This window comes from Microbulbifer mixtoriginis (SeqCode) (genome assembly GCF_052466765.1).
In genome coordinates, this window is record NZ_CP174289.1 from 2,579,386 (window position 1) to 2,694,728 (window position 115,343).

General features: G+C 53.4%; 111 protein-coding genes, 1 tRNA gene and 1 pseudogene (2 of these 113 only partly in view). 54 read left to right on the top strand and 59 right to left on the bottom strand.

The genetic code is table 11. The features are described 5' to 3' along the window. The 4 genes from ACJJIV_RS11410 to ACJJIV_RS11425 form a co-directional block, all read right to left on the bottom strand. On the bottom strand, positions 1-1,212 hold the 5' portion of the coding sequence (locus ACJJIV_RS11410) for a S8 family peptidase (protein ID WP_444889029.1). 183 nt of this gene lie to the left of the window's left edge; only the first 1,212 of its 1,395 coding nucleotides appear in the window; it begins with the start codon at positions 1,210-1,212; its stop codon lies off the left edge, out of view. Positions 1,213-1,569: 357 nt separating this feature from the next. After that, entirely contained in the window at positions 1,570-3,315 is a 1,746-nt protein-coding gene (locus ACJJIV_RS11415) for a S8 family peptidase (protein ID WP_444889030.1), read from the bottom strand. A gap of 649 nt (positions 3,316-3,964) precedes the next feature. Further along, positions 3,965-4,540, bottom strand: coding sequence for a rhomboid family intramembrane serine protease (locus ACJJIV_RS11420; protein ID WP_444889031.1), 576 nt, complete (start codon positions 4,538-4,540; stop codon positions 3,965-3,967). A gap of 104 nt (positions 4,541-4,644) precedes the next feature. After that, positions 4,645-5,532: a YicC/YloC family endoribonuclease gene (locus tag ACJJIV_RS11425; protein WP_444889032.1), complete on the bottom strand. Its 888-nt coding sequence runs from the start codon at positions 5,530-5,532 to the stop codon at positions 4,645-4,647. A gap of 109 nt (positions 5,533-5,641) precedes the next feature. Between ACJJIV_RS11425 and rph the strand changes: the two genes are divergently transcribed. Continuing rightward, complete coding sequence (rph, locus tag ACJJIV_RS11430; protein WP_444889033.1) at positions 5,642-6,361, top strand: ribonuclease PH; 720 nt, start codon at positions 5,642-5,644, stop codon at positions 6,359-6,361. Between the two features lie 108 nt (positions 6,362-6,469). Here the strand turns inward: rph and ACJJIV_RS11435 are convergent, their stop codons facing one another. Further along, positions 6,470-7,237, bottom strand: coding sequence for an exodeoxyribonuclease III (locus tag ACJJIV_RS11435; protein ID WP_444889034.1), 768 nt, complete (start codon positions 7,235-7,237; stop codon positions 6,470-6,472). Between the two features lie 117 nt (positions 7,238-7,354). Between ACJJIV_RS11435 and pyrE the strand changes: the two genes are divergently transcribed. After that, a complete protein-coding gene (gene pyrE / locus ACJJIV_RS11440) occupies positions 7,355-8,005 on the top strand; it encodes an orotate phosphoribosyltransferase (protein WP_444889035.1) in 651 nt (216 codons plus the stop codon). 51 nt (positions 8,006-8,056) lie between these two features. Then, entirely contained in the window at positions 8,057-8,656 is a 600-nt protein-coding gene (locus ACJJIV_RS11445) for a hypothetical protein (RefSeq protein WP_444889036.1), read from the top strand. A gap of 84 nt (positions 8,657-8,740) precedes the next feature. Here ACJJIV_RS11445 and slmA read toward each other — a convergent pair whose 3' ends face one another. From slmA to coaBC, 4 genes are all read right to left on the bottom strand, one after another. After that, a complete protein-coding gene (slmA, locus tag ACJJIV_RS11450) occupies positions 8,741-9,349 on the bottom strand; it encodes a nucleoid occlusion factor SlmA (RefSeq protein ID WP_252083881.1) in 609 nt (202 codons plus the stop codon). 127 nt (positions 9,350-9,476) lie between these two features. Then, positions 9,477-10,379 carry an acetylglutamate kinase gene (argB, locus tag ACJJIV_RS11455; RefSeq protein WP_252083880.1) on the bottom strand — a complete coding sequence of 301 codons (903 nt, stop codon included), beginning with the start codon at positions 10,377-10,379 and terminating at the stop codon, positions 9,477-9,479. Between the two features lie 153 nt (positions 10,380-10,532). Continuing rightward, the gene (locus ACJJIV_RS11460) at positions 10,533-12,926 is read right to left on the bottom strand and encodes a phosphomannomutase/phosphoglucomutase (protein ID WP_444889037.1); all 2,394 of its coding nucleotides are present in this window, start codon (positions 12,924-12,926) and stop codon (positions 10,533-10,535) included. Positions 12,927-12,948: 22 nt separating this feature from the next. Further along, complete coding sequence (gene coaBC, locus ACJJIV_RS11465; RefSeq protein ID WP_444889038.1) at positions 12,949-14,157, bottom strand: bifunctional phosphopantothenoylcysteine decarboxylase/phosphopantothenate--cysteine ligase CoaBC; 1,209 nt, start codon at positions 14,155-14,157, stop codon at positions 12,949-12,951. Positions 14,158-14,307: 150 nt separating this feature from the next. Between coaBC and radC the strand changes: the two genes are divergently transcribed. The 7 genes from radC to ACJJIV_RS11500 all read left to right on the top strand — a co-directional run bounded on the left by radC (position 14,308) and on the right by ACJJIV_RS11500 (position 19,087). Further along, positions 14,308-14,982, top strand: coding sequence for a RadC family protein (gene radC / locus ACJJIV_RS11470; RefSeq protein ID WP_444887576.1), 675 nt, complete (start codon positions 14,308-14,310; stop codon positions 14,980-14,982). Positions 14,983-15,209: 227 nt separating this feature from the next. Beyond that, positions 15,210-15,446 carry a 50S ribosomal protein L28 gene (gene rpmB / locus ACJJIV_RS11475; RefSeq protein ID WP_020413982.1) on the top strand — a complete coding sequence of 79 codons (237 nt, stop codon included), beginning with the start codon at positions 15,210-15,212 and terminating at the stop codon, positions 15,444-15,446. Positions 15,447-15,482: 36 nt separating this feature from the next. Continuing rightward, a complete protein-coding gene (gene rpmG / locus ACJJIV_RS11480) occupies positions 15,483-15,638 on the top strand; it encodes a 50S ribosomal protein L33 (RefSeq protein ID WP_020413983.1) in 156 nt (51 codons plus the stop codon). An 87-nt stretch (positions 15,639-15,725) separates the two neighbouring features. Further along, positions 15,726-16,541, top strand: coding sequence for a bifunctional DNA-formamidopyrimidine glycosylase/DNA-(apurinic or apyrimidinic site) lyase (gene mutM, locus ACJJIV_RS11485; RefSeq protein WP_444889039.1), 816 nt, complete (start codon positions 15,726-15,728; stop codon positions 16,539-16,541). A gap of 73 nt (positions 16,542-16,614) precedes the next feature. Continuing rightward, positions 16,615-16,773, top strand: a complete 159-nt coding sequence (locus ACJJIV_RS11490) for a DUF5993 family protein (protein ID WP_252083875.1) — start codon at positions 16,615-16,617, stop codon at positions 16,771-16,773. A gap of 13 nt (positions 16,774-16,786) precedes the next feature. Then, positions 16,787-17,326: a disulfide bond formation protein B gene (locus ACJJIV_RS11495; protein WP_444889040.1), complete on the top strand. Its 540-nt coding sequence runs from the start codon at positions 16,787-16,789 to the stop codon at positions 17,324-17,326. Between the two features lie 81 nt (positions 17,327-17,407). After that, positions 17,408-19,087, top strand: coding sequence for an amidohydrolase (locus tag ACJJIV_RS11500; RefSeq protein WP_444889041.1), 1,680 nt, complete (start codon positions 17,408-17,410; stop codon positions 19,085-19,087). Positions 19,088-19,109: 22 nt separating this feature from the next. Here ACJJIV_RS11500 and ACJJIV_RS11505 read toward each other — a convergent pair whose 3' ends face one another. The 4 genes from ACJJIV_RS11505 to rsmD form a co-directional block, all read right to left on the bottom strand. Then, entirely contained in the window at positions 19,110-20,747 is a 1,638-nt protein-coding gene (locus ACJJIV_RS11505) for an NAD-dependent malic enzyme (RefSeq protein ID WP_444889042.1), read from the bottom strand. Positions 20,748-20,903: 156 nt separating this feature from the next. Beyond that, entirely contained in the window at positions 20,904-22,622 is a 1,719-nt protein-coding gene (gene ggt, locus ACJJIV_RS11510) for a gamma-glutamyltransferase (protein ID WP_444889043.1), read from the bottom strand. 62 nt (positions 22,623-22,684) lie between these two features. Continuing rightward, positions 22,685-23,161, bottom strand: a complete 477-nt coding sequence (gene coaD / locus ACJJIV_RS11515) for a pantetheine-phosphate adenylyltransferase (RefSeq protein WP_252083870.1) — start codon at positions 23,159-23,161, stop codon at positions 22,685-22,687. A gap of 96 nt (positions 23,162-23,257) precedes the next feature. Then, positions 23,258-23,857 (bottom strand): 16S rRNA (guanine(966)-N(2))-methyltransferase RsmD, encoded by a 600-nt coding sequence (gene rsmD, locus ACJJIV_RS11520; protein WP_444889044.1) that lies wholly within the window; start codon positions 23,855-23,857, stop codon positions 23,258-23,260. A 379-nt stretch (positions 23,858-24,236) separates the two neighbouring features. Here rsmD and ftsY point away from each other — a divergent pair, with 379 nt between their 5' ends. From ftsY to trmB, 6 genes are all read left to right on the top strand, one after another. After that, complete coding sequence (gene ftsY, locus ACJJIV_RS11525; protein ID WP_444891714.1) at positions 24,237-25,268, top strand: signal recognition particle-docking protein FtsY; 1,032 nt, start codon at positions 24,237-24,239, stop codon at positions 25,266-25,268. 40 nt (positions 25,269-25,308) lie between these two features. Further along, on the top strand, positions 25,309-25,995 hold the full coding sequence (ftsE, locus tag ACJJIV_RS11530) for a cell division ATP-binding protein FtsE (RefSeq protein ID WP_252083868.1): 687 nt from the start codon (positions 25,309-25,311) through the stop codon (positions 25,993-25,995). After that, the gene (ftsX, locus tag ACJJIV_RS11535; RefSeq protein WP_444889045.1) at positions 25,976-26,992 is read left to right on the top strand and encodes a permease-like cell division protein FtsX; all 1,017 of its coding nucleotides are present in this window, start codon (positions 25,976-25,978) and stop codon (positions 26,990-26,992) included. The genes ftsE and ftsX overlap by 20 nt, the downstream gene beginning before the upstream one ends. A gap of 237 nt (positions 26,993-27,229) precedes the next feature. After that, positions 27,230-28,084, top strand: a complete 855-nt coding sequence (gene rpoH, locus ACJJIV_RS11540) for an RNA polymerase sigma factor RpoH (RefSeq protein ID WP_252083866.1) — start codon at positions 27,230-27,232, stop codon at positions 28,082-28,084. A 103-nt stretch (positions 28,085-28,187) separates the two neighbouring features. Then, positions 28,188-28,565 (top strand): DUF423 domain-containing protein, encoded by a 378-nt coding sequence (locus ACJJIV_RS11545; RefSeq protein ID WP_444889046.1) that lies wholly within the window; start codon positions 28,188-28,190, stop codon positions 28,563-28,565. Between the two features lie 63 nt (positions 28,566-28,628). Continuing rightward, positions 28,629-29,420, top strand: coding sequence for a tRNA (guanosine(46)-N7)-methyltransferase TrmB (gene trmB / locus ACJJIV_RS11550; RefSeq protein ID WP_444889047.1), 792 nt, complete (start codon positions 28,629-28,631; stop codon positions 29,418-29,420). A gap of 90 nt (positions 29,421-29,510) precedes the next feature. Here trmB and ACJJIV_RS11555 read toward each other — a convergent pair whose 3' ends face one another. Continuing rightward, positions 29,511-30,515 (bottom strand): hypothetical protein, encoded by a 1,005-nt coding sequence (locus ACJJIV_RS11555; RefSeq protein ID WP_252083863.1) that lies wholly within the window; start codon positions 30,513-30,515, stop codon positions 29,511-29,513. 202 nt (positions 30,516-30,717) lie between these two features. Here ACJJIV_RS11555 and ACJJIV_RS11560 point away from each other — a divergent pair, with 202 nt between their 5' ends. Next, the gene (locus ACJJIV_RS11560) at positions 30,718-31,614 is read left to right on the top strand and encodes an outer membrane beta-barrel protein (protein ID WP_252083862.1); all 897 of its coding nucleotides are present in this window, start codon (positions 30,718-30,720) and stop codon (positions 31,612-31,614) included. A gap of 88 nt (positions 31,615-31,702) precedes the next feature. Here ACJJIV_RS11560 and ACJJIV_RS11565 read toward each other — a convergent pair whose 3' ends face one another. Next, the gene (locus ACJJIV_RS11565) at positions 31,703-33,619 is read right to left on the bottom strand and encodes an ATP-binding cassette domain-containing protein (protein ID WP_444889048.1); all 1,917 of its coding nucleotides are present in this window, start codon (positions 33,617-33,619) and stop codon (positions 31,703-31,705) included. Between the two features lie 109 nt (positions 33,620-33,728). Between ACJJIV_RS11565 and ACJJIV_RS11570 the strand changes: the two genes are divergently transcribed. After that, positions 33,729-34,229 (top strand): TIGR02444 family protein, encoded by a 501-nt coding sequence (locus tag ACJJIV_RS11570; protein WP_444889049.1) that lies wholly within the window; start codon positions 33,729-33,731, stop codon positions 34,227-34,229. Positions 34,230-34,403: 174 nt separating this feature from the next. On the opposite strand, the gene ACJJIV_RS11575 is transcribed toward ACJJIV_RS11570, so the two are convergent. Then, a complete protein-coding gene (locus ACJJIV_RS11575; protein WP_444889050.1) occupies positions 34,404-35,342 on the bottom strand; it encodes a hypothetical protein in 939 nt (312 codons plus the stop codon). A gap of 455 nt (positions 35,343-35,797) precedes the next feature. On the opposite strand from ACJJIV_RS11575, the gene bamJ reads away from it, so the two are divergent. Continuing rightward, positions 35,798-36,586, top strand: coding sequence for an FKBP-type peptidyl-prolyl cis-trans isomerase (bamJ, locus tag ACJJIV_RS11580; protein ID WP_252083858.1), 789 nt, complete (start codon positions 35,798-35,800; stop codon positions 36,584-36,586). Between the two features lie 212 nt (positions 36,587-36,798). On the opposite strand, the gene rsd is transcribed toward bamJ, so the two are convergent. The 11 genes from rsd to ACJJIV_RS11635 form a co-directional block, all read right to left on the bottom strand. Then, the gene (rsd, locus tag ACJJIV_RS11585) at positions 36,799-37,266 is read right to left on the bottom strand and encodes a sigma D regulator (RefSeq protein ID WP_252083857.1); all 468 of its coding nucleotides are present in this window, start codon (positions 37,264-37,266) and stop codon (positions 36,799-36,801) included. A gap of 176 nt (positions 37,267-37,442) precedes the next feature. After that, positions 37,443-38,132, bottom strand: coding sequence for an LrgB family protein (locus tag ACJJIV_RS11590; RefSeq protein WP_444889051.1), 690 nt, complete (start codon positions 38,130-38,132; stop codon positions 37,443-37,445). Further along, a complete protein-coding gene (locus ACJJIV_RS11595) occupies positions 38,122-38,517 on the bottom strand; it encodes a CidA/LrgA family protein (RefSeq protein ID WP_444889052.1) in 396 nt (131 codons plus the stop codon). The genes ACJJIV_RS11590 and ACJJIV_RS11595 overlap by 11 nt, the downstream gene beginning before the upstream one ends. 46 nt (positions 38,518-38,563) lie before the next feature. Further along, on the bottom strand, positions 38,564-39,055 hold the full coding sequence (locus ACJJIV_RS11600) for a disulfide bond formation protein B (RefSeq protein ID WP_252083854.1): 492 nt from the start codon (positions 39,053-39,055) through the stop codon (positions 38,564-38,566). Continuing rightward, positions 39,052-39,654 carry an acyl carrier protein phosphodiesterase gene (locus ACJJIV_RS11605; RefSeq protein WP_252083853.1) on the bottom strand — a complete coding sequence of 201 codons (603 nt, stop codon included), beginning with the start codon at positions 39,652-39,654 and terminating at the stop codon, positions 39,052-39,054. The genes ACJJIV_RS11600 and ACJJIV_RS11605 overlap by 4 nt, the downstream gene beginning before the upstream one ends. 60 nt (positions 39,655-39,714) lie before the next feature. Continuing rightward, positions 39,715-41,298: a glutamate--cysteine ligase gene (gene gshA, locus ACJJIV_RS11610; protein ID WP_444887562.1), complete on the bottom strand. Its 1,584-nt coding sequence runs from the start codon at positions 41,296-41,298 to the stop codon at positions 39,715-39,717. Positions 41,299-41,379: 81 nt separating this feature from the next. Beyond that, positions 41,380-41,811, bottom strand: coding sequence for a hypothetical protein (locus ACJJIV_RS11615; RefSeq protein ID WP_444889053.1), 432 nt, complete (start codon positions 41,809-41,811; stop codon positions 41,380-41,382). A gap of 141 nt (positions 41,812-41,952) precedes the next feature. After that, entirely contained in the window at positions 41,953-43,206 is a 1,254-nt protein-coding gene (locus ACJJIV_RS11620; RefSeq protein ID WP_444889054.1) for a malic enzyme-like NAD(P)-binding protein, read from the bottom strand. 354 nt (positions 43,207-43,560) lie between these two features. Next, positions 43,561-43,773, bottom strand: coding sequence for a 50S ribosomal protein L31 (gene rpmE, locus ACJJIV_RS11625; RefSeq protein ID WP_083922744.1), 213 nt, complete (start codon positions 43,771-43,773; stop codon positions 43,561-43,563). Between the two features lie 156 nt (positions 43,774-43,929). Beyond that, complete coding sequence (locus ACJJIV_RS11630; RefSeq protein ID WP_444887559.1) at positions 43,930-44,226, bottom strand: winged helix-turn-helix domain-containing protein; 297 nt, start codon at positions 44,224-44,226, stop codon at positions 43,930-43,932. Then, positions 44,223-44,792 carry a hypothetical protein gene (locus tag ACJJIV_RS11635; RefSeq protein WP_444883176.1) on the bottom strand — a complete coding sequence of 190 codons (570 nt, stop codon included), beginning with the start codon at positions 44,790-44,792 and terminating at the stop codon, positions 44,223-44,225. Before ACJJIV_RS11635 ends, ACJJIV_RS11630 begins: the two co-directional genes overlap by 4 nt. 86 nt (positions 44,793-44,878) lie before the next feature. Between ACJJIV_RS11635 and ACJJIV_RS11640 the strand changes: the two genes are divergently transcribed. Next, entirely contained in the window at positions 44,879-47,173 is a 2,295-nt protein-coding gene (locus ACJJIV_RS11640; RefSeq protein WP_444889055.1) for a primosomal protein N', read from the top strand. An 82-nt stretch (positions 47,174-47,255) separates the two neighbouring features. Continuing rightward, on the top strand, positions 47,256-47,816 hold the full coding sequence (locus ACJJIV_RS11645; protein WP_252083843.1) for an SPOR domain-containing protein: 561 nt from the start codon (positions 47,256-47,258) through the stop codon (positions 47,814-47,816). Position 47,817: 1 nt separating this feature from the next. Here ACJJIV_RS11645 and ACJJIV_RS11650 read toward each other — a convergent pair whose 3' ends face one another. Continuing rightward, positions 47,818-48,066, bottom strand: coding sequence for a DUF2798 domain-containing protein (locus tag ACJJIV_RS11650; protein ID WP_444887555.1), 249 nt, complete (start codon positions 48,064-48,066; stop codon positions 47,818-47,820). Positions 48,067-48,232: 166 nt separating this feature from the next. Here ACJJIV_RS11650 and hslV point away from each other — a divergent pair, with 166 nt between their 5' ends. The 5 genes from hslV (at position 48,233) to ACJJIV_RS11675 (ending at position 53,967) form a co-directional block, all read left to right on the top strand. Next, complete coding sequence (gene hslV, locus ACJJIV_RS11655; protein WP_252083840.1) at positions 48,233-48,772, top strand: ATP-dependent protease subunit HslV; 540 nt, start codon at positions 48,233-48,235, stop codon at positions 48,770-48,772. 76 nt (positions 48,773-48,848) lie between these two features. Then, complete coding sequence (gene hslU, locus ACJJIV_RS11660; RefSeq protein WP_444883174.1) at positions 48,849-50,165, top strand: ATP-dependent protease ATPase subunit HslU; 1,317 nt, start codon at positions 48,849-48,851, stop codon at positions 50,163-50,165. Further along, positions 50,166-50,540, top strand: coding sequence for a gamma-butyrobetaine hydroxylase family protein (locus ACJJIV_RS11665; protein ID WP_444889056.1), 375 nt, complete (start codon positions 50,166-50,168; stop codon positions 50,538-50,540). It abuts the gene before it with no gap. Between the two features lie 244 nt (positions 50,541-50,784). Beyond that, positions 50,785-52,320 (top strand): alkaline phosphatase, encoded by a 1,536-nt coding sequence (locus ACJJIV_RS11670; protein ID WP_444889057.1) that lies wholly within the window; start codon positions 50,785-50,787, stop codon positions 52,318-52,320. A 15-nt stretch (positions 52,321-52,335) separates the two neighbouring features. Then, positions 52,336-53,967, top strand: a complete 1,632-nt coding sequence (locus ACJJIV_RS11675; RefSeq protein WP_444889058.1) for an alkaline phosphatase — start codon at positions 52,336-52,338, stop codon at positions 53,965-53,967. Positions 53,968-54,053: 86 nt separating this feature from the next. On the opposite strand, the gene ACJJIV_RS11680 is transcribed toward ACJJIV_RS11675, so the two are convergent. Beyond that, complete coding sequence (locus ACJJIV_RS11680) at positions 54,054-54,866, bottom strand: CHAD domain-containing protein (RefSeq protein WP_444889059.1); 813 nt, start codon at positions 54,864-54,866, stop codon at positions 54,054-54,056. A gap of 138 nt (positions 54,867-55,004) precedes the next feature. Between ACJJIV_RS11680 and ubiE the strand changes: the two genes are divergently transcribed. From ubiE to tatC, 8 genes are all read left to right on the top strand, one after another. After that, positions 55,005-55,754 carry a bifunctional demethylmenaquinone methyltransferase/2-methoxy-6-polyprenyl-1,4-benzoquinol methylase UbiE gene (ubiE, locus tag ACJJIV_RS11685; protein WP_252083834.1) on the top strand — a complete coding sequence of 250 codons (750 nt, stop codon included), beginning with the start codon at positions 55,005-55,007 and terminating at the stop codon, positions 55,752-55,754. Positions 55,755-55,807: 53 nt separating this feature from the next. Next, complete coding sequence (locus ACJJIV_RS11690) at positions 55,808-56,437, top strand: ubiquinone biosynthesis accessory factor UbiJ (RefSeq protein ID WP_444883169.1); 630 nt, start codon at positions 55,808-55,810, stop codon at positions 56,435-56,437. Between the two features lie 2 nt (positions 56,438-56,439). Beyond that, positions 56,440-58,050 (top strand): ubiquinone biosynthesis regulatory protein kinase UbiB, encoded by a 1,611-nt coding sequence (gene ubiB, locus ACJJIV_RS11695; protein ID WP_444889060.1) that lies wholly within the window; start codon positions 56,440-56,442, stop codon positions 58,048-58,050. Positions 58,051-58,105: 55 nt separating this feature from the next. Beyond that, positions 58,106-58,519 carry a phosphoribosyl-AMP cyclohydrolase gene (gene hisI / locus ACJJIV_RS11700; protein ID WP_444887548.1) on the top strand — a complete coding sequence of 138 codons (414 nt, stop codon included), beginning with the start codon at positions 58,106-58,108 and terminating at the stop codon, positions 58,517-58,519. 8 nt (positions 58,520-58,527) lie between these two features. Further along, complete coding sequence (locus ACJJIV_RS11705; RefSeq protein ID WP_252083830.1) at positions 58,528-58,866, top strand: phosphoribosyl-ATP diphosphatase; 339 nt, start codon at positions 58,528-58,530, stop codon at positions 58,864-58,866. 111 nt (positions 58,867-58,977) lie between these two features. Further along, on the top strand, positions 58,978-59,241 hold the full coding sequence (gene tatA, locus ACJJIV_RS11710; protein WP_252083828.1) for a twin-arginine translocase TatA/TatE family subunit: 264 nt from the start codon (positions 58,978-58,980) through the stop codon (positions 59,239-59,241). 29 nt (positions 59,242-59,270) lie between these two features. Further along, a complete protein-coding gene (tatB, locus tag ACJJIV_RS11715) occupies positions 59,271-59,819 on the top strand; it encodes a Sec-independent protein translocase protein TatB (protein WP_444889061.1) in 549 nt (182 codons plus the stop codon). Continuing rightward, positions 59,816-60,571 (top strand): twin-arginine translocase subunit TatC, encoded by a 756-nt coding sequence (gene tatC, locus ACJJIV_RS11720; protein WP_252083825.1) that lies wholly within the window; start codon positions 59,816-59,818, stop codon positions 60,569-60,571. The genes tatB and tatC overlap by 4 nt, the downstream gene beginning before the upstream one ends. Positions 60,572-60,957: 386 nt before the next feature. On the opposite strand, the gene ACJJIV_RS11725 is transcribed toward tatC, so the two are convergent. Both ACJJIV_RS11725 and ACJJIV_RS11730 read right to left on the bottom strand, forming a co-directional pair. Further along, a complete protein-coding gene (locus ACJJIV_RS11725; protein WP_444889062.1) occupies positions 60,958-61,152 on the bottom strand; it encodes a DUF3149 domain-containing protein in 195 nt (64 codons plus the stop codon). Between the two features lie 271 nt (positions 61,153-61,423). Next, positions 61,424-61,657 (bottom strand): hypothetical protein, encoded by a 234-nt coding sequence (locus ACJJIV_RS11730; protein ID WP_152455765.1) that lies wholly within the window; start codon positions 61,655-61,657, stop codon positions 61,424-61,426. A 77-nt stretch (positions 61,658-61,734) separates the two neighbouring features. Between ACJJIV_RS11730 and ACJJIV_RS11735 the strand changes: the two genes are divergently transcribed. Then, complete coding sequence (locus tag ACJJIV_RS11735) at positions 61,735-62,871, top strand: aminopeptidase (protein ID WP_444889063.1); 1,137 nt, start codon at positions 61,735-61,737, stop codon at positions 62,869-62,871. Positions 62,872-63,127: 256 nt separating this feature from the next. On the opposite strand, the gene gap is transcribed toward ACJJIV_RS11735, so the two are convergent. Then, entirely contained in the window at positions 63,128-64,153 is a 1,026-nt protein-coding gene (gene gap / locus ACJJIV_RS11740) for a type I glyceraldehyde-3-phosphate dehydrogenase (RefSeq protein WP_444889064.1), read from the bottom strand. A gap of 89 nt (positions 64,154-64,242) precedes the next feature. Continuing rightward, positions 64,243-66,243 (bottom strand): transketolase, encoded by a 2,001-nt coding sequence (gene tkt / locus ACJJIV_RS11745; RefSeq protein WP_444889065.1) that lies wholly within the window; start codon positions 66,241-66,243, stop codon positions 64,243-64,245. 255 nt (positions 66,244-66,498) lie between these two features. Here tkt and ACJJIV_RS11750 point away from each other — a divergent pair, with 255 nt between their 5' ends. From ACJJIV_RS11750 to ACJJIV_RS11770, 5 genes are all read left to right on the top strand, one after another. Continuing rightward, entirely contained in the window at positions 66,499-67,455 is a 957-nt protein-coding gene (locus ACJJIV_RS11750) for a metalloregulator ArsR/SmtB family transcription factor (RefSeq protein ID WP_444889066.1), read from the top strand. Between the two features lie 69 nt (positions 67,456-67,524). After that, the gene (gene metK / locus ACJJIV_RS11755; protein WP_252083816.1) at positions 67,525-68,745 is read left to right on the top strand and encodes a methionine adenosyltransferase; all 1,221 of its coding nucleotides are present in this window, start codon (positions 67,525-67,527) and stop codon (positions 68,743-68,745) included. A gap of 95 nt (positions 68,746-68,840) precedes the next feature. Then, on the top strand, positions 68,841-70,226 hold the full coding sequence (gene ahcY / locus ACJJIV_RS11760; RefSeq protein WP_252083815.1) for an adenosylhomocysteinase: 1,386 nt from the start codon (positions 68,841-68,843) through the stop codon (positions 70,224-70,226). A gap of 61 nt (positions 70,227-70,287) precedes the next feature. Continuing rightward, on the top strand, positions 70,288-71,127 hold the full coding sequence (gene metF / locus ACJJIV_RS11765; RefSeq protein ID WP_444889067.1) for a methylenetetrahydrofolate reductase [NAD(P)H]: 840 nt from the start codon (positions 70,288-70,290) through the stop codon (positions 71,125-71,127). Positions 71,128-71,196: 69 nt separating this feature from the next. Then, positions 71,197-71,862, top strand: a complete 666-nt coding sequence (locus tag ACJJIV_RS11770; RefSeq protein ID WP_444889068.1) for an RluA family pseudouridine synthase — start codon at positions 71,197-71,199, stop codon at positions 71,860-71,862. A gap of 91 nt (positions 71,863-71,953) precedes the next feature. Here the strand turns inward: ACJJIV_RS11770 and ACJJIV_RS11775 are convergent, their stop codons facing one another. Then, positions 71,954-74,308: a Tex family protein gene (locus ACJJIV_RS11775; RefSeq protein WP_444889069.1), complete on the bottom strand. Its 2,355-nt coding sequence runs from the start codon at positions 74,306-74,308 to the stop codon at positions 71,954-71,956. Between the two features lie 295 nt (positions 74,309-74,603). Here ACJJIV_RS11775 and ACJJIV_RS11780 point away from each other — a divergent pair, with 295 nt between their 5' ends. The 6 genes from ACJJIV_RS11780 to ACJJIV_RS11805 all read left to right on the top strand — a co-directional run bounded on the left by ACJJIV_RS11780 (position 74,604) and on the right by ACJJIV_RS11805 (position 81,603). Continuing rightward, the gene (locus tag ACJJIV_RS11780) at positions 74,604-75,845 is read left to right on the top strand and encodes an efflux RND transporter periplasmic adaptor subunit (protein ID WP_444889070.1); all 1,242 of its coding nucleotides are present in this window, start codon (positions 74,604-74,606) and stop codon (positions 75,843-75,845) included. After that, a complete protein-coding gene (locus ACJJIV_RS11785) occupies positions 75,845-78,976 on the top strand; it encodes an efflux RND transporter permease subunit (protein WP_444889071.1) in 3,132 nt (1,043 codons plus the stop codon). Before ACJJIV_RS11780 ends, ACJJIV_RS11785 begins: the two co-directional genes overlap by 1 nt. Positions 78,977-79,111: 135 nt before the next feature. After that, positions 79,112-79,858: a 16S rRNA (uracil(1498)-N(3))-methyltransferase gene (locus ACJJIV_RS11790; protein WP_444889072.1), complete on the top strand. Its 747-nt coding sequence runs from the start codon at positions 79,112-79,114 to the stop codon at positions 79,856-79,858. Positions 79,859-79,908: 50 nt separating this feature from the next. Next, a complete protein-coding gene (locus ACJJIV_RS11795; protein WP_252083806.1) occupies positions 79,909-80,274 on the top strand; it encodes a hypothetical protein in 366 nt (121 codons plus the stop codon). Positions 80,275-80,288: 14 nt separating this feature from the next. Then, positions 80,289-80,936 (top strand): HAD family hydrolase, encoded by a 648-nt coding sequence (locus ACJJIV_RS11800; protein WP_444889073.1) that lies wholly within the window; start codon positions 80,289-80,291, stop codon positions 80,934-80,936. Between the two features lie 73 nt (positions 80,937-81,009). Next, positions 81,010-81,603, top strand: a complete 594-nt coding sequence (locus tag ACJJIV_RS11805) for an OmpA family protein (RefSeq protein ID WP_444883153.1) — start codon at positions 81,010-81,012, stop codon at positions 81,601-81,603. A gap of 74 nt (positions 81,604-81,677) precedes the next feature. Here the strand turns inward: ACJJIV_RS11805 and ACJJIV_RS11810 are convergent, their stop codons facing one another. Beyond that, positions 81,678-83,381 carry a phytoene desaturase family protein gene (locus ACJJIV_RS11810; protein WP_444889074.1) on the bottom strand — a complete coding sequence of 568 codons (1,704 nt, stop codon included), beginning with the start codon at positions 83,379-83,381 and terminating at the stop codon, positions 81,678-81,680. A 154-nt stretch (positions 83,382-83,535) separates the two neighbouring features. Here ACJJIV_RS11810 and ACJJIV_RS11815 point away from each other — a divergent pair, with 154 nt between their 5' ends. Together ACJJIV_RS11815 and map are read left to right on the top strand one after the other, a co-directional pair. Beyond that, positions 83,536-83,742 (top strand): ParD-like family protein, encoded by a 207-nt coding sequence (locus ACJJIV_RS11815; protein ID WP_152455728.1) that lies wholly within the window; start codon positions 83,536-83,538, stop codon positions 83,740-83,742. Next, complete coding sequence (gene map / locus ACJJIV_RS11820) at positions 83,735-84,511, top strand: type I methionyl aminopeptidase (protein ID WP_444889075.1); 777 nt, start codon at positions 83,735-83,737, stop codon at positions 84,509-84,511. Before ACJJIV_RS11815 ends, map begins: the two co-directional genes overlap by 8 nt. An 80-nt stretch (positions 84,512-84,591) precedes the next feature. Here map and ACJJIV_RS11825 read toward each other — a convergent pair whose 3' ends face one another. From ACJJIV_RS11825 to ACJJIV_RS11845, 5 genes are all read right to left on the bottom strand, one after another. Further along, on the bottom strand, positions 84,592-86,094 hold the full coding sequence (locus tag ACJJIV_RS11825) for a tetratricopeptide repeat protein (RefSeq protein WP_444889076.1): 1,503 nt from the start codon (positions 86,092-86,094) through the stop codon (positions 84,592-84,594). 186 nt (positions 86,095-86,280) lie between these two features. Continuing rightward, entirely contained in the window at positions 86,281-86,913 is a 633-nt protein-coding gene (locus tag ACJJIV_RS11830; protein WP_444889077.1) for a DUF6058 family natural product biosynthesis protein, read from the bottom strand. A gap of 229 nt (positions 86,914-87,142) precedes the next feature. Next, positions 87,143-87,961 carry a prolyl hydroxylase family protein gene (locus ACJJIV_RS11835; protein WP_444889078.1) on the bottom strand — a complete coding sequence of 273 codons (819 nt, stop codon included), beginning with the start codon at positions 87,959-87,961 and terminating at the stop codon, positions 87,143-87,145. Between the two features lie 38 nt (positions 87,962-87,999). After that, positions 88,000-89,328, bottom strand: coding sequence for an aldehyde dehydrogenase family protein (locus tag ACJJIV_RS11840; RefSeq protein WP_444889079.1), 1,329 nt, complete (start codon positions 89,326-89,328; stop codon positions 88,000-88,002). A 27-nt stretch (positions 89,329-89,355) separates the two neighbouring features. Next, complete coding sequence (locus ACJJIV_RS11845) at positions 89,356-90,282, bottom strand: CmcJ/NvfI family oxidoreductase (RefSeq protein WP_444889080.1); 927 nt, start codon at positions 90,280-90,282, stop codon at positions 89,356-89,358. Positions 90,283-90,361: 79 nt separating this feature from the next. Here ACJJIV_RS11845 and ACJJIV_RS11850 point away from each other — a divergent pair, with 79 nt between their 5' ends. Both ACJJIV_RS11850 and ACJJIV_RS11855 read left to right on the top strand, forming a co-directional pair. Beyond that, positions 90,362-91,315, top strand: coding sequence for a LysR family transcriptional regulator (locus ACJJIV_RS11850; RefSeq protein WP_444889081.1), 954 nt, complete (start codon positions 90,362-90,364; stop codon positions 91,313-91,315). 289 nt (positions 91,316-91,604) lie between these two features. Then, entirely contained in the window at positions 91,605-92,942 is a 1,338-nt protein-coding gene (locus tag ACJJIV_RS11855; RefSeq protein ID WP_444889082.1) for a dicarboxylate/amino acid:cation symporter, read from the top strand. 287 nt (positions 92,943-93,229) lie between these two features. Here ACJJIV_RS11855 and ACJJIV_RS11860 read toward each other — a convergent pair whose 3' ends face one another. The 16 genes and pseudogenes from ACJJIV_RS11860 to ACJJIV_RS11930 form a co-directional block, all read right to left on the bottom strand. Continuing rightward, complete coding sequence (locus ACJJIV_RS11860) at positions 93,230-93,712, bottom strand: low molecular weight protein-tyrosine-phosphatase (RefSeq protein ID WP_444889083.1); 483 nt, start codon at positions 93,710-93,712, stop codon at positions 93,230-93,232. Between the two features lie 41 nt (positions 93,713-93,753). Further along, positions 93,754-94,620: a PhnD/SsuA/transferrin family substrate-binding protein gene (locus ACJJIV_RS11865; RefSeq protein ID WP_444889084.1), complete on the bottom strand. Its 867-nt coding sequence runs from the start codon at positions 94,618-94,620 to the stop codon at positions 93,754-93,756. A 468-nt stretch (positions 94,621-95,088) separates the two neighbouring features. Further along, positions 95,089-95,661, bottom strand: coding sequence for a DUF1963 domain-containing protein (locus ACJJIV_RS11870; protein ID WP_444891715.1), 573 nt, complete (start codon positions 95,659-95,661; stop codon positions 95,089-95,091). Further along, positions 95,631-95,732: pseudogene (locus ACJJIV_RS21525) on the bottom strand (hypothetical protein); the annotation flags it as partial. The pseudogene ACJJIV_RS21525 and the gene ACJJIV_RS11870, both read right to left, overlap by 31 nt. 363 nt (positions 95,733-96,095) lie before the next feature. Then, the gene (locus ACJJIV_RS11875) at positions 96,096-96,521 is read right to left on the bottom strand and encodes an acyl-CoA thioesterase (RefSeq protein WP_444889085.1); all 426 of its coding nucleotides are present in this window, start codon (positions 96,519-96,521) and stop codon (positions 96,096-96,098) included. A gap of 654 nt (positions 96,522-97,175) precedes the next feature. Then, complete coding sequence (locus ACJJIV_RS11880) at positions 97,176-97,691, bottom strand: hypothetical protein (RefSeq protein WP_444889086.1); 516 nt, start codon at positions 97,689-97,691, stop codon at positions 97,176-97,178. A gap of 935 nt (positions 97,692-98,626) precedes the next feature. Next, positions 98,627-99,277, bottom strand: a complete 651-nt coding sequence (locus tag ACJJIV_RS11885) for a hypothetical protein (protein WP_444889087.1) — start codon at positions 99,275-99,277, stop codon at positions 98,627-98,629. Further along, positions 99,252-100,238 (bottom strand): histone deacetylase family protein, encoded by a 987-nt coding sequence (locus ACJJIV_RS11890; protein ID WP_444889088.1) that lies wholly within the window; start codon positions 100,236-100,238, stop codon positions 99,252-99,254. The genes ACJJIV_RS11885 and ACJJIV_RS11890 overlap by 26 nt, the downstream gene beginning before the upstream one ends. Then, on the bottom strand, positions 100,235-100,705 hold the full coding sequence (locus ACJJIV_RS11895) for a hypothetical protein (RefSeq protein ID WP_444889089.1): 471 nt from the start codon (positions 100,703-100,705) through the stop codon (positions 100,235-100,237). Before ACJJIV_RS11895 ends, ACJJIV_RS11890 begins: the two co-directional genes overlap by 4 nt. Before the next feature lie 561 nt (positions 100,706-101,266). Next, positions 101,267-101,342 (bottom strand) — tRNA-Phe (locus ACJJIV_RS11900). 125 nt (positions 101,343-101,467) lie between these two features. Further along, a complete protein-coding gene (locus ACJJIV_RS11905) occupies positions 101,468-101,743 on the bottom strand; it encodes an oxidative damage protection protein (protein ID WP_444889090.1) in 276 nt (91 codons plus the stop codon). Positions 101,744-101,758: 15 nt separating this feature from the next. Beyond that, complete coding sequence (gene mutY / locus ACJJIV_RS11910) at positions 101,759-102,844, bottom strand: A/G-specific adenine glycosylase (protein WP_444889091.1); 1,086 nt, start codon at positions 102,842-102,844, stop codon at positions 101,759-101,761. Between the two features lie 563 nt (positions 102,845-103,407). Then, on the bottom strand, positions 103,408-103,935 hold the full coding sequence (locus ACJJIV_RS11915) for a hypothetical protein (RefSeq protein WP_252083777.1): 528 nt from the start codon (positions 103,933-103,935) through the stop codon (positions 103,408-103,410). A 349-nt stretch (positions 103,936-104,284) separates the two neighbouring features. Further along, the gene (locus tag ACJJIV_RS11920; protein WP_444889092.1) at positions 104,285-106,453 is read right to left on the bottom strand and encodes an AsmA family protein; all 2,169 of its coding nucleotides are present in this window, start codon (positions 106,451-106,453) and stop codon (positions 104,285-104,287) included. A 176-nt stretch (positions 106,454-106,629) separates the two neighbouring features. Beyond that, positions 106,630-108,765: a TonB-dependent receptor gene (locus ACJJIV_RS11925; RefSeq protein ID WP_444889093.1), complete on the bottom strand. Its 2,136-nt coding sequence runs from the start codon at positions 108,763-108,765 to the stop codon at positions 106,630-106,632. 89 nt (positions 108,766-108,854) lie between these two features. Then, positions 108,855-109,154, bottom strand: coding sequence for a hypothetical protein (locus ACJJIV_RS11930; protein WP_252083774.1), 300 nt, complete (start codon positions 109,152-109,154; stop codon positions 108,855-108,857). A gap of 116 nt (positions 109,155-109,270) precedes the next feature. On the opposite strand from ACJJIV_RS11930, the gene hisB reads away from it, so the two are divergent. From hisB to hisF, 4 genes are read left to right on the top strand one after another with little or no spacing between them, the layout of a single operon-like run. Continuing rightward, entirely contained in the window at positions 109,271-109,858 is a 588-nt protein-coding gene (gene hisB, locus ACJJIV_RS11935; RefSeq protein ID WP_444889094.1) for an imidazoleglycerol-phosphate dehydratase HisB, read from the top strand. Next, the gene (gene hisH, locus ACJJIV_RS11940) at positions 109,858-110,508 is read left to right on the top strand and encodes an imidazole glycerol phosphate synthase subunit HisH (RefSeq protein WP_252083772.1); all 651 of its coding nucleotides are present in this window, start codon (positions 109,858-109,860) and stop codon (positions 110,506-110,508) included. The genes hisB and hisH overlap by 1 nt, the downstream gene beginning before the upstream one ends. A gap of 55 nt (positions 110,509-110,563) precedes the next feature. Further along, positions 110,564-111,295, top strand: coding sequence for a 1-(5-phosphoribosyl)-5-[(5-phosphoribosylamino)methylideneamino]imidazole-4-carboxamide isomerase (hisA, locus tag ACJJIV_RS11945; RefSeq protein WP_252083771.1), 732 nt, complete (start codon positions 110,564-110,566; stop codon positions 111,293-111,295). Further along, positions 111,295-112,056, top strand: a complete 762-nt coding sequence (gene hisF / locus ACJJIV_RS11950; protein WP_444889095.1) for an imidazole glycerol phosphate synthase subunit HisF — start codon at positions 111,295-111,297, stop codon at positions 112,054-112,056. Before hisA ends, hisF begins: the two co-directional genes overlap by 1 nt. 80 nt (positions 112,057-112,136) lie before the next feature. Here the strand turns inward: hisF and ACJJIV_RS11955 are convergent, their stop codons facing one another. The 3 genes from ACJJIV_RS11955 to gpmI all read right to left on the bottom strand — a co-directional run. Next, a complete protein-coding gene (locus tag ACJJIV_RS11955; RefSeq protein WP_444889096.1) occupies positions 112,137-113,498 on the bottom strand; it encodes a S41 family peptidase in 1,362 nt (453 codons plus the stop codon). Positions 113,499-113,710: 212 nt separating this feature from the next. Further along, complete coding sequence (locus ACJJIV_RS11960) at positions 113,711-114,838, bottom strand: murein hydrolase activator EnvC family protein (protein ID WP_444883127.1); 1,128 nt, start codon at positions 114,836-114,838, stop codon at positions 113,711-113,713. Continuing rightward, positions 114,838-115,343, bottom strand: the end of a protein-coding gene (gpmI, locus tag ACJJIV_RS11965; protein ID WP_444889097.1) for a 2,3-bisphosphoglycerate-independent phosphoglycerate mutase. 1,042 nt of this gene lie beyond the right edge of the window; 506 of the gene's 1,548 nt are visible here — the last part of the coding sequence; its start codon lies off the right edge, out of view — the gene reads right to left on this strand; its stop codon occupies positions 114,838-114,840. The genes ACJJIV_RS11960 and gpmI overlap by 1 nt, the downstream gene beginning before the upstream one ends.

Consider the following 115,343-nt stretch of genomic DNA (forward strand, 5'->3'; position numbering starts at 1 on the left):
GGTACCGGGATAGTAAGCATAGGAATCCGTACCGGCTACAGTGTTACCGCTGTTGAGCGTGGATAGCACACCATCACTGCTCACCACATTGGTCTCACCACCCGGTGCGGCTATGTCGACCACATTACCGTAATTAGAGTAGTAGGCGCGACCACCGGAGCGATCTGTGGCGGCAACAGTAATAACCCCCGAGCAGCTTGCTGGCGTGTAACGGCGAGCATTGCGAGCGGAGTTGCCGGCGGCAACCACGACGGTGGCACCTAGGCTGCGTGCGGTATTGATGGCATTCTGCGTTGTGGTAGCGCAACTGCCGCTACCACCCAGGCTCAAGTTCAGTACCTGGGCGGGGTTGGCGTTGGTTGGGACACCGCTGACAGAACCGCCGGCGCTCCAGATGATGCCGTCGGCAATATCTGAAGTGTAACCGCCACAGCGGCCGAGTACTCGCACGGGTACGATCTTCGCTTTGGGGGCCACACCGGCTACGCCCATATTATTGTTGGTCACTGCCGCTATGGTGCCGGCGACATGGGTACCGTGCCAGCTGCTGTCCGCTTCCGGGTATCGGGGGTCACCACAGTAGGTATTGGTATACCAGTCGCCGGGGTCGGTGGCGTCGCTGTCGCGGCCGTCGCCATCCACAGAGACATCGGTATCGGAAATCATGTCGTAACCGGGCAGCAGGTTAGCGGCCAGATCTGCGTGGGGCAGGAAGCCGGTATCGATAACTGCGACGACCACACCCTCGCCCTGAGTGGTATCCCAGGCTGCCGGCAGATTAAGGCCACCGGTGGACTCAAAATAGTGCCACTGATCGTAATAGCTGGGGTCATTGGGTACGGCCATGGCCTTCATCATCAGGTCGGGCTCTGCATACTCGACATCGGGGTCCTGTTTAAGGCGGCTGATAATAGCCTCGAGCTCTGCTTTGTTTTTGCGTCCCTCCAGGCGCATCACCTGAGCACCTGTGGCCATACGGCGCAGGTGACGCATTTTATGGCCGGCGCGGCGGGAGGCTTTATCTATGGTTTCTGGAGCTAGTCTGGCCACCTGCCCTATTTTAGCGCCCTGCTTGTATTTGACGATAATGCGGTCGGTGATTTGAGCGTTGCTGGTATCTTCGACCTGGGCGGCAAAGGAGCTTGCACACAGCAGTGAAAATACGCCGGCCAGTGCGGACTTATGCAATAGATTTTTCAGTGGTGTTTTCATTATTGTTATCTCTCCGTGATGGATGGTTATCACCCTGGTCAATATTTAGCTGACAAGAGGGGAAATCCGGGTGCTTGGCTTTCGGTAGAACTGCAAAAAAGCGTGGCACCGTTAGAACACAGGCAAAATATGTGCCCGAAAAAAGTGCATTAAGGAATTTTGTCGATACAGCTGGCAAAGTTCGGGGTTGGTTCAGGGGGGCAGAGGCATGGCCTCTTACTTAGCCGCGTAACGCACAGCTCGTTATTTCCCTTCCCCCCGCACCAATTGGGTGAGGTACTTTGGTTCTTTATTGCTAATTCGCACCAAAATACCTCTTTCGTGGCCGGAGCTTTTGGCGCCGGCCTATGTCGTCAATTAGGGAGTAGTTTCAGCCTTTAGGGTGACGCCGCTGTAGGAGTCGTAACCGTAAACACTGACATACCAGGTACCCGAGTCAGGGTTGCTAATAGTACAGCTCTCTTCATTGCCCCAGAGGTAGGGGCGGCAATCGTACCGACGTAGAGTGGGGTAGTTGGCATGGCGGACATAGAGGTCGACTTCGCCACTGCCGCCAGACATCTCTATATTCAAGCTTGTAGTACCCGCAGCGACTTCGATGGTGAAGTCGTTCCAACTGCCGGAGCTGCCGGAAAGGTTGGATTCGGTCCAGCTGACACCGCCGCCATTTCCGTTGTCGCCACCGTTGTCTCCATCGCTACCGCCGCTCGCCATGGCCACTGCTGCTGTAGCATCGACAATACCGGCACCACAGCCGCTGCATGAAGATGGGAAACTGCGTGCGGTGGTGGTGAGTATCGATTCGATGTCGTCCGGGCCCAGGTCAGGGTTTACCGAATACAGTAGTGCGGCAGCACCGGCAACATGTGGGGCAGCCATACTGGTGCCTTGCATATAGACGTAGCTATCGCTGCCCGCGACGGTACTGCCACTATTGTGGGTGGAGAGAATGCCGTTCGGGTCGTTAGCAAAACTCTGCGCTCCCCCCGGTGCTGCAACATCCACTACGCTGCCGTAGTTGGAGAAGTAAGAGCGGCCGCCATCGCGGTTCGTTGAGGCAGTAGTTATTACGCCATCGCAGCTGGCGGGAGTGTATTGGCTGGCGTTATCGGATTCATTACCGGCAGCGACTACGATAGTGGCGCCGAGGCTGCGTGCGGTGTTGATAGCATTCTGAGTTGTCGTGGCACAGCTGCCACCACCACCAAGACTCAGGTTGAGTACTTGTGCGGGGTTGGGGTTGGATGGCAGGCCGCTGACAGAGCCGCCAGCGCCCCAGATGATGCCATCGGCGATATCTGAGGTATAGCCACCACAGCGGCCGAGCACGCGTATCGGTACAATCTTGGCTTTGTAGGCGACACCGGCGATACCCATATCGTTATTGGTGACGCCTGCGATGGTGCCGGCGACATGGGTGCCGTGCCAGCTACTGTCGCTTTCCGAGGGGATGCGAGGATCATCGCCACAGGCTTTGTCCGTATACCAGTCGCCTGGGTCTGTGGCATCGCTATCACGGCCATCGCCGTCTACAGACACGAAAGTGTCAGAAATCATGTCGTAGCCCGGCAGAATATTGCCCACCAGATCAGGGTGTGGGCGGTAACCAGTGTCGAGCACCGCGACAACCGCTCCCTCACCCTGAGTGACATCCCAGGCCGATGGCAGGTTCAGACCGCCGGTGGACTCAAAGTAGTGCCACTGGTTGAGATAGCTAGAGTCATTGGGCACAGCCATTGCGCGCATCATCAGATCCGGCTCAGCGTACTCCACATCCGGATCCTGTTTCAGACGGTTGATAATCGCGTTCATTTCCGATCTGTTTTTGCGACCTTCCAGGCGCATTACCTGAGCACCAGTGGCCATACGGCGCAGGTGACGCATTTTGTGGCCGGCGCGACGGGAGGCCTTTTCCACCGTTTCCCTGGCCATGCTGGCAGCCCGGCCAACCTTGGCACTTTCCTTGTATTTAACGATGATGCGGTCCGTCAGCAGAGCGTTGTCCGCTTGTTGTGCCTGGGCAGTGAAGGGCGCAGTGCATAGCAGTGTAAAAACGCTCGCAAGAGCCGTCTTCTGCCGAAGGTTCTTGAGTGGTGAAGTCATTATTATTTGCTCTTCGAAATTATTGTTATCCGACAGCCAGCCAATCAGCTGGTCTATCGGTCACTCCTGAAAAGATCTTTCACTGACAGAAATATATCCGCCAATAGAAAGTCCCGAATAGCCGCCAGAATAGGCATTTGGCGGTTAAAAAGACCAAAATTAGTACCAAAGTTTCACATTGGCACAGATATATAACGACTTTGAGATTATTGTCCTCAGCTGAGGAACCTGAAATTGTGTGGCTTATGACGACAAATTTATAATTTTTTAGAAAAAAGTCAGGTAATGAGAACTTGGTCAGTGAGAAGGTGTGTCTTAGTTCACGAGCTCAGTTGGCGAGGGGTGGTTATCGGTTTTGCAGAAAAAAACAGTAAATCACTGTTTGGCAGCAAATGATTTTATGCCTTTCTGGTGCGAGGTAATTTTAAGTATTTTTGTCACAGCGCATGCATTAATCCCCAGTGGTAGCTTCTTTCAGAGTTCGCGCTGAATACTGACTGGTAACTTTTCTGACATCACAATGACTTCAAAACAGCATTCAGCCGTCTGTACGAACTATGGCCGGAAACTTGTTTTTATTTTTTTGAGTGCACACAGAGAGCGGTCATCCGGCTCCCTGTGTGCCTGCTGTGAATTTGCTAGAGAAAAACTATGAATTTTTAGATACAGCTTGTCGGTCCGTAATAGGGTTGGGTGTGTGGGCCCATATTTTTGCAGCCATTATGCCAAAGAGGAAACCGAATAGATGCGATTCCCAGGAGATATACATTCCTTGTGGCAGCACACCAAAAATAAGCCCGCCATAAACCAATCCGACAAAAATGGATATCATTAGTCGAACAAATTGCTTGCTGATAAAGCCGGCCAGCAATAAGAATCCAAAATAGCCATAAATTACTGAACTTGCGCCCAGATGATTCCCGCCTCTAGCAAATAGCCAAACGGCAAGGCCAGTGGTGACAATAATCGTCAGAGTGACTTTTAGGTAGGTTTTCACTCCATATTGCAACAGCAAAAAACTGAAAATGCACAGGGTTACTATATTGGATAGAAAATGCCAGATGCTTCCGTGTAGCAATGGAGCGGTAAAAATATGGGGCAGATGGTCGATGGATCTAGGAACTAGGCCGAAGTAATTCAATGAGCGGCCGGATAATATATTAATAATTTCAATAATGGTTACAGCTAAGAATATAGCCCCAACCCATTTAATATTATTTCGCATATAAAATGTATTTTAATGTTAGCTGGGTAAAGTCGCAGATAGTTTTTTAGCCGAACGTGAATACGGGGCTCTTATTTTGGTTTTAAAAAAGCCCCATAATATGCTTACTCAATATTTTGTACTTGCTCACGCATTTGTTCGATCAAGACCTTCAGCTCTACTGCAGCCTGGGTGGTGTCGGTTACCACGGACTTGGAGGATAGAGTGTTGGCCTCGCGGTTAAATTCCTGCATAAGAAAATCCAAGCGCCGACCTATAGCGCCGCCTCCAGCGAGCACCCGGCGGGTTTCTACAGTGTGGGCATTTAGGCGATCGAGTTCTTCATCGACGTCGGCTTTTTGAGCGAGCAGTACAATTTCCTGTTCCAAGCGCTCTTTATCCAATTCTATAGAGAGCTCTTCCAGGCGGTTGCGCAGTTTTTCCCGCTGTGCCTCTAGAATCTGTGGTAGCAGTTCCCGCACTAGGGCGACTTGTTCTTCAATGCCTTTTAAGCGGGCTTCAATAAATTTGGCTAACTCCGCACCCTCACGCTCACGATTCGCGCGCAGTTGTTCTAGCGCTTCGCGAAACGCCTGCAAAATAGTGGCGGATTGCTGCTCAGTATCGGCTTCCGGTTCGCTAATAACACCGGGCCATTGGAGAATCTGCAGAGGGTTGAGTGGTTGGGCGTCTTCACCGCCGGTCACTTGTTTGGCGGCGTTAATCAATGCTTGTGCCAGCGGCTGATTAATTTCAAGCCCACTCGTTTCCACACTGTTGGGTTTTACTGTAAGCGTGAGTTCCACTTTTCCACGGGATAAACTTTTCCGCAAAATATCTCGTAACTGCGCTTCCAGAGGGCGGGCGACCTCGGGCAGACGGAAGTGCGGCTCCAGGTAGCGATGGTTGACCGAGCGCAGCTCCCAAATGGCGTTTCCTGTGGCATAAGCGGCTTCGGCGCGACCGAAGGCTGTCATGCTTCGCACTTTGTTCTGTTCCCGGTTATTGGCCATTGCTCATCCCCTGCAGGCGTATTTATCGGCTCGGCATCATAGCACAGCGTTCGGATATCCATGTGGGGGTATATAATGCAGGGCTTTCATTCATTGACCGAGGTGAGCTATGCAGCGTCCCAGTGGCCGCGCGGCGGCGCAGATGCGCCAGATAAAAATTACCCGAAACTACACCTGCCACGCCGAGGGCTCTGTGTTGGTAGAGTTTGGTGACACAAAAGTTCTGTGTAATGCCTCAGTGTCGAGTGAAGTACCGCGCTTCCTGCGCGGTCAGGGCAGCGGTTGGATCACCGCGGAGTATGGCATGCTGCCGCGCTCTACAGGTTCCCGCATGCCGCGTGAGGCAGCCAAGGGTAAACAGAGCGGCCGCACTGTAGAGATCCAGCGTCTGATTGGCCGCTCCCTGCGCGCAGCGGTGGATCTGGAAAAGCTTGGAGAGAATCAGATCACCCTGGATTGCGATGTTATCCAGGCCGATGGCGGCACACGCACGGCGGCTATTACCGGCGCTTGTGTAGCCTTGGTGGATGCGCTGCGCCATATGCAGCGGGAAAAAATTCTCGCTGAGGATCCGTTGCTCAACCTTGTCGCGGCGGTCTCTGTCGGAATTTATGACGGCGAGCCGGTTTTGGATCTGGACTATCCAGAGGACAGCGCGGCTGATACGGATATGAATCTGGTGATGGCGGCAGACGGAGGTATGATCGAAGTACAGGGTACCGCTGAAGGTAAGCCTTTTTCCGAGAAAGAGTTCGCGCAGATGCTGGGTTTGGGTAAAGCGGGAATCGATGAACTGATCGAGATACAGCAAAAAGCCTTGGATGAGTGAGGCTTTGTATTTTGCTGAGTTAGGACCGCTCCCGCTGTAAAGCGGGTCGGTTCGCGACAGGACTCGGCTCCCCTACTCTCAGCCGAAATGGGCCGAGTCCTCAACGGTTTATACTTCCAGGTCGTAATCCATCATTAGTGGTAGGTGGCTGGAGAAATTCACATTCTTGTTAATCGCACCGTACTCAATACGATTTTTCAACCCGTGTGAAACGATCTGCATGTCGGTACGCCAGCCATCACCTTCGCCTACGGTGCCACTCGGCCACCAGGTAAATTCATCGGTGTCTTTGACCACGCGGCGAAAGGCATCGACATAGCCAATTTCATTGAACAGCTGGTCCAACCAGCGCTGTTCGTGACGCATGAAACCAGGGCTATCCTGGTGGTCCTGCCAGTTCTGCACATCGGCACGGCGGTGTGCCATGCCCCAGTTACCGCAGAAAATAAAATCGCGGCGCTTGCGGCTGATTTTGTGCAGGTGCGCTTGCATGTCGTCGAAAAACTGGACCTTTTTCTCCAGTGAAGCCTCGTCAGTGGCTATTGGCGCTAACAGAGAACCCACACTCAGGCGTTCAAAATCTGCCTGTAAATAGCGCCCATACATATCCTCGCCGTTGGCGAAACCCATACCGAAAATAATGGCTTTGGGCTGGTTGCGTGTATAGATCGCCACGCCGTTTTCATGGGGCGTTCCCGAATCGAAGAAGTAGCTGTAATAGCCATCGGGGTGGAATATGGGGTGGTCTAGCTCCGGCTCCAGAGAGCGCAGGTCTTGAAGGCAGATAATGTCTGCATCCTGCTCAGCTAACCAATCGTAGAGACCGCGCTGTGCGGCCTGATGAACGCCGTCTACAGACAAGCTTACTATTCGCATTATTAGCCCCTTACCAGCGGACTGTGTATCATTAGAAACATTATTTGCATGCCTATCCCCGGAAGAAATGCTACGGGGAGGTCTCCCTTCACCTTAGCTAATAGTTAACAATTTTCCATGCAGCAATATCAGCGCAATTTTATCCAATTGGCCCTGGATCATCAGGTGTTGTGTTTTGGTGACTTCACTCTGAAGTCAGGCCGTCAAAGCCCCTATTTTTTCAATGCTGGCCGCTTCCACACCGGTGCGGCACTAGCCGCACTGGGACAGGCTTACGCCGAGGCGATTATCGCTTCGGGAGTGGAGTTTGATGTCATTTTCGGACCGGCTTACAAGGGTATCCCGCTGGGTGCGGTGACTGCCGTGGCACTGGCTCAGAAAGGTATCGATAAGCCTTTCTGCTACAACCGCAAAGAGGCCAAGGATCACGGCGAAGGCGGAACCTTAGTGGGTGCGCCGCTTAATGGCAAGGTTTTGATCATTGATGATGTGATTACGGCCGGTACTGCGGTGCGTGAGGTGATGCAAATCATCGAATTTCACGGTGCCGAAGCAGCCGGTGTAGTCATCGGTTTAAATCGCCAGGAAAAGGCCAGCGAAGATTGTGAATTCTCCGCTATTCAGCAGGTCGAACAGCAGTTTAATATCCCAGTCATTAGCATTGTACAGCTGGATGATATAGTCAGTTTCCTCGAGCAGGAGTCTCAGGATAGTGAAACCCTGCAAAAAATTGTCGATTACCGGCAGCGTTACGGCGTAACGGGTTAAGTGAGAGGCCCGCTCGTTATAGCGGGCCGCATCAATTTAGTGAGAAGAGCGATGGCAATCGCCCCCATAAAATGTTTCCTGGTTCCTGCCATTCTGTTGTCTTGTACCCTGGCGAGTGCCGCCAGCGGTGAGCAGTTGCTCTATCGCTATACCGATGAGCAGGGCATCATGGTACTCAATGAAATGGTGCCGCCGGAGTACGTGGCTAAGGGCTACGAAATTCTCAACCTTTCTGGCCGTGTTATAGAAGTGGTTCCACCGCAGTTGAGTCCCGAGGAGTTCGAAGCGCAGCGCCGACAGGAAGCACGCGAAGAAGCGGACCGCAAGCTGCTCAAACGCTATAACAGCCTCGCCGATATCGAAAGTGCTCGCAAACGCAAGCTGGCAATTGTTGAGCAGGATATGGCGATCATGCACTCGAATATCACCAGTCTCACTCGTCAAATTACCCAGGAAGAGACACAGGCGGCGCGCACCCAGCGCGGTGGGCGCGAGGTGGCTCCGGAGCTCCTGCAGCGTATTGCCGATTTGCAAAAAGAAGTGGCAGTACTGCGCGAGCGCCTTAAACGGCGCGCCGACGAGGCCAGTTCTATCGGTGAGGAATTTGATAAAGCCGCCGCGCGCTACGCAGAAATTACTAACAGATCCTGATAGTGCAGGACCATTAGCGCCTTTCTGGCTTCGTTACACGTGCGTCCTTCCAGTTATCTTTCACTTTCCATACCGCACAGCCAGTTACCTGGCTGCGGCGACGGTCTCGCGGAAAAAGCCGGAGGTCAAAACCGGCCATTGCTCGGCCCAGTACTCGGTGGGCTTACGCTTAAAGCCGCTGCGTACATATTGCACGATACGGCCCTCGGCACTGGCCAATAACAAGTTGGCGGCACCGCCCAGGGGCAGGGTTGGACGCAGGTGTTCACGCAGTTCCGCTTCACGCAAAATCTGACGGATTTGGGTTTCCAGGCGATCGAACAATTGCAGGATACGCCCGTGCAAACGCTCGGTTTCGCCGGTCAACGCATCGCCAGTGAGAAGTCGGGTAATACCCGGATTGCGCTCACAAAAAGCCAGCAGAAGGTGCAGGATTCTCTGGCATCGCTCCAAAGCAGAGGGTTCTTCCTGAAGAATCAGCGCTATGCGACTGAAAATAGTCTCCTCGATAAACTCGATCAGGCCTTCGAACATTTTTGACTTACTGGGGAAGTGGCGGTATAGCGCCGCTTCAGAAAAGCCAACTTCCTTGGCCAGGGCTGCAGTTGTAATACGTGCGCCAGGACTGGCTTCCAGCATATGTGCCAGAGATTCCAGAATTTGCTGGCGCCGATTGATTTTTTCGCTGCTCATTGATTGCCTTTAGTCCACTTGGGGGGTGGACGGTGATTTTTGCTCTTGTCGCCATAATGTTTCGGCGGCGGAATCCTACCGATTCGGACGTCTGTCTTCAATTGCCAAGCGCTACTGTGCGATGGCTTTATGTCTCACTATTGGTAATCAAGGTGCCGACGCCGGTATCGGTAAATATTTCCAGCAGGACCGCGTGAGGTACCCGGCCGTCGATAATATGGGCAGAAGTGACCCCGTCTTTTACCGCGTCGAGCGCACAACTGATTTTCGGTAGCATGCCGCCATGAATGGTGCCATCTTCAATCAACCCTTCCACCTGGGGCGTCGTTAGGCCGGTGAGTACCTCGCCCTGCTTATCTTGCAGGCCTGCAACATTGGTGAGCAGCATCAGCTTTTCTGCCTGCAAGCACTCGGCGACCTTACCGGCCACCAGATCGGCATTGATATTGTAAGAAACCCCCTCTTTGTCGACGCCGATAGGGGCGATTACCGGAATAAAGCCGCCCTGGATCAGCATATTGATGACATCGGTATTGACCTTTTCCACCTCGCCGACCTGGCCGATATCAATAATTTCTGAGGCGTGCAGGCCGGCGCTCTCATTTTTGCGGCTCAGTTTGCGCGCTTCGATTAACAAGCCATCCTTGCCGGTAACGCCCACTGCGCGGCCTCCGTTCTGATTGATCAGATTGACAATTTGCTTGTTGACCGTGCCCCCCAATACCATTTCCACCACATCCATGGTCTCGCTATCGGTTACGCGCATACCGTCGACAAAGTGAGATTCGATATTGAGTTTGTTCAACAGCAGGCCTATTTGCGGGCCGCCGCCGTGTACCACTACCGGGTTCATGCCCACCAGCTTCATCAGGATAATGTCGCGGGCAAAGTCGTTTTGCAGCTCGTGATCCACCATGGCATTACCGCCAAACTTTACCACCACGGTTTTATTGGTGAATTGCTGGATATAGGGCAAGGCTTCATTCAAAACCTGAGCAATACGCAGAGCGGACTTCTTATCGAGGGACATGGCAATTCCTTTATGGTGGGATGCGGCTGGATAGCTTTCCCGCTGTCCAGCCGCTGCTGTAGATACTGCGCGGTCGAGATTTTTTTGATTAAAGCACGGAGCGCTAGTCGGTTGCGGCACCTGCCTGTGCCGCACAGGTTTAAAATTGGTGCGCTAGTTGAGCAGTTCCCAATTGGGAACGACAACTGTGGGAGCAATTTTCTTGACCTGCGCCATGACTACTTTGCGAATACGCTCCAGAGCCTCTTTATTTTCGGCCTCGAAGCGCAGGGTCAACGCGCTGGTGGTATTGGAGGCGCGCACCAGCCCCCAGCCATCAGAAAATTCTATGCGCAGACCGTCGGTAGTATTGATATCGGCATTGTCAAAATTGCCTTGTTCGCGCAACTGCTCAATCAGGGAGAATTTCTCCTGCTCCTCTACGGGCAACAATATTTCCGGGGTGCTCTCCATTTGCGGCAGTGAGTCGAGGAGTTCATCCAGGCTCTGTTCCCGCAGGGCCATAATCTCCAGGAGCCGCGCCGCTGCGTAGATACCATCGTCGAAACCAAACCAGCGATCCCGAATAAAAATATGGCCGGATAACTCACCGCCAAGAATTGCCTTGGTTTCTAGCATTTTGTTTTTCATCGGCGCGTGGCCGGTCTTCCACATCACCGGGCGGCCGCCGTACTGGTTTATCAATTGAGCAAGGCTACGGCTGCTTTTCACATCGAAGACGATCGTCTCCCCCGGGTTGCGTGCCAGGATGTCTCTCGCCAGTAGCATAACCAGCTGATCGGCCCAGGCGATGCGCCCGCTGCTGGAAATCAGAGTGACACGATCACCATCGCCATCCAGAGCTATGCCCAGGTCTGCGCCGGTTTCCGCCACTTTGTCGATCAATGCTTGCAGGTTTTCCGGGCGCGTGGGATCGGGTGGATGGTTGGGGAAGTCCCCATCCACTTCACAAAACAGCGGAGTGACTGCGCAGCCCAGCTGCTCAAACAACCGGGGTGCCAAAACGGAAGTGGCTCCATTGCCCGCATCCACTACCAGGTGCGGTTGTCCGGCGAGGGCGACGTTGTTAAAGATCTCGTCAATATATTTGTCTTTAATATCCTGCTCGCGGTTACTGCCTTCCCCGCTTTTGAAGGGCCCCTGCTGCATAAGCTGGTGCAGGCCCTGTAGCTTTTCTTCAGAGAGGGGGCGGCCCTTGAGCACAATCTTGAAGCCATTGTATTCCGCCGGATTGTGGCTCGCGGTCACCATAACACCGCTGCTGGTGTTCTTGCCCTTGGCGCAGGCGTAGTAAAGCAGTGGTGATGGGATCAGGCCCAGATCGATACTGTTACAGCCGCTATCGAGAATCCCCTCCATCAGGCAGTTGCTGAGCAGTGCACTACTGTTGCGGCCATCGCGCCCCACTAGCAGGATTTGCTCTCCGGCGTGCTGTGCCAGGGTACCGAGGGCCTTTCCCAGCTGGTAGGCAAAGGGCTCATCAATTTCCTCACCGGCGATGCCGCGGATATCGTATGCGCGAAACACATGAGGGGGAAACTCGGTAGTTAGCGGATGTTGGGGCTTACCTGATTTGGTCGCAGACCTTGCCTCAGCGCGATTTGTCATATTCTGTTGTAAAGCTTCGGGAGCGATGCTGGGTGCCGATGCGAGCCCTTGGGGTAAAGCTTCATCCGCCAGCAGAGCATCCTGCTGCGACTCGGGCGCAGGGAATTTTTCACTTTCGCTTCTTCCACCTTTCTGGCTGCGCTCCCAGGGGGCACGGTTGTCTCGGGGCAGGAAGCGTAGAAGTACCAGTAAGGAGAGCATCAGGCCGGCGCCGGCTGTGAGATAGATCCACAGAAGTGGCAAGCTGTGTTGCTGGATAAATGCAGGGGAGGGGCTGAACTGCAGCTGTAGATAGCTATCCGGAATTGCTTCAGAATGGCTGAAGCCACTGCCCTGCCCGCCGCGCCAAAGGGGCTGTGCAATCGAATCGGGAAATTTTTGAAGCAGCTGAATCTGTCCCTGGTTTTTATCGAGCGTTTCCAGGGATGTTTGCAAAACAGCGAAGGGCTGGCTGATCAGAAGTTGTTGCCCAGCCAGGTTAACAGCATTGTGAAGCTGCCAGCTGTTGTCGGGGCCGGTACGCAGTATCTCTAGGGGCTGTTGACTGTCTTGTCGGGTACGCTTAAGCAGATCTACTAGCGCGAAGTTCAGGGTTGGCTTTTCACCTGCGCCCACGCGGATTTGTGCCTCTGAAAAGACCTGAATTCGCGATTGTTTCGGTAGTTGTGCTGTTTTTAGCTGTTCTTCAAGGGGTTGTCCATTGCGTTCAATTTTTTGCAGCTGCCGCGTGCGTTCGGCTAACAGAGACTCTACATCTTGCGCGAAGATTTTTCCCTGCGCCCGGGCTGCCTGTTGTACTTGCGCTTGATTGTGGGGGGTGACTATATGCTCAACGATTAGATAGGCCCCGCAAAGCCAGGCGACGGTCGCCAGCAACGAAGGCAGCAGCAACCCCTTGTGCAATAGTCCTTGGCTCTGATTTTTCTTGTTGAAAACCACTGATTTTCCTGCCTGTTAATCTTTATTTCTGCGCTTTGACGGCAATAATTTCTATTAACTGTCGCGCTAGGTCGGCCTTTAGAGCCTCGGGCAGTTGTGTATTGCCGTGGCGATCTATCACCGTGACGGCATTGCGTTCACTATTGAAGCCGGTTTCACTGCCACTGACGTCGTTGGCGATAATCATATCGAGGTTTTTCCGTTGCAGTTTGCTTTGCGCATACTGTTCGACTTGCTGTGTCTCAGCGGCAAAGCCCACGGTAAAGGGGCGTCGCTCGCTGCGCGCGGCGATGCCGGCGACGATATCCGGGTTTTTAACCAGGGTAATAGCGCTCTCGTCGCAGCCCTCGCGTTTCTTGATTTTTTGTTCCGCCACCGAGGCGGGGCGAAAATCGGCAACAGCGGCAGCGCTGATAAAAATATCGCAGAGGTCGGCCGCACGCTCGGCGGCATCGCGCATATTCCGCGCATCGATGACATCGACGCGCTTCACATGTGCGGGAGTGGCCAAATTTACCGGCCCGGCGATCAGTGTGACCTCGGCGCCGGCCTTCCGGGCGGCCTCGGCCAGGGCGAACCCCATCTTGCCGGAGCTGTGGTTGCTCAGATAGCGTACCGGGTCCAGGGCCTCGCGGGTTGGGCCGGCGGTAATCGCCACGCGCTTGCCGCGCAGACAGTCGCTAGAGCCGAACTGTGACTCGGCCTGCAGGGCCAAGTCAGCGGGCTCCAGCATGCGGCCGGGTCCCACGTCACCGCAGGCCTGGCTGCCAGCCGCCGGTCCCCACAGCTGTACCCCGCGGTCACGCAGGGTTTTGGCATTGGCAGCGGTGGCTGGGTGGCGCCACATGGCCTGATTCATGGCGGGGGCCAGGGCCACTGGTGCCTCGCTGGCGAGACACAAGGTGGTGAGCAGGTCGTCGGCCATGCCGCAGGCCAGTTTTGCCATCACCTGGGCACTGGCGGGGGCAATCAGGATCAGGTCGGCCCACTTGGCCAGCTCGATATGCCCCATGGCGGCTTCAGCGGCTGGGTCCAGCAGATCGGTGTTTACAGGGTTGCCGGATAGGGCTTGGAAAGTCAGCGGCTGCACAAACTCGCGCGCGCCGGCGCTCATTACCACTCTCACCTGGGCACCGCGTTCTTTTAGGCGGCGTACCAGGTCGGCGCTCTTGTAAGCGGCAATACCGCCACTGATTCCCAAAAGTATGCGTTTATCGGCCAGTGAGGACATAGATACAGTTTCCGAATATATGCGAGCGGGTTAGATTAGCATTTCTGCGTCTGGACTTATAAGGCGCAGAATAGACGCGAAAATCGTGCTTGTGGTGAGTTGGGGAGAGAGTTCACAAAAAAAGACAGTCAGGGAAGGCGAGAAACGATTATGAAGATCAAGGATTGGCCGGCGGCTGAGAGGCCCCGGGAGAAGCTGTTGGCGCAGGGTGCCGCGGCGCTGTCGGATGCAGAGTTGTTGGCGATATTTTTGCGGGTGGGGCTGCCGGGCGTTTCCGCAGTGGATTTGGCGCGGGGCCTACTCAGTGAGTTTGGCGGCTTGCGTGCCCTGTTGGAGGCAGGTAGGGAGCAGTTTTGTCGCGCTCGTGGATTGGGGGATGCCAAGTTTGTACAGCTGCAAGCGGCGCTGGAGATAGCGCGACGACACTTGGCAGAAACGGTGCGGAAGGGCAGTGCTTTGTGCAGTCCGGCGGCAGTGCGAGACTACCTGGCTATGCAGTTGCGCCATCGTCGCCGCGAGGTCTTTTGCTGCCTTTTCCTGGATACTCAGCACCGTGTTATCAGTTTTGAGGAATTGTTCGAGGGCACTCTGAATGCCGCCAGTGTTTATCCTCGTGAGGTGGTGCAGGCTGCTTTACAGCGGGGTGCGGCGGCAGTGATTCTGGCGCATAATCACCCATCGGGCATTTGCGAGCCTAGCCAGGCGGACATCTGGATTACCGAGCGTTTGGTTCAGGCCCTGGAGCTTGTGGATATCAAGGTGCTGGATCATCTGATAGTGGGCGAGGGCCAGGCTCTATCCTTTGCGGAGCAGGGGCTGCTGTAGGCACTGCAATTGAGAAGCTGCGATTGGCGCAGAAGTACTGTACAAAACTTGCTCCCTACGGGCTCTTTTGGTATAAAACGCCGCTCTTTGCGGCCGGGCCAGATTCTGCACAGGTTCCGCCGCCATCCAGGAACCGGATTAGAATCCCGATTTTTATGTTCCCGCACACCCTTTTCCTCTTCAGGATTGGCGCCATGCGGGCACAAGCGTTTTGAAGAGGCCAACAGATGTCCAAGGTATGTCAGGTAACCGGTAAGCGTCCGGTAACCGGAAACAATGTATCCCACGCTAAGAACCGCACCAAGCGTCGCTTCGTGCCGAACCTGCACAGCCACCGTTTCTGGGTTGAGTCCGAGAAGCGTTTTGTGAAACTGCGTGTTTCCGCAAAAGGCATGCGCGTTATCGATAAGAAAGGTATCGACGCTGTCCTGACTGAGCTGCGCGCCCGCGGCGAAAAAGTATAATTAGCTGTATTCAGCTAACTGATTGGAGATTGAGCAATGCGTGAGAAGATTCGTCTGAATTCCAGCGCCGGTACTGGCCACTTCTACACCACTACCAAGAACAAGCGCAACATGCCTGAGAAAATGGAGATCAAAAAGTACGATCCCGTTGTTCGCAAGCACGTTATGTACAAAGAAGGCAAAATCAAGTAATTGCCTTCCGCGTACTCGCAGAAGAGCCCGGTTCTTGCCGGGCTTTTTTGTGTCCGCTCCTCGGCTACAGCCATCGTGACATGAGAAATGCCTGAACTCCCAGAAGTAGAAACCACCTGCCGTGGCCTCGCCCCCCATCTAGAGGGACAGTGGGTGCGATCGGTTGTGGTGCGACAGGCGCGACTGCGCTGGCCTGTAGACCCGGACTTCGCCAAGCACATTAAAAATGCCCGTATTCTGAAGCTGGAGCGTCGCGCCAAATACTTACTGGTGCATACAGATAAGGGGTGTGCCATCTGGCATTTGGGGATGTCTGGAAGCCTGCGCCTGGTCGAGCAGGAAGAATCCCCTGAGAAGCACGACCATATCGACTGGCGACTCGATAGTGGCCTGACCCTGCGCTACAGGGATCCACGCCGGTTTGGCGCTCTTCTGTGGACCGCAGCAGACCCCCTGGCCCACGACCTACTCAGTCATTTAGGGCCAGAGCCGCTGTCGGAGAGTTTTAGTGGTGACTACCTGTTCGCCACTTCCCGCAAGCGTAAACAGTCGGTGAAAACGTTCATAATGGATGGGCGTATCGTGGTGGGGGTGGGGAATATTTATGCCAGTGAATCGCTATTCCTGGCAGGTATCCGCCCGGATCGTGAAGCGGGCTCTATTTCAAAAGCCCGCTATCTGCGCCTTGCAGAGGCGATCAAAAAGGTATTGAGTCGTGCCATTGCCCAAGGTGGCACTACCCTGCGGGACTTTATCGGTGGTGATGGCAAGCCGGGATATTTCGCCCAGGAACTCAATGTCTACGGCCGCGCGGGAGCACCTTGCCCCAGTTGTGGGAGACCGGTGCGGGATATGGCTCTGGGCCAGCGCAGTACCTTCTTTTGCACTCGTTGCCAGCGTTGAGTTTACTTTGCGGTAGGGCATTGGCGGGAATTTACTACTAATCTCAGAGTATTGCTGTCTGTGGAGATGGCCCGTGGTATTGGTACTGCCTTTTCTTACCGTTCTGATTGCAGCCTGGTATATATGGAAGCGCCGCCAGCGCGCGGCCACCCTGTGGTGGTTGTTGACTATGGTGATTTACATCATCTGGTTGATTTATCACTCGAACACAACGCTGGACCTCTCCTTCTAGCTGGGGTGCCGCTATGGTGTATATGGTCCGAAGGCTTGATGCCCTGGCTCTTCTTGGCCTCTCTGCGGTTCTCTGGGCGGCTTTTATCATCGAGCTTTACGAGCACCAACTGCCCTGCCCCAACTGCCTGCTTCAGCGTGTAGCCTTTACCATGGCTGGCTTGGGCTTGCTGATGAACCTGCGATTTGGTGTACGTCCCGCTCACTACGGAATTGTTATCCTCTCGAGTATTGCCGGGCTGGCTGCTGCCGGGCGCCAGGTGTTGTTGCATATTCTGCCCAATAACCCCGGATTTGGAGAGCCCTTTCTCGGCTTGCATCTCTATACCTGGGCGGCCGTGGCTTTTTTTGGGCTGCTTACTTATTGCGGGGTCGCAATGATGTTGGGTTTCTTGCGGCGCAACCTGTCACCGCGTCGATTCACCTTTCCCGAGAAATTTATCGCGGTGCTGTTTCTCACCATTGCCATGGCGAACCTGGCCAGCACCTTATTGGAGTGCGGTCTAGGTCCCTGTACGAGAGGCTCTTTCGGCTATCACTGGCTGTGGCCTTGAGAAAATCGTTGAATTGCTAGTCTCGCTGAATTTTTTCACAGTGGAAAATTGAGGGGATAGGGCAAATCCGTGGGAAGCTATATGCGTTTATTCAGTTTGCTATCGGTTCTTTTGCTCCTCTCCTGTGATCCTCTAGAAAAGAGCGTGGGCTCCATTCCCACCGCCAATCCCACCCCAAGCAAGCCCGCTCAGTTAATTGTCCGCAACGCCACCATATATACCGCGGATAAAGCCCGATCTATTGCTGCGGCGATGGCAATCAGGGGTGGGCGAATTGTCTTTGTCGGCACTGAGGCAGGTGTTGAGGCTTATATTGGCGGGGATACTGAAATTGTAGATCTGAATGGTAAGCTGGTTTTACCTGGCTTTTTCCAAAGGGCAAAAATTCGGGGGGCGGCATCCAGAATCAACTTATTTTCTGGAGGCTCTATTGAAGATTACCGTTTGGCGGTAGCGCGATATATTCGAGAGAATCCGCATCAGCAAGTGATTGTGGGTGATGGTTGGAATTTGCAGGCATTTTCTGTTGAGCCTCCGCACAAAGGGATTCTCGATCAAATTAATGACCTGATCCCGATTATTTTATTTTCTTCAGACCGAAACAATATCTGGACAAATTCAGAAGGTCTGGCTGCCACAGGAATTAATAACGATAGTGTGAACCCTCCTAATGGATTTATAGAAAAAAACGAACACGGCATTGCTACTGGTTGGTTGCGGGGGCCTGGCGCTGTCGCACTAATAGAGAAATTGATCCCGCAGGACATAAACGGAGATTACCGAAAAGACTTGCTCAGTATGCAAGATTTAGCGGTTAGTAATGGTGTGACAAGTCTCTATGATTCCGTTGTTGTATTAAAAGATGAGGAAGGTCAAAAGCGTTATTTTGATCAAATATCCGAAATTGAACCCATGGGTTTTCGCGTGCTTGCCTCAATGGCGGTTAGTACAGATTTTGCCGACAAAGATTTTAGTTCGTTGCAGCAAAAGGTTAGTCAAATAACAATCGATGACTTTAGGCTGATTTCGATAAGTTATATTGGATGGTTACCGGAAAATTTAAGGGTGTGGATCACTACTGAACCAATCTCAAGAACTACTGGTTCGCTTAAAGAGGTTATTAGTTTGGCGCAAAGGGCGAACGCTCACCAATTTCCCATACAGATTTTGGTTTCTGGAGAAGAGGAAACTGATAAAGCTTTAAATATGCTGGAAAAGTTGGAGGGGGGCGACACCAAAATACGCAATGCAATTGTTAATGCTTCTTTAGATAAAGAGTCCACTCTGGATCAGCTTTCCCAGATGCATAGTGCCGTATTTGTACAGCCAAAAAATATTTTCCTCTTGTATAGCGGCCGAGAAGGTTCAACTGGGGGTGGAGTTTTAGAGGGTGGAGAAAAATATATTCCCATGAGTGTATCTTTATTATCTTCTGACCCCTCTCAGATTCTTGGCATGGTGGATCCAATGGCGGTTATTTATCGGGGATTAAATCTAGGAATTTCTATTTATGACCTAGTTGAGGCTTTTACAATTAATGCTGCCTATTCTGGAGGCTTGGAAAAGGAAACGGGCAGTATCGAAAAGGGTAAGTGGGCTGATTTTATTGTTTTAGATAGAAATATATTTAATATTTCTAAAAATCAGGTTGGTGAAGCCAAAGTGATAAAGACTTTTTATAAGGGACGATCGGTATTTGATCGAAAATCTTTAAGAAATTTAGGTGATGAACCAAGATCAATACAGCTAGACAACTTCTAAACTTTGTTGCATTGGGTTAAATTCAAATATAAGAAAGATATTCGGCTTTATAAGTATGTTTTTCTATAAATTCTAAAAAATCTTTTGGCGGCTCCAGTGCACTGAGCCCAAGTTCAAAGATTTTCTTGCTGACTTTTGCGGCTGTATTTTGGGATATTTCTAAAATTTTTGATTGTGGCGGAAACAGACAGCCCTGCTGCAGCAGATCTTGACCGACTTGCTCAGCAACTCCACGGGCGGCCTCAATAAATAGTGAATCGGGCACACGTTTAGCACTTGTTGCATAAATTGCCATTGCTACCGCGGGGAAGATATATAAATTATTCGCTTGGCCTGGCAAATAGGTTTTTCCATGCAGTGTGACCTTGGGGAATTGTACGCCGGCGGCATAGATGGCTCGGCCCTGACTCCAACTGTAGGCCTGCTCCGCACTGCATTCGGCATGTTCGGTTGGGTTGGACAGAGCAAAAATAATGGGTCGCGGGTTGTGTGCGGCCATAGTTTCCACGACTTCCTGGGTAAATAATTGGCCAACAGTACTGACGCCAATCAAGGTGGTTGGCTTGTGAGTTTTTATGGCCTCCAATAATTGTGAAGTTGGGGATTGGTCGTGTGCGTAGGGGCGCTGGAAGTCGAAAAGGTCTTCGCGACTTTTTACCAGTAGTCCCTTTTCATCGAACATAATAATGCGGGCTTGGGCCTCTTCCCTACTGAGCCCCTCATTGACCAGTTCACTCACAAATAAATCCGCAAGCCCTATGCCGGCAGAGCCGGCACCGGCGAAGAAGATTTTTTCATCCTTTAACGAGCCCTGTTTGATTTTCAGGGCGTTGATCATGCCGGCCAGGGCAATGCCCGCAGTGCCTTGGATATCATCGTTATAGCAGCAGGCCCTGTCTCGATATCGTTGCAGCAGGTGGACGGCGTCACTACCGGTCCAGTCCTCAAAGTGCAGACAGCAGTGTGGATAGCGCTGCTGAACAGTGTCCACAAATTCATCCACAAAACGGTAAAGCGTCTCAGTATCCGGGCGTTTACGACGCAGGCCTACATAGAGAGGGTCTGTGAGTACTTGTTCATTATCGGTGCCGGCATCTAAAAAGAGTGGCAGTAAATGCTCTGGCGGTACGCCCCCGGCGGCGGTGTAAAGCTGCAGTTTACCAATGGGGATACCCATGCCATTCGCGCCGATATCCCCGAGCCCCAGAATTCGTCCGCCATTGGTGACACAAATAAATCGAATGTCCCGGTCCGGCCAGTGAGATAGGGAGTCGGCGATACTGCCCTTCTGTGCAATAGACAGATAGACACCCCTGACCCTGCGCATGATATGGCTGAACTTGGTACAGGCTTCACCGATAGTGGGATCGTAAATGATCGGAAGGAAGCGCACCGGATCGGACATCACCACTCGGTAAAAGAGCGTCTCGTTGGTATCCAGTAGACCGGTCAGGTAGACAAATCGATCGATATCCGAATGTTTGTGGCTCAGTTGCATCATCACCCGCTCTACCTGGGTTTCGATGGTTTCCAGAGCGTAGGGAATCAGGCCGTTAAGGCCAAACTTGTTGCGTTCCGCTTCTGTAAAAGCAGTGCCCTTATTGGTGCTGGGGTCGTGCAGGAGTTTGATGCCAGTGGCATCTACTTTGCGGTGGTCCAAGAGGGGCCCTCCAGTTGCGTTTTGGCTTACGCTAGTTAGGGGGAAGTATGGACCACTCTAAAGAAGGGGCGCGCTATCCGGAAAGCTGGTTTATGAATGACAGCCTGCTAGGGGGGATGGTTTTGAGGAGGCATGCAATATGCCTCCTCCAGAAAATCAGTGCCCCAGCGCACTGCCTTCCCGGCGGGGGTCGGCACCGCCGTGGAGTGTATTGTTTTTTACCGCGATTGCATGAATGCCGCTGTTGAGATCGCGCTCGACGACCTCATGCCCGCGTGCCCTGAGTTTATTGATGGTGTCCTGGCTAAAGAAACCGGGTTCAAGTTCGACACGCCGCCCGATAGCGCCAATGTTGCCGGCTGCAATGGCATCGGCAATGGGCACATTCAGCCCCAGATGGTAGAGAATGGTGCGGGCGGTGTAGTCGATAATACGTGACCCCCCGGGTGAGCCCACCAGTAGGCGTAGGCTGCCATCTTTATTAAATACCACCGTTGGCGACATGGAAGAGCGAGGTCGTTTGCCGGCCTGGATACGATTCGCCACCAACTGCCCTTCGGCCGTTTTTGGGGTAAAGGAAAAATCGGTCAACTGGTTATTCAGCAGAAAACCCTTTACCAGCAGGCGAGAGCCAAAGCCCGTTTCGATGCTGCTGGTCATGCTGACGCCATTGCCGTAGCGATCCACAAAGACCAAATGGCTGGTGTTGGGCATCTCAGGTGATTGGGCCGTGAGGCGCTTGGTCGCCCCAGTGTTCGGATTGCCGGGCTTGGCTATGCTGGCGCTGTCAGGGTCAATCAGGGTCGCACGTTCGCTTAAGTAAGCGGGGGATACCAAAGCCTTACTGGGCACACTGATGAAATCCGAGTCGGCCGAATAGGTGTTGCGATCGGCAAAGGCCAGTTCTGAGGCTTCGATAAACAAATGGGTGAGAAGGTCGTCCCCGGCTTCCATTTCAGCGATGGGAAAAGCTTGCAGCATGCCCAAAATGCCGCCCACGGTGGTGCCGCCGGATGAGGGGGCATCCGCACCACAGATCTGGTATTCGAGAAAAGCGGAACAGAGGGGCTGGCGCTGTTTGGCCCGATAATTGGCCATATCCTCAAGGCTGAGCAGACCGGGGTTTTCAGTGTCGCCGCGAACGGCCTTGACGACCGCCTCGGCGATCTCTCCTTTATAAAAAGCGTTCGCACCATCGCTGGCAATCATGCGCAGGGTGCGGGCATATTCCGGATTCTTCAGCCGGTGGCCCACCGGCAGGGGCCTGCCGTCGCTGTCAAAGAAATAACTGGCGATCGCCGGTCTTGCATCTACATGGGGTAGTCTGCTCAACAATTTGTGCAGACGTGGAGAGACTTCAAAGCCGCTTTCGGCTAGCTGGATGGCTGGCTGGAATAAAACTTCCCATGGCAGTTTGCCATCGCGCTGGTGCGCCATTTCCAACATGCGGATGACGCCAGGGACGCCCACTGAGTAGCCGCCAATAACCGCTTGCATAAATGAACGCGGTCTACCGTCGTGCATAAAGTAGTTTTCATCCACCTCTGCCGGAGCGGTTTCCCGGCCATCGTAATAGCGCAGCTGTTTATCTTTGGCGTCGTAGCTCAGCATAAAGGCGCCACCGCCAATACCCGATGACTGGGGCTCCACCAGCCCGAGTACCAACTGAGCGGTGATGGCTGCATCCACGGCACTACCGCCCTGCGCGAGGATTTGTTCGGCGGCGCGACTCGCGTGGGGGTTGGCGGTCACCGCCATATAGGATTTGGCCGTGGCAGACTTGATGGCACTGCGGCCGGTATCGACTTCCGGTTGCGGCTCATCGGCCATGGCCGGAGATAGAACAAGGGCGAGAGCGAGGAGAATGTGACGCACGAAACACTCCGCGGATTGTGGAAAAATCCGCTCGAGTGTATCAGAAATAACCAATTCGGGAGTTAGCGGAATTTCTCTTCCAGTGCCGCTTGTACAGCACTTGGAACAAATTTTGTGACATCTCCACCGAGAGAGGCAATTTCTCTAACCAAAGAGGAAGAGATATAGGACAAATGTTCTGCTGGGGTCAGGAACAGGCTTTCCATATTCGGCGCCAGTTGGCGGTTCATATTAGCCAGCTGAAACTCGTATTCGAAGTCGGATACTGCGCGCAGGCCGCGTAGAACCCCATAGGCATCCACCTGGCGTACCAGGTCAGCCAGTAGGATATCGAAGCCGATGACTTCCACATTGGGCAGGTGGCCGAGTACGCGCTGGGAGAGCTCCACCCGCTCATCCAGTGTAAATAAAGGATTCTTTCGATTACTGGCGGCTACGGCCACGATGACGTGGTCAAACAAGCGACAGGCCCGCTCCACCAAATCGAGATGACCATTGGTGATTGGGTCGAAAGTTCCGGGGTAGACAACTTTTTTCATACGCCAAGGATAAATGCGGGCTGAAAGGGATGCGAATGGTAAACAATTTACGGCTAAGGCTCAAAACCGAATGCGTTAACCTGATCCGCTGACCGGTCAGTGTTCAGTGGTTGCATCGGAGTTATTACTAAACAGTCGCATACAGACCTGACCAGCGCGCTTTTCCTTGATTAACGACCAGTCGTTCGCAGTAGAAATAACAGTGTCTCGGGGTGTCTCGATATAAATCAAAGCGCCTTCTGAGAGCCTGCCAGTGAGAGCGCCGAGACTCTCCTGCCACAAATCGTCTGCAAAGGGCGGATCGATAAAGACAATATCGTAAGGCTTGCCGCCACCGACCAAAAAATCTGCTGCCCGGCAGTTATGCACCTCGCCATCTGTGGCTTCGAGTAGCTGGAGTTGCTGGTTTAGGGTGCGTGCAGCCTGGGGATTCAGTTCGACGAAATCCACTGAGGCCGCGCCACGGGATAGAGATTCCAGACCCAGGGCGCCGGAGCCGGCGAAGAGGTCGAGGCATTGTGCGCCAGGCAGGTGAAACTGCAACCAGTTGAACAGGGTTTCGCGCAGGCGATCGCCGGTAGGTCTCAATCCCTCAACCGGGGCAAATTGCAATTTGCGCCCGCGCCACTGCCCTCCGATGATGCGCAATTGGGAAAGAGGCTGTGTGCTTTGCTTGCGCGATGAACTTCTGGCCAAGGTAACTCTCTACTGGGGGCTTAGCGATGCTAAGATTAGCGTCTTTCTGCAAGCGGTACACCCGGATAAACGAATGATCTTTGATTTCCTGCGCAAAAAGAAAAAGCGCAAGCCCGAACAAAGCGAGCCCCAAGGGGAGCAGGCCGAAGCGGTTGGCTCACCAGAGGAGGCCCCGGCGGAAGAGTGGCAGGAGCCATCTGTCACCGATAAAGAGCCCGCTGCACCCCAGGAGGCCGCTGCCGAGTCGGCAGAGGCGCCCGCTCCAGAGGTGGAACAAGCGACTGCTGATGTGCAGGAACCTTCCACAGAAGCTGTTGAGCCGTCGCCCGCTAGTACAGCCAATGCGCAGCCCGAAATTCCGTCTAGCCCTGAATCTGAGTTGCCAGCCGATATTACAGCAGCAGCGTCAGAACCGGCTCCTCGGGTTCAGGAGCCAGCGCCCAAGCCCACCCCCGTGCAGGAAAAACCCGTAGCGAAAAAGAAAGAGGGTTTCTTTGCACGTATTCGCCGCGGGCTCAGCCGCACCAGCAATCAGTTTGTCGAGGGCATGGGCAACCTGTTCCTCGGAGCCAAAGAAATCGATGAAGATCTGTTGGAAGAGCTGGAAACCCAGCTGCTGATGGCAGATGTGGGTGTCGAGGCCACCAGTGAAATTGTTGAACGCCTCACTGAGCGCGTCTCGCGCCGCGAGCTGGCCGATGGGGATGCGCTCTATAAAGCGCTGCAGCAGGAGTTGGCAGAGCTGCTCGACAGTGTCGACGCGCCTTTGGTGCTGGATACCAGTAAAAAGCCCTATGTGATTTTGGTGGTGGGCGTTAACGGCGTTGGTAAGACCACCACCATCGGCAAGCTGGCGCACCGTTTCCTCGGCGAGGGCAAATCGGTGATGCTGGCCGCCGGCGACACTTTCCGCGCCGCTGCGGTAGAGCAGTTACAGGTTTGGGGGCAGCGCCACGATGTGCCGGTGGTGGCTCAGCATACCGGTGCTGACAGCGCCTCGGTAATTTTTGATGCCGTGCAGTCGGCCCAGGCCCGTGGTATTGATGTGGTGATCGCCGATACAGCCGGCCGCCTGCACACCAAGTCCAACCTGATGGAAGAGTTGACCAAGGTGCGCCGCGTAATGGGCAAGCTGGATCCCAGCGCTCCCCACGAGGTGCTATTGGTGCTGGATGCCGGCACCGGCCAGAATGCAATTAACCAGGCTGCGCAATTCCGCGAGGCGGCCGGTGTCACCGGCCTGGTACTCACTAAGCTTGACGGCACCGCCAAGGGTGGCGTGATCTTTGCCCTGGCGCGGCGTTTCGGTATTCCTGTGCGCTTTATCGGTGTGGGTGAACAGGCTGAGGATCTGCAGCCGTTCCGCGCGCGCGAATTTGTCTCGGCGCTGTTTGGCCGCGATACCGCTTGATCGCTACTAAACCCTCTTAGGGAATAACAAGAACAAAATCGTGATCACCTTTGACAATGTGAATAAGCGCTATGCATCGGGGCAGGACGCCCTGGTGCGTATCAGCTTGGAAGTCCCCCGCGGCGATATGGTGTTTCTCACCGGTCATTCAGGTGCGGGTAAGAGCACACTTTTGCGGCTGTTGACCGCCATCGAGCGCCCCACTAAAGGCTCGATTTTGGTCGCAGGGCAGAATCTCAACCGCCTGCGCAATAGCCAGATCCCCTATTACCGCCGCAACCTGGGTATCGTTTTTCAAAACCACCAGCTGCTGTTTGATCGCAGTGTGTTCGACAATATCGCTCTGCCACTGGCAGTGGCCGGCTGCAGCAAACGCGAAGTGGGCCGCCGGGTGCGTGCCGCTCTAGACAAGGTAGGCCTCCTGGACAAGGAGAAACATAATCCCATTACCCTGTCTGGAGGGGAGCAGCAGCGGGTGGGTATCGCCCGCGCAGTGGTGAACAAGCCGGCGATCCTGGTAGCGGATGAGCCTACAGGTAATCTGGACCCTCAGCTGTCACAGGAGATCATGCAACTGTTTTCCGACTTTAATGCTGTGGGCGTCACTGTATTGGTGGCAAGCCACGACCTGGAATTGATAGCGCGCATGCGCCGGCGGGTATTGACCCTGCAAGCCGGTCAGTTGATCTACGACGGAGTCCCGAGCCGTGAAGCACACCCAGTCTAGAGCCCAGCGCCCGGCGAGTAGTGGCATTGAAAAGCGCCCGCGTAGCAGTGGCGCGGTGGCTGCTCGCACCGGTATTTCGGATCGCTGGCAGTCCTGGCTCGACCACCATCGCCAGGTAGCGCGAGAATCCCTGCGTCGTTTTTTCGCTACGCCCATGGCTAGTGCTATGACCGCCCTGGTAATCGCTATCGCCCTGGCTCTGCCCGCCGCTTTGCAACTTGGGTTGGCAAATTTTCAGCGCGCTGTGGCCGGCTGGGATGGCCAGCCGCAGATTTCAGTATTTCTCAATAAGAGAGCGCAGAAAACGGCAGTAGACTCCTTCGCCGCCAAACTGCGCAGCGACCCGGCCATCGCAGAGGTGACTTATATTTCTCCGGAAGCGGCGCTGGCGGAATTCGAGCAGGCTTCCGGGCTCGGCGACCTCCTGGTGGGGCTCGATGCCAACCCTCTGCCGGCAGTATTGCTGCTGCGCCCGCGAGATACCCATAACAGCGAAAAATTGCAGCGCATTGTGGATAACCTACAGGAGCACGCCCTGAGTGACTCGGTGGTGCTCGATCTGGCCTGGGTGCAGCGCCTAACCCAGCTGACGGAGCTGGGGCAACGGATGTCCGCAGGGCTCGCGCTGCTGTTGGCGCTGGGGGTTATCCTGGTGGTGGTCAATACGATTGGCCTGCACATTGAGAGCCGCCGGGAGGAAATCCTGGTGGTAAAGCTTGTGGGTGGCACAAATGCTTTTGTGCGTAGACCTTTCCTCTACAGTGGTCTCTGTTATGGGGCTTTTGGCGGACTGCTGGCATGGGCTCTGTTACTGGGGGCGGTGTTGCTATTGTCCGGGCCGATCTCAGGCCTCTCCTCTAGCTACGGTAGTAATTACAGCCTAGTGGGGCCCGGTTTCAGCTATTTTGTTGGCCTTATCGGTGGCGCTGCTTTGCTTGGGCTGCTGGGGGCCTGGCTGGCGGCGGGCCGTCACTTGCGCGAGATCGAACCCAGCTGAGACGAGTGTTTACACGCCTTGGTTTAGCCAAGAAGCGTAAAGCTGTAGCGAATTGGGGAACCTAGCTGGGATTTGGTCCCTCTAAACGGCTGCAATACAAGGGAATACGGCAGTTGGCGGCGGACTTTCTTAACCGCTCGTGCAAGTGCTACACTGAGTCCAGCCTGTTGCCGGATAAAGTGTCCGACGACAGCGGCCGCTGGAATCGGCCGACTAATAATGAGAGGAGAAACCTGAATGGGAACCAGCCTACAGCCAGTGCATACGCTGTCTCCGGGCGCCAACCTGGGAGCTTACATCCAGACCGTCAGCAGCTTCGATGTGCTGTCCGCGGAGGAAGAAAAGCGCCTGGCAGAGGACCTCTATTATCGCGAAGATATTAACGCGGCCCGCCAACTGGTCATGTCCCACTTGCGCTTTGTCGTACATATTGCGAAGTCTTATTCTGGCTATGGACTCAACCAGTCGGATCTGGTGCAGGAAGGCAATGTTGGCCTGATGAAAGCGGTTAAACGCTTTAACCCCGAGAAAGGGGTACGTTTGGTCTCCTTTGCGGTGCACTGGATCAAAGCGGAAATACACGAATTTATCCTGCGCAACTGGCGCATCGTAAAGATCGCTACCACCAAGGCACAGCGCAAGTTGTTCTTCAACCTGCGTGGTCAGAAGAAGAAACTGGCCTGGCTGAGCAACGATGAAGCCAAAGCGGTGGCTAAAGATTTGAATGTGGATGTCGCCCAAGTCCATGAGATGGAGGGCCGCCTTGCCGCTCATGATGCCGCATTTGATGCGGGGGTGGACGACGATGACGACACCGCCTGGCAAGCGCCGGCACACTACCTGGAAGACCGCAGTTATGACCCGGCAGCTCAGTTGGAGCGGGATAACTGGCAGGAAACCAGCTTCAACAGTCTGGCCAATGCTATGGAGCAGCTCGACGAGCGCAGCCGCGATATTATCCAGGCACGCTGGCTGAGCGAGGAGAAATCCACTCTGCACGAGTTGGCAGATAAATACGGAGTCTCCGCCGAACGTATCCGTCAGCTGGAGAAGAACGCCATGAAAAAAGTGCGTGCGGCTATGGAGGCCTGATAGCGCACTTTGGCAGTTCGGAAAAAACCGCGCAGCAGCGCGGTTTTTTTATTTCTGCGATGCATGGACCCGCTTCGTCGGGCGCAAAAAAATGGGATAAGCCATGGCTAAAGTTTACCTTCTACTCGCCGCATTATTTGGCGCCAGTGGCGTTGCTCTCGGTGCCTTTGGCGCACACGGCCTGCGTGGCAAGGTCGCCGAGCCGCTATTGGAAGCCTATAAGACCGGTGTGCAGTACCAGATGATCCACGTCCTGGCGCTATTGGCTGTGGCGCTGCTGATACAGAATTGGGGAGAACGTCTGTCACTCACTCTGAGCGGCGCTTTCTTTATATTTGGCTTGGTGTTTTTTTCCGGTAGTCTCTACGCCCTTACCCTGGGTGGGCCGCGTTGGCTGGGGCCGATTACACCGATTGGTGGGTTATTGATGATCGCCGGCTGGGTGACACTGTTTATTGCCGCCGTGAATGCCCCTAAATAGCCGGGCTGTCGCCTATCAAAACCCGAATAAGAGAAAACCGTTTCGCATAAGAGGTCGCGAACAATGCAAGACGAATCCGCGGAAGAGTTTCCCTACCGCACCGAGTACAAGAAAAAATCTATCCGCAGCTACGTGATTCGTGCGGGGCGGATGACTGAGGGGCAGCGCCGCGCCTTTGATACTTACTGGGGAAAATATGGTCTGTCGCTCTTCGATGGCCCTCTGAATCCAGTTGAGGCATTTGGCCGTGAGGCTCCGCTTGTGTTGGAGATCGGTTTTGGTATGGGCGACTCACTGCTTGCCATGGCCCAGGCCGAACCGGATAAGAATTTTATTGGTATTGAGGTGCATCCTCCCGGTGTGGGTCGGTTGATTAACAATGCCGGTAAAGCCGGGATTGATAATCTCAAAATTTATATGGCCGATGCGGTGGATGTTTTGAATGACTGCATTGGGGATGGCATTCTGGACAGGTTCCAATTGTATTTTCCCGATCCCTGGCATAAGAAGAAGCACCATAAGCGCCGCATCGTGCAGCCGCAGTTTGTGCGCCTGATTTGCAGCAAGCTGAAAACCGGCGGTGTTATGCATATGGCTACGGACTGGCAGAATTATGCCGAGCATATGCTGGAAGTGTTGCAAGCGGAGTCACTGCTGGAAAATACCTCCTCCAATGATGACTATGTCGAGCGTCCAGAGTGGCGCCCGGAAACCAAGTTTGAGCGCCGCGGCCAGCGTCTTGGGCACGGTGTCTGGGACCTGGTGTACCGCCGCCTGCCCGGAGAAGCTCCTGCCCTGGCGCCGAGCGAAGAGACTGTTGAAAAGCCTTCCAAGCCGGCACCGGAGGTCGAATAACATCCAATTTGCCACTTGGAGAGTTTTAGCAATAAGCGCCGACTGCAAGTCGGCGTTCTCCCCCACCTGCGGCAGTACCCCACCCTTTCTTTAAACGTACAGCTGCCAGTTCTTCTTGAAAGATTCCCAGCGCTGTTTGTCTGCGGTGATACGAATATTTCTTACCGAGTTTTCGTTGTAGTACATCCAATCCGATAACACGATATTGTTTTGGCTGCCGGCATAGTAGCGCATGCGGAAGCGGCGAATATATTGGTTGGGTATTGCCAGGAAGGCTACCTCACGACCGGGGGTGACGTTGGCGACCTCAACGCATTCATGTCCAGTTTTGTCGAACTCATAGACAAATCCGGCGATGGCTTTATCCACCCTGTCGGTTTGGTGCAGGTAGTAGTAACGCACCGGACAGTAAGTTTTGTTGTGCCAGGCAAAGCGCGCTACCACGTTGGGGTCGTCGGTACTGGATATCACCTGGCAGGAAGCGCCGCTACCGAGATGGGGGTCGTGGCGGTTGTTGTTATCCATTTTTGGAAAAAATCCCCCTGACTGCCACAGCATTTGCGGCGGCCGGGTATCCCCCCGGTACAGGCGCCCCGGTGTCATATGCAGGTTAAAACCCGAGCGGCTAAAACGATAACGATACAGATTGAAAGGGATGTCATTGTGGTTCTGAATATTGCCCAGAGCCAAAGGTTCTGACAATGCGGCTTCACTGGCCTGGCGATACCAGCAATAGGCGCCGCCCAGCAGTGTGGTAATGGCGTTTTGACGTCGCTGTATTCCATCCGAGGTGAGCTGTTGTACCGGGTTAGAGGGATTGAAGCCGGTCAACCAGGTATACATTGCCTCTATAAGGCTTTGGGATGTGTTGGATATACGGGTGTAATCCAGAGTCTGGATCAGTGCAGCCTGAGTCACTAACTGATCAATTCGGGTTAGTCCATCTTTACTGCGGCTGTACTTCCAACTGCAGCGAGAATTCTGTTGAAAGTCGGTGGCGTATTCTCGAATAGTTTTTGGTGGGCGGCACGAAGTTTGAATCAACTCTGGGCGAACCAGGTTTCTTACGTAGTTATCTATGTTTGGCGCCAGCATCGGTTAACTCTCCGCTGTTTATAAGTATATTTTTTATTTCCCGTCTATGATTTTCATATTGGGCGCGGCATTAAATAGTAGTTTTATTAAAAATGCAGAACAAATAACACAAAGATAACCGAATTAATTTGAATTTAAAGTAGTTAATCAAATTAATAAAAATTGAAAGGGGGATGGTTTTAAAAAGATTTCGGTGTCAGTAATGGGTAAATGCCATACTTCCATTTCAATCCTCTGCGGTGCTGTATTGCTTTTTTCTGTCAGCAATGTTTCGGCCGATTTTGTCGGTACCCTCAATCTCTATGCCAATGGCGGTAAATACTGGTTTAACAGTGACCGTTTAAACGGAACCCCTTTTCACGGATTAACTTTGCAGGATACCACCGGTGGCGGTGGTGGCCTGGGATTTAATATGACCAACTACTGGGCGATGGAGGGGGTGGTCGATTACTTTATTGTTGGAGTGGATGATTTTCCCGAAAAACTCGAGATTTACAATTACCACCTGGACCTACTCTACCAATTTGGTGGGCAATTCTGTGGTGATTTTTGTTGGCAGCCATATGTGGCTTTTGGCGTTGGCGAGATGCGTATTAATTATGATAAGGCGCCAAAAAAACGTTACAGGAGATATTACACGGACGAGGATGGGATAGAACGTTACGACTGTAAATATCGGTATAAACACGGTTATAAATATCCTGACTGGCACCCCTACCGGAGATATCTGTGCAACTGGCATGATCGCCAAACCATGGTCAATCTTGGTCTGGGGATAAAATATAGCCTCGGTCCCCGCTGGCAGGCCCGTGCGGATGTGCGACTTTTTCAGGGGGTGGATCACGGTGGGTTGGATGGTTTTGCCAGCGTTGCGATTGGCTACCAGTGGATCGAGTACCCGGACTTTTGGTACGACGAGGATGCGGACGGGATTATCGATGCAACCGATCAGTGCCCACAGACCCCGGTAGGTGTGGATGTTGGCCCCGATGGCTGCCCCATGGATATCGACTTTGATGGCGTGCCGGCCTATATCGATCAGTGCCCGAATACACCGGTCGGCACCGCCGTGGATGAATATGGCTGTATTCGCAGATAGCTAATGCCTTTTTAAAGGCTTCCGGGGTAGCTCCTGGAGGGCGGTGATGATGCCCTCCAGGAGCTATTTTGATAGGCAAACGGTCTAGTTACTCCCCGCGCAATTGTTCAAGTTGCTCGGAAATTTCCAGCCATTCCATTTCCAGAAGGTCGAGAGCTTCGCGATATTCGGTTTGCTCTTTATTGAGACGTGCAATTTTATCTTGCTGACCTCCCATGTAGAGTTGCTCGTCAGCCAACTTGCCTTGAACTTTTTGAAGTTTTTCCTCTGTTGCGGCCATTTGCCGCTCAATATTTTTTAATTTATTGGTCAGGGGTTTTAGTTGTTCTCGCAAGGCGGCAGCGGCACGGCGTTGGGCCTTTTTATCTTCTGCAGGTTTTTCCTGATTATCACCGCTTTCTACTGATTTTTCCTCACGCCGCTTTTCCCGGTTAAAACCCAGTAGCCACTGTTTGTAGTCCTCGAGGTCACCGCTATAGGGTTCCGCACGACCATTTGCGACCAGAATAAATTCATCGGCGGTATTGGCGAGTAGATGGCGATCATGGGATACCAAAATAACCGCACCGGGGAACTCAGCCAGGGCCATGGTAAGAGCATGGCGCATTTCCAGGTCTAGGTGGTTGGTGGGCTCGTCGAGCAGTAGTAGGTTGGGTTTTTGCCAGGCGAGGATCGCCAATGCCAGGCGGGCCTTCTCTCCACCAGAGAAGCCGGCTACGGTTTCAAAGACCCGGTCGCCAATAAAGCCGTATCCGCCGAGGAAGTCGCGCAGAGATTGCTCACTGGCCTCGGGACTCAGTCGTTGCAGGTGTAATAAAGGAGAGGCCTTGCCATCCAGAGCTTCGAGCTGGTGTTGGGCAAAATAGCCAATAGCCAGGTGTTCGCCACACTGGCGCTCACCGCTCTTGGGGGCAAGCTCGCCGGCAAGGGTTTTAATTAGCGATGACTTACCTGCGCCATTGGGACCGAGCAGGCCGATACGGCGGCCGGGCTGAATACCCAGTTGTACTTTCCTCACGACCACTTTGTCGGCATAGCCGATATCAGTTTCGCGCAGGTCGATCAGCGGATTGGAAGTTTTATCCGCAGATGGCAGGGTGAAGTGAAAGGGTGAGTCCACATGGGCTGGGGCGATTTGTGCCATGCGGTCCAATGCCTTTAAACGACTCTGCGCCTGTTTGGCCTTGCTGGCCTTGGCGCGAAAGCGCCGCACAAAGTCTTCCATGTGGGCGCGTTCGGATTGCTGTTTTTCATATTGTATTTGTTGCTGGGCTAAGCGCTCGGCGCGTGTACGTTCGAAGGCGCTGTAGTTGCCGCTATAAAGCACGAGCTTTTGCTGTTCAAAACTGACAATGCCATCAACCACTGCATCGAGGAAATCGCGATCATGGGAAATAATTAACAGGGTGCCGGGGAAACGCTGTAGCCACTGTTCCAGCCAGAGGGTCGCGTCTAGATCCAGGTGGTTGGTGGGTTCGTCCAGCAGCATCAAATCCGCGGGGCACATCAATGCTCTAGCCAAATTGAGGCGAATGCGCCAGCCACCGGAAAAGCTGCGCACCGGGCGCTGTTGTTCTGCGTGCGCAAAACCCAGGCCGTCGAGTAACTGTGCGGCACGCGCAGGCCCGCTATAGCCGTCGATGCTGGCCATACGCTCGTGCAGCTCGGCCAGTTTGTGGCCATCGGATTCCCCGCTGGCTTCAGCCTTTTTGAGCTGGTCTTGCAGGTTGCGCAGTTCCCGATCGCCGTCGAGTACATAGTCAAGGGCCGACTGATCGCTAGCCTCCACCTCCTGGGCCATATGGGCAATTCGCCAGCCGGCGGGGATATCCACTTGTCCAGCGTCGCTTTCCAGTTGACCCAGTAGTAACTTAAACAGCGTTGACTTACCACAGCCATTCGCGCCGATAATTCCCACCTTGTGGCCGGGGAATATACGGCAGTCTGCACCGTCTAGCAGGTCGCGCTCGCCTCGATGCAGGGAGACACCTTGCAAATTAATCACTGGAAAAAACCTCTTATGAACAGGCCGATGAATGCTAGGCTATTCGACGTATTTGTACGTATTCGCCGCCGCTTGAGCGCGCGGAACCGCAAAGGGCCTGGATTTTAACGTGACAGATAGCACACCTCCATCCTCTTCCAAGGAAAACCCACTGTGGCAGTTCAGTCTGGACTTCTATCGTCATCAAGGGGTTGAAGACTTCTTGCTCGACTGTCAGGACACGAAGGGGGCCGACGTGTGTTTAATGCTTTGGGCTAGCTATGCAGCGGTTTGTGGACACCAGTTGAGTGAGGAGGGGTGGCGTGTGGCTGATCGCGGTTTGGCACCGCGTCGTAGAATGATTATCAGTGTACGCCACCTGCGTCGCTTACTGGGGCGCTTTCGCCCTCATACAGTGCGTGTGTACGATATGTGTAAACGTTATGAATTGAATTTGGAACGCTTGCAGCTGGCGGCACTTTGGAAAATTTGCCTGGAGGCATGGCCGGGAGATAAGCCTGCGCTACAGCTTGCGGGGCAGCAATATGGGCTTTTACAAAAAGATCAGGTTCACTGGGCAGGTCTGATTGAGAGTTTTATGGCTTCGGTCGAAAATCTGGATGCCGTCTGAATTTTTCAGGCAGCGGCTTTAGCAAACACAGTGTGCTGCCAATAAAATTGGAAGGTTTCTACCTACTACCAATCCCATACTTCCAATAAATTACACCGTAATGGACTGGCTACTTGGCACCCACCCTAATAGAACCGGCCGGGTGCCAATCTGTTTACAAAGTATTAGGAGCGCCTATTCGCCACGGTGACCCTCTGTGGAAAACAGGCTATTGGCCGGTGTAGTTGGCGTAATCGATGGTGCTGGTGGAGTTTGTTCCAGTGGTTTTTGCTGCTCATCAGATGCCAGGTTCTTTGCTTCTTCAGTGGGTTTTTCCTGAATTTTGCTTTCACTGGGTGCGGCTTGCTTGGGTTTTTCCTGTTGCGGCTTTCCTTCTTTGGCCTTTACCTGCTCAGGTTTAGCAACTTCAGAAGTTTTTGTCGCTGTTGCGGCTTTAGTTTGGGTAGCTTTCTTGCTGGCGGGTTTTGCTACTTTTTGCTTGCTCGCGGTGGTAGTTTTTGCCGGCTTGGTAGCGGTTTTCTTTGTGCTACTAACTGCTGCCTTCTTAGACGGTTTAGCAGTACTCGTCTTTTTCGCAGCAGCTTTCTTTTCGCTGGCCTTTGCTGCTACCGTCTTTCTCGTAGATTTTGCCGTGCCAGCTTTTACAGACTTAGCAGAGGTTTTACTGGTGGCTTGCTTAGTGGCGGTGGGTTTTTTCGCCTTAGGCTGAGTCTTAAGCAGCTCTTTTTCCGTTTTGGCTGCGACTTTGCGTACGGTTTCCGCCGCTTTGAGCTCTGCCTTGGCTCTGGCTTGCAGATACTTGGCGTCGGCAGCAGCTTGCTTAGCCTGTTGAAATACCTCGTTAAATTTCTCTACATTGCTTTTAGCGGTTTCCACACGCTTTAGAGCTGCGGGCGTCTTGGTGGTTTTCGCCTTAGCGCGGGCTTCACCCAGTTTGTCCTTTGCCTTACTCAGCTTGTCTTTTGCTGAGGTCAGGTTTTTTCCGGCCTTAAGTACCGCTTTGCCGGCATCGGTGATTTTCTTATTGCGGGCTTTGTCCAGTTTTGCGGCGAGTTTGGAAATTTGTGCTTCCAGCTCTGCAACCGGATTGACAGCTTTTGGTTTGGCAGCCATGAGTAAATGTCCTGACGTTTATTATCGATTGGCACTTCCGGATAGTGCGCTCTTCTTCCTTTAAATACGATGGATACCGCTCTAGCAAGAGATATGCGCACCGCGCACTGCCCCAAACTGAAAAGCACTTCAAACAGTCCAGAACAATAACCGGTTACTGGCCGATAATAGCGCTGTTTTTAAAAAAAATGTATGCCGTGTACTGCGAAAAAAGCGTTGTCTGCAGATTTTTTGTGAAGCGGCTGGAACCAGCAAGGGGAATGTGGTGTCCTGCACAGTGTGCGCGTCATCAGTATGCACTGGGAGTCGCCTTGGGTTAGACTTGGGCGCACTGGCGGAAACTGTGCGCCTGGTGGCTTAGGGCCTGAACAGAGTTGCTTGAAATACCGCTGTTGGCGTTGGACCAAGGTCAAGCGCGAATCTATAAACGCAATACGGACAAAGAGACAACACCCATGAATAAATACCCTTTGGCTGCAGCAATTGCCCTTGGCCTGGCGCTGACCGGCTGTAACGAACAGGGACAGAAGCAGGAAAAAGAAGTTGCCCTGGACACTCAGGAGAAGAAGGTCAGCTACATCATTGCCGAAGACATGGCTAAGCGCCTAAAGGCTCAAGATGTGCAGCTGGATCCCAAAGTGGTTGCGATGGCACTGAACGACGTTGCCAGTGGCCGCGAGGATCGCTTGTCCGATGAAGAAAAGCAGCAGACTATTGCCGCTTTCCAGGAGCAGATGCAGAAGAAACAGCAGGAAATGCTGGCTCAGCAGGAGAAAGAATTTAAAGAGAGCGCCGACAAAAATATGCAGGAAGGCAAGACTTTCCTCGAAGAGAACGCGAAGAAAGATGGTGTAGTCACCACTGATTCTGGCCTGCAGTATAAAGTGATTAAAGAGGGTAGCGGCAGCAAGCCAAGCGCTACCAGCACCGTTGAAGTTGATTACAAAGGCACCCTGATTAACGGTGAGGAGTTCGACAGCTCTTACGCGCGCGGTGAGCCGGTTCAGTTTCCTGTAAACGGGGTAATCAAGGGCTGGACAGAAGCTCTGCAACTGATGAAAGAAGGCTCCAAGTGGGAGCTTTATATCCCCTCTGAGCTTGCTTACGGTCCCGGTGGTGCAGGCGGTAAAATTGGCCCCAATGCCACTCTGATTTTTGAAGTGGAACTGCACAAAGCAAATGTTGCTGGTGATGAGGGTTCCGAGAAAAAAGAAGAAAAGAAAGAAGAAGCTCCATCTGAATAATCTGACTTTTCGAACTTTACTGAAAAAGGGCGCCTATAGGCGCCCTTTTTTTGTGCTTGAATTTATTTCGCTTGGCTACCTGGTTTTATTTAAAGATTAAATGCATTCGCAGATATATTCCGGCTAACTGGTCGTCAGCCGGCGAGTGAAGGCGAGCAAAAAATAGGAGTCCCTGGGCAAAGAAAAATTGCATGCAACAAGAGGCGGCTGTGCTAGGCGATCCGATTTTTGTGAGCGGTGTGTAACAGGGCGATCATTCTATCTTCGGAGCTAAAGCGGGTTTCTAGCGCCTCTCCCAGTTCGGACAGATCCGGTGCCAGGCTGGAAAGGTCGTCCGTCTCCAGATATTTATCGTTGAAATCAACGGCGATATCTGTAGTTCTATCGATATCATCGTAGAGTTCACAGGCTTTTTGCAGACCTTGTTTATCATCGAAGGCCTGCCCCTCACGCATCAGTTGTTCATAGACCTCAAAATGACCGGCCGACACATAGTCCACCAGCAGCTGGCACAGCTGACGGACACGGTCTTCGGTTTCGGGATCATCCTCACTGAATTCCTTTTTTTCGGAGAGGTGGTAGAAACTCACTAATAGGTTTTGTCGTGACTGAAGCCAGCGGTCAATAATTTCGCTGACACCACCCCAGCGCTCCCGCGCCGACTTGCAATTTTCCAGCATCGCCAAGATGTCCTTTTGTTACTGTTGCTGCAGTGGCAGCTTATTAGCTTTTTGCTGATCTCGAAGGCCCTTAGGAAGATAGGAGATTCCCCCGCCGGCAGCAAGGAGTCAGGCGCAAAGTACGTCAGAATGCTGTGACGGCAGTGTAAATTTCACTGCTCGCGTCGGCAGGTGACTCAGGGGGCGATAATTAGCGGTAACAATAGCGCGCTTAAGGCGCCACAGAGTCCCATAGCGAGGGCGGCACAGGCGCCACACAGCGCACTGATTTCCAGTGCGCGCGCCGTGCCCACGGCGTGGGCATTGATACCGAGCACCACGCCGAGAATCCGCTCGTCGCGAATACCTAGGCGGCGCACCAGCGGTGGTCCGGCCAAGGCTCCTACCACGCCGGTGAGCACCACGATTGCTGCGGTCAGGCTTAAGCTCGCGTGAACTTTTTCGGCAATTGCAAGTGCGATGGGTGTGGTAATGGATTTTCCGCTAAGGGCGAGTAGTACAGACTTCCCCACTCCGAGTAAAAGTGCGATCCCCACAGCAATTGCTGGGGCCAACAGGGCTCCGACGGTGATGGTTACCAGCAGGGGCCAACCAGCGCGGCGAATCACTGTCAGGTTTTGTTTCAGCGGTACGGCCAGCGCGACTACGGCCGGACCCAGTAAGGCGTAGAGTAGACCGCTGGCATCCTGGTAGTCGCGGTAGGGAGTATCCAGGCGATAGAGAGCTGCGAAAACTAGCAGACTTGCGGTGATTATCGGGTGTAACAGTACCGTACCCGTGCGTCGGTACAGCAGTACCCCAAACCAGAAAGCACCGCAGCTCAATGGTAGGGCAAACAGCGGGCTGTGTAGTAACTCACTGCTCATTGTTGTGCACTATATCGGTTTTTCTGAGTAGGCGGCGCAGCAACAGAGTGCACAGCGTAAGGCTGATCAGGGTGCCAAAAAGAATCGCGGCGAGCAGGCCCAGCCAATCGGATAAGGAGAGATCGCGCAGAAAGAAGACCCCAGTGGCGGCGGGTAAAAATAGCAGCGGCAGTAAAAAGAGCAGCTGTGCACTGACTTTTGCCAGGCCGCGGGGCACGCTGCCGTAGACCATTAGGCCCACCAGTAGCAACAACATCCCCACTACAGCACCCGGCACCGGTAGGGCGAGCGCCTTTCCGATCAGGCTACCGAGCCGTTCGCAGCCAAACAGGATTGCGATACCGAGCACCCAATGGGCTAGCTCGCGTGGGGATGGTGCTGTCATTGGCAAAGGGCGGCTCCGCTGAGCCGCGGTTTAGTGTCCGGTTGATTCAGGCTTTGCGAAATGCCTGCCAGCCGCCAAATAGGATCAGTCCGGCAAAACCGATAGCGGACCAGCCGGGGATACTGAGGCCCATCATGGTCCACTGGACTTCGGCGCAGTTGCCGTCGCCGGTGAGCAGTGCCTTAAGTACATCGGCCATAGGAAAGACCTCCATCATGTAGCTGACACTGGGTCCGCAGGCGGGCACCTGGCCCTCCGGCAGGCTCTGCAGCCACAGCTGGCGCCCGGCAAAATAGAGGCCGCCCAGAGCCCAAATGGAAACCAGCAACCCATAAACGCGCCGGCCGATCGTTGCAGGATTGTGCAGGAAGGCTATGAGAGAGACCAGTCCAATGCCAAGTAACATCACCCGCTGGGTAATACATAGCTTGCAGGGCTCCAGGCCCCGAGCGTACTCCAGATAAAAGGCGGAGCCGAGCAAAAAGACGACAATTAGAAATACCAACAGAAAGGTAATGCGCGGGTTGGGTAAGGTCATGGTTTATCGGATCCTGAATAGTGCTGCCGAAAGCGCTGGGCTTCGAGATTCAAGTCGGTTAGTAGTTTATTGAAATTGTTTTCCAGTTTTGCCCGCCCGCTACTGAGCTCAGGCAGTATTTCCTGCAGCGCAACCGGTTGGCGCAGGCGCTGACCTACCCGCTCCAGGGTAAGGCCGATGATGCGTTCCTCGCGGTAACTCTGCAGTAATTTAATTTGCTCGGCACGGGCCATAAATGCCCGTGCCTGCGGCGGAATATACCGGCTGTGGCTGCGAAAGTCTCTCCAGCACTGGTCGCAAAATTCTTCCAGGCTCTGTGGATGCCACTCCTGCCAATGCTGTGCCAACAGATGGTCGAACCAGATATCCAGTGCGATACCGGCATAGCGGCGCCAGCTAGGGTCCAACTGCGCCAGGGCCTCACGATAAGAGGCATTGCTGTCGGTGCTGGCATCAATGCGGCGGTGCAGTTTGATACCGGCCTCAATGGCCTCCGGCCGCTCGCCTTTGAGTGGACCCTTCACAAAATCTCCGAGTAGCCCACCCAAGCGCCAGCGGGTGTCGGGACCAGAAAGCAGCAGGTGGGCGAGATAGTTCATGCGCTCAATCCCTATGGGGCGGATATCCGGACCCTGCGCCGGTGCTCTATGTTGCCAGGGCTAGCCCTGGCAACACATATATTGCGCGTAGTAGTGGCTGAGGAATTCCTCGAAGGAGCCCTTGTCTTCCGCTTCCACGCGTTTTTGTCTGAGCAGGGACTCCTCGGCTTCACGAGAGAAATCCCGCACCGACTCGCTGTCGAGAGGGCGCTCGAGAAAGTAGCGGCGGTGTTGCTCGGCTTTGTGCATAGCCCAATGGTAGAAGTTCAGGTTTTGCTCCTGCATTTCTGCCAGGATCTGCTGGGCTGGGGTGGGTATCTCCCCTTTGACCTTGGCGCGCTGAACTCCTACGGCACTGCGGTACTGGTCGCCGCCCCAAGCGCTGTCGAGTAACTCGGCTACAGTATCCACCTCCCCGAGTAGCTGGGAAGCCCACTCACTGAGCTCCCGTTCGCTTCCGTTGCTGCGCAGCTTGAGGCCGGGCTCGTGGCCGCGATAGACGATACGCTGTTGGTTTTCCTGGGTCGAACGGTAATCGACCTCATCGGTCTCCGGGCTCTCTGTCAGCAGGCAGTGCAGCAGGAAGCTGTCGATAAAGCGCATTTGTTGCGCATCGATGCCCAGCGGCATAAACGGGTTTAGGTCTAGGCAGCGCACCTCGATATATTCGACCCCGCGATTATCCAGTGCCGCCAGGGCGGTCTCACCGCGTTTGGCGGGATTTTTTGGCCTGATCGGTGAATAGAATTCATTTTCGATTTGCAGCACGCCGGCGGAAAGCTGCTGATACTGTCCATCGCTATCCTTGACTCCGAGCTCGTTGTAGGGGCCATAGGGCCGGCTAATCGCTGAACAGAGCGTGGACAGGTAGCTACGCAAGTTGTTGTAGCAAACCACCAGAGACTGCTGCACTTCGCTGTTGTAGCCCAGGTCGCCCATTCGCAGGGAGGTGGCGAAGGGAGCGTGTAGGGTGTGACCGTCGCCGTTAAAAGCTTCGAGCTTATGCTGGCGTCCTTCGACAAAAGAGGAACACACCGCAGGTGCGGCTCCAAACAGGTAGATCAGCAGCCAGTAGTTGCGGCGGAAATTACGGATCAGGTCGAAGTAGCGGCGGGTCTTGAATTCGCACAGGGCTTCACTGCTGCCTTCGAACTCGTGCAGCCACAGCCAGAATTCATCCGGCAGAGAAAAATTGTAGTGGATACCGGCGATGGTCTGCATGGCGCGGCCGTAGCGCAGGCCGAGTCCCAGCCGATAAATGGTCTTCATAGTGCCGCTGTGGGAATCTCCGTAGCGGGCCACAGGGATATCGCTATCGGCGCCGATAACACAGGGCATGCTGTTGACCCACAGGCGCTCATCTCCGATCTGGCTGTAGGTAAAGCGATGAATGCGGTCGAGAATCCGCAGGGCCTCTTCCGGGGTAGCTACCGGAGGGGTAATAAATTCCAGCAGCGCCTCAGAAAAATCGGTGGTGATGCTCTCGTGGGTCAGCGCGGAGCCCAGTGTCTGCGCGTGTGGCGTTTGTGCCAGGGTGCCGTCGTGGGCGACCCGCAGACTCTCTTTTTCCAGGCCGCGACGTATGCCCTTGAGCAGTTGCACGGGTTTGGCCTGGGATAGGGCAGCCAGGTGGGGAATAGGCACTCGAATCTCCTTGGTACTACCGGAACTCTTTCTTGTTGTCGCCGTTGGGGCAACTTGTGCCGGTGCTAAAAGAATCTCCGCTCAGGCGGCAGACTCCGATTCCGATTTGTGCTCGCCGGGTTGTGCGGGCGTCTCATCAGGGGCTTGTGCTGGCGCGACCTCAGGAGCCTGTTCCGGGGCCACTTCCGGCTCTGGCTGTGGTTCCAGCTCGGAGGGCTCTGCAGCCGGGATCTCCTCTGGTACACCGGGCTCGATCTCCGGATCCTCGGGCGCCGCAGATAAATCAGCCAGGGCTTCTTCTGGTATCAGTGGCTGGGCCTTGGGGTTCAGCGCACACTGCAGCAGTTCGATACGCAAGCCGACATCACGGGTATTGGCCTCGAACATCTGGTTGATGGCGACATCTTTATGTTCGCTGCGAAACAGTTTGTTGGGCTCGCGGCCATCAAGCCATTCGCCGCTTTTGCTCAGGAACTGCTGGTGCTGGTTTGTCAGCACATACACGTGACTCATTGTGTTGGGCAACTTTGATGCTGTGACAGAAAGGCAGTTTAGCGACGGGTGCTTTATGGCTCAAGAAGTCTGTGGGGGTGAAAGCGGCAAACGCCCGCCCCGAGAGGATAAGGCGGGCTTCTAGGGACGAATTAACCGGCCCTAGAGTGTTTGCAGCGGGTAGTTTTCGGGGTAAGGCAGGCGGGCACAGCCGCTGTCTACCGCTGCGCGCGCTACTGCGGCGGCAACCTCTGGAAGCAGGCGTGGATCCGTGGGTTTGGGCAAGATATAACTTGGGCCAAAGCTCAGTTTTACCCCGCCGTAGCCCTCGCGCACCGAGTCCGGCACCGGTAAATGGGCGATCTTACGGATCGCTTCAATTGCGGCCAGCTTCATCTCTTCATTGATACGCGCCGCACGCACATCCAGCGCGCCACGAAATATAAAGGGAAAGCAGAGTACATTGTTGACCTGGTTGGGGTAATCCGAGCGCCCGGTAGCCATGATCAGGTCGTCGCGTACGCTGTGGGCCAGCTCTGGTTTGATCTCCGGATTTGGATTTGAGCAGGCGAATACCACTGGCTTCGGCGCCATGCGCTGCAGCTGTTCGGCGGAGAGCAGATCTGGGCCCGATACTCCGAGGAATACATCGGCACCGGTGATAGCGTCATCGAGGGTGCGCATATCGGTATCCCGCGCCCACTCACCTTTATAAGCATTGATATCGGTGCGGCCGGAGTGAATTACCCCACGGCTGTCGAGCATGGTGATTTGATCTTTGCGCGCGCCGGCGGCCAGCAGCAGTTTGCAGCAAGCGGTGGCGGCGGCACCAGCTCCAAGGCACACCATGCGCACGTCGCTGATTTTCTTACCCTGGATCTCCAGGGCATTCAGCATGCCGGCAACGGTCACAATTGCAGTGCCGTGCTGGTCGTCGTGGAAAACGGGTACTGGGCAGCGCTCAATCAGTGCCTCTTCAATATGGAAGCACTCAGGCGCTTTAATATCTTCGAGATTGATGCCGCCGAAGGTATTGGCGATGGCGGCAACTGTCTGAATAAACTGCTCCGGGCTGTTGACGTCCACTTCGATATCCACCGAGTTGATATCGGCGAAGCGCTTGAACAGTAGTGACTTGCCCTCCATCACCGGCTTGGAGGCCAGTGGGCCCAGGTTACCGAGGCCGAGGATGGCGCTGCCGTTGGAAATGACCGCCACCAGGTTGCCTTTGCCGGTATAGCGATAGGCGGCCTCTGGGTCCTTGGCAATTTCACGCACAGGTTCCGCCACACCGGGACTATAGGCCAGCGACAGGTCCTCCTGAGTTTCAGCGGGGGTGGTCAGCTCGACTGAAAGTTTGCCGGGGCTGGGGAGTGCGTGGTAATCGAGCGCTGCCTGGCGCAATGAATCCGTCATTTGGGGGCTGTTCTCTCGAAAACGGGGGGCGACACTTGGGGCGTCATCCCGGTTACTGCGGGTTTCAGAGAATAACCGAGGGGTGCTTGCGGTCACAAGCTCACAGAGGCAATGAAACAGCCACTTATTACTATTTTGCCCTTAACATTTGGCCAAATTCAGGATGATCAGCCGTCTAATATTCAATTTGAAGGATAAATTTACTGCTAATAACGAATATATTAAGCGATACAAATCGATTTCGCCCCAGCGCTCTGGATTTGTGCAGAGCGCTGAATTTGCAGCACAAAAAAGGGCGCCGTGGAAAATTCCAGGGCGCCCTTTCTGAAGTACCAAAGTACCTCTTTATTCGGATTACTTGCCGATGCGGCTGCCGAAACGCTTCTTGAAGCGGTCCACGCGTCCACCGGTAGTAGCCTGCTTCTGCTTGCCGGTGTAGAAGGGGTGGCACTGGGAGCAGACGTCGATCTGCAGGTCTTTGCCCAGGGTGGAGCGGGTCTTAACAACATTGCCGCAGGAGCAAGTAGCGGTGATGTCGGTGTAGTTAGGATGGATATCTGCTTTCATGATTGCCTCTTTCCGAAACCGCCACTCGATCTGTTGCCGGGCACGGCATCGTCGTTGGAGCAGGAACCGGATTGGTTCCAGGCTGATTAAAAAGTCGGCGCATACTATCAGATTAGCGCCGGGGTTCAAGCCCAAATACAAGGCCGGGTAATGGTGTTATTCCGCGGCGGCGATAAGTTGCTGCAGAGCCTGCAGGTGCTTGTTCAGCGCCTCTCGCCCGCTCTCAGTGAGGCGATACCAGGTGACGGGTTTACGCTCTACAAAGTCTTTGCGCAGAGTAATATAGCCCTGCTCTTCCAAGCGGCGCAGCTGCGCGCCGAGGTTGCCATCGGTTACCTGCAACTGCTCCTTGAAGAGAGAGAAGCTGATTTCCTCGTATTTCGCTAGCATCACACAAATCGCGAGGCGTACCCGGTGTTCGAGGACCGGGTCCAAGTCCGCAAGGGCTTTCATTGCGCCGCTCCATTAGTTTGCCTGGCCCGCTGTACCAGGCCGGTCCAAACAAGTCCACAGCCGATCGCCAGGCCGCTCAGTACCCAGGCGTAGGGCGGTGTCAGCAAAATGATCAGCAGGTAACTGGCCAGCATCAATATACCGCTATAGAGCAGTGGGCGGATCAGGTGGATACCGGCGAGGCTATAGGAGAGTCCGGCTAAAAGCAGAAATTGCTCCGGGCCAGCAGCGTTGGGCTTGGCGATCATTGTGGCCAATATCAACAGGAAACCGATCCCAGTTACCATCCAGTGCCAACCATACTTGCGACCAAAGGTACTGTTATTGATGCCAGTGCGGCGTGCTGTTCGCTCGCCCAGCCACCAGCTAAACAGTCCGCCGGCGGTACTCGCCACCAGGAAGTAATACACGGTAAGTTGCGGGGCCAGGTCCGCCAAAGCGAATCCGATAAAAATTAGTAGTCCCCACAAGAAATAGAGTGATGGAATGCCGTTCTCCACTTGGTTGCTGCGCACGGCATCGCTGACAAAATCCAGGCTGTCTTTGAGTTTTTCCATATCGGTCATGGCTGTCTTCCTTGCTAACTTAGTGAACTCTAAATATTAGAGTTGATTTATAGAGTACTCTGAATTTTAGAGTTGGCAAGTAAAATTTGCAGTCTCTGTACCTTGGCGTAACAGCCAGTACACTAGCGCCTTTTACCGAGGTTATTGGGGGCGGGGTGCAGCAGACGGTACCAAAGACAGTGCAACAGGGAGTTATCCTGCGGTTGGCGGTGCCAGTGCCACTGCGGCGTCTCTTCGATTATCTGCCCCCGGAGGGCCTCAATCCCGCTGAATTGAAACCCGGCCAGCGCTTGTGGGTACCTTTTGCTGGGCGCAAATTGGTAGCCGTGTTGGTGGAGGTAGTGCCGGAGTCACCGCAGGCACAGCTGAAACCAGCGCAGGAACTGATCGATAGCAAAGCCCTGTTCGACAGTGGCGCGCGCAAATTTCTCAACTGGATCGCCGATTATTACCAGGCCCCGGTTGGAGAGGTTTACGCCGCCGCCCTGCCCGCCGCCTTGCGCAAGGGCAAGCCGGCTGATCATTGGGCTGAGCAGTGGTTGCAACTCACTACCGAGGGCAAGGGGCTACCGGAATCTGCACTGGCGCGGGCGCCCAAGCAGCAGGCCCTGTTGCAACAATTACTGCGCGCCGGCCAGCAGAGCCGCACCTACCTGAAAACCCAGGGACATACTCCGGCGGTGATTCGCGCCTTGCAGGAGCGCCAACTGGTGGAGTGGGTTTCGGGTCCTACGGTGCCGCCGCCGATGCCGGCTGCGGAGGCCACTCCGCCACCGCAGCTGAATAGTGAGCAGCAGCAGGTACTCGCTGCGGTAGATTGCAGTTGCTTTTCCGCCACCTTGTTAGAAGGCACCACTGGCAGTGGCAAGACCGAGGTCTACCTGCGGTTAATGGAGCGGGTTCTGGCCGAAGGGCGCCAGGCCTTGTTGTTGGTGCCGGAAATCGGTCTCACTCCGCAGACCTTGCGGCGCATCGCCGCGCGCTTTCCCGAGCACAGTATCGCCGCCCTGCACTCGGGGCTGGCCGAGGGCGAGCGTGCCCAATCGTGGCTCGCCGCCTCTGAGGGCCAAGCGGATATCGTTATTGGCACCCGCTCGGCAATTATGACGCCACTGCCGAGACTCGGTGTGGTGTTAGTAGATGAGGAACACGACGCTTCATTTAAGCAACAGGATGGTGTGCGCTATTCCGCCCGTGACCTGGCGGTGGTTTTGGCGCGCAACAGTGATGTGCCGGTGCTGCTGGGTTCTGCAACGCCTTCCCTGGAAACCTTGCACAACGCCCTTAATGGTCGCTATCAACATTTGCGCATGCGCCAGCGCGCCGGGGATGCGCGCCCGCCGCAGATCCACGTGGTGCCGACCCTACGCGAGCCCCTGGAAGAGGGTTTTTCGCCTCAGGTTTTACGCCATATCGGCGAGACCCTGGCTCGCGGAGAGCAAGTGCTGGTGTTTATTAACCGGCGTGGCTTTGCACCGGCACTCAACTGTGATGATTGCGGCTGGATTGCCGACTGTCCGCACTGTTCCAGTAAACTCACCATGCACCGACGCCAGCGCCAGCTGCGTTGTCACCACTGTGATTATCGCCGCCCCCTGGTGGATACTTGTCCGCAGTGCCACAGCCGCTCAATCTCTGCCCTGGGAGGCGGCACCGAGCGCAGCGAAGAGTTGCTGGCGCGGCGCTTTGCCGATTACCCGGTAATTCGCGTTGACCGGGATACCACCACCAGTAAGCAGGCTCTCGATCGCTTGCTGGCGCCGGCCCGCGATGGCGAACCCTGTCTGTTACTGGGCACTCAGATGCTGGCCAAGGGGCACCATCTACCGAGGGTGACCCTGGTGGTGATCCAGGATGCCGATGGCGGCTTGTTCAGTGCCGATTTTCGCGCGCCCGAGCGCACAGGCCAGTTGCTTGAGCAGGTGGCGGGGCGCGCCGGGCGCGGCAGCTTGAGTGGCCGCGTATTGGTGCAGAGCCGCTTCCCGGAGCATCCGCTGCTGCAAATGTTGTTGGAAAAAGGCTACGGGACTTTTGCGCGCCAGCTGTTGCGCGATCGTGCGGTGGCACAGCTGCCTCCGACCCACGCCATGGCACTGGTGCGGGCCGAGTGTGAGGAGCCCGCCTGGGCCGAGGAATTTCTGCATAATGCACGCCTATTTATGCAATCCCTAGTGCCGCCCTCACCCCAGTTGCAATATCTGGGTCCGGTGCCGGCGCTGCTTGAGCGCAAATCTGGTCGCTACCGTTTTTATGTTCAGGTGACCGCACAAAATCGCGCCCAGTTACAACCCCTGCTGGCCCGGGTATGTGCCTGGGCCGAGAGCAATAAGAATCGCCGCTTGCGCTGGGCGGTGGACATGGATGCGCAGGAATTGTCGTGAATTTTGCGAGAGAGCAATGCCCTTGTGTAAATTGGCGGTACAATTTGCCCGCTGAGTAGACTATCCAGGGAAGAATTCCACCATGAGCCGTCGCAACACGAAACGCCGCAGCAAAAGTGCCTCGGGCAAACCCGCATGGGTGTGGTTTGTACTGGGCAATGCCGTGGGTGGCTTTGCGGTGTTCTTGCTGCTGCAGTTCGGTGTGGCCGGCAATGGCAAAGGTGCCGCTGGTGACAGAGCTCCAGCAACCAAACCGACGGCGCAGGCGCCGTCCGAACCGCGCTTTGATTTCTATACCATGCTCAAGGAAAACGAAGTTTCGGTACCGCCACCCAAGGTGGCCAAGCCCGCCATTCGTGGGGAGTCTTCCTCCAATAAACAAGGGGCTGCTGATAAGGTCAAAGCGCAGGTTTATATCTTGCAGGCCGCCTCCTTCCGCGAGGCGGCGGAAGCCGAGCGCCTGCGCGCCCAGCTCACCCTGGCCAATCTGGATGTCAAAGTGGAGTCTGCCAGTGATAGCCGCGGCACTTGGCATCGGGTCTTGGTTGGCCCCTTTGACAACCGCTCGCGCATGGCCAAAGCCCGCCAGGTTCTGGCAGAACATCGCCTGATGCCGCTGGTATTGAAGCGACCTGCAAATTAAATCAACTGCTGGATTCCTCGTCTGGCGCCGCCAGTTTGCCCAGCAGACTTTTTATTACCGGTCTGATCAGTGGCGGTAATCCCAGTGAAATTATCCAGGCCAGTAACCAGGCCCGGCCCCATATCGGCAGAAATCCTTCGCTGAATCCCTGGTGGGAGTAGGTAATCGCCCCAGAGATTACTCCCGACATCACGCAGGTCATAACCAGAGTGAAAAGCGGCTTGAAGTAGCGGGAGGGAAGCAGAGCCAAGAGGCGAATCCGCAATGGATGACGGGTTCTCAGTATAGCAATTGGCCCTTCTCTTATTGAAATCGGTGCGTCCCGTCCTCACTTATCTAATCTGACTAATTTTCCCGGCGTGTAAGGCAACAGGCCTTGCACAGCCACAGTACACGCGTAATCCGAGAGGTCTCCATTGGAACAGTATCGCGGAACCACCATTTTATCCTGTCGCCGCAACGGCAAAGTTGTGATTGGCGGCGACGGCCAGGTGTCTCTGGGCAACACCATTATGAAAGGCAATGCCCGCAAGGTGCGCCGACTTTACAAAGATAAGGTTATCGCCGGTTTTGCCGGTGGCACCGCCGATGCCTTCACCCTGTTTGAGCGTTTTGAAGCCAAGCTGGAAGCCCACGGTGGCCAGCTGACCCGTGCTGCGGTGGAGCTGGCCAAAGACTGGCGCACAGACCGCGCCCTGCGTCGCCTGGAAGCTCTTTTAGCGGTGGCAGATGACAGCGCTAGTTTGATTGTGACCGGCAACGGCGATGTGATTCAGCCGGAAGATGACCTGATTGCTATCGGTTCCGGCGGCCCCTTTGCCCAGTCGGCGGCGCGCGCGCTGCTCGACAATACCGATATGGACGCGCGCTCGATCGTTGAGCAGGGCTTGAAAATTGCCGGTGATATCTGCGTCTACACCAACCACAACAACACTATCGAAGAATTGACTTACTGACCGGGCGCTCTCAAAAAAAGCGCCTGAGTCCAGCGGGCTGCAACCTGGCCCGCACAACCGTTTTGCAGGAATTTGTATGTCCCAGATGACCCCCCGTGAAATCGTCCATGAACTCGATCGCCACATCGTTGGCCAGCAGGATGCCAAACGCGCGGTAGCGATTGCGCTGCGCAACCGCTGGCGTCGTATGCAGGTGAGTGAGGATCTTCGTGCCGAAATTACCCCGAAAAATATCCTGATGATCGGCCCCACCGGTGTGGGCAAAACCGAAATCGCACGCCGTCTGGCAAAGCTTGCCAATGCGCCTTTCATTAAGGTCGAAGCGACTAAGTTCACCGAAGTGGGCTATGTTGGCCGCGATGTAGAATCTATCGTGCGTGATCTTGTCGAGATGGCAGTGAAGCAGGAGCGCGAACTGGCCATGGCTGGCGTCCAACAGCGCGCTATGGATGCGGCCGAGGAACGCATTCTCGACGCCCTGCTGCCACCTGCGCGTTCGGCTGAGCCCAACGACAAGGATTCCAGCACCCGCCAGCTGTTCCGCAAGAAGCTGCGCGAGGGCGACTTGGACAGTAAGGAAGTGGAAATTGATATGGCCGCCGCGCCTATGGGTGTGGAGATTATGGCCCCTCCTGGGATGGAGGAAATGACCAACCAGCTGCAGGGCATGTTCTCGAATATGTCCCAGGGCAAGACTCGCAAGCGCAAGCTGCCAGTCAAGCAGGCGTTGAAACAGCTTACCGATGAGGAAGCCGCCAAGCTGGTGAACGATGAAGATATCAAAACCCGTGCGATTCGCGCTGCCGAACAAAACGGTATCGTTTTTATCGATGAGATCGACAAGGTGGCCAAGCGCCAGGAGAGCGGCGGTGCCGATGTCTCCCGTGAGGGGGTGCAGCGCGACCTGTTGCCACTGATCGAAGGCAGCACCGTCAACACCAAGTACGGCATGATCAAGACAGACCATATTCTGTTTATCGCCTCCGGTGCCTTCCACCTGTCCAAGCCCTCGGACCTGATTCCCGAGTTGCAGGGGCGTATGCCAATTCGCGTGGAGCTGAGCTCGCTGACTTCCGCGGACTTTGAGCGTATTCTCACCGAACCCTCCGCGTCTCTGACCGAACAGCAGAAGGCTTTGCTGGCGACAGAGGGTCTGGAACTGCAATTTACCGAAGACGGCATTCGCCGTATCGCTGAAGTGGCTTACGAAGTGAATGAACGCACAGAGAATATCGGCGCACGCCGTTTGCACACGGTGCTGGAGCGCCTGCTGGAGGAGGTTTCCTTCGATGCCGGCGACGGCGACAAGTCTCTCAAAGTGGATGCGACTTATGTGGACAGCCACCTGGGTGAGCTGAGCCAAAACGAGGACCTTTCGCGTTTTATCCTGTAAATGAAACCGCAAAAAATACGATTAAATCGCGCAGAGAAAACTCTGCAGTTGCTGTTTGCCGATGGCGAGTTCAACCTGCCGGCAGAGTATCTGCGTGTCTACTCCCCCAGCGCCGAGGTGCGCGGCCATGGCAATAGCCCTGCCCTGCTGGTGGATGGAAAAATCCATGTGGGTATCGACAGGGTCGAAGCCGCCGGTCGTTATGGTCTGAAAATCGATTTCGATGACGGCCATGACACCGGCATTTACACCTGGGAATATCTGCGTGAACTGGCCGAAAAATACACCATCAATTGGGAGGCCTACCTGGAGCGCTTGCGCGCGGCGGGCAAGGGGCGAGACCCGGATGAAAGTGTGGTGAAATTTATCGGTTAGTTGCCAAGTGCGCCCTTCAGTGGCGCACTTTCCTTCCCTCCCAAAGTATTAAAAAGCGAGGAAAAACAATAATTTCCCGCATTATTTCGCGATACTGTAATAATTGTGTGGCTGTCTTTTTGTAGTTGTAACAAGCGTACATATCTTTATGACAAAGAAAACGAGATGTTAATCGGCGCGTAATTCTTTTGTCATATTTCCGGACTCTAATGCTCGCCAAATTCACGAGTTCCGGAGGCCCACCGTGGCAAAAAAACTTGCCCGCGCACTCAGCGCCTTTTGTTTGATTCCTCTCGCTTCCGCGGTTTCCGCCGCGAGCCTGCCCGATTACCAAACCAAGAGTGAATGGTTTACCGAGGCGTCCGATCGCCTGGAAGAACGCGTTTCTCTTTCCCGTGAAGCCAAAACTGCCAAAAACGTCATCCTATTTGTTGGCGATGGCATGGGGATTTCCACCCTGACCGCAGCCCGTATCTTCGAGGGCCAGCGTCGCGGTGAACCCGGTGAAGAGAACAGCCTTTCTTTTGAGGAGTTTCCTCACAGTGCCCTGATCAAAACCTACAACACTAACCAGCAGACCCCCGACTCCGCCGGCACCATGACCGCCATGATGACCGGGGTAAAAACTCGCGCTGGTATGATCAATGTGGATGGCAAGGGCCTGGTGGCTGATTGTGCTGCGAGTAAGGAGTTGGGTTTGAACAGCTTCCTCGAGATGATGGAAAGCCGCGGCAAGGCTACCGGCATTGTCTCTACCGCACGTCTCACCCACGCCACTCCGGCAGCCACTTATGCCCATAGCGCCAGCCGCAAGTGGGAACACGCGGCCGATGAGGGCTGTACCGATATCGCTACACAAATGGTGGAAATGAACATCGGCGATGGCATGGAAGTCATGCTCGGTGGTGGCCGCAACTACTTTACACCGGTGGCCGAGGGTGGTCTGCGTGAAGACGAGCGCAATCTAACGGGTGAATGGCTGCTGCGCTATGACGGTGAGCAGAATGCGGTTTACGTCGAAAATGGTTTTGAACTGTCGGCAGTGGATATCGCCAAAACGGATAAGCTGTTGGGTCTCTTTACCGAAGATCACATGAGCTACGATGCTGACCGCATCGCCAAGAACAGCGAAGAGCCCAGTATTGTCGAGATGACCACCACCGCTATCGATATGCTGCAAAAAGATGAAGACGGCTTCTTCCTGATGGTGGAATCCGGCCGAGTCGATCACGCTCACCATTCCGGCAATGCCTATAACGCACTGAATGAAGCGATCGAGTTATCTGACGCGGTCAAGGCAGCGCTACAAAAAGTGAATCTGGAAGAAACCCTGATCCTGGTGACTGCTGACCACAGCCACGTAATGAATATGGCGGGCTATCCCACCAGGGGTAACCCTATCCTGGGCAAGGTGATCGGCAACGATGACAGCGGCGCGCCGAATCAGGCCGTCTCCCTGGCCGAGGACAATAAGCCTTACACCACCTTGACCTACACCAATGGCCGTGGCTTTGCCGATTTGGGTACTGAAACTGATGCAGACAAGCGCGATGACTACGATATCGCCGCCGGTCGTCATGATTTGACGCATGTGGATACCGAGATGCCTGGCTTCCATCAGGAATCCCTGGTTGCCCTGGGGGGCGAAAGTCACGGCGGTGAGGATATCAGTCTGCACGCGATCGGCGCCGGTGCTGAAAAAGTGCAGGGACATCTGGAACAGAATGCGGTTTTCCACATAATGACTGCCGCGACCGACCTGTCGCTGTCAGAAGAATAATTGGGGGTATTGACCATGAAACAGTTTAAAAAGACCCTGCTGGCCTTCTCCGTTGCCGTACTGGCCAGTGCCTGTAGCGACGATAACTCCAGCTCCAACAATGTTGCCGAAGTGCCGGATGCTACTGAAACACCGCAGCAGCAGAATTACTTAGGCCTTTCCTCAACCCAAAGTGAAAGCAGCTGGTTCGAAGATGGCCAGAAAGCGGTAGCTGCGGCGAGCGCAGAGAAAATCAACAATACGCCCGGTGCCGCGAAAAACATTATTCTGTTTGTGGGCGATGGCATGGGTATCTCCACCGTCACCGCCGCGCGTATCTTCGCCGGCCAAAAACTGGGCCTCGACGGCGAGGAATACCAGCTGAGCTTCGAAAAAATGCCCTTTGCCGGCTTGGTAAAAACTTACAACACTAACCAGCAGACCCCGGACTCCGCTGGCACCATGACTGCCTTGGTTACTGGTGTGAAAACCAAGGCCGGTATTCTGAGTGTGGCCGAAGATGTCGCCCGCGGTGACTGCGCTGCCAGCCTCGAACGTCCCCTGACCACCTCCCTGGAGCTGGCCGAGGAACTGGGGAAAAGCACCGGTATCATCAGCACCGCGCGTATCACCCACGCCACGCCCGCAGCGACTTATGCCAAGGTGCCTGAGCGCGAGTGGGAATACACTGCTCCGGACGGCTGTCGCGATATCGCCACCCACCTGGTTGAAGTGGAGGCCGGTGATGGTATCGACGTTGTAATGGGCGGCGGACGCCGCAACTTCCTGCCAGCGGACTTCACCGATGCGGAAGGCAAGACTGGTAAGCGCACCGATGGGCGCAATCTGATTGAAGCGTGGAAAACTCGTTATAACGATGGCGTAACCACCGCGCAGTATATGGAAGACAAAGCCGGGTTTGACCAGCTGGATGTGACTAACACCGATAAGCTATTGGCGTTATTTAACTCCTCTCATATGCGCTATGAGGCCGATCGTGGCAACGATGTTGGCGGCGAGCCTTCCCTGAGTGAGATGACTGCCAAGGGCATCGAGATGCTCCAGCAAAACGATAAGGGTTACTTTCTGATGGTGGAGTCCGGTCGTATCGACCACGGTCATCACGCCAACAATGCCTACAATGCCCTCAGCGATGCGGAAGAGTTTGCCAAAGCCGTGCAGGTAGCCCTAGAGAACACCAGTGCCGAAGATACCCTAATCGTTGTTACCGCGGATCACAGTCACGTGATGACCATTGCCGGTGGGACTACCCGTGGCAACCCAATCCTCGGTAAGGTAGTTAAAAATGACAAGACCGGTGTGGCTGAAGAGATGCCCAAGCTGGATAAAACCGGCTTGTCTTACACAACCCTGAACTATGCCAATGGTCGCGGTTTTGCACATTACGGCGACAATACCGATGCTGATGACCGCTACTATGACGATATTGTTCAAGGGCGTCAGGATCTTACCGATGTGGACACCACCGCTCCTGGTTTCCACCAGGAAGTTCTTGTTCCTCTTTCCGGGGAGACCCACGGCGGTGAAGATGTAGGTGTCTGGGCCCGAGGACCCGGTGCGCACCTAGTAAGCGGCACCAATGAGCAGAACTATCTGTTCCATGTGATGGCCCGCGCCGGCGGCCTGCTGGAGCAGAGCGCCAAATAAGTTGGCGAGCTTAAGGCGCGGGAAACCCTCCTGCGCCTTTTTAGTTTTTTGGTGAGTAGTTTCAGCGCCCTCTGTGCCAGCATCACTTAGATCACAAGTGTTTTGTGGGCAAAGAAAATGGCGCAACCGTCTTCTATTTTCCTGCGCAGTCGCATCTTGTGCCAGTCCCCCATCTCCAATAGCTTGATTAACTCTTTCCCCAATGGCTCTCCGACCGTGATGGCAAAGCGACACAGTAGGTATAGATCACGCCAGTCCCCTAGTAATTGCGCGAGTTGTTTGAGCGGTTCACAGCGCAGCGCTACAGATTGGGGGTGCCTCTCTCTGAGTAGGCGGCTGTGGTACCAGTGATCTTTTACCCTTTTGCGCAATTGGTGCAGTTTATGGGCGTTGTCTCCTTCTCGTGCCTCCAGCCAGGCTTTGCGCGCGCGCTGGTAGCCGCGTAAATATCCTACGTCGATATCTCTCCAATCAATATTTTGCAGGGGCCAACACTCAATACTCTTTTGTGCCTCATGCAGTAACCCTTCGACCCGAATAAGGCTCTCCTCATCTCGCAGCGACCGCTGTAATTGGTGCAGCACTCTATGCATTTTTTCAAAGTGGTTGGGGGGAGCTAGGGTAAGTAGCGCGGTGCGAATGGAGACCAGATCGCGGCCCGCCGATAGGGATCGCGCTAATTTCCGGTAGCGATCGTTCTCGAGTTGGAAGAGTGAATTTTCTTTCGGAAAAATCAGTCGCAGTAGAGCACGCAGTTTCTTGCAGTGTTTACGTAGCTCATGAACGGCATGTTCACCTGGCAGAAGCCGGGCATTATCACAAGCGGCGCGTATTTCTGCGTGAGCCGCAGTGCGCAGACTCAGTGCAGCGGGCATGTCGCTGTCGAGTCGGTAATCCATGAATTGGCCCTGGACTCAGTATTTTCTCTCGTGTGATTTAATTTTAGTGAGTTGCCACTGGGCGAATCATGGGCACTGTTCCGCCGGCTTGGTCGATGTACAATGGCGCACTGAATTTGGCTCAGCAGGCAGCACAGCATGAAGGATCGCAAGACCACCCACTTCGGCTACCAAGAGGTCCCGGTGGAGGAAAAGGCCGGTCGTGTGGCGGAAGTGTTCCACTCAGTGGCGGCGCGTTACGACGTAATGAACGACTTGATGTCCGGGGGTATTCACCGCCTCTGGAAGCGTTTCACCATCGAATTGTCCGGTGCGCGGCCGGGACAGAAAATTCTGGATATCGCCGGGGGCACCGGTGATCTCACCGCGCGTTTCTCGCGTATTGTGGGCGCCAGCGGTCAGGTGGTGTTGGCAGATATTAATGAATCGATGCTCAGGGTCGGCCGCGACCGCCTGCTCGATCGTGGCATTGCCGGCAACGTAGTGCCGGTACAGGCGGACGCCCAGTACCTTCCCTTTCCGGACAACACCTTCGACTGTATTACCATCGCTTTTGGTCTGCGCAATGTCACCGATAAAGACTTGGCGCTGCGCTCCATGTTGCGGGTACTGAAACCCGGTGGGCGTTTACTGGTACTGGAGTTCTCCAAGCCGGAATCGAAACTGCTGGAAAAAGTCTACGATCACTACTCGTTCCGCCTGCTGCCATTTATGGGGAAATTGGTGGCCAACGACGCGGAGAGTTACCGCTACTTGGCGGAGAGCATCCGCATGCATCCGGATCAGGAAACGCTCAAGCAGATGATGGTGGATGCTGGATTTGTCGATTGTGAATTTCACAATATGACCGGTGGCATTGTGGCGTTGCACCGTGGTATCAAACCCTGAGAGGTGCCCGTCGTGATTGACCCCCAAGTGATGGCACGAGGCCAATAACCACCATGAGCGATCCCACCTATCGCGCGGGTTTTGACGCCGCGCTGGAAACCGCTATTAATACTGCCTTGCAATACGATCCCGCGACCCGAGCACGCCTGCAGGAGTTGGACGGCAAAACCATGGCGCTCGACCTGACGGCTCCAAAGTTGCAATGCTGCCTATGTATTGAGGGCGATCAGGTGCGCGTGCGCCAGCACTGGGAGGGAGATGTAACGACCACCATCAGCGGCTCGGCTATTTCCCTGGTGCGATTACTAAAGGACCCCGATGCCACGCCTGCGGCACTGGGTGTCTCTATCAGCGGCTCCAGTGCCCTACTGGCGGAGTTGCAGTGGATCATGAGCGATCTGGATATCGATTGGGAGGCGCCACTTGCGCAAGTGTTTGGCGATATTCCCGCCCACTCTATCGGCAATGTGCTGCGCAGTGCTAGTAGCTGGTTAAGTGCCAGCCTTAGTCGCGCGCCGGTTGCGGCCGCAGAGACGATCAGTGAGGAATGGCAGTTGACGCCACCACAGGCACAATTTGAAGCTTTCGCGGATGACCTCGCCGAGTTGTCCCTGGCCACCGAGCGCCTGGAGGCGCGGGTGCGCCTGCTGCAGGAACAGTTTTCCCGCGGGGAGGCCGAGTAGTCTTGCCTATATCCCGTACTTTTACTATCGCGCGGGTTTTCCTGCGCCATCGCTTAGATCTGTTATTACCAGCCGAACGCCGTCCCCTGTGGCTGCGCGGATTACTGGCCCCACTCAAACTATTGCCGCAACCAAAGATGGAGCGCGGCGAGCGACTGCGTCGCGCCCTGGAAGAGCTGGGACCTATCTTTGTGAAATTCGGCCAGCTGCTCTCCACCCGCCCGGATTTGCTGCCGCCGGATGTGGTTGAGCAGCTCGACTACCTACAGGACAAAGTACCGCCCTTCCCCAGTGATCAGTGTCGCGCACTGATTGAGGAAGCCCTTGGCGCTAGTGTCGATGAAGTCTTTGCCAGTTTTGAGCACGAGCCCTTAGCGGCAGCTTCGGTGGCACAGGTTCACGCCGCCGTGCTTAACAGCGGCGAGTCAGTCGTGGTCAAGGTGCTGCGCCCGGGCATCGGCGAAGTGATCCAGGAAGATTTGCGCCTGTTGCGGGTGATTGCCCGGGCTATCGAACGCTTCGTGCCAGAGGGCCGGCGTCTGCGCCCGGTGGAAGTGGTGGAAGACTACCGTCATACCATCGAGGGCGAGTTGGATTTAACCCGCGAGGCGGCCAACGGCACCCAGTTGCGGCGTAATTTCACTGATTCCCCACTGCTATATATCCCCCAAGTTTACTGGGATTACACCCGCGAAAACGTGCTGGTGCTGGAGCGTATCAATGGTATTCCTGTCACTGATTTAGCGCAGCTGCGCGAGCAGGATACCAATATGCCGCTGTTGGCCGAGCGCGGTGTGGAGATCTTCTTCAAGCAGGTTTTTGAATACAACTTTTTCCACGCGGATATGCACCCGGGCAATATTTTTGTCTCCCGGGAACACCCGCAGCGTCCGCAGTATATCGCCATCGACACCGCCATTGTCGGCAGCTTGTCGCGAGAAGATCAGTACTACCTGGCGCGCAACCTGCTCGCCATGTTCCGGCGCGATTACCGCATGGTGGCGGAGCTGCACGTACAGAGTGGCTGGGTTCGTGCGGATACCCCTGTAAACGCCTTCGAGGCGGCAATTCGCGCCGTGTGCGAGCCGATCTTTGAGAAGCCGCTGGGGGAGATTTCCTTTGCGCGGGTATTGATCAGCCTGTTCCAGACTGCGCGACGCTTCGATATGGCGGTGCAGCCACAACTGGTGTTATTGCAGAAGACCCTGTTGAATATCGAGGGTTTGGGACGCCAGCTTTATCCGGAATTGGATCTGTGGAAGACTGCTCATCCATTTTTGGAGCGTTGGATGCGTGAACGCATCCACCCCAAAACACTGGTGGGCGAGATCAAGCGCTACGGTCCCGAGTGGCTGGAGAAGTTTCCACAGATGCCGCAATTGGTCTATTCAGCCCTTGAGCAGTCGCGGGAATTGGCGCCACAACTGGAAAATATCGGTGAAAAACTGGCGAGCAGTCAGCGCCGTGGGCGCTGGCAGTATTTGCGCCGGCTTGGCGGTGTACTGCTCGCTGTAGGCGCCCTGGCCTTAAGCCGGCCGCAGTGGCTGGAGCAGTTGCCACCCTCTGGTTGGGTATTGGGCATCGCAGCCCTGATTTTACTGCTCTGGCCCTAATGACACTGGCGGCAGTATTTTGCCGGCGTCGCGCCGGCCTACACTTGGAATTCTGATGGAAGAGACATTGACTCAAGCTGTGCCAGCAAGCGGCTTTATTGATCAGGTCAGCTGGAACAGCGATGGCCTGGTACCCGCCATTGCCCAGGATTTTAAAAGCGGTCGCGTGCTGATGATGGCGTGGATGAATCGCGAGTCTCTGGCACTGACCGCTAGCGAGGGCTATGCGGTCTACTGGTCGCGTTCGCGCAAGGGCCTGTGGCGCAAAGGGGAGTCATCCGGCTTCCTACAGAAAATACGCGAGATTCGCCTCGACTGTGACGGTGACACCGTGCTGTTAATGGTTGAGCAAGAGGGCGGAATTGCTTGCCATACGGGCCGTAGCAGCTGTTTTTACAACCTCTTGCAGGACGGTGAATGGCGCGTTAGCCAACCGGTATTGCAAGACCCCAAAGCCATCTACAAGTGAGCCCGGAAATGAGTGATCTGCTGCAACAACTCGATGCGGTACTAGAGAGCCGCAAGTGCGCAGAGGATGCCGATAAATCCTATGTGGCTAGCCTGCATAGGAAGGGGCTCAACAAAATACTGGAAAAGGTGGGCGAAGAAGCCACCGAAACAATTCTTGCCGCCAAAGATGCGCAGGCCAGTGGTGACAACCGGGATATGATCGCCGAGACGGCGGATCTCTGGTTTCACTCATTAGTGATGCTTTCGCACCTGGGAGCGGACTCCCAGGATGTAGTGCGTGAGCTGGGCCGGCGTTTTGGCCTCTCTGGCCTGGAGGAAAAGGCATCCCGCAGTAAAGAGGGATAAGAATTCAGTTGGAAGGACTGGCGTAACAGTCCTCTGATAATTTGTGGTTTTACCCATGGTGGCCAATGGCAATGCAAATCGGCTGCCGTATTAAATGACATGGAGACAATTATGGGATTCGGTGGAATTAGCATCTGGCAGCTGTTGATTATCTTGGTCATTGTCCTGCTGCTTTTCGGAACCAAGCGCTTGAAAAACCTCGGTGGTGATCTGGGCGGTGCACTGAAAGGATTCCGCAAAGCGGTGAAGGACGATGATAAGGATGAGGACAAAGATAAAGACAAAGACCCTGAGCGTCTTCAGCACGATGAGGAAGAAAAGCCGCAACAGGGCAGCACCTCGAAAGAAAAAGACAAGCAGTCCCAGGACAAATAATTCGGCACTGTTAACGCGAGTAATGCCCCGTGTTTGATATTGGCTTTTTTGAACTACTACTGGTCGCGGTAGTGGCACTGCTTGTGGTGGGCCCGGAGCGCCTGCCCGATGCCATCCGCACGACAGCGCGCTGGTGGTCTGGCCTGAAGCGAACCTTGCAAGGTGCGCGTGAGGAACTGGAACGGGAAGTCGGTGCCGACGATATCCGCCGAGAACTGCACAATGAGCGCATCCTCAAGGAGATCGAGGAGAGTCGCCGGGAAATGGAGCGTACCTTTAGTGAGGCTAACCGCGAGGTGAATGAATCCCTGCAGCAGCAGGAGGAGCCCCAGCCCAGCGAGTCGGCCAAACCTAAGGAAAAAGCTCCAGCCAAAGTGCCCCAGGAGCCCGATCACCCGCGCGCGGAAAAAGAAGACTATTTACCGGAGCAGGATGAAACCGTTGAAGAGTTGCAGGACCCGGAATACCCGGAGCACTGGCACGATTTAGGTGATCCCGAACTGAATCCGGAGCACCCGGAAAATACGCCTAAAGACCTAGAAAAAGAGTCGCAACAGGAAAAAGACAAGCAACCATGAGCGATCAATCACAAGACAGCCATCAGCCCTTTATCGATCACCTGATCGAGCTGCGGGATCGGCTGCTGCGCACTTTACTGGTTGTAGTGGTTTTGTTCGCCTGCCTAGTACCCTTTGCCTCGGATATCTACAATTTTATTGCCAATCCGCTACAGGAGCGTTTGGTCGGCGATGCAGGCATGATTGCCACAGAGGTGACCTCCACCTTTCTTACGCCATTTAAGACCACCTTTATTGTATCGTTTTTCATCGCCATTCCCTTTGTGCTCTATCAGGCCTGGGCTTTTATAGCCCCTGGTCTTTATAAAAATGAAAAGCGTATTGCGATTCCAATCTTGGTCACCAGCGTGTTTTTGTTTTACGCCGGTGTGGCCTTTGCCTATTTTGTAGTATTTCCTATTTTATTTGATTTCTTTGTTGGCTCGGCTCACGCAGATATCAAAGTTATGCCGGATATGCGCAGCTATCTGGATTTAGTATTGAAGTTGTTTTTTGCCTTCGGCTTCGCTTTCGAGATCCCTATCGCCACGGTGTTATTGATTTGGAGTGGCGCAGTGGATGCCAAAACCCTGGGGAGTAAACGTCCCTATGTGATTGTAGGCTGCTTCCTGATCGGTATGTTGCTCACCCCACCGGATGTTATCTCTCAATCCCTACTGGCCGTACCCATGTGGTTGCTGTTTGAGGTGGGAATCTTGTTTGGTCGCTGGATTACATCGCGCCGGTCGAAAGAGCAAGCCGAGCAGTCTTGATTTGCGGATTTTTAAAAATTACATTTCCGCCATCAGTTAAACGGCTTGAAGTAGTTTTTCAAATCAACATTTTGCTTGCGCAATAAAATGCCCCGACTGCTTTCGCAGCCGGGGCAGTCGCCCTGTTGTTTTACCTGCCCTAACCAAAATCCAACACTGTGCTCTCAAACAGAGCTGGTTGTGGATAGACAGTCTGCGTTCCATGCAATAAAAAGCCAAACGATATTGGTTTTTTGCGCCACTACTGGCAAGCCCCCATCGCAACAAAAACCAAACGGTCAGCTGAGGAAATTAGCGATTAAGATCAGAAACTCCTGTTTCTTAAAATAACCGCCTGCGCCGCAAAAAAAATATGCGGCAATGGTACTACCCTGAGACCCCAGGTATTAGCGAGATGCAGCCGCTGCTTTATTGACACGGGTGGCTGCAGCGCGCTCTTTCTTTTCCTGCTCCGCTACTGCTTTTTCCACATTGTTGCTAACCAGTCGATAAAAATAGTATGCCATCAGGAATATAAACCCGATTACGGCCAGACTGAGCAAGCCGGAAAAGCTGGTAAATAGATCAATTAAGGCATCCATCTTTCTCTCCAGTACGCCAATGCTTCAGTTATGCAGTGTATGGAGTAGTGCTACAAACCTCTTGACCTAAATCAACTGGGCTTGAGTTACTGAAGAAGAGAAGGATCGGTGGTCTTTAGCTGGGCGTATATAAGCTGATACCAAGTGCAGGTGTTCTTAGGGGGCTACTTTTCCTAAAGGAGAAGGTGCAGTACTGCGACTGACCAGTATTTTACTTGATAGAGTTATCTAGGTTCATATATGCGCTTTAGAGCATAGGGGAATTTTTTCATCAGTGCAGCACAAAACTTAATAGCAGGCAGGCAAGTGCTGCGCCCCATAAAAGATATAACTCCTGCTCCTGGCGCCAGCGAGGGAGAAGCAGCATAAGTGCCAAGGGAGGTATAAAAAGAGCGAGGAATCCGGCTATGGTGCTGTCGTCAAAGCACACTTTCACTAATCGCAGCCATGCAATGGCGGCAAAAGCCAGGGCAAATACTGTCAGAACCGCGCTAACTGGCATCATGCTATAACCCTTAGAGGCTATTGAAGGGAAAGAAAAGGCCCTGGCCAGATCACATTAAAATGACAATAGGAAAGGAAGTGTATAGCAGATTGCTTATCACGGGCCTGCCAAAAAAATGGCTTAATTTGCGCTTATGGCTGCTTATCATCCCACTGTATTTGGCGGGCTGTGAAACCGTCGGTTATTACGCCCAAGCAGCTGCAGGCCAGTGGCGTATTTTGTCTGGGCGTCAGCCGATAGAAAAAGTCATTAATGAACCGGGTACCAGTGAGCAATTACAACAGCAGCTACAACTGGTATTGCAGATTCGTGCCTATGCAGCTGAAGTTTTGCAACTGCCGGTAGGTGATGCCTATAGCGCTTATGTACAGCTAGACGACACCTACCCGATTTGGAATGTCCTAGCAGCGCCGGAGTTTTCCCTTGAGCCTAAGCGCTGGTGTTATCCTATCGCCGGCTGCGCCAGCTACCGTGGTTATTTTCGCAAGTCTGCGGCAGAGGCAAAAGCGAATCAGCTGCGAGGACAGGGCTATGATGTATATCTGGGCGCAGTGCCCGCTTACAGCACCCTCGGTTGGTTTAACGACCCAATATTATCCAGTTTTGTTAATTGGCCTCAAGAACGCCTAGCCGGTCTTTTATTTCATGAGCTGGCCCATAGAAGGGTTTATATCTCCGGTGATACCCAGTTCAACGAGAGCTTTGCCACCGCCGTCTCAGAAATTGCCCTACCCGGCTGGCTCAGCAGTCAGGGCCTGGTCAGCTCCGCAGCTCAAGCCCGCTCAGAAACCTTGTCTGTGCGTCAATTGATGGCAGCCGCACGCAGCCAATTACAAACAGTCTATCAATCTTCACAGCCAGATGATTTAAAGCGCGAACAAAAAGCCCGGGTTTTATCCCGATTACGGCAATGCTATAGAAAGCTATCTGCAAACTGGCCCAATCCAACTCGCTACCAGAGCTACATAGAAAAAACGAATAATGCCACCCTGGCTCTAGCCGCCGAATATGAATCCCAGGTGCCTGCCTTTAAGCAGCTTTATTTGGATAGTGGTAGTTGGGAGGCTTTTTATAATGCTGCGCAAAGGTTGGGAGATTTAGGTAAAGTTAATCGCGAAGAACGTTTACGCCAGTTGGGGGATGAATATCGCCGGTCAAACTCAGAGATAAAGCAAGGAGGGCTAGATGAAATGAGTTGCATTTTACATGATTAATATAAAAATTTCTTAGACGACCCTTTCTTGGTAAAGGGTTTTTATTGGGAATTTTTCTAACCATAAGAAGGGTCAAACCTGATCCTATCACTATCAACAAGTTAGGGCGGTAAGGATTTTCTGCCTTTCTTATCCTTATCCAGAGCATGCTAAGTTGATGAGCTCTTTACTTGGAACTGATATTTATTAGGTGTCGATTTTCCTATTAACGCAAAATCGGTATTTTTAGTGCTAGAAGTAAATGGCTTTTTTAGCCCTAATGAGAGGTATTCTTTTGGGTTAATTCTCTGGCCACATCCAACATCCGATTCGCAAACCCCCACTCATTATCAAACCAAATCAATATCTTTACTAATTTTCCGCCGGCAACCCGTGTCTGACTGGCGTCAATAATTCCCGAGCGCGGGTCGTGATTAAAGTCGCAGGAGGCGAGGGGTTCTTCGGTGAAGCCGAGTACGCCTTTAAACTCGGTCGCGGCTGTGGATTTTAGTAAAGCGTTGATTTCACTTTGACTTACGTCTTTTTGTAATTGAACCGATAGATCAATAGCGGAGACATTGACCGTGGGTACGCGCATAGCCTGGGCTTCGAACTTTCCAAATAAGTGCGGCAATATGCGCTCGATGCCGCGGGCGAGTGCGGTGTCGACGGGAATAATTGAGGTAACGGCGGAGCGTGTTTTTCTTAAATCTGTGTGGTGATAGGCATCACTTACCGGCTGATCGTTCATGGCGGAGTGGATGGTGGTCAGCACGCCCGCTTCTATACCAAACGCCTTGTCGAGCGCTGCGATTACCGGCACGCTGCAATTGGTGGTGCAGGAAGCGGCAGAAATAATAGTTTCATTGCCGTTCAGGGTGTGATCGTTAACCCCATAAACAATGGTGGCATCCACATCGCGGCTGGCGGGCTGGGAGAATAAAACTTTCTTTGCCCCTGCGGCCAGGTGCAGTTCGGCACAGCGCCGCTCTTTAAAACTACCGGTGCACTCAAGCACGATATCGACATTTTCCTCGCGCCAATTCAGGTCTTCCAAACGCTCGAAATGCGTGACTGCGATGGAATCGCCATTAACTGTTAGTGTGTCATTTTCCACTGAGACATCACCGGCGAAGCGACCGTGTACCGAATCGTACTTGGTAAGGTGGCCGATGGTCGCGCAGTCTGCCAGCTCGTTGATGGCGACAATCTGCAGGGTATCGCGAGCGCCGGATTCGTACAGAGCGCGCAGAACGGAGCGGCCGATACGGCCATAGCCATTAATGGCGAGTCGGGTGGTCATAGCGGTACATGCCGGATAGGAATTGAAGGCGTAGCCGAGACGCCCCTCGCGACATTGTGTGCAAGGGGCGCCCGGCTAAAATGCCGAAATTAGTTCAGCACTTTCTCGACGGTTTCCACCACATTTTCCACGGTGAAACCGAAGTGGCGCATCAGCTCGCCGCCGGGGGCGGACTCACCGAAGCTGCTCATGCCGATAATGGCGCCGTCAAAGCCGACGAACTTATACCAGTAATCCTGGTGGCTGGCCTCTACGGCCACGCGTGCGCGCACGGCGGAGGGCAGTACCGATTCGCGGTAGGACTCGTCCTGTTCCATAAAGGCCTCGGCGCAGGGCATGGAAACCACACGCACCTTCTTGCCCGCGAGCTTCTCTTGGGCGGCCATGGCCAGTTCCACTTCTGAGCCGGTGGCGATAATGATCGCTTCCGGGGTGCCGTCGCAGTCGGACAGTACATAGCCGCCCTTCTCTACCTGGGCCAGCTGTGCGGCGTTGCGCGGTTGCGGCGCCAGGCCCTGACGGCTGAACACCAGGGTGCTGGGGCCATTTTTACGTGCGATAGCCATTTTCCAGCTCACTGCGGATTCGGTGGCATCGCAGGGGCGCCAGGTGTGTAGATTGGGGGTAGAGCGCAAAGCACTCAGCTGTTCAACCGGCTGGTGAGTGGGTCCATCTTCACCAAGGCCGATGGAGTCGTGGGTGTAGACAAAGATCACGCGCTGCTTCATCAGTGCGGCCATGCGCACGGCGTTGCGAGCGTATTCCATAAACATCAGGAAAGTGGCGCCATAGGGGACGAAACCGCCGTGCAGGGCGATGCCATTCATCATGGCGCTCATGCCGAACTCACGCACGCCGTAGTAGACGTAGTTTCCGGAGGCATCTTCTGCGCTGACGCCCTTGGAGCCGGACCAGATGGTGAGGTTGGAGCCGGCCAGGTCGGCGGAACCACCGAGGAATTCAGGCAGCAGCGGACCGTAGGCGTTCAGTGCATTCTGGCTCGCCTTGCGCGAGGCGATTTTCTGCGCATCGTCCTGGCACTGCTGAATATAGTCATCGGCCTTTGCAAAAAAGTCTGCGGGCAGTTCGCCGCGCATACGGCGCTCGAATTCGGCAGCCAGCTCGGGGAACTCTTCGCGGTAGTCGGCGAAAATGTCTTTCCACTCGTCTTCCTGGGCTTCACCTTTGGGTTTGGCGTCCCAGTCGGCATAGATCTCCGCGGGGATTTCGAAGGGGGCGTGGGCCCAGCCGAGGGTTTCGCGTACCAGGGAGATTTCATCGTCACCCAGAGGTGCGCCATGGCATTCCTCGCGGCCCTGCTTGTTGGGGGAGCCGAAGCCGATCACGGTTTTACAACAAATAATGGTTGGCTTATCGCTGTTGGCGCGGGCCTCTTCGATGGCGGCTTTAATGGCGGTGGCGTCGTGGCCATCCACATTGGGGATTACGTGCCAGCCATAGGATTCAAAGCGCTTGGGCGTGTTGTCGGTAAACCAGCGTTCTACTTCTCCGTCGATGGAAATGCCGTTGTCGTCATAGAAGGCGATCAGTTTGCCCAGGCCCAGGGTGCCGGCCAGGGAGCAGGCCTCGTGGGAAACACCTTCCATCAAACAGCCGTCACCCATAAATACATAGGTGTGGTGGTCGACCAGCTCGTAACCCGGACGGTTGAACTGTGCCGCCAATACTTTTTCAGCCAATGCCATACCAACGGCATTGGTAATACCCTGGCCGAGAGGGCCGGTAGTGGTTTCTACGCCCGGCGCATAACCGTACTCCGGGTGGCCCGGGGTTTTGGAATGCATCTGGCGGAAATTTTTCAGCTCGTCGATCGGTAGGTCGTAACCGGACAGGTGCAGCAGCGAGTACAGCAGCATGGAGCCGTGGCCGTTGGAGAGCACAAAGCGGTCGCGGTCGGCCCACTCGGGGTTGGCTGGATTGTGCTTCAGGTAGTCATTCCACAGCACTTCGGCGATATCCGCCATACCCATAGGCGCACCGGGGTGGCCGCTGTTGGCTTTCTGGACGGCGTCCATAGACAGGGCGCGAATAGCATTGGCCTTGTCTGTGCGAGAGGGAGTAGAAGACATAGGAAGAACTCTCTGATTTTCGGATGGCCGCGGGGTGCTCTACAGGCGCTTCCCGCAGCGACAAAATGGGGGCGTATTTTCCCGTAAAGGTGTGTCTCACGCAAAGGCTTGCGGAGGGAAATTGCTATTAAGTGAAGCAACAATTGCCCAGGTTTATGTGCAGATGGTGGCCATAAGCACCTACATCAAAATAATTTTATGAAGCTATATCAAAGTTCTTTGATATAGGGTGGTGTGCCTGATAGACTCATCCGCATGTCTGAAATCCAGCCCATTTCTCAATCCGGCACCGGCGCGGAAATTCCCCAACTGGCGGCGACCCTAAAAGCTGCGGGGGATCCCCTGCGCCTGGAGATTTTGCGCCTGCTTAGCCAGGACTCCTACAGCGTGCTGGAACTCTGCCGAATTTTTGATCTGCGCCAACCGGCCCTGAGTCACCACCTAAAGGTGCTTGCCCAAGCGGGGTTGGTGAGCAAGCGCCGCGAGGGTAACAACCTTTTTTACCGGCGCACAGGCAGCACACCGCTGCTCGCTCAGCTGTTCGCCAACCTGGACCAGTTGCCGCTATCAGACGCGCGGGCTCAATCGGTGGCGCGTATCTCGGAGGAGCGCGCCGAAGCCTCGCGTCGCTTCTTTGCGGACTACGGCAATCGCTTTCGCGAGCAGCAGGAGTTGATCGCCAGTTACAGCGTGTATGGCCCGCAGGTGGCACAGCTGCTCAACTCTGGCCGCCATGCCCTGGAGGTGGGGCCCGGCGAGGGGGAGTTCCTACAGGAGTTATCCCTGCGTTTTGCCACAGTCACTGCGCTGGATCTGTCCTCGGCTATGTTGGAGCGCGCCCAGGCATTCGCCGATGAGCAGGGCCTGGCCAATATCGAATTTGTCTGTGGTGACACCCGTGCTGCAGCGGCACGCCCAGCCAGTGCGGACAGCATTGTGGTGAATATGGTATTGCACCACACCCCCGACCCCGCACAGATTTTCCAGGACTTACAAGGCGCGCTGAAAAGTGGTGGTCAGTTACTGGTGGCAGAGCTACAGGAGCACGGTCAGGACTGGGCGCGGGAAGCCTGCGGTGATCTATGGCTGGGATTTGCCCCCGAACAGCTGAGCCAGTGGGCACAAACTGCCGGTTTAAGGGACGGCCGCAGTGTCTACAGTGCGCTGCGCAATGGCTTTCAGATTCAGATCAGAGAATTTGTAAAACCCTGACAACTGCAGTCGATTGTCAGGCCCAGAATTTTGCTAACCGCCCGCGGCGGAACACATGGAGACTCTCACATGAGTGAATACAAACTGTTTACCTCGGAATCCGTGTCTGAAGGGCACCCGGATAAAATCGCCGACCAGATTTCCGACGCGGTATTGGATGCTCTGTTGGCTCGTGACAAGCAGGCGCGCGTTGCCTGTGAAACTCTGGTAAAGACCGGTATCGCGGTTATTGCCGGGGAAATCTCCACCTCCGCCTGGGTTGATCTGGAGGAATTGGTGCGCAAGGTGATTACCGATATCGGCTACACCTCCTCCGACGTGGGTTACGATGGGGAAACCTGTGGTGTGATCAACGTTATCGGCAAGCAATCCCTGGATATTGCCCAGGGTGTCGACCGCGCCAAGCCAGAAGATCAGGGTGCTGGCGACCAGGGCCTGATGTTTGGCTACGCCACCAATGAAACACCGACTTTTATGCCGGCGCCTATCTATTATTCCCACCGCTTGGTGGAGCGTCAGGCTGAGGCGCGTAAGTCCGGCCTGCTGCCCTGGTTGCGCCCGGATGCTAAGAGCCAGCTTACTTTCCGCTACGACGACCAGGGCCGTCCCTGCGCTATCGATGCGGTGGTGCTCTCCACTCAGCACAATCCCGATGTGAGCCAAGCCGACCTGCGCGATGCGGTGATGGAGTTGATCGTACATCACACCCTGCCGACAGAGTGGCTACACAAGGACACCAAATTCCATATTAACCCTACCGGTAATTTTGTGATTGGCGGCCCCGTCGGTGACTGTGGCCTGACCGGGCGCAAAATTATCGTGGATACCTACGGCGGTTCTGCGCGCCATGGCGGCGGTGCCTTCTCCGGTAAGGACCCGTCCAAAGTGGACCGCTCTGCGGCCTATGCCGGTCGCTATGTGGCCAAGAATATTGTCGCCGCAGGCCTGGCCAAGCGCTGTGAAATTCAGGTGTCCTATGCCATCGGCGTTGCCGAGCCTACCTCGGTTGCCATCAATACCTTTGGCACAGGCGTGGTTTCCGAAGAGAAACTGGTGGAGCTGGTGCGCGAGAATTTCGATCTGCGCCCCTATGCCATTTCAAAATCCCTCGATCTGCTGCACCCCATGTATCAGCTGACTGCAGCCTACGGCCACTTTGGCCGCGATCCCTTTACCCACACCTATAACTGGGTGGATGGCAACGGCCAAGCGCGCAGTGAAACTTTCACCGCCTTCCCTTGGGAGAAGACTGACAAGGTCGATGCGCTGCGTGCGCAGGCGGGCCTGTAATCTACTGGATAAACGCGGCTCCATAGCGTGAGTCGCTATCAGGGGGCGCCGTGGCGCCTCAGTGAGTGAAAAGAACATTACTGGAACTCAAAAGAATGAATCAAATGAGCACTGAATTTAAAGACTTTAAGATCGCGGACATCTCACTGGCCGAGTGGGGCCGCCGTGAAATTGAAATTGCCGAAGGTGAAATGCCGGCGCTGATGACCCTGCGGGAGAAATACCGCGCGGAACAGCCTCTCGCCGGTGCGCGTATTATGGGCTGTATCCATATGACCATTCAGACCGCAGTACTGATTGAAACTCTGGTTGCCCTGGGTGCTGAAGTACGTTGGTCTTCCTGTAATATTTTCTCCACTCAGGACCACGCTGCTGCCGCGATCGCCGCACGCGGAATTCCTGTGTTTGCCTGGAAGGGTGAAACGGAAGAAGAGTACGAGTGGTGTTTAGAGCGTACCGTGGGTGCCGATGTTGCCGGCTGGCAGCCGAATATGATTCTCGACGACGGTGGTGACCTCACCGAACTGCTGCACCGTAAATACCCCGCCGTCCTGAACAATTGCCACGGTATCAGTGAAGAAACCACCACCGGCGTACATCGCCTGCAGGACATGTTGCGTGAAGGCACCCTTAGAGTTCCGGCGATCAACGTCAACGACGCCGTAACCAAGAGCAAAAATGACAACAAATACGGTTGTCGTCACAGCCTGAACGATGCAATCAAGCGCGCCACTGATCACCTGCTGGCGGGTAAGAAAGCGCTGGTTATCGGTTACGGTGATGTGGGTAAAGGCTCCGCCGCTTCGCTGCGCCAGGAAGGCATGATCGTAAAGGTTTCTGAAGTGGATCCCATCTGTGCCATGCAGGCCTGTATGGATGGTTTCGAGCTGGTTTCTCCCTACATTAATGGTATTAACACCGGCACCGCCGAAGGCATTAATAAAGAGCTGCTGGCCAATACTGACCTGATTGTCACCACCACCGGCAATGCCAATGTCTGCGATAAGCATATGCTGGCGGCACTGAAGAGCGGCGCTGTAGTTTCCAATATTGGCCACTTCGATAATGAAATCGATACCGCCTTTATGCGTGAGAATTGGGAATGGCAAGAAGTGAAGCCCCAGGTGCATAAAATAGTGCGCAATAGCGAAACCAATGATCACCTGCTGTTGTTGTCCGAAGGCCGTTTGGTAAACCTGGGCAACGCCACTGGTCACCCCAGCCGTATTATGGATGGGTCATTTGCCAACCAGGTTCTCGCGCAAATTCACCTGTTTGAAGAGAAGTTTGCCGACTTGGCCTCCGATCAAAAAGTGTCTGCACTCTATGTCAAGGTACTGCCCAAGCACCTCGATGAGGAAGTCGCGCGCTATATGGTGGAAGGTTTTGATGGAGTAATTACCCGTATGACCGAGGAGCAGGCCAAATACATTGGTGTTTCTGTCGACGGTCCATATAAGCCCGAAAGCTATAAATATTAATACCCTCATAAAAGATGCCGGCTGTGCCGGCATCTGAATTTCGGAGGGCCTGGAAAATATAATGAAAAATCCCATTCGCATCAGTTTCGAATTTTTCCCACCCAAAACCCCCGAAGGCCGCGTTAAGCTGTATAAAACCCGCGAGGCTTTACAGGCGTTTAATCCCGAATTCTTTTCAGTTACCTATGGTGCCGGTGGTACCACACGTGAAACTACCGCCAATATTGTTACCAATATGCGCAAAGATGGTATTTCCATCGCGCCGCACCTGTCATTTGGTGGAGACAATGAAGAGATCATTCTCGGATTATTAGATATATATAAAGAGGCCGGTGTAAATCGTATTGTGGCCCTGCGCGGGGATATGCCCTCTGGAATGGGTGCGGTGGCGCAACTGGTCTACGCGAATGAGTTGGTGGCTTTTATTCGCCGCCATACTGACGATCATTTCCACCTGGAAGTTGCCGCCTATCCGGAAATTCATCCGGAGTCCAACAGTTATGATGATGATATACGCTATTTAAAAGGAAAGTTTGAGGCGGGAGCGAATAGCGCCCTGACTCAATACTTCTATAACCCGGATTCATATTTTTATTTCATAGATCAGTGTGAGAAAGCCGGTATCGATGCACCGATCTATCCGGGGATTATGCCAATTATTAACTTCGATAATTTAGTGCGTTTTTCGCGTAACTGCGGCGCAGAGATTCCGCGCTGGCTGAAAAAACGTATGGAAAGTTATCGCGACCCCGATGATATCCGTAAGCTGGGTCTCGAAGTAGTTACCGACCTGTGTGAAACCTTATTGGAGGGGGGCGCACCAGGATTGCATTTTTATACGATGAATCAGATTGGTGCCTCAGAGAGTATTTTAAAGGACCTGGGCCTTGAGGCTCGCTAGTCCTCCTTGATATTTTATAGTGCCACCGGGTGTGGGCATTAGTATTTAGCAGGTTGTAAGAGTTAAATAATGCGTAAATATTGCCCACCAACCGAGCCTTTTTCATCGGTCATTTATCAGGATTCCTCCCTTCTAATTTTAAATAAACCCAGCGGTCTCCTCAGTGTGCCTGGCAGAGACCCGGCCCATAAAGATAGTCTGGCAAGCAGGGTACAAAAAAAATACCCGGAAGCACTGATAGTGCACCGCCTGGATATGGATACTTCGGGCCTGTTGGTAATGGCGCGGAGCCCGGAAGTTCACCGCAAACTCAGCACACTCTTTCAAAATCGCAAGGTCGATAAAACCTATATTGCCAGAGTGTGGGGGGTACCCACTGCAGACTCAGGTGAGGTGGATCTGCCTCTGATTTGTGACTGGCCAAACAGGCCAAAACAAAAAGTGGATCATGAGGTGGGTAAGCCCTCTCTCACGCGTTGGGAAAAAATATCTAGTACAGCAGACAGCAGCTTACTGCGCCTCTTGCCGGTTACAGGCCGTTCCCATCAGCTGCGGGTGCATATGCAGGCGATGGGACACCCGATATTGGGTGATCCATTCTATGCACACTCAGAAGCCTTAGCTGCGGCCCCGAGATTATTATTGCATGCGAGTACTCTGGAATTTTTGCATCCAGAGACGCAAGAGCGCCTGAGTGTTACCAGTGAATTACCAGAGGTATTCTCAGATGAATAATCGTTAATGCTAGTTTTACAATCGGCTTTGATTTTTCATTAAATAAAAAAAGGCGATCTGGTGATCGCCCTTTTTTTGTTGGTCCGCCGTATTATTTTTTATTCTTCATTGCCGCCATTAACAGATCGCCCATGCTGCCACGGCTATTCCCTTGGCCGCCCTTTTGCTGCCGATTGCCCTGCTGCTTGTTATAGCGCTGGGCCTGGCGGTTTTCACGCTGGTCGCCTTTGTTGATACCGCCGCTGCCCTGCTCGCCGGGCTCGTCGGAAAGGCGCATGGAAAGACCGATGCGCTTGCGCGCGACATCCACTTCCATCACTTTTACTTTGACGATATCGCCGGCTTTAACCACCTCGTGGGGATCTTTCACGAACTTTTCTGAAAGCGCGGAGATATGGACCAGTCCGTCCTGGTGCACGCCGATATCCACAAACGCACCGAAGTTGGTGACGTTGGTAACCGTGCCTTCCAACACCATGGCCGGGCGCAGGTCTTTGATTTCCTCAACGCCCTCTTCGAAGCGCGCAGTACGGAATTCCGGGCGTGGGTCGCGGCCGGGTTTTTCCAGCTCGGCGATGATATCGGTAACGGTGGGCACACCGAATTTTTCATCGGTGTAATCCGCCGGGTTGAGGCGGCGCAGGAAGGCGGAGTCGCCGATCAGGCTGTTGATCTCGCGGTCGTTTTTCTCGGCGATGCGTTTCACCACGATATAGGATTCGGGGTGTACGCCGGATTTATCCAGCGGGTTTTCACCGGTATTAATTCGCAGGAAGCCGGCGGCCTGCTCAAAGGCTTTGGGCCCCAGGCGCGGTACTTCCATCAGCTGTTTGCGGTTTTTAAAGGCGCCGTGTTGATCGCGGTAGCTGACGATATTGCTGGCGATGGAGGCAGTCAGGCCGGAAACCTTGGCCAACAACGGCGCTGAGGCAGAGTTCAATTCGGCACCGACACCGTTTACACAGTCCTCTACTACAGCGTCGAGGGAGCGCGCCAGCTGAGTCTGTGAAACGTCATGCTGATACTGGCCGACACCAATGGATTTAGGCTCGATTTTTACCAGCTCAGCCAGCGGGTCTTGCAGGCGTCGGGCAATAGAGATGGCGCCACGGATGGTGACATCCAGATCGGGAAATTCCCGCGCGGCGAATTCGGAAGCGGAGTACACGGAGGCGCCTGCCTCGTTTACCACCACCTTTTGCGCATTTAATTTGTATTGCTTAATGGTCTCGCCGACAAATTTATCGGTCTCGCGACTGGCTGTGCCGTTGCCGATGGCGATCAAGCCTACATTGTATTTATTGCACAGGGCGGCAATAACCGCGGCGGATTCCTGATGACGGTTTTGCGGCGGATTGGGGAAGATGGCGGTGTGGTCCAGTATCTTGCCGGTGGCATCCACCACTGCAACTTTCACACCGGTACGCAGTCCCGGGTCCAGGCCGATAGTGGCCTTGTGTCCGGCAGGTGCGGCTAACAGCAGATCTTTGAGGTTGCGGGAGAAGACCTTGATGGCTTCCTCTTCCGCTTTCTCGCGCAGCTCACCCAACAGGTCAGTTTCCAATGCGGTAAGCAGCTTGATGCGCCAGGTCCAGCGCACCACTTCGCCGAGCCATTTGTCCGCCGGGCGGCCTTCGTCGCTGATATCGAAATGCCGAGCGATCATAGATTCACAGGGGTGGCTGGCGGTGGCTGGAGTACCTTCCTCTTCTGGTAATCCAACACTGATGGCGAGGATGCCCTCGTTGCGGCCGCGGAAAATCGCCAGGGCGCGGTGGGATGGCACCTTGGACCAGTCCTCGGCGTATTCGAAGTAGTCGCGGAATTTGGCTCCCTCTTCCTCTTTGCCGTCGAGCAGCTTGGATTTAACCTGGCCATCGCGTTTGAGGAAGTCCCGCAGTTTACCCAGCAGTTCGGCATCTTCGGCAAAGCGTTCCATCAGGATAAATTTGGCCCCGTCGAGGGCGGCTTTGATGTCTTTTACCTGTAAGGAGGCGTCTTCATGATCGGTGTTGAGGTATTGCTGTGCTTCTGAGGCGGGATCGAGGGATGGATCGTTAATCAGGGCGTCGGCGAGAGGTTCGAGGCCCGCTTCGATGGCAATCTGCCCTTTGGTACGACGTTTGGGTTTGTAGGGCAGGTAGAGATCTTCGAGGCGGTTCTTGGTGTCGGCACCGTTGATTTGCTGCGCTAATTCTGCGGTGAGTTTGCCCTGTTCATCAATACTCTTGAGGATGGCTGCGCGGCGCTCTTCCAGTTCGCGCAGGTAGCGCAGGCGCTCTTCCAGTGTGCGCAGTTGGGTGTCGTCTAAAGCTCCCGTTACTTCTTTCCGGTAGCGGGCAATAAAGGGCACCGTGGCGCCTTCGTCCAGCAGGGATACTGCGGCAGTTACCTGTTGGGAGCGTACGTTGAGTTCTTCTGCGATGCGAGCGTTGATATCCAGCATTTGATGTCTATATCCGTTTTCCGGGGGTTCGTACCTTAAGGAGCGGCGTTTGACCGGGAAATAGCCTATCGGTTTCCTTGGCTTTGCGCGGCCCGTTGTCTCTCCTGCAACGGTAAATTGGGGCGGGCATTATGCGTTACCAGGGGCTAGCGAGGAAGGTTTGCGATAAAGCACAAACTCCTGCGGCGACCTGCATCCGAATCGACTCTTATCTGCGTCGAACTCCAGTAGAATGCGCGCTAATTAAAATTTGACCAGTATCGGTCACAGAATGGGGTAGAGGGTGCCTGTGAAAGTGTCGAGCAAGAACAAGCTTTTATTTACCGTTTTGGCTATCGGGGCGGCAGCCATTACTGCGGTGGTGCTATTGAAGCCCAAGCCGGAAGAAAAACCACCGGAGGCGGTGGTACCGCCGGTGGCGGATGTCCTGTATGCGGAACCGGGGCGCCAGACCCTGTTGGTACCGAGCCAAGGCACCGTGCATGCTCGCCATGAAATTGAGGTGGTGGCCCGTGTCGGCGGTGTGATTGAAGGTGTGGGCGAGGCCTTTGTGCCCGGCGGCTTCTTTGCCGAGGGGGAATCATTGCTGCAGCTCGAGCAAGCCGACTACATCCATAAAGTGACACGTGCCGAATCACAGCTGGCCGATGCCAAGTCCGCCCTGGCTCAAGAGCAGGGTCGCGCCAAGCAGGCCAAGCGCGAGTGGCGCAATCTGGGCAGCGAAGCTGCCAACGCCCTGTTTCTGCGCAAGCCACACCTTGAAGCCGCCGAGGCCGCAGTGGCCGCAGCGCGAGCGGATCGTGACCAAGCCAAACTCGATCTGGCGCGCACCGCAGTGAAAACGCCGTTTGCCGGGCGTGTCGTGGAGACCTATGTCGATCTGGGCCAGTACATCACCCCTGGCACGCCTCTGGCAAAAATCCACAGCACCGGCATCGCCGAAGTGCGCCTGCCTCTGACCGATCAACAGCTGGCACTGCTCGATCTGCCTCTGGGTAAATCCTTCGAACATGGCCCCGAAGTGCGCCTGCGGGCGATGGTAGCTGGGCTTGAGCGCGAGTGGCGTGCCCAGCTGGTGCGCACCGAGGCCAGCATCGATACCAATAGCCGCTTTATTTATGCCGTGGCCCAGGTACAGAACCCTTATGAGGGTGCTGTTCCCCTGATGAATGGCCTGTTTGTGGAAGCCGATATTGCCGGTCGCACTCTGGATGGCATAGTGGTTTTGCCACGCCAGGCTCTGCACGAGGGCGACCACCTGCTGGTGTTGGATGAAGAGAGCAAGCTGGTGTTCAAAACTGTGGAGCTGTTGCAGAGCATCGGCGATCAGGTGTGGTTGCGCGGTGATATCGCCGTTGGTGATCGCGTCGTGGTGTCCAGCCTGGGCTACTCCCGCGAGGGCATGGCACTGACCGCTAATCCTCTCAACGAGAAACCTACCGGTCTGATCGATAGCGTTAAGAGCGATGCCGAAGCCGATTCAAGTACCTCCGGTGAGACCGCAGCCACGAATAGCGCTGCCCACGGAGGCCACTGATGAACGGCATTATTTCCTGGTTTGCGCGCAACAGTAAGGCCGCCAACCTGTTGATGATTATGATCATCATCGGCGGCTTCTTCGGAATCAGTGGGATTGATCGCGAGGTCTTTCCAGCGATTCAGCCCGGTATTGTCGAGGTGGAAATATCCTACCCCGGTGCCGGCCCGGCGGAGGTCGAGCAGCAGGTAACCGTGCGTGTGGAAGAGGCTATCTCTGAGGTGAAAGGCATCAAGGAGGTGAACTCCGCCTCTCGCCGCAGCCACGCCTCTATCGAAGTTCAAGCAGTGGATGGCTACGATGAGCTGCGTCTGCTCAACGATATCAAGGTGCAGGTGGATAGTATTAACACCTTCCCCGAGGGTATTGAGCGCCCGGTGATTCGCCTGCAGGAGTGGGATACCCAGCTGATGATGATCGCCATTGGCGGTCCAGTTTCCGAGCGTCAACTCAAGGAAACCGCGCTGGACCTGCGCGACAAACTCACCCTGATTCCCGGTGTGCGCCGTGTGGATATCTGGGGCGAGCGCCCGGATGAGCTGTCCATCGAGGTTTCCGAGCTGGACCTGCGCCGCTACAACCTGAGCTTCAACGATGTGGCCAATGCGGTGCGCCGCTCCTCCCTCGATCTGCCCGCGGGTATGGTGCGTTCGGATCGCGGTGATATCCAGGTGCAGACCCGTGGTCAGGCCTATACCGCCGAAGACTTCGAGAGTATTCCGGTAGTCAGCCGTGCCGATGGCTCTGTACTGCTGCTGCGTGATGTGGCCACCGTGCGCGATGGCTTCGAGGAGTACAACAATGTCATTCTCTTTAACGGCAATCCGGCTATGAACCTGCGTGTGGTTCAGGGGGAGCCGCTGGATGTGGTGGCCACTGCCGAGCGTATCAAGGCGTTTATGGCGGAGGCGCGCACCCAGTTGCCGCCGGGTATGGAGTTCGACGTCTGGTTCGACTTCTCCAAGGCTTTTGAAGGCCGCATGAACCTGTTGACCACCAACGCCTTAAGCGGCTTCGCCATGGTCTTTATCATGTTGATGCTGTTCCTGCGCCCGGCGCTGGCGATGTGGGTAACGGTGGGCATTATTGTGGCCTTCCTCGGTGCTTTTTGGTTGCTGCCGATTACCGGGGTCAGCCTGAATATGCTGTCGCTGTTCGCCTTCCTGCTGATTCTCGGGATTGTGGTGGACGATGCGATTATTGTGGGGGAAGCCGTGCATGCGGCCCACGATCGCGGTGTTACCGGTCTGGCCGCCGCAGAAGAGGGCGTGAAGCAGGTCTCCGCGCCGGTGATCTTCGCCGTGACCTCCACCATGGTGTTCTTTATCCCCATGCTGTTCCTGCCCGGTTATACCGCGCAGATGATGTTGGCACTGCCGGTGGTGGTGCTCTTGTGTCTGGTGTTCTCCCTGGTGGAGTCTCTGCTGATTCTGCCGGCGCACTTGGTGGGCATGAAACCAGAGCAACCCGCCAAGTCCGCCCTGGGTATCAAGTTGCAGAAGCTGCGTGGCCGCTTCGCCGGGGCCATGAAGACCGCCGGTGACAAGTACTACTTGCCGCTGCTCAAGAAGTCCCTTGGCAACAGCCGCACCACGGTGATGGTCTTTTTCATGGCGCTGGTACTTTCCATCAGTGTCTTTACCAGTGGTTATGTGGGTTCTTCCTTCTCGCCACAGGTACCGTCGGATCTGTTGGAATTGCGTGCCAGCATGGCCGATGGCGAGCCTTTTCATGAGGCCGAGCGCGTGATGAACCAGGTGCTGGAGGCCGCAGATAAGCTCGCTACCGATGAGGAGATGCTGAAGCTCAACGACGGCGAGCCCTTCGTAATGAACTCCATGGTGTTCAACTGGCGCGGCAACATCTTTGTGATCTTGCAGCTCACCGACGGAGAAATGCGTGATGTGACTTCCAAAACCCTGTCGTTGCGCTGGCGCGAGCTGATCGGTGAAATGCCGGCCAGTGTTGAAGACCTCAATATTGATGCCACCATCAACGATGGCGGCAACGGTATGAGCCTGAACCTGAGCACCGCTTCGGGGGATATGGACGAATTGCGCGCTGCCGCCGATGCGGTGAAGAAGAAGATGAACAGCTATGCCGGTGTTTACGATGTGCGTGACAATCTCACCAGTGCGCGTCGCGATATCGAAATTCAGCTGAAGCCCCACGCCACCACCATGGGTATCAACCTGGCGGATGTGGCCAGGCAGGTGCGCCAGGGTTTCTATGGTGAAGAGGTACAGCGTATTCCCCGCGGTCGCGAGGACGTTAGGGTGATGGTGCGCTACCCGCAGGAAGAGCGCGCCAGCGAAGAGCAGATGGACCGCGTGCGTATTCGTACGGCGGAGGGAGAAGTGCCCTTCTCTGCGGTGGCCGATGCGGTCTATGTGCCCGGTTACACCACCATCCGCCGCAACAACCGCGAGCGCACCGTGCGCGTGTTTGCCGAGTTGACGCCGAATACCTCCACTGCGCAGGAAATTCTCAAGGATATGCGCGAGACTCTGGTGCCTGAGCTGGAGCGCCAGTTCCCCGGCTTCTCCCTGAGAACTGCCGGTGAAATGCAGGAGGAGGAAGAGTTCAACGGTGCGATCCTGGCGTTCTTTGTGCTGTCTCTGTTCGCCATTTACGCCCTGCTGGCCATCGCTTTCCGCTCTTACTCGCAGCCGCTGTTAATCCTCACCGCAGTACCGTTCGGCTTCTTCGGTGCGGTAGTAGGCCACCTGTTGATGGGCCACGATATCAGCATCATGTCCATGCTCGGCTTCCTCGCCGCAGCGGGGGTTGTGGTGAACGATAACCTGGTATTAATGGATCGCATCAACCAGCTGCGCGCCCAGGGTTGGGCGGTGATGGATGCGGTGGTACAGGCGGGTCGCGATCGTTTCCGCCCGATTATCCTCACCTCTATCACTACCTTTATCGGGTTGGTGCCGATCATGTTCGAGCGCTCTATCCAGGCGCAGTTCCTGATCCCCATGGTGATCAGCCTCGCCTTCGGCGTCCTGTTTGCCACTGCGGTAACCCTGGTATTGGTGCCGAACCTGTACAAGGTGATCGAAGTACTGCGTCCGAAAGGCAAGCGCCAGGAGCAAACTGACACTCCGGTGTCTCTGGAAACTGCCTGATCGCGATTTTCACGCCGGGCAATGGTGGGGGTTTTCCGCCATTGCCTGGTCTGTGCATTAGTGCCTAAACTACCCGCCTGCAAAATGCCGACATCTCTGTCGGCTTTTTTATAGTGCTTTACAGGATCTTTACCCATGCGCATTCCGCGTATCTTCTCCCAGCAGGCCCTGGCCGGTGTTTCGCAAATCGAGTTGGATGAGGGCGCTTCCCGGCACCTGGTAAAAGTCCTGCGCCTTGGCGCCGGCCACCCTATTACTCTTTTCGACGGTTTGGGCGGCGAGTACAGTGCAGAGTTGCTGGCAACGGGTAAGCGTGCACAAGTGGGTGTTGGTGCGTTTCGCGAAGATAATCGCCAGTCGCCTCTGGCGTTAACCCTGGCAATTGGCATTTCCCGCGGTGACCGATTCGACTGGGTGATACAGAAGGCTACCGAGTTGGGTGTGGCGGCCATCCAACCGCTGTTCAGCGAACGTTGCGAAGTCAAACTGTCTGGCGAGCGCCTGCAAAAAAAGCTCGGCCACTGGCGTCAGATTGCCATCAGCGCCTGTGAACAGTGTGAGCGCAATCTGTTGCCGGAAATTGCCGAGCCGGTAAAACTACCGCACTATCTGCAGGCCTCAGCACAACAGGGTGCAGCGCAAACCAAGCTGGTATTACACCACCGCACCGAGCTGGATCTGCGCCGCTGGGAAGCGGACAATGGCAAGCCGGATTCGGCCCTGTTGATGGTGGGGCCAGAGGGTGGATTGTCCCAGGCGGAGATTGATCTGGCCTTGGGCCACGGCTTTATGCCACTGCGCTTGGGACCGAGGGTTATGCGCACCGAAACCGCGCCTATCGCCGCACTGTCTGTATTACAGTTCCAATGGGGTGACCTGTAGGAGCCGACGCAAGCCAAAATTGGATAGGATGAAAACCAGGAAGGGAAACTATGATTCGAGTGATTGTAGGGTTATTGGGTATCGCGATTGTCTTGTTGTCGCTGGCGGTTATTGCCAAGCCCAAGTTGGCGCAAACCATCAGTGAGCGACTCAGCGAAACGGGCTATTTCTTTTCCGCCTGGCTGCGCATCTTTATCGGTCTCTTCCTGTTGTTGATCGCTGACACGCGCCACTGGTATATCCTCTTCAACGCCCTGGGCGTATTGGTGCTGCTGAGTGGCGCCTATATGCTGCAAATGGGTTTTGAGCGCGGCAAGGCGCTGGCCATCAAGATCTCCCAGGGCAATGAAAACTTCCTGCGTATCAGCGGCATACTCGGTGTGGTTATCGGTATTATGCTGCTTTCCGCGCGCTGATTTTACGGGGTCCCATGTCTTCCACAGATTTAATTATTTTTGATTGTGACGGTGTGTTGGTGGATAGCGAGAGTATCGTCTGCCGCATCCTCGCCGAAGAAATGAATAAGTTGGGTATGGCCACCACTGCGGGGGAGCTGGATGAGCAATTCAGCGGCCGGCCTGCCAGGGACTGCCTACTGGAAATCGAGAAGCGTTTCGGCGGCCCCCTGCCAGACAATTATTTTGGCAATACCGAGCGCCGTATTCGCGAAGCATTCCACGCCGAGTTGGAACCCGTAGTCGGTATTGAGGGCTTGCTCGATCACTTACAGCAGATCGGCATGCGCAGTTGCGTGGCCTCATCGGGCTCTCACCAGAAAATGCATCTCACCCTAAATAAAACCGGTCTCTACGACTACTTCGACGGCAGGATCTACAGTGCTGAGGATGTTTCCCGCGGTAAACCTTGGCCGGAGCTGTTCCTGCATGCGGCCACCAGTATGGGGGTGAAGCCGGAGCGCTGTCTGGTCGTGGAGGACTCCAACGCCGGTGTGGAAGCCGCGGTAGCCGCCGGCATGCGGGTGGTCGGCTACAGCACCCATAGTCAGAGAGCGCCACAGCTGGAGCAGCGCGGTGCTCGGGTAGTTAGCGATATGATGTCGGTGTTGAACTTCCTCTAACGGCTAGATATCTCCTGCCGCCGGCAGCTTGTTCTACACTGAATTTGACGTCTGCAAACCGGAAGTTTTGTCTATGGCGGGCAAGCCTTTATTCGTCTGCTATCTCGCCCTGCTGGTGCTATTACTTGCCGGCTGCCCCACCCCCGATCCCAATAGAAAATATGCCCTTGAGCCTCAGTCTGCGGTGCAGTCCGGAGACAGTGAGAAAGAGGCGCGGCAGGCGGCTCCCTTTGCCGATGATTTGGTGCGCTTTTTACGCGGAAATTCCCGTAAAGATGGGGATACTTTTAGATTGCGCCTGGAGTTTGACCCCGGTGGCTTTGCCCCGCGTATGGATAGCATCGCCGATCTGGAGGCGCTATTGGTGATCATGCGCGATTTCCCCGAGATGCGTATTACGATTGAGGGGCACACGGATAATGACGGTGACCCAAAGAAAAACCTGCACCTCTCTCAGTGGCGCGCAGACTGGGTACGCAATTTTTTGATAGAGCGCGGTATCGATGGCGACCGCATGCGTGCACAGGGCTATGGCGATACAGATCCTATCGCTGATAACGAGAGCAAGGCTGGGCAAAGGGAAAATCGACGCCTGGTTATCCGCGTCTTGAACTTCGATCGAATGCCGAGCAGATTGCCGCGATTAAACACATCTCCGAGCCCATAAATTTAATAAAAACCCGGCATTGATCGCCGGGTTTTTATTATTACAGTTGCCGAATGAGCGTTATTGCCGACAAATCAGGTGGATGCTTTGCCTAGCGCCTCACCGTTATTTGCCGGTGTTTGAAAAGGCTGCCCACTAATAACCTGGCGCATCAACTTCGCCCCCTGGCGCAAGCCGAGAATACTTTGAGCGGTTAATACCCCCGAGATCATTGCCCCGGCGACACCGCAACTCATCACATCCTGGCCGGTGAGATAGAGTCCATTGAGTCGTGTCTTGGGTCTCAGCCAACGCTGTTCAAAACGTTTGGGATCGTGGTCGAGGCCATAAATTTCACCGCGTGGATAGAAGCAGAAATAATCTGTCGACAGCGGTGTGGATAACTCGTAGTAATCGATTTGCCCGCGCAGATGGGGGAAATGCTTGTAAAGGTGCTCCAATAAACGCTGGCTGAAGGCCTCTTTCAGGGCTTCATAGTCATCACCGCGCTTGCTCCAGGGTTTGTCATGCCACTGGGCGAACCAATCGTAATTGGCTGGTGCAACGATTTCGATAGTGGCGCGCCCAGGATAGCGCTGGGTAAAGGTGGGGTCCTTGGCCGAGGGGAAAGAGATATAGGCTAGCGGAATATCTTTGTCGCTATCCTGCAGGAAGGCCTGCATATCCTCCTCGTAGTTCTCACTGGTATAGAGCCAGTAATTGGTTTTCGGTAGTTGTAGTTCTTCGGCGGTCTTTTCCAGGCCGATATACAGGCACAGGTGAGACATAGATGGAGTGACGGTTTTCAGGTCGCGCAGGTAACCGAGGCGCTCACTGGCACTCTGGGGCAGTAATTTTTCGAAAGTATTGAATACTCCCGCTCCGGAAATCACCACGGGTGCCTCGATTTCGGTGCTATCGCTCATGCGCAGGCCGCGAACCTTATTGCCGTCTAACAGAATGGTCTCCACCTTGGCATAGGTAAATACATCGCCGCCACTGGCCTGAATTTGCGGAATAATGGTCTCGGAAATCTTGCTGGCACCGCCCACGGGGTAGTAACCCCCATACAAATAATGTTTGGCAATCAGGGCGTGAATAATAAAACTGCTCTGTGCCGGGGCCATGCCGTTGTCGCCCCACTGGCCAGTGAGTACGGAGATCAGTTTCTCGTTGTTGGTGATTTCAGCCAGCACTTCGCGGGTGGTTTTGTTCAGCCAGGAGGGGTCGCGCAGTTTACGCCAAAGCCGCAGGAGAGGGCCGCACCAGCCGGGAAACAGCTTCTCCATCGCAATGCGTTGCATGGATTTGGCCACCTCGTTGAGGCGGCCCAGATAGCGCTCGATATTTTCCCGCTCGTCGGGAAAATGTTTAACCAGTTCATCGATAAACGTTTGGCGACCGGCGCGCAGATCAAACTGCTCTTCGCCGATACAAATGCGATCGTAGGTGTTGTCCATCGGCGCCCAATGCAACTTACCCCCGCTGATAAAGTCGAAAATCCGGCCTGTCATGGTCGGATGCTCGCCCACATCGCCAATGTAGTGCACGCCGACATCCCATTCGTAGCCATTGCGGTCGTAGGCATGGGTATAGCCGCCGGCGGTGTAGTGCTGTTCCAGGACCAGTACCTTCTTACCGGTGGCACTCAGCATAGCCGCAGTAGTCAGGCCGCCGATTCCAGAGCCGATTACCAGGGCATCGTAGGGGCCGTTCAAGCGACTGGCACGGTAACGCTGGCCAATACGCAGGCGGCTGGGCTTGGGGGCACTGCGTTTCTTCTCGGTGGTTTCGGACATGGTGGCCTCATCACTATTGTTTTTATCTCTCAACCATATCGTTCAAATATTGACTATGCAACAAGTTGCATATTTTTGATCTTGCTGGTCGGCTTGTACTTCTAATGAAAAGAAATATACACTTTGTATATGAATAATATATGCAGTGTATAAAATGGGTATCGTTAAGATCTCGGATGAATTACATGATGAAATCCGTAAAGCGAGTACAACATTGGCGCGTTCTATTAACGCCCAGGCCGAGTATTGGATAAAGATCGGCATGTTGGCCGAGCTGAATCCAGAGCTCAGTTACAGCCAGTTGTGCAAGAAACTACTGCGCACCGAATCATTTACTCTGGAAGAGCTCACTCGTGAATAACATAAAAATAAAGACCGCCAGGGAACAGGCGTTGATGCGTAACTCCGGTGAATTATTGAGCCGGGTGTTCGCCATGCTCGATGGTATTGTGAAGCCGGGTATTACTACCATGGAAATTAACGACCGGGTGGAAACGTTTATTACCCGGGAGTTGCAGGCGCGCCCGGCCAGCAAAGGGCAATACGACTATCCCTACTCTCTCAATACTTCGATTAATGAGGTAGTTTGCCACGGCATGCCTCGGGAGGGACAGGCGTTGCGCGATGGCGATATCGTCAACGTGGATATAACCCTGGAAAAGTCCGGTTATATCGCCGATTCCAGCAAGATGTATATGATCGGTAATGTGACTCCCATTGCCAAAAAACTGGTGCAGTGTTGCTACGATGCCATGTGGGCCGGTATTCACACTGTAAAGCCCGGCGCGACTTTTGGTGATGTGGGCCATACGATTCAACAGTATGTTGAAAAGCGCGGGTTCAGTGTGGTGCGTGAATACTGTGGCCATGGTATTGGCCGTGAAATGCATGAAGAACCCCAGGTAATGCACTTTGGCCGAGCGGGCAGCGGAGCTGTTTTGCGCGAGGGAATGACATTTACGATTGAGCCCATGATCAATCAGGGCAATCGCAAAACCAAACTCAAAAAAGACGGTTGGACCGTGGTGACCAAAGATGGCAGGCTCTCCGCGCAGTGGGAGCACACAGTGCTGGTTACGGCGGATGGATATGAAGTGCTGACTTTGCGGGAAGAGGAAAAGAAGAGTTAGAGGAGAGGCTAATTTCTTCGCTTTCATAGCACGTAGAGAGCAATTCTCTACGTGCTATGCGCTTGATCTAGCGCTCGGACTCAGGATACCTGTCCTGAACTCACTCCACTGTCAGTGGAGGTTTCCTTTGCTACCCAATCGAGCAATTTTTTAGCGCGTGATCGAACCTTGTGATTGTGGGACCAGGCCAGAGTTCTCTCCAGAAATGGTTTTGCAAGTTTTGGCTTTTTAAGTTTTGCGAGGTGAAAGCCAATAGCGCTATTTATTTCAATACTATTTGGATTCTTCTGATAGGCTGCCATCATGGTTTTAAGTGCGGCAACAGTTTCGCCTTTGTACTGCTGAGCCATCCATTTGTACTGGTAAGCCGATAGGGAAGCCGGATTTAGCGCTATAGCCATATCTGCATAGTGCACCGTTTTGGTATAGCTCCCCTCATCCCATTGCCGGGATTCAAGCGTATCATGTAAGCTATATAAATGGTAAACAGATAGATTCGTTGCTGCTGTATGATTCAAATCAGATATTTCTGATACTTCTTGAAGTAAAGCCTGTGCCGCAGCCTCCTGCTGATTGTGCATTAATAGATTCGCTTTCAGAGCGATAACTCCAGGTAACTTGGCAGCATCTTTTTTTACTTTATTCAGATAGCTTAACGCCTGATCGTATCTTTCTAGGTCAACCGCTCGCTCCGCCAATAATAGGGATTTTTCATTATGGTTCAGTTTGCGCTTTTCGATTTTAAAGGCGTTTTTGGTTAGATTAACCTTGTAGCCCGACAGACGCCGTTCCTTCAGGTAACGAGTTAATGCGATATCTAAATCTTCCTCTCGGATATCATAATGTTGTGTAAAGAGATCTAGTGGATCTCCACCATTATTGATATCTGCCAGGTATTTTTTGGTTTTTTCATGGTATGCATTTTCTCTGGCATCTTCGCTGAAAAATAAATAGTGTAATAATAACCATGCACTGGCGTAATACTGACTGCTATGTTTCCAACCCTTTCTACTGTAATCCGGCTGAAGAATTTCCCTGGCTTTCAAGGGACCCTCTTCCAAATCGTAAGCTCTCCACTCAGGGAAGTTGCCGATGGTGATGGAATCCTGATCAATAGTCGCGCTGGCTAGCAACTCTGCGAAGCCTTCTGAATACCACCTGGGGTAACGCATGGAACCGCGCTCACGCATAAGATGGTGAACATATTCATGAAACATGATTGCTTGGCCGTTCAATATGCCACGTTTGTTTTCCTGGGAAAAAATTAAGGGGCCATCGATGGTATTGATGTAGAAGCCTGCGATACTTCTTTTTCCGGAGAATTTTTCAAATTCTCTAGACTTATTAAAGTGATAGACCCTAAGCCTAGCGTTTTCAGGGCGATCTTCCATGCCTGTTACCATAAGTGAGGCACTGCGAAATTTTTCCAGCTCGCGCAATAAGGCCTCAGCTTTTTTCGATGAAACATCGGAGTAGACGGTAAAGTTAGTGCTTTTATATTCCCCCCAATCTCTGGCGTAGGCTGATACCGTTAAGACGGATAGCAATAGAAAGGATATAAGGCAGTAAACTCTGCTTTTCATGGAATATCTCTAATAAAAGTGCGGAGAGGCTTGAGCCAATTAAAGGGGCGGGATTTTATAGAGGCATATACGTTTAGTACATGCCAAATCATATGGCCATTTGGTATAGGTGTTGTCTGCCCCGCCTTCCTTGGCCTATGGTGACAGCATGTCTCTCAGTTTGTGACGTTGGCTTTTACAGTGTCTTTATCTGAGATTAAATTGTTGACGAATATCATGAATCAGTATTTGCCTCGAACTCTTATGCCGCTCATGGGGTGCGAAAAGGCTGCTGGCGCTCTCTAGCAGGTCAACAGCCCTCTGTAATTTTTGTAGGCCTATTCTGCTGAGATTGCCCTCTTTTGTTAACTCCTTGATCACTAGAGAGGCCAGCTCTTTACGTGCTATATCCTCGGGGAGTCCGCTTTTAGTGCATAGCCCATAAGTACCATCGATAAAGTGTTTCCATTCGCTTTCAATATGTGTGGTAAGCCCCTTGTTCATTTTTATGCCAGAACAGCTATGGCCAAGAGACTTTAACTGATAGATTGTATCCGTGTATCTTGTTTTAAATAAATCAAAAATCTGTTTTGGATTATTTTTTAGCCGAAGGTCTTTTAACCAGGATACATAACCTTTGGCGTAGAACTCTTGATTATGGGATTCATTATGGATGCCGAAGAATGAATGGCATTGCAGGCCCAGTACCAGCGTGTAGGAAGCTTTAGGCATAACAAGGGCATTCTGGTAGTTTGCAAACTCTTCTTGCCTTAAACCGCTTAGCGATAGCAGCTCCTCTTTGCTATAAAACTGACTCTGTAAATATTCTATTAATTCCATAAGTACACACCCGAATGTGCCGTTGCGATCAGATTGGCAGTGCAGCTTGACATAAAACTTATGGCAACACTTCGATGGAGGGCGTAGTATATAAGTCGGACTATAGATTATATGCAGGGGCTTTAGGTAAGCTCTAAGTAGCGGTTTACTGTTATTTTAGTTCGAGCCGCTTCCCTGCGGCTGAATGCTTTTTTAAGTTTTTCAAAAATAAAATTGTTAACCTTGTTAATCAATCCTGAAGAAATAATATATCTGTACGAATAATATATTTTATTCCACGAGTAATTGGCGTTGAGCTGTGAATCCTGTGCAGGGGGTGCATACCATGGGGGAAACACAGTACGGATCCCGCGGGGGTTCTTACATCAATATCCATCATGGAATGCCGGCTGGGCTGTTGGTAGGGGTTATCTGCATTGACACGAAAACGTGTGGCGCCGCCGTCAAAATCTTCACTGAGTAAAACTAGAAAAGTCATTTCGCTAAAACGGTCTGGAAAACCATTAGCGACCAACTGGCCATCTATGATTCGGCTGCCCGGCCAGGCTCCATCGGTGTGAAATTGAAAGTAATCACCTTCACCATAACGATAAAAGCGAAAGCGCTGATTGAGCCCCACTGGCTTGCGCCCTTCAAAGTAGCCTTTCGGGTCCTGCATAAATGCGCTGCACCGCTGCCAGATCAGCCGTTCGGTAGTTTCATCTACCACCCAGGTAAGGCTGTCATTATGGCGTACCTCCCTGGGCAAAGAAACGGCGGCATCGGGCAGATAACCGATATTTTCAGTGATATCGATGAGGCGCTGACATTCTTCACTGGAAAATACATTGAGTAATTGAAAAGCACCGGGCACCTCGGCAATTTCTCTGCGCTGAACCAAAGACGGGGCGTTACCCTTCAGTGAGGCTGGGTTTTCCAGTCGTGCGGCCCAGGTTGGCAGAGCAGGGTGCTCCGCACCGGCTTCCCTGGCAATAATAAAGAAATCCTGCTCAAGGCTGCTGTTGGCCTCAGTTGCTGGATTCATCGCGATGTCTGGAGAGTTTGGCATAATGACTTCGTCCAAAATATCTGCACTTGGTTTTTTAATTAATGATTAATAAGGGTGAGCTGGGCAAATTGTCGGTGTCCCTCAGCCCCGCCGTGGTAGCCAAAACCACTCTGTTTGGCGCCTACCCACGGTGTCCCACCGGCACCCTGGTTAATACCGATCATGCCTGCCTGCAGTTGATTCGCGACTTCCTGGGCATCTGACTTGCCAAATACCACTGCGCCCAAGCCGTATACAGAGTCGTTGGCTCTGTGAATCCCCTCTTCAATGGTGCTGAATCGGTCTATTGCGACTACCGGGCCAAAAGTTTCCTCGTCCTCAAGTTGCATACCCGGTTTGATACCAATGATGACCGTAGGAGGAATAAAAGGAAGTTTGGGGGATTTTTCGCCTAGCAAAAGCGTTGCGCCCTTCTCTATGGCGTTATGAATATGCCGAACCACTTTTTGATGCTGACGGGGATTGACCAGTGGACCTATATCGACATCCCCTTCTGGCCAACCACCGGTGCGATAATTTTTTGCAATGGCAACCACCGCTCGCTCAAACTGGTCCGCAATACGCTCGTCCACATAAACACGCTCGGTTGAAGTGCACATTTGTCCGGCATTTTCAAAGCTGGAAGCCACGGCGAATTGTGCCGCACGGTGAATATCGGCGCTGGCCAAAACCAACATGGGATCATTGCCGCCCAACTCCATGATCAGGCGTTTTAACTTGGGAGCGGCATTGGCCATGATGGCTTGGCCGGTTGCACGGGAGCCGGTGAAAGCGACCATATTGATGTCCGCTTTCACCAGGGCTTCTCCGGTTTTTCCATCCCCATGGGCAATTTGTAATACCCCGTTGGGCAGCGACTGGTTCAGGGTTTTTACCAGTAGGTCTGCAACCAGAGGGGTTTCTTCGGAGGGTTTTAAAATCACGCTGTTACCGGCAATCAGAGCCGGTACGATCAGGTTATTGGCCATCGCCAGGGGATAATTCCAGGGGGAAATAACCGCGACCACGCCCAACGGACGATATTGAATTTCACTGTTACCCTGGCGTTGGCTGCGCAGGGCCTCACCGGAATCTCCGGCCAACCAGGGGCCACTGTGAATGGCGCCACCCGCCTCGTAGCTGGCCCGCCGCGCATCTTTGCCCATCTCACGGCTGATCAGTTTTGCCAATTTCGCCTGTATGGGTTCAAGCTGCTTATAGGCTTGTTGTACAAGCTGTACACGCTGCTGAATGGACTTTTTGCCCCACTCAACTTGTGCCTGCTTGGCCTGTTGCAGCAATCTTTTTAAATCGTCTTCATAACAAATAGCGACACTGCCGACGACTTCGTTATTTAAAGGATCTATTGAGTTCAGGGTTTTATTCATGGGGTTTTGATCGATATTTCAATTTATTTAGTATTTAAACAACGCGATAGTGCGAATTTCCAGGCTGGTACGCCGGGGGGCATTTTCGCTTTCCGGTAAGTCGAAGGCGCTATGGGGGCTGCCGGTAATCACATCGCTGTGTTCGCTATCAAAAACCCGCAGTAGCAACCCTTCGCCGGGGCGCATATCACTAAACCAAATCCAGCGGTGTTGAGGGTTGGAGCTGATGACAGAAATCTGCCCTTCCCGCTCTGGGTAAATCAGGCGCATCTTGTGGAAATCCGCTGCTTCCACGCTGCGCAGATCCGCCATAGCCAGGGGGGATTCTTCAACCCGATGCAGCAGCGGCAACCACAAGTTCACAAACTTAAACCGGGGATAATCGCCCGGATTTAAGTCGTATTCCGGTAGTGTCTGCTTGAGCTGGCGTTGGGCAGACCAGGGTGTGTAATCGTTGTGCGCGATTTTTACCGGGGCGCGGCGACTGCGGCTCTGCTCAGCGATGGCGTCTGCTTTAGTCTGAGCGCGCAGTGTGTGATCGAAGGTCACAACCTGGTCCGCGCCCAAATAAGCAGCCAGCCATCGCTCAATCGGCGGATACCACTGAGCACGGATCAAGGTGTCTCGGGATTCTGGCGAAAGCACTGTGCTATTGGCTGATGGCTTGTTGCTATCCAGCGCTTTTAAAGTGTCGTCCAGCTGGTGCAGGTCGATATCGAGGCTCGGCTCTACCAGCTCAAACCCCTGTTCGTCCAAACGGAAGGTCTCCCCCTCAGCCTGCAGTTGCCTGCCGTCATGAAGTGACACCTGGTGGGGGATTACCTGATCAATCAGGCTAGCGGGGCCGGGGCCTGTATGGCGCTGATCGTAGACCAGCTCCGCGCTGGGGTCCGCGTAGTTGATACTTGCCCGCATTAAGCCCGGTGTCGATGGTTGCAGAGTCGCGCCTGGCATAGTGGGTTCCTCACTCATGGGGGTCTATGTATCGGCAATGCTAGGCTGGAGTAGATACAATGAAAATCAAGTAACGATTGTGAGTGATACAGGTTTGACTAGGGGCAACAGGGCCGATCGTCTGGATAGGCTGGAACTAAAGCAGCTGCGGTTGCTGCAGGCAATTCTGCGCGAATTAAATTTATCCCGGGTGGCCGATCAGCTCGGAGTGACTCAGCAGACCGTGAGTGAACAGCTCAAGCGATTGCGGGAGATCTTTGGCGACCGCTTATTTATTCGGACCAGCAATGGAGTGGTAGCCACCCCCCTGGCAGAACGGCTGGCACCGAGGATCGATAGCGTGTTAAACGAAATCGCCTCACTGCTGCGTGGGCACGAATTTCTGCCGGCCGAGTACACCGGTATTTTTACTATCAGCGCCACCGACTTTGAACAGCGAGTGGTATTACCGGGGTTGCTGAAAAAACTGCGTGAACAGGCCCCGGGCCTCAAAGTGGTTGTGCTCAAGCTGGAAATCGACCGCATGGCGCAGCAGCTGCAAACCGGCGAGGTAGATTTGGTCTTCAGTACACCCGGTTTTGTGCCGGACAACTGCCCGACAATGCTGCTGTATCGAGAGCACTATGTTTGCGTGTGCTGCCGCCATGCAAAAATACCCGGCCAGTTAACAGGAGAGACTCTGGCATTGGCACAGTTGGCGGCGCTACCGCAATTGGTGGTGTCTCCCTCCCGCGGAGAACTGCGTGGTATGGCCGATACCTGGTTCGAGGAGTTTGGTTTGCAGCGCAATGTGGTGTTGTCGGTTCCCTCTTTTGCTGCTGCAGCCGAATGTATTGCCTCCACCAATACCGTGGCTTTTCTGCCGTCGCGCCTGTTGCCCGATGAGCGCCTGAGTACCCTGCCAATTGCCGATCAGCCTCCCGGTTTCGATGTGATCGCCGCCTGGCACAGCCGCAGCGGGCAGGACTCGCTGCATAAATGGATCAGGGAGTTATTGGCGCAGCAATTTGCTCCAGCGACGGATCATCAGTAACAACGTGCAAGAGTATTCTTTAGCGGCCTCGCTATTAGATAAAGCATTGGTGTTGAATGTGGGTAAACAGGCCGTAGTATTTTTAGAGTGGTGAACGATCTATCCCTTGCCCTTTTCCACTAGGGATGCACGGTGTCATCTTTCTGCAACCGCTCTTAACAATCATTGCCTGGGATTGCGTGATCGCCCTCACTTGATCTGACTAAAGAGTTTTACTCTAGAGTTGCAGGATACTGGTGGCTTTCCTTTTGGGTGCCGAGTTAATGAATTTGAATCTGGTAATTCTCGTATGAATTATGGTTCCAATGTTTACCTGTTCAGGATGGTGGAATCCCTGGGCCTGTTGATGCGCACGCGCCTGTGGATGCAAATCCTGTTGGCTATGGTGCTGGGGCTCGGTATTGGCCTGTTACTGTCGCCGGAAGGGGCTGAGCTGGTCGATGAGAATCTCAGCGTAATATTGGCCAGCTGGTTCAAGCTGCCCGGTGCCCTATTCCTGAATATGATCCAAATGGTGGTGATTCCACTGGTGGTCTCCTCCATTATCCTCGGGCTCTGTGGCAGTGGAAATGTATCCCAGCTCAAGCGGGTTGGCCTGCGTATAGCGCCCTATTTTATTGCCACCACCACAGTAGCGGTGATTATCGGCATAGTCCTGGCCCAATTTATTCAACCGGGTAACTATATCGATGAGGCCCTGCTCACGGCAGCTACTGAATTACCCGGCAGCCCACCACCACAGATGCTGGAATCCAAGCCGCTACCGGAGCGAATTGCCGAACTGATTCCGGCCAACCTGAATCAGAGCATCGCCATGCGCAATATGCTGCAGCTGGTGGTTTACGCGATTTTCACCGGAGTGGCAGTGATGTTGCTGCCGCAAAAGCAGCGTGAAACTGCAGTCTATGCCTTCGGCATAGTGCAGGAAATCGCCTTGAAAATAGTCGGTTGGGCCATGCTGTTCGCGCCGCTGGCGGTATTCGGATTATTGGCAGATATCGCCATTCGCGTGGGCTTAACCGCAATCGTGGGGATGTCTGTCTATGTAGGCACGGTTATTCTGGGGCTACTAATCCTACTGCTGTTCTATCTGTTGATTGTCGCACTGGCCACGCCAATGCGGCCTCTGAGCTTCCTGCAGCGCATCAGCGGCGTTCAGCTACTGGCCTTTTCCACTTCCAGCTCCGCGGCCGTTATGCCGCTTTCAATGCGCACTGCCGAGACTCCCCTGGAAGTGAAACCTTCCATAGCCAAATTTATTGTGCCCCTTGGCGCTACGGTGAATATGGACGGCACCGCGCTCTATCAGGTGATAGCGGCTGTATTCCTAACTCAGGTTTATGGAATTGATCTCAGTACCGCCCAACTGGTTGGGTTGACGTTAACAACTGTGGGGGCCTCCATCGGCTCGCCCAGTACGCCGGGCGTGGGTATCGTTATTCTCGCGACAATTCTTGCTGGTATTGGTGTTCCTCCTGAGGGCATTGCCTTGATTATTGGTGTAGATAGGATTCTGGATATGTGTCGAACCGCAGTAAATGTCACAGGCGACCTGACTGCTTGTCTGGTGATGGATAAGTTACTGGGGAGCGATAACCTGGAGGAAGTGACCACTCAGGTGGCCTGAATTATGACAATATATGTGGGGAGAATTCCTGGAATGTTATGCAGTGATCTATTGCATTGAGCTGCTTAAAATATAAGCAAAATATTTGATTCTTTTTTATGCTTAGCCAAAAAGTCATCAATATTTTTTAAAAATAGCTTTATGAGCCCTTGGGAAAATGAATTAATTGCTCACTTTATTGGATGTGTTTTAATTAAAGGAAACAAATCACTTGTTAAGCAGAAAACCTTTTTTATTTGTAGGGGGTTGATTGTTTTATATAAGGTATGATTTTTTCAACGTTGTGTTTAATTATTTTCCTCTTTTAATTTTTCAATAAGTAAGTCTACTCCCTGTTCAATAGCGCTTAATGTTTTTTTAAAGTCACTTGAGTCCCCAAAATAGGGGTCTGGTATGTTTTTGTTTGTTGTGTCTCCAGCAAAGTCTAAGAATAGATACAGTTTTGATTGATATTGGATTGGAGAAAGAGATTTAAGTGATTTTAGCGTCTCATTGTCCATTGCCAATATATAATCAAACCTAGAAAAGTCTCCCTCTCGGACCTGCCTTGCATGGAAATTTCTGAATGAATAGCCGTTATCCTCACCTAGTTTCAACGCTCGCTTGTCGGGCCTTTCGCCAACATGTTGATTAATAATTCCTGCAGAATCTACCAAAAAAGAAAATCCTGCGAGTTGTGCTTTGGTGCGAAAGACTGACTCGGCAAGAGGAGATCGACAGATATTACCTAAGCAGACAAACAATATTGAATAGCGAGGTTTGATATTCAAGTTAAATCCTTTTCAAATTAACCTGTAGTTTTGCAGGGTCTCTAATACAGAATGTCATTTTCTTTTAAGTGCATATCATTTATTGCCGATTCAACGGTTTGATAACTATGGTGAGAGACAGGGCTAAGCCCTTGCATGCCCCTCCAAAAAATGCTTAAAGACTTTCTAATTTCAGGATCTTTGACAACTTCGATAAGCCCTTTTTGTATCAGGTTAAAAGAGATGCTCTCTGGCAAGGGAATTTTATTTATAACTAATGGGTCAGTATAGATTTTCTCTCTATGCAATTGAACTAACTTGTCTTCTGCATCAGCGTACGTTTCACCCAGTGATTTGATTACTGCTTCATGGCCGGTACCTATATCGGCCTCTCCTAGGTATACTGCTTTTGCCGCCAAATTTTGGCAGCCGGCGAAAATTGACTTTTTGAAATGCAGAAATGGATGAATATTAAGTCTTTTTAAATGAGCTGCAGGGATTAAGAAGCTGGATGTGGAAAATCTATTTCCATAAGCAATCCTGAATTTTCCTGGATTTTTCTTTAAGTCAGAGAGGGACTTGATGCCGGATTCCTTGTTGACATAAATCTGAGAAAAATAATACGTGTCTTTTTTGCTATTTTCTGAGCGGTATGCAGCACAGGCAGGTATTATATGGTTGTTTTTTTTATGGGCAAAAATATATTCTACAGGCTTCATTAGGGCAATTTGAGAGTGATCATTACATATGTCATCATATTGCTCTAGGACAGTCATGCCATCCCTTACATTAATAAGAACTGTTCCGGTTGAATTTTCTGACAGCCAGACAGCTAATTTTTTTGAAAATAAATTAATGGTTGTGCGTATTTTTGATGGGGAGGAACCCTGATAAAAATCATTATAGTAAGTCAGATTTAAAATAGTCATGTAGGGCCACTTTGAGCTCTATATACCTACTACAAATAGGTGTTGCCTTTTAATTTTTTAATAAGATAAATTTCCTTGTTTGGCGTTTGAATCCCCAATTGATAGATAATTGAAGACCTTTTTGAAGAATAGACTCTTTTAACCGGAGTGGGTTTTTGGTGAGTGAGTAGTTTGAGTTGTGAATATTTATATATGATTTATCTATCAGAGAATAGGTGAGTCTATTGTTGCAAGAGATTTGGTTGATCAGTCTCTGTGGCTCTCCTATACCCCTATGGCATTTAAATATTTACTTAAAATTATGTCTTGCCCTATATTGAGGTAAACAAAATCAATAGATAGTTTTATGTCTGTATTCTCGTGAGATTGCATGTATTGAGTGTGCTACGGTTTTTATGTACGGCTATAAGTTAGCTTTAGTGTGATTCTTGAAGAGTTATTTGTTCTAGTATTTTTATGATATTTAATTTAGATGCACTGCATAATCATCCACGAGTTATTAAAGTTACATTGCTTTGCGTCACTTTCCTTAACCCAGATATAGAGCCTGCCACAATCTCCCCACATAACCTTAACATCATCGTCGGAATCAAACTGTAGAAGTAATTTCCAGTCATTTAGCTGGTCCCTTAGTTGTTTTGCTTTTTCTGAGGTAAAGCTTTCAGGTTCACCGCAATAGACGCCACCGCTAACCAGCGGACATTCCTCCTCCATGCAGTCATTCTGCACGGGCTTTGGGTAACCTCCCACTTGATGGTAAGGATCATCCCCATAATTATTCGCGATAAATTCATAATAATCGCAGTGATCTTCATCCGATAGTTCTGTGTAAGAAATATCTAGACGATCTAAGTCGGGGTAGCTGGTAAACGTAGAAGGCCTTAAATATTTGATTTCTGAAGCAACAGATTCGGGATCTATATTGAGGGGTAACGGTTGTTCAAAGGGTTCATCGCTACCATTTTCATAGATAACGGCCCATCCGTCCTTATCTTTTTGGGCAAAGCCCCAAGGACACTCTTCAAGGTCATAAAAAATAATAGTCGCCCCTGTTTAGGTAGCCAGTCAATACACTGGTCGGCATTAATTTCAGATAAATCCAGCTGGGCGATAAAGCTTGATCATTATTTCCTGGCCACTTAATTTACTGACAAACAATGGGAAATCCGCCTAAAAAGCTGTTTGTCTCAGTGGGGGAACCAAATAAGCGTAAGCATTCATGCCAAAGCTTTTTCACATCTTCAATCATTACAACATCCCTTTAATTTTGTGACAGAGAGGTAAACTTTGTACTTACAATCAGTGTTCTTATTTACTATTAATTAACACTTGTGTATTGAAAGGAAAGAATATACTGATTCGAGATGCGTTGTGATTAGATCTCTGCAAGTTTGAACTCGGCATCCGCGTCTGATTTTTTCCGAGAGCAGCCTATTCTTTCCTTCTGCCTTCTTAGTCTTATGACGAAATCCAATTTAAGCGGTGGGCAATAAGGCCCGTATATCATCAGGTACTGGCATGGATTTTCCAGCCTGCTGGTCTACCCAAACAATCTTAGCTTCACCGGTGGTGTAGAGTTTATCGGTGTTATCCGCATCTCTGATCTCGTAATAGCTATTAAAGCTACTACGCCCTGGATTACCGCCATACATACTAATCGTAATGTTGGCTGGAAATACCAACGGTAAATGAAAATTGGCTGAAGCATTGAGTAATACAGGACCATCCCCTTGATTACTGCTAAGAGCACCCGAGCTATATATCGAGGCTAGCCAGCTACAGCGACACTGCTCAAAGTAGGTGAAATAGGTGGCGTTGTTAATATGGCCAAAGGCATCCATATCACCCCAGCGTACAGCTAAGGTTTCCTGATGTAGAAGGTTGCGGGGGGCTTCATTCATTGTCATTACACTTAAATCAAAACAGTAAAGCGGTTAATTGTAATGGGCCGTCGAGGCTGTGAGTAGGTTTATATTTTATATTCTTAAGTGAATGCAAGACTGCAAGAAAACATCAATATTACTTTTGTCTTTTCTGCTTACTCCTACGTTGCGGCGGTTGACTAGTAGTAAGTGCCAGCAAAAAATAGTTGACATCAAATAGTTACTTGCCGGGCCGCTTCCGCAAACTGGAGCCGGGAAACCCATGGGAATGTTCGCAAGAAATCAGTGCTCCGTATTATTGAGGCAGCCGAAATACAGTCTCTCTGTGACAACGAATACGCCAAGCTCGTTAGTATACCATGGAATATCCAGGAGATAATGTGAAGTCAAAGAAAGTGACTTCTTTTTCGCAGGCGTTTAATGGTCGTGTGGTAAATTATAAATGGCTCTTGTATGTAGTGGACATGTAATCTTTATAGTTTTGTATCTTTGTTATAGGGCTGAAAGGTTTTTTAATTTCATATTTAAAATTTATGACTGCTTTGAAAGTGGTAGCCATTGAGGCTGGTGATAGTTTTAAAATATTATTTTAGTGGGAGGTCTCACTTACATGATGCACAGGAGTTAATATCCCGCGCATCATGATTGATTTTCTAAATTATTTTTGCTGGTTTATTCGGCTTCAACGGTAATTCGTAGTGTTCCAGAAAAGGGAGCCGATGCTTGATTGGGCTCCCACTGATTTTCGGGGATAATAATAACAAAAGTGGCGTTATCATCCGCGCAGTTGGACGCTTGAAGGACATTGTTGGTGATGGCTTGTCCGGCTGGAGCCGGTTCAGGAAGTGCACCATCATTCTGGTAGACCACATCGTAACTAATTGAAGTCCCGTCAGATCCAATTAAACTATATGTAGGGTCAGCACCATCATTTTGAAAGGTTATGCCATAAAGTGAAAACCCATTTCCGGCAACACAAAACCTGTCGTCGGCTATTGCGTCATTTCCCGGTGTGGGGTTTGAAATAGTGATTGGATCAACATTATCTATTGTGATAGTTGTATCAAATTGAAGGGTTATCAAACTGGTTGCACTATCTGTGGCTTGGGATAGCGCGGATGGAGTAAAGCCAATGGCTAATCCGGTAACTACTATGGGTGCCAGAAAATTTGCTGTAACAATTCTCATTGTGAACTCCCTTTCATATTAGATCACACAATATCTGTAAATCAATAACGACAAAACCAAATGAGAATGAGTGGTTTCTGTATTGAAATGTTAGTCGTGAATTTTCTGTGGAATCTTGCTGGGCGGTTATCTAATTATTTTAGAGAGATAACTACTAGTTATAGAGAGAGGTTTCTTATTTTTAGGTTGGGGCTTTGGCGGTTAAGTTGCTTTTATAAATATTCTAGTGAAGGTTGTTTTGAGGTTTCTGGATCTTTACACCTGTTGTTAGGCGGCGGTTTCAATTTTTCGGCGCCGGAAAATTTAAATCTGATAGGCTCAAGTGACCCCAATCACTAAGCAGACCGTTACCTAAAAGGTCAAATAGGGAATATTCACGAATCATTGGCCAAGGTCCGCCAAGCTATCAAAGTCAAAGGCGGCGGCAAAATTTGGTTAGGCAGTGACTCTTTAAATGTGCTGAAGTTGTTAGAAGATTTAATCGGTATAGTGGCGTCCCTCTCCGGTGCGCTTGCTACACACATGCATCCCAGTAATGGCAAAAAACCAGCCGCGGGATGCGGGAATCATTTGCTATAAAAGCAGTGGGGATAGCTTGGAGTCTCAACTTAAGCCAATAAGGGCCTAAGTTATTTATTGTGTTAAAGGATGTTATTTATGGAAAAGAATATAAACAGATACGCAATTTTTTCTGAAAGAATCCATCTTATGAATGGCGGACTAAAGAAATTCAGAGGTTCCGCACCTGCAGAAGAGGCGGTAATGTAGTTGGCAGAAGAAATTTCGAAATCTAAGAAAACCGAGTTTTATTCTTGATTGAGAGGGGCGGAGAGCTGGCAGAGAGAAAGTGCCTATCTTAACCAATAAAGTGCCTGTCTTGCGGGCACTTTGCTACAAACTTTATTCTTTTTGAGTATGAGGAATATAATTAGTTTTTAACCTCTTGATTTTAATATCTCATAGAGAGCCGTTATTTGTTCCTGCATCATGTGTATCCTACTTTTGAGTCCGGCCTCTTCTCTTTTTCCTCTGATGCTTAACTCCTTATCACGGTAGGACGATTTTACTAAATCCCTAAGCTCTATTTCAGCTTCTTCTTGTTTCTTTTGTAAGGCTGATATCTCTGCTAGGATATCAGCATCTTTAGACAGCCTATCAATAGTTTTGTCTTTATTTAGGATGGCTGCTCTTTTAGAAGTTTTACAAGATTCTAGCTCGTTTTCTATAGATTTTATTTTGTAGCTTATCCCATCCAGCTTTCTTTTTTCAGTAAGGCATATATTGAGCTGGCCTCCAAAAATCTCAACTTTCCCATTGCTAATTGCTAGTTCACCTTTTAGGTTCATATATGTATCTGAAAGTTTTATGTCTTTTTCTATTGTTTCAATTTTTGTTTTTAGTCTGTTATTTTCTGTTCTTATTTTATCTACTACAAATCTATCATATACAGTCAATATTCCTATTATGGCTGTTGTTGAGCAAACTATAAACGCAAAAAAATTTCTTGTGGCTTTGACCAGATTCCAATCTTCTTTTTTGTCTCTTGCTTGGTTATTTCGTTCAGGATCCAAGTTTTCTGTGCTCATGATTTAGATTGCTTGTCGTTCTTTCTGTAGAGATTTCATGTTTTAAATATGTGCAGCTCTTAATCGCTTCAGCAGTAGCTTTGGAGCTGGCTTTTGAGTATCCGCCCCCTCCAAGTATGACGGCGGGTATAGAGCGTTTATTAAGAGTTTTTAATGTTAATCTTTCTCTCTCCGCTATATCTTCGATAGTTAGACAAAGTCCTCCCAGCTTATCATTGGCTAAGGTATCCGTGCCTGCAACTACAAAAGCTATCCGGAATTCATCGTCTAATTTCTCCAGTGCTTCTCTATATCGACTCAAATACTCAAGACCTTCTGTGCCTGGCATCAGAGGAACTGAAATATTTACACGATCACGCGTATAACCCGATGTAGGATAAATGCCGGAATTGTAGATATCTAAAATTGTTACGTTTTTATTCTCCATGAATGTGTAAGCGTTCCCATTACCGTGGTGGGCATCCGTATCGATTATCAATATTTTATCTTCTGGCTTTAGTGTTCCATCTTTTATCATTTGCTGATAGCAAATACCAATATCGTTGTAGATGCAAAATCCTTCCATATTTTGTTGCATGGCATGATGATATCCTCCGGATAGATTCCAGTAGAAGCCACCGTTACAGATTGCATTTTTTGCACCTAGCATGGTTCCAGCTACACCCCAGCGCATAGGAGAAAGTACCCTCTTATTCAGCAGGGAAAAGCTAATGAAGGGAATCTTGGGAACTTCTAGTGCCCTAAAAATAAATACGGGATCCCTCACTTTCTTTCGCATCATACTGGAAAGAAAAGAGTCTACTAAATCCATATTGATTGGTCTTGCAGGTTCAATGAAATTTATTTCAGGATTGCTTTTTAAAGCATTAAATATCTTTTTAAACTTCATTCCATCGAACGGATGCAGGTAGCTTGCTAGCCCTAGTCGTATATTAAAGTTATGGCTATAAATCACATTCATACTGTTGAAGCCCTTTCTGATGCTAATTCTCGGGCAAATTGCAAAATTTGATTTGGAGTCCAAATACCTCGTCCTATAAACTTTCCAAGCCTACTATACTCTTGAGCAGATGGATAAAAACTAGGCTCCTTTCCGCACGCAACCTTTAGACACTCAGCGACAACGCTAGAACAGTTGTATCGCGCTAATTGATATCTTGGAATATTTCTTTGAAGATCTAAAATGAAATCTTCCAGCGCTTTCGTATTGGCATTTGGAATTGTCACTGTTATTGGTTGGCGATTTCCTTCCTCTCGAATATCTTCATTAAGTGCGCTTATGAATTGCCCAGGCTGGCTGGTTTTGATTTTTAAATCCTTTTTATTTGCTCCTTCTTCTGGCCAGAAGCTGACATAGTTTCCTTCAAAGGATAATGAGGCGTGCCCAACCATATTGCCATGGGGTGGCCAAACGTGAACTTTTAACAAAACGGTCTCCTTTATACCAAGTAAAAATTTATTCTTGCCCTGTCCTTCATGGGCATCTTTATCGATAGTTTTCTAATAAAAGGGGAGGGTTAGCTCTAGGCACATAATTGATCCCATATTTATGATTTCAATCGTGTTCACAACCTTTGCGGCAGATGCTTAAACCTATCATGAAGGGGTCTGAGAGAAAAACACCTTTAAAAAAGCGTAATTCTCAGTATTAGAAATTTGTCAGATTATATTTCGAACAGTGAAAGTGGTTGGCGGTCACTCCTCCCCAAGCCTGCCGATTTTTGGCGTTCTTTTAGTTGATGAAATGAGATTGGGCCGTGAGGGCCTGAGCTGGTGCGGGGTTTGGTTAAGAGTTGGATTTCACACTTTGAAGAGTTGCGAAGAGAAGTGAAAGGATATTGCACAGCCGGAAGGCTTGCGGAGTAGCAAAGAGTCAACGTGATTTTGCGTTGACACCGTGTTGACACTTTGGGGGAATTTACCGCCAAAACTTTAAGGGCGGTAGAATTAAAAAACCCGCGAAAGCGAGTGCTTGCGCGGGTTTAAAAATGGTGCCCGGAGGCGGAATCGAACCACCGACACGGGGATTTTCAATCCCCTGCTCTACCGACTGAGCTATCCGGGCTTTGCGATTTTGCTGGGCTTCCCCTGCGTCGCGAGGCGCGTATTAAAGCCTTATCGCGGGCCTGAGTCAACCCCTTGATTGTAAAAAGTTTTTTTTCTTTTGGGGGGAGGCTTTGCGGGGCCCGTTTACTGCTGTTCCGGGGGCACGTAGCCGTCGGCTGTGTCGTACTCTTCACCACTCAGGAACTTCATCATCTGCTCGCTCAGGTAGGCGCGGCTGGAGGGTTCCATCATGTTGAGGTGCTTTTCATTGATCAGCATGGTCTGGTGTGACATCCACTCCTGCCAGGCTTTTTTGGAAACGTGCTCGAAGATATCGATGCCTTTGGGGCCGGGGAAGGGCGGTGCGTCCAGGCCTTCCAATTCCTCTTGGTACTTGCGGCAGAATACGGTTCTGGACATGGACTCCTCCTGGTTCTAGTCGGCCGTAGTTGGGGCGAGCAGGGGTGCCTGCAGCGCCAATAGTTGTTTTGCCAGCTTTACGATCGGGGCGGGTAGCCCCAGTTCCTGGGCCGCGCGGGCGCGGTTTAGTTGCCGCAGTTTATACCAGCCGGCGCCGCTCTCCGCCACCTGGGTGGAGACTTTGTCGAGCTGTACCCACAGCGGGGTAATATCCAGGTGGAAGTGAGTAAAGGTGTGGCGCAGCAGCGGCAGCGTTTGTATTTCACTGGCGCGCCAACGTTGTTGTTTGAGCCAAGCCTTGGCATCTTCTGCTTGGGGAGGGCACCAGAGGCCGCCCCAGATGCCGCTGGCGGGGCGCTGCTCTAGATAAATTTCGCCCTGGTATTCCAGCAGTAACAGGGTGGCGCTGCGCACCGGTTTTTCCTTGCGCGGTTTTTTGCCGGGGTAATCCTGCGGATTGCCTTGGGCGTGGGCCACACAGGATTTCTTTAACGGGCACTCTTCACAGTGGGGTTTGCTGCGGGTGCACAGGGTGGCACCCAGATCCATCATCACCTGGGTGTAATCGTTAACGCGTTTGTCCGGGGTGTAGGTCTCGGCCAGCTCCCACAATTGATTGGCCACGGCACTCTGTCCCGGCCAGCCTTCCACAGCGTGGAAGCGCGCCAGTACCCGCTTTACATTGCCATCCAGAATCGGCGCTCTGAGTCCCATGCTGATACTGGCGATAGCGCCTGCGGTGGAGCGGCCAATGCCGCTCAGTTCGGTGAGCGCTTCTACATCCTGTGGAAATTCCCCACCGTGTTCCTGCAACACCGTCTGTGCACATTTATGTAAATTGCGCGCGCGGGCGTAATAACCGAGCCCGCTCCAGTGGGCCAGTACCTTATCCAGCGGCGCGGTGGCGAGGCTCTCCAGGGTGGGAAAGCTCTGCATAAAGCGCTCGAAGTAGGGGATCACCGCGCTGACCTGGGTCTGCTGCAGCATGATCTCGGAAACCCACACGCGATAGGGATTGATATTCTGCTGCCAGGGCAGGTCCTTGCGCCCGTGTTTGTCGAACCATTTGAGAACGGCGTTTTGGAACTGCTTTGGGGTCATGGAGATACTGCGGGCTGATGTTTGTGATGGAAACCTTGGGCTGTGCGCGGGGTAACCTTGGTGCACTTTGCTTTGAGCCTTAGCGGCTGAAGAGATTTTTCATGGTTTCTTTCCATTCGTCGACCTTTTCTTCTACCCAATCACCATATTTTTCCTTGGTGTTGTATTGAAGCTCTGTTGTGCACAGGGTCTTCAAAGCGACTTATGCCGGGTGTTGCCGTATCTATATCTTCAAAGTCAGCCTTGCGGCGCCGTGGCAGCGGGTCGATGCGCCAGCGGGTTATAAAGAGAGGGATACCGCCTGTGCGGTCAATGGAGGGGTAAACGCGCTATCAGATCAGCATTGATCGGTTGGAATTTGAGCGGAGGAGATTACTATCTGCCCGAAGCAGAAATTGTCTCTGCTAGAAGCTCCCCGACGGCTGCGAATAGCCTGGGGGAGCTTCCACTAGCGTTGCGGACACTGGGTGGACCGCCCTGGTGAAAATTCGGTGAGGGCAGGCCTTGCTGCCCATCTTATCTAGCTCAGACTGAGTAACACCGTGACGACCTGCGCTTAGCGTTCAGACCTGAATACCCTCTTCCGGCACATAGAAATAGCCGACAAAGTGATAATTTGTGGCAGCCATACCATAGTTATGGTTTGCCGTCTCCAGCTGCTTGGGCAGAATCACAAAACCGGGCCCGTAGTTTTTCACTCCGTGAGCGCCTGGTTTGTGCGTCCAGTAGCCGGTTTCCGGGTCTCGCCGGTACCAGTGGTGATCGGTTGTGGACTTATACAGGGCAACACAGTAATAACCTTTGGTGAAAGGCGGGGGATTGTTTGCTGGGGCGTTGGCTACATAGGCCATCCCATCGCGTTTGGCGCCCTCAATCAGACGGTCATTATCCAAGCCCGCGACATAGCCGGAGTTGGAGCCAGGGTCTGGCTTGCCCTTGTGGGGCTTCTCGCAGTTTGCGGCCCAGGCATAGCAGTTCACGTGGTGGTTACCCCAGGCCTCCTCTGCAGGTGTGTTTTTCGCAGCGCTAGTAACCAGCTTGGTGATCACCTGTTTGGATTTATTGTCTTGCGCTCGTTGCATTAATGGCATTTGTTATTCCCTTTATATGGCCGATCAAGCTTGTACTGATCTTGGGAAAAGAAAGTGCAAGTAATAAGGAAATTGTCGCGCAATGGGAAAAAATATAAATAAAAGTAAAGGATGGCCGGGGTGATGTAGAAGCACCTGATGACAGCTCCCGGCACCGGCTAGGGGCCGAGTTATAACCCCGTTCTTTAACGGTTTATTCGCACTCTATGCGCTTCGCGGTCATTGGTTGCTGCAATTTAGCGCGGTGTTTTTGTCGTGGCTTTGGCGCTATGGAGAGGATTCGGAGATGGAATAGCGTGCAATATTGGGGGCGGAGATGCGCACCGGGCGAAACCCGGTGCGGCTTACATTAACGGCCGAAAAGATTTTTAAGTTTTTCTTTTAGTTCGTCGACTTTTTCTTCCACCTTATCGCCATATTTTTTCTTGGCTTTGTATTTCAGCTCTTCGCGCACCAAGTCATCGAGGCGGCGGCTGTCGGGTTTACAGGTTGTTGGACCCACATCGTCGAAGTCGCCTTTGCAGCGCAGTGGCAGCGGGCGGTTGCGCCAGCGTTTGTTTTTTACGGTGCAGCCATCGGCGGAGGTGCTCTCACCCACTAGAGCGAGGCCGAGGGCAAAGTCGAAATCCTGTTTCTTCAGATCCACCTCGCCATCGCCGGTCATGGCGATATTCTCGATGCCGGCGAGAATTTCGGTCACTTTCACTTCGTCCCCTTTCACCGCGATTGTGGCGCGCACATCCTGCAGATCGGTCTGGGCGGGCCAGTTCCTCTCCGGCAGTGGAGTATTCTCGGCGTAGCTGAACAGCTGGCACATGCTCTTCTCGAGGTTGAACGGTGCTATGGACAGCTCTTTACTGGACACATTGACGGCGGCGCGCAGGTTCTGCTGCAGATCTGTGGAGGTCTTGCCCTTGGTCTGCCCGTCCCAGTTGACACTGGCTTCGCCGGCCACCTGCACTTTTTCATTGGGGAACAGTGCCTTTTGGACCTTACCGATATCCACACCGACAAGGCCGCCGCGCACCTGTCCCTCTGCCGTTTGGGCGCGGGCATTGAACTGGCCGTTGCTATTGAGCTGGCCGCCGTAGAGGTCGGCACTGAGTTTTTGCAGCTGGTAGAGACCGTTATCCACGGTGAGCAGAATTTCGGGGCTGTCCAGCTGTAGGCCGGCGGCTTGTAATTGGTCCAAGGCCAGGTTGATATTGGCGTTAAAGCCGCGCAGATCACTCAGAGGTAGGGGCTCGGCGGATACCTGTTGGGTACCGGCTTTGGTGGTGGCTTTCTTTTCCGTCTGTTGGGCGCTCAGGGTCTCCGCGGAAGTTGGGGTCTGGGTAGACTCCACACTCTGTGCGGTGGCTTCAGTAGAGGGCGCCTTGGTTGTTGACTCTCCACTGGTTTTTTCGTCCTGCTTACCACCTTTTTCATCGGCGGGTGGCAAGTAGTTGTCCAGATTGAAAGCGCCGCCGCGCAGACTCAGATCTAACCCCGGCATCTCCGCATTGCGCAGCTGGGCGTTGCCATTAAAGGTGGTGCCGTCGAGTTGCAGTTGCAGAGGGGTCAGGTTGATCTTTTGTTCGGTGCCTTCGATGCTGGCTTCGATACTCAGCTTTTGCAGTGCGGCGCTATCGCGGGTCACTATTTCACTGCCGGTCAGCTCCAGCCAGGGGCGCAGGGGGTCGGCGCTGGCGTTTAGATTCATCTGCACGCGCCAGGGCTGGTTGCCGTTGTCGCGGCGCACATAGCCGCGCAGGTGCATCGTGGCTTTGGCGTTGTTGTCGGAAGTGAGCACCAGCTGCAGAGGTTGCAGGCGCAGGCCGTTGAGGCCTTCATCCAGGGCCAGGGTGCTATCCATTTTGAGTTTGAGCGGGTAACGTAAGTCGCTGCCTGTCACGCTGGCATCGGCGTTGAGTCGCCCAGGCTCGCCGCCGGGCACCAGGTTGTCGGCGATTATGCTCAGGTTTTCAACCTTGTAGGCCTTGCCGCTGCGGGCGTCACTGTAAGAGAGCAGGCCTTTTTCAATTCGCAATTTATCCAGGCTGAGCTCAACCTGTTGCGCGGCGGACTCTTGCGTTTCCTTGGGAATCTCCAGCTTGGGTGGTTGTTTTTTCTTTGCCTCCAGAGCCTCACTGATCAGCTCCCAATTACCGCGCCCCTCTTTGTCCACGGAGAGTTCGATCTGCGGTGCCACCAGCACGATTTCCTCGGCTTCCACGCGGCGCTGCAGCAGTGGCTTGAGGGCCACACCCACGGCGATTTTGTCGGCGCGCACCAGGGTCTCTTTCGGCAGCTGCAATGGCGCCATGGTGACATCATCTAATTGCAGCCCCAATTTGGGCCACAGCTGCCAACCGATATCGCCCTGGAGTTGCAGGGAAATGCCCTGTTTGGCGGCGAGTTTTTCCAGTTGCGGCTTGTATTGATTGATGTCGAGGCCGGCCAGCAGCCAGGCGACAGCGCCGGCGAGTAGCAGGAAAACGACCAATAGAGCGATAAATGTGCGCTTGATCCAGGCCATGGAGTGGATTGTCCCTGTGTTTTTTTAGAAGGTACGTCGAGCGTGTATTAATACTTCAGACGCCGCGGTGGGGGTTGATGTTCCCACAGGTGTTCACCGAGAGCCTATCCGGGAAGTGTAGGAGATGCAGCCCCGCGGAGCTGGGTGCGCCGCGGAGCCATTGAAGCAGTTGTGGCTTAGAAAATAAACCGCACGCCGGCTTCGATACTGCGGCCTGGAGCCGGGGCATAGTCGCGCAGCAGAGAGGTGGAATTGCGGATTTCTTCGTCGAGCAGGTTGCGGGCGCTGGCGAAGAGCACCGCGTCGCTGCCGCCGATATTGAGGTTGTACTCGGCGCTCAGATCCATGCGAGTGTAGCCATCGGTGGGCTCCTCATAGGCACCGGCGCGGTCCTGGTCCGCCGCCTGTACGGTGCGCCACTCCCAGCCCCACTGATCGTATTCGGCCCCCAGGGCCAGGCCCATACGCAGCGGCGGCATACGTGGTACATCGGAGCTTTCGCCGGCGATGGCATCATCGAAGCTGGCGCGCACCATATCGCCAAACAAGGTGACATAGTGGCCTCCCTGTAAGGGGAAGGTCACCGAGGCCTCGGCACCGTAGAAAGTTGCATCGCGGTTGGCATAGGCATAGACCGGTAATTCCTCTTCCTCACCGCCGGTGTTTTGCGCGTAGATATAGTCACCGATCTGGTTGTAGAACACACTGGCCTCAATACGCGCAGCGTGCCAGCCGTTGGCGGCTTCGTTGTGGTGGTGATAACCCAGTTCCAGGTTAACGCCGTTCTCTTTATCCAGCTGGCTGTTGCCCAAGAGGTAGCGGGATTCCGCCAGGTGCGCTCCGTCGGCAAACAGCTCCTCGGCCACGGGCGCGCGCTCGGAGTGGGTAGCGCCGAAGCTGATATGCTGATGCTCGGCGAGGAAGTACTGCAGCGTCGCGCTGGCGCCGATCAGGTTGTAATCGCGGTCGCTGGCGGTTTCCGGATCTATATCCACTCGCTCCAGGCGGGCGCCCAGATCCAGATGCCAGTTACCCCACTCGCGCTCTTTCATGGTGAAAAAGCCAGCGCTGCGGGTGCGCGAAGGCTGGATAAAGGCTTCGTTACCCACTGCGGCAAAGTCTTTATCGGTCAATTGCAGGCCGTAGGCACCGCGCCAGCCGTTGCCGGCATCGTGGGTTATTTCAACCCGGCTCTCCCAGGCCTCGTTGGTGAAGCGGGTGCCCGGATTACCGGCATCCAGCTCTACATGCTCATAATCGTTGTAGCCGATGCGCAGGCTCAGTTTGTCCCAGTAATCGCCGTCGAAGCGGTGCTCACCTTTCAGGTCATAGCGGGTTTGCACCAGGTCGATACGTACCGCATCGATCTCACCGGCCTCGGCGTGCTCCTCGTGTTCATCATGGTCGTGATCATCGTGGTCTTCACCCGCATGGTCTTCATCGTCATGGTGATGCTCATGGGTGCCCAGGGGGATGCCGTAATTGTTTTCCAGTCGGTTTACGGAGAAGCCGATAAAGCCGCTGTCGGTGATCCAGGAAACGCCACCGCTATAGCTGTGGGCGCGGGCATTGGTGTTGCCCACGAAGCCATCGGTGTTGAAGGCCTCTTCGTGTTCGCCTTCTTCTCCGGCGTGCTCTTCATGATCATGGTGTTCTTCATGTTCATCGTGCTCAACGATAGCGAGGCCCGGGATTTCGGTATTGTCATTTTCCCGGTAGACACCGTCCACATACCAGGCCAGCTGCCCGGCGCCACCGGTGAAGCGAAATACCGAGGCATCCTGATTGTCGGCGCTGTTGTGGCGCAGCTCTACGGCGCCTTCCACTTTCTCGGGCACGGTGGTGGGAATGCGTCCGTCGGTAATATTCACCACACCGCCCACGGCGCCGCTGCCGTAACGCAGGGCGGCGGGGCCGCGCAGTATTTCAATGCGCTCGGCCAGTAGGGGTTCGATGCTGGCGGCATGATCGGCGCTGGTATTGGAGGCGTCGGACACATCCAGATTGTCACTGAGTATTTTTACCCGGTTGGCGCTTTGGCCGCGGATAACCGGCAGGCCCACGCCGCTGCCGAAGGAGGCATTGGCGACGCCGGGCTGGTCTTGCAAAGTCTGGCCCAGGGTTGCGGCTGCTGATTTGCGCAGTGCGTCGCCGGAGAGAATAGAAACTGGTGCCGCCACAGCATCGGCGGGTTTATCCAGCGGCGATACGGTAACGTTGACCTCTTCCAAGGGCGAGTTGTATTCAGCGGCGTAAATAGTGGGCGCAGCCAGGCTGGCAATGGCCAGGGCCAGAGTATTGAACTTGATCATTTGTTTTTTTATGTCCTGTCACAGGCGGATGCTGCCGTACGCGCACAGGCGCGGGCATCCACAAAAATAAATTGTTGGTTTTTTTAGGGTTAGCTGAGAGACAGGGACAGGGGAGGGGCGCGTGCGCTCTGGCGCTCCGGCTGGCGATCGCGCGCTGCTAGCGCAGAGGGCCGGTTGCAGTGACTTTGGGGCTCAGCCTGAACGAGCAGTGGCTCGCTGCCGAGTGCTGCGGGTGAATGCATGCAGCACAGGTCACACAGTTCCACTTGGCTGTTACCAAGATGGAAGTGCTCCGCCCACAGCGGCTGAGCTGCTACTAATGCAAGTAGCAGGAACAGGCTGGCCCAGTAATGGGATTTTCGGCGCTTTAAGGTAACCATACCGCGCATGATAGGTACTTACGGTTACGAATCAAGTTTCATCTGACACTAGCGAACCACAGAGGGCCTCATTCATCTTATAATCTGCGCCCTCTGTCTTATTGCTCATAAAAGGAACGCTTTCGATGCGCAAGGCTAGCGTCACCCGCGACACACTGGAAACCAAGATTCAAGTCAGCGTCAATCTGGACGGCCAGGGGCACGGCCAGTTTGCTACCGGCGTTCCTTTTCTCGAGCATATGCTCGATCAAATTGCCCGTCATGGCATGATCGACATGGATATTCATTGTGATGGGGATACCCATATCGACGACCACCATACGGTGGAAGATATTGGTATTACCCTCGGCAAGGCCATTACCCAGGCTCTGGGGGACAAGAAGGGCATGACCCGTTATGGCCACAGTTATGTCCCCCTGGATGAAGCCCTCTCCCGCGTGGTGATCGATTTTTCCGGCCGTCCCGGTCTGGTGATGGATGTGCCTTTTACCCAGAAACGCATCGGTAATTTTGATACCGAGTTGTTCTATGAATTCTTCCAGGGCTTCGTCAACCACGCATTGGTAACAGTACATATCGATTGCCTGCGCGGCCACAACGCCCACCATCAGGTAGAGACGGTATTCAAGGCCTTCGGCCGCGCCCTGCGCATGGCGCTCACCCTGGACCCGCGCATGGCTGGCACCATGCCCTCTACCAAGGGGGTGTTGTGATGGGCAAGATCGCGGTCCTCGATTACGGCATGGGCAACCTGCACTCGGTTGCCAGTGCTCTGGATAAGGTGGCGCCGGAAGCCGAAGTGGTACTGGCGCAAACCCCGCAGCAGGCCCAGGGGGCGGAGCGTTTGTTGGTACCGGGGGTGGGCGCCATTCGTGACTGTATGGCGGGATTTGTTGACGCGGGCTTTGCGCCGTTGCTCAAAGACGCTATCGCGGCGGGTACACCGGTATTGGGTATCTGCGTGGGTATGCAAATCATGATGCGCCACAGCGAGGAGAATAACGGTATCGATTGCCTGGATATCTTCCCGCAGCCGGTTAAATTTTTTGCCAGCGACCTTTTAACGGTGAAGGGTAGCGAACGATTGAAAGTACCGCATATGGGTTGGAATAAGGTGCAGCAAGTTCGCGAACACCCTCTTTGGGAAGGTATTGAAAATGGCAGCCGTTTTTATTTTGTACACAGCTATTATGTTCCGGCAATAAACAATGATGAGATAGCGGGTAAGACTCAATATGGCCTCCCATTAGCTGCCGCAATGGGTAGAGGAAATGTCTTTGTTACCCAGTTTCATCCGGAGAAGAGCGCGGATACTGGCTTGAGATTGTTGAAGAATTTTGTCAACTGGAATGGCCGGGCCTGAGTTGCCACTATCTATCTTGAAATATTGAGTTAACTGCTGACGGAAACAGAGAAGCATGATTGTAATACCCGCTATTGATATGAAAGATGGCAAGTGTGTGCGTCTACGCCAGGGGGAAATGGATGATGTCACCGTATTCTCCGAGGACCCATTGGCCCAGGTTGAGGAGTGGGTTCAACAGGGAATCAAACGTTTGCATCTGGTGGATCTTAATGGTGCCTTTGCCGGCAAGCCGGTGAATGATGAAATCATCACTGGAATTGCTAAGCACTTCCCTGACTTGCCGGTCCAGATTGGAGGAGGGATTCGTGACCTGCACACGATTGAGAAATATCTGGAGGCTGGAGTTAACTGGGTAATTATTGGTACCGCTGCAGTGAAGTCTCCTGAGTTGGTACAGCAGGCCTGCAAAGAATTTGAGGGACACGTTATTGTGGGGCTGGATGCAAAAGATGGGCTGGTAGCTACTGAGGGTTGGGCAGAAGTGTCTGAGCTAAGAGCCACGGAACTGGCTAAACGCTTTGCTGACTGTGGGGTGAGCTCAATTATCTATACGGATATTGCCCGCGATGGCATGATGCAGGGGGTCAATTTAGAGGCCACTTTGGAAATGACCCAAGCGACTCACCTGCCGATAATTGCTTCCGGTGGTGTCAGCAGCATCGAAGATATCGAGAGATTGCTAGATACCGGAAAAATTTACGGGGCAATTACAGGGCGGGCAATTTACGAAGGGAAGTTGGATCTGCGCGAAGCGCAACAACTTTGTGATCAGCGGAATACATAATGGCGTTAGCACAGCGAATTATCCCCTGCCTCGATGTTGATGCCGGACGTGTAGTTAAAGGTGTGAATTTTGTCGATATCCGCGATGCTGGTGATCCGGTAGAAATTGCTCACCGCTACAACGAGGCCGGTGCCGATGAAATTACCTTTTTAGATATCACGGCGACCCACGAACAGCGCGATACCATTCTGCACACCGTGGAAAAGATGGCCAATGAGGTATTTATTCCACTCACCGTGGGCGGCGGGGTACGCTCCTTACAGGATATCCGCAACCTGTTAAATGCTGGCGCGGATAAGACCGCGATCAACTCTGCAGCGGTAAAAAACCCTGAGTTTGTGCGCGAGGCTGCTGAACGATTCGGCAGCCAGTGCATCGTAGTGGCGATAGACGCCAAACAGGTGGGAGAGAACCGCTGGGATATATTCACCCATGGCGGGCGCCAGCCCACCGGCATAGACGCTGTGGCCTGGGCTCGGCAGATGGCGGAGCTGGGTGCTGGGGAAATACTGCTCACCAGTATGGACCGAGATGGCACCAAGAACGGTTTTGATTTGGCCCTGACCCGCGCGGTCAGCGAGGCGGTGCCAGTGCCGGTCATTGCCTCCGGTGGCGTCGGCAATCTCCAGCACCTGGCCGAAGGTGTTCTGCAGGGTGGCGCCGATGCGGTGCTGGCGGCCAGTATCTTCCACTTTGGAGAATACAGCATCGCCGAAGCCAAGGCGTTTATGCAGGAAGCGGGAATAGAGATGCGAGTTTAGCCTGTGGGCTGACGAAGGCTGGATGTCACTGCTGGGACGGATGCGCTGGCGGCGGGCTTGAGCCCGCCGCGCGCCAGTTACTACTGTTTATCTGCGCGGGCAAAGCGTTCGCGCAGACCCCGGTCCCTGTGAGCGTAGAGATTCAGCCCTTTAAGTACATTGAGTGCTTCGAAGATCTGGTTGTCGCGATCCATCCAGTTGTCGCTCTCTCCCTCTTCCCGTTCCCGCGCGCGGTCTTCTGAGGTGCGATCAGCCCCGCCGTTGCCATTGTTCAAATGGCCGGCCAGGTCCGCCTCGGTGGGGCGCTGCATATCTTTCAAACGGGTGATCTTGGCCCTTTCCACAACAATATCTGGCGTGATGCCCTGGGCCTGGATGGAGCGGCCATTAGGGGTGTAGTAGAGCGCGGTGGTGAGTTTGATGGCGCGTTCGCTATTGATAGGTATCACGGTCTGTACCGAGCCCTTGCCGAAGCTGTCGGTGCCCATCACCACGGCGCGGCGATGGTCCTGCAGGGCTCCGGCGACAATTTCTGCCGCCGAGGCGGAGCCGGCATTGATCAGCACTACCAGCGGGGCGCCTTCGGTGAGGTCGCCGGGTTCGGCGGAGTAACTCAGGTTGGCGGCCTCATTGCGGCCTTCGGTGTAGACCACCAGCCCTTCCTCAAGGAAGGCGTCGGCCACTTCCACCGAAGACTGCAGCACGCCGCCGGGGTTGTTGCGCAGATCGATAATCAGGCCTTTGAGCGCCCCTTTCTTTTGAAGTTTGATCAGCTCTTCCGCCACATCGGCGCCGGTATCCAACTGAAACTGGCTGATGCGCAGATAGCCGTAGCCTTCATCGAGCACCTTGCTGCGCACACTGCGCACGCGCACGGTGTCCCGCTTGAGGGTGACGTCGAAGGGCTGTTTGCGGCCCTTGCGGGCGATAGTCAGGGTGACGCTACTGCCTTTGGGGCCGCGCATCCATTCCACCGCCTCATCGAGGCCGACCCCCTTCATGGATTTGCCGGAGAGGCGCAGTATCACATCACCGGCTCTGAGACCCGCGCGCGAGGCGGGAGTGTCATCCATGGGGGTGATCACAGTGATATGGTCATCTTCAATGCCCACCTCAATCCCCAGGCCGGCAAATTCGCCGGTGGTGTTGGCCTGTAGATCGTCGAAAGAGCGGCGGTCCAGATAGGAGGAGTGGGGATCGAGTCCTTGCAGCATACCTTTGATGGCGTACTCCAATAAGGTGCGATCATCCACCTCTTCCACATAGCCCTGACGGATCTGTTCGAACACCTTGGCGAAGCTGCGCAGGTCTTCGAGGGGGAGGCGCCCGCTGTTCTCGGTGGCGAGATTGGGTTGTTGGCCACCTTCGCTGAGACCCATTAACGGCAGGGCTGTGAGGGCGGCGGCTCCGAGAAATGTGGTGAGCGCCTTGGAGATGAACATGTTGTTGTGACCTCTGCCTTATTTCTTCGCTGCTTTGCGAAAGTGTAGACCGCAGAGATTGGCAGGGATTCTAATGCGCCGCCAAATTCTACTGTGCCACAGGCTTAGTCGTGAAAAGCCCAACTGCCTTACAACTCCCTTTTGCACTGGTGCACAAGTCCGGCGTCAGGGGAAAAAATGGGCGTATCGTCACAGAAGAGAGCGGCAAAGTTTCAGCCACGGCACCAGCCGGTAGGATCACGGGCCTGGCCGCGATGGCGTATTTCAAAATAAAGCCCACTGTGGGTGAGGCCGCCACTGTTGCCTACCCGAGCGATAGTGTCACCGCTCTCCACCCACTCACCGACATTGCGGCTGAGGGATTGGTTGTGTGCATAGAGGCTCATATAGCCATCGCCATGATCGACAATCACCAGCATGCCGTGGCCGCGCAGGTAATCAGAAAAGACGACGCGCCCGCGGTGGATTGCCTGCACGGGCTCCCCCTCGGCGGCGCGAATAATCACCCCCTTCCAGCTGATTCCATTGGCGCGGCGCTGTCCATAAGCATTGGCGCGGCGGCCCTTGACCGGCCACTGTAATTTTCCCCGCTGCTTTGCGAAGGGTTTGTGCTGGTCCGGATTTACCAGGGTGGCGATCGCGCGCCCGACTTCATCGATCAGGGTCTGCAGGCGTTTTCGGTCCCCTTGCAGTTGCTTGAGTTCACCACCGCCATTGGCGAGCCGCGCCGCGAGTTTTTCCAGGGTGCGCTTGCGTGTTTGTTGCGCGCTGCGCAATTTGTCCTGGCGCTCCTGCAGCTGTGCCCGTTCCGCCTGCAGGCTATTGCGCTCGCGCTCGATCGAGGCGGAAACCGTTTCCAGCGAGGCGAGGGTTTGCAGGTAGTTGTCGATAACGCGGCTGCGTTCTTGGAGGAAGTAATCGTGGTAGCGAAGTTGGCGGGCGATATTCTGTGGATTTTGTTGGTTGAGAAGGAGCTTGATCTGTTCTTGTCGGCCCAGTCGGTAAGCGGCGGCGATCTCCTGCTCGACCCGCCGCTGCATACTTCGTCGCGCTTCTTGCAGCTGTTTCTGCTCTCGCTGCAGTTCGCGCAGCTTGTCCGTGCGGCTGCGCATATCCCGCTTGATCTGGTCTATGCGCTGGTACAGCCCGGAGATATCTTTCTCGTTCTCTTCCAGATCCTTGAGCAACTGGTCGCGCTGGCCGCGCACCTGGTTGAGCTCCTGTTGCAGGGAGTCGATGCGCTGCTTGATTTCCGCGAGGCGTGCCTGCTGGTCCGCTTCCGCCTGGCTCCAGGCGGGCAGTGACAGCAGGGCAATCAGGAAGAGTACGAGAGTTTTCATCAGTCCATTTTTACCAAACTGTGGCCGGTCATTTCCGCCGGCTGTGGCAGATCCATCAACGCTAACATGGTTGGCGCCACATCCGCCAGACTGCCTCCGTCACACATTTGCACATTGCGTTCGCCGATGTATACAAAAGGCACCGGCAGGGTGGAGTGCTGGGTACTGACCTGGCCGGAGTTAGTGTCGAACATCTCTTCCACATTGCCGTGGTCGGCGGTGATCAGCACTTCGCCACCGGCGCTCAGGGCTGCATCCACGACACGCTCAACACATTGGTCCAGGGCTTCTACCGCTTTTACTGCCGCTTCAAAAACACCGGTGTGGCCGACCATATCACCGTTGGCATAGTTGCAAATAATGGTGTCGTACTCGCCGCTCTCAATCGCCGCGACCAGCTTGTCGGTTACTTCCGGCGCGTTCATTTCCGGCTGCAGGTCGTAGGTGGCTACGTCCGGAGACTTGATCAGCTCGCGGGTTTCGCCGTTGTAGGGCGCTTCGCGGC

Bases quoted from the DNA above. Each gene is read 5' to 3' on its own strand.
- ACJJIV_RS11635 (WP_444883176.1), bottom strand. From the start codon at position 44,792: ATGACCGATATGGAAAAACTCAAAGACAGCCTGGATTTTGTCAGCGAT.
- hisI (WP_444887548.1), top strand. From the start codon at position 58,106: ATGGAAGAGACATTGACTCAAGCTGTGCCAGCAAGCGGCTTTATTGAT.
- ACJJIV_RS11595 (WP_444889052.1), bottom strand. From the start codon at position 38,517: ATGACAGCACCATCCCCACGCGAGCTAGCCCATTGGGTGCTCGGTATC.
- ACJJIV_RS11875 (WP_444889085.1), bottom strand. From the start codon at position 96,521: ATGAATGAAGCCCCCCGCAACCTTCTACATCAGGAAACCTTAGCTGTA.
- rsd (WP_252083857.1), bottom strand. From the start codon at position 37,266: ATGCTGGAAAATTGCAAGTCGGCGCGGGAGCGCTGGGGTGGTGTCAGC.
- ACJJIV_RS11725 (WP_444889062.1), bottom strand. From the start codon at position 61,152: ATGGATGCCTTAATTGATCTATTTACCAGCTTTTCCGGCTTGCTCAGT.
- hisF (WP_444889095.1), top strand. From the start codon at position 111,295: ATGGCGTTAGCACAGCGAATTATCCCCTGCCTCGATGTTGATGCCGGA.
- tatC (WP_252083825.1), top strand. From the start codon at position 59,816: ATGAGCGATCAATCACAAGACAGCCATCAGCCCTTTATCGATCACCTG.
- ACJJIV_RS11575 (WP_444889050.1), bottom strand. From the start codon at position 35,342: ATGGCTGCCAAACCAAAAGCTGTCAATCCGGTTGCAGAGCTGGAAGCA.
- ACJJIV_RS11620 (WP_444889054.1), bottom strand. From the start codon at position 43,206: ATGACGGATTCATTGCGCCAGGCAGCGCTCGATTACCACGCACTCCCC.
- argB (WP_252083880.1), bottom strand. From the start codon at position 10,379: ATGTCCCTCGATAAGAAGTCCGCTCTGCGTATTGCTCAGGTTTTGAAT.
- rpmB (WP_020413982.1), top strand. From the start codon at position 15,210: ATGTCCAAGGTATGTCAGGTAACCGGTAAGCGTCCGGTAACCGGAAAC.
- ACJJIV_RS11800 (WP_444889073.1), top strand. From the start codon at position 80,289: ATGTCTTCCACAGATTTAATTATTTTTGATTGTGACGGTGTGTTGGTG.
- ACJJIV_RS11415 (WP_444889030.1), bottom strand. From the start codon at position 3,315: ATGACTTCACCACTCAAGAACCTTCGGCAGAAGACGGCTCTTGCGAGC.
- ACJJIV_RS11785 (WP_444889071.1), top strand. From the start codon at position 75,845: ATGAACGGCATTATTTCCTGGTTTGCGCGCAACAGTAAGGCCGCCAAC.
- ACJJIV_RS11560 (WP_252083862.1), top strand. From the start codon at position 30,718: ATGGGTAAATGCCATACTTCCATTTCAATCCTCTGCGGTGCTGTATTG.
- coaBC (WP_444889038.1), bottom strand. From the start codon at position 14,157: ATGTCCTCACTGGCCGATAAACGCATACTTTTGGGAATCAGTGGCGGT.
- ACJJIV_RS11790 (WP_444889072.1), top strand. From the start codon at position 79,112: ATGCGCATTCCGCGTATCTTCTCCCAGCAGGCCCTGGCCGGTGTTTCG.
- tatA (WP_252083828.1), top strand. From the start codon at position 58,978: ATGGGATTCGGTGGAATTAGCATCTGGCAGCTGTTGATTATCTTGGTC.
- ACJJIV_RS11705 (WP_252083830.1), top strand. From the start codon at position 58,528: ATGAGTGATCTGCTGCAACAACTCGATGCGGTACTAGAGAGCCGCAAG.
- ACJJIV_RS11925 (WP_444889093.1), bottom strand. From the start codon at position 108,765: ATGATCAAGTTCAATACTCTGGCCCTGGCCATTGCCAGCCTGGCTGCG.
- ACJJIV_RS11555 (WP_252083863.1), bottom strand. From the start codon at position 30,515: ATGCTGGCGCCAAACATAGATAACTACGTAAGAAACCTGGTTCGCCCA.
- ACJJIV_RS11500 (WP_444889041.1), top strand. From the start codon at position 17,408: ATGCGTTTATTCAGTTTGCTATCGGTTCTTTTGCTCCTCTCCTGTGAT.
- ACJJIV_RS11855 (WP_444889082.1), top strand. From the start codon at position 91,605: ATGAATTATGGTTCCAATGTTTACCTGTTCAGGATGGTGGAATCCCTG.
- tkt (WP_444889065.1), bottom strand. From the start codon at position 66,243: ATGTCTTCTACTCCCTCTCGCACAGACAAGGCCAATGCTATTCGCGCC.
- rpoH (WP_252083866.1), top strand. From the start codon at position 27,230: ATGGGAACCAGCCTACAGCCAGTGCATACGCTGTCTCCGGGCGCCAAC.
- hslU (WP_444883174.1), top strand. From the start codon at position 48,849: ATGTCCCAGATGACCCCCCGTGAAATCGTCCATGAACTCGATCGCCAC.
- ACJJIV_RS11675 (WP_444889058.1), top strand. From the start codon at position 52,336: ATGAAACAGTTTAAAAAGACCCTGCTGGCCTTCTCCGTTGCCGTACTG.
- ACJJIV_RS11930 (WP_252083774.1), bottom strand. From the start codon at position 109,154: ATGCGCGGTATGGTTACCTTAAAGCGCCGAAAATCCCATTACTGGGCC.
- ubiE (WP_252083834.1), top strand. From the start codon at position 55,005: ATGAAGGATCGCAAGACCACCCACTTCGGCTACCAAGAGGTCCCGGTG.
- ACJJIV_RS11960 (WP_444883127.1), bottom strand. From the start codon at position 114,838: ATGAAAACTCTCGTACTCTTCCTGATTGCCCTGCTGTCACTGCCCGCC.
- ACJJIV_RS11730 (WP_152455765.1), bottom strand. From the start codon at position 61,657: ATGATGCCAGTTAGCGCGGTTCTGACAGTATTTGCCCTGGCTTTTGCC.
- ACJJIV_RS11890 (WP_444889088.1), bottom strand. From the start codon at position 100,238: ATGAATGTGATTTATAGCCATAACTTTAATATACGACTAGGGCTAGCA.
- ACJJIV_RS11590 (WP_444889051.1), bottom strand. From the start codon at position 38,132: ATGAGCAGTGAGTTACTACACAGCCCGCTGTTTGCCCTACCATTGAGC.
- ACJJIV_RS11445 (WP_444889036.1), top strand. From the start codon at position 8,057: ATGGCAATCGCCCCCATAAAATGTTTCCTGGTTCCTGCCATTCTGTTG.
- coaD (WP_252083870.1), bottom strand. From the start codon at position 23,161: ATGAAAAAAGTTGTCTACCCCGGAACTTTCGACCCAATCACCAATGGT.
- trmB (WP_444889047.1), top strand. From the start codon at position 28,629: ATGCAAGACGAATCCGCGGAAGAGTTTCCCTACCGCACCGAGTACAAG.
- radC (WP_444887576.1), top strand. From the start codon at position 14,308: ATGAAGATCAAGGATTGGCCGGCGGCTGAGAGGCCCCGGGAGAAGCTG.
- gap (WP_444889064.1), bottom strand. From the start codon at position 64,153: ATGACCACCCGACTCGCCATTAATGGCTATGGCCGTATCGGCCGCTCC.
- ACJJIV_RS11425 (WP_444889032.1), bottom strand. From the start codon at position 5,532: ATGGCCAATAACCGGGAACAGAACAAAGTGCGAAGCATGACAGCCTTC.
- ACJJIV_RS11905 (WP_444889090.1), bottom strand. From the start codon at position 101,743: ATGTCCAGAACCGTATTCTGCCGCAAGTACCAAGAGGAATTGGAAGGC.
- ACJJIV_RS11845 (WP_444889080.1), bottom strand. From the start codon at position 90,282: ATGCCAGGCGCGACTCTGCAACCATCGACACCGGGCTTAATGCGGGCA.
- ACJJIV_RS11810 (WP_444889074.1), bottom strand. From the start codon at position 83,381: ATGTCCGAAACCACCGAGAAGAAACGCAGTGCCCCCAAGCCCAGCCGC.
- rph (WP_444889033.1), top strand. From the start codon at position 5,642: ATGCAGCGTCCCAGTGGCCGCGCGGCGGCGCAGATGCGCCAGATAAAA.
- slmA (WP_252083881.1), bottom strand. From the start codon at position 9,349: ATGAGCAGCGAAAAAATCAATCGGCGCCAGCAAATTCTGGAATCTCTG.
- ahcY (WP_252083815.1), top strand. From the start codon at position 68,841: ATGAATCAAATGAGCACTGAATTTAAAGACTTTAAGATCGCGGACATC.
- ACJJIV_RS11645 (WP_252083843.1), top strand. From the start codon at position 47,256: ATGAGCCGTCGCAACACGAAACGCCGCAGCAAAAGTGCCTCGGGCAAA.
- ACJJIV_RS11840 (WP_444889079.1), bottom strand. From the start codon at position 89,328: ATGAATAAAACCCTGAACTCAATAGATCCTTTAAATAACGAAGTCGTC.
- bamJ (WP_252083858.1), top strand. From the start codon at position 35,798: ATGAATAAATACCCTTTGGCTGCAGCAATTGCCCTTGGCCTGGCGCTG.
- ACJJIV_RS11880 (WP_444889086.1), bottom strand. From the start codon at position 97,691: ATGAGAATTGTTACAGCAAATTTTCTGGCACCCATAGTAGTTACCGGA.
- hisB (WP_444889094.1), top strand. From the start codon at position 109,271: ATGCGCAAGGCTAGCGTCACCCGCGACACACTGGAAACCAAGATTCAA.
- ACJJIV_RS11420 (WP_444889031.1), bottom strand. From the start codon at position 4,540: ATGCGAAATAATATTAAATGGGTTGGGGCTATATTCTTAGCTGTAACC.
- ACJJIV_RS11865 (WP_444889084.1), bottom strand. From the start codon at position 94,620: ATGACTATTTTAAATCTGACTTACTATAATGATTTTTATCAGGGTTCC.
- ACJJIV_RS11830 (WP_444889077.1), bottom strand. From the start codon at position 86,913: ATGGAATTAATAGAATATTTACAGAGTCAGTTTTATAGCAAAGAGGAG.
- hisA (WP_252083771.1), top strand. From the start codon at position 110,564: ATGATTGTAATACCCGCTATTGATATGAAAGATGGCAAGTGTGTGCGT.
- rpmG (WP_020413983.1), top strand. From the start codon at position 15,483: ATGCGTGAGAAGATTCGTCTGAATTCCAGCGCCGGTACTGGCCACTTC.
- ACJJIV_RS11805 (WP_444883153.1), top strand. From the start codon at position 81,010: ATGGCGGGCAAGCCTTTATTCGTCTGCTATCTCGCCCTGCTGGTGCTA.
- ACJJIV_RS11955 (WP_444889096.1), bottom strand. From the start codon at position 113,498: ATGTTCATCTCCAAGGCGCTCACCACATTTCTCGGAGCCGCCGCCCTC.
- ACJJIV_RS11600 (WP_252083854.1), bottom strand. From the start codon at position 39,055: ATGACCTTACCCAACCCGCGCATTACCTTTCTGTTGGTATTTCTAATT.
- ACJJIV_RS11920 (WP_444889092.1), bottom strand. From the start codon at position 106,453: ATGGCCTGGATCAAGCGCACATTTATCGCTCTATTGGTCGTTTTCCTG.
- mutY (WP_444889091.1), bottom strand. From the start codon at position 102,844: ATGACCCCAAAGCAGTTCCAAAACGCCGTTCTCAAATGGTTCGACAAA.
- ACJJIV_RS11775 (WP_444889069.1), bottom strand. From the start codon at position 74,308: ATGCTGGATATCAACGCTCGCATCGCAGAAGAACTCAACGTACGCTCC.
- ACJJIV_RS11665 (WP_444889056.1), top strand. From the start codon at position 50,166: ATGAAACCGCAAAAAATACGATTAAATCGCGCAGAGAAAACTCTGCAG.
- ACJJIV_RS11885 (WP_444889087.1), bottom strand. From the start codon at position 99,277: ATGAGCACAGAAAACTTGGATCCTGAACGAAATAACCAAGCAAGAGAC.
- ACJJIV_RS11680 (WP_444889059.1), bottom strand. From the start codon at position 54,866: ATGGATTACCGACTCGACAGCGACATGCCCGCTGCACTGAGTCTGCGC.
- mutM (WP_444889039.1), top strand. From the start codon at position 15,726: ATGCCTGAACTCCCAGAAGTAGAAACCACCTGCCGTGGCCTCGCCCCC.
- ACJJIV_RS11630 (WP_444887559.1), bottom strand. From the start codon at position 44,226: ATGAAAGCCCTTGCGGACTTGGACCCGGTCCTCGAACACCGGGTACGC.
- ACJJIV_RS11795 (WP_252083806.1), top strand. From the start codon at position 79,909: ATGATTCGAGTGATTGTAGGGTTATTGGGTATCGCGATTGTCTTGTTG.
- rpmE (WP_083922744.1), bottom strand. From the start codon at position 43,773: ATGAAAGCAGATATCCATCCTAACTACACCGACATCACCGCTACTTGC.
- ACJJIV_RS11690 (WP_444883169.1), top strand. From the start codon at position 55,808: ATGAGCGATCCCACCTATCGCGCGGGTTTTGACGCCGCGCTGGAAACC.
- ACJJIV_RS11815 (WP_152455728.1), top strand. From the start codon at position 83,536: ATGGGTATCGTTAAGATCTCGGATGAATTACATGATGAAATCCGTAAA.
- ACJJIV_RS11615 (WP_444889053.1), bottom strand. From the start codon at position 41,811: ATGAGTCACGTGTATGTGCTGACAAACCAGCACCAGCAGTTCCTGAGC.
- ACJJIV_RS11495 (WP_444889040.1), top strand. From the start codon at position 16,787: ATGGTGTATATGGTCCGAAGGCTTGATGCCCTGGCTCTTCTTGGCCTC.
- pyrE (WP_444889035.1), top strand. From the start codon at position 7,355: ATGCAGCAATATCAGCGCAATTTTATCCAATTGGCCCTGGATCATCAG.
- ACJJIV_RS11435 (WP_444889034.1), bottom strand. From the start codon at position 7,237: ATGCGAATAGTAAGCTTGTCTGTAGACGGCGTTCATCAGGCCGCACAG.
- metF (WP_444889067.1), top strand. From the start codon at position 70,288: ATGAAAAATCCCATTCGCATCAGTTTCGAATTTTTCCCACCCAAAACC.
- ACJJIV_RS11825 (WP_444889076.1), bottom strand. From the start codon at position 86,094: ATGAAAAGCAGAGTTTACTGCCTTATATCCTTTCTATTGCTATCCGTC.
- hisH (WP_252083772.1), top strand. From the start codon at position 109,858: ATGGGCAAGATCGCGGTCCTCGATTACGGCATGGGCAACCTGCACTCG.
- ACJJIV_RS11750 (WP_444889066.1), top strand. From the start codon at position 66,499: ATGTCTGAAATCCAGCCCATTTCTCAATCCGGCACCGGCGCGGAAATT.
- metK (WP_252083816.1), top strand. From the start codon at position 67,525: ATGAGTGAATACAAACTGTTTACCTCGGAATCCGTGTCTGAAGGGCAC.
- ACJJIV_RS11545 (WP_444889046.1), top strand. From the start codon at position 28,188: ATGGCTAAAGTTTACCTTCTACTCGCCGCATTATTTGGCGCCAGTGGC.
- ACJJIV_RS11835 (WP_444889078.1), bottom strand. From the start codon at position 87,961: ATGCCAAACTCTCCAGACATCGCGATGAATCCAGCAACTGAGGCCAAC.
- ACJJIV_RS11915 (WP_252083777.1), bottom strand. From the start codon at position 103,935: ATGCCATTAATGCAACGAGCGCAAGACAATAAATCCAAACAGGTGATC.
- ACJJIV_RS11605 (WP_252083853.1), bottom strand. From the start codon at position 39,654: ATGAACTATCTCGCCCACCTGCTGCTTTCTGGTCCCGACACCCGCTGG.
- ACJJIV_RS11770 (WP_444889068.1), top strand. From the start codon at position 71,197: ATGCGTAAATATTGCCCACCAACCGAGCCTTTTTCATCGGTCATTTAT.